The sequence below is a fragment of the Mycobacterium sp. 852002-40037_SCH5390672 genome, assembly GCF_001665875.1.
Classification (GTDB): Bacteria; Actinomycetota; Actinomycetes; order Mycobacteriales; family Mycobacteriaceae; genus Mycobacterium.
This window is the reverse complement of the sequence record NZ_LZTA01000006.1, coordinates 1-115,343: the sequence shown is the minus strand read 5'-3', so window position 1 is coordinate 115,343 and position 115,343 is coordinate 1. Positions and strand designations below refer to the sequence as shown.

At 66.6% G+C, this 115,343-nt stretch carries 96 protein-coding genes and 5 pseudogenes (1 of these 101 running past the window's edge); 66 read left to right on the top strand and 35 right to left on the bottom strand.

Annotation, left to right across the window (positions count from 1 at the left end):
* From A5782_RS01755 to A5782_RS01710, 10 genes are all read left to right on the top strand, one after another.
* Nucleotides 1–157: the 3' portion of a ubiquitin-like protein Pup gene (locus tag A5782_RS01755; RefSeq protein WP_066860430.1), read on the top strand. 38 nt of this gene lie to the left of the window's left edge; 157 of the gene's 195 nt are visible here — the last part of the coding sequence; the start codon falls outside the window, past its left edge; it ends in the stop codon at nucleotides 155–157.
* Nucleotides 154–1,044: a proteasome subunit beta gene (gene prcB / locus A5782_RS01750; RefSeq protein WP_067094203.1), complete on the top strand. Its 891-nt coding sequence runs from the start codon at nucleotides 154–156 to the stop codon at nucleotides 1,042–1,044. The genes A5782_RS01755 and prcB overlap by 4 nt, the downstream gene beginning before the upstream one ends.
* Nucleotides 1,041–1,811: a proteasome subunit alpha gene (gene prcA / locus A5782_RS01745; RefSeq protein WP_067094200.1), complete on the top strand. Its 771-nt coding sequence runs from the start codon at nucleotides 1,041–1,043 to the stop codon at nucleotides 1,809–1,811. The genes prcB and prcA overlap by 4 nt, the downstream gene beginning before the upstream one ends.
* Nucleotides 1,812–2,049: 238 nt before the next feature.
* Entirely contained in the window at nucleotides 2,050–3,408 is a 1,359-nt protein-coding gene (gene pafA, locus A5782_RS01740; protein WP_156623757.1) for a Pup--protein ligase, read from the top strand.
* 181 nt (nucleotides 3,409–3,589) lie between these two features.
* Nucleotides 3,590–4,630, top strand: coding sequence for a YafY family protein (locus tag A5782_RS01735; RefSeq protein ID WP_067094193.1), 1,041 nt, complete (start codon nucleotides 3,590–3,592; stop codon nucleotides 4,628–4,630).
* Nucleotides 4,627–5,598 (top strand): YafY family protein, encoded by a 972-nt coding sequence (locus tag A5782_RS01730; RefSeq protein ID WP_067094191.1) that lies wholly within the window; start codon nucleotides 4,627–4,629, stop codon nucleotides 5,596–5,598. Before A5782_RS01735 ends, A5782_RS01730 begins: the two co-directional genes overlap by 4 nt.
* Before the next feature lie 96 nt (nucleotides 5,599–5,694).
* Nucleotides 5,695–5,985, top strand: a complete 291-nt coding sequence (gene tatA, locus A5782_RS01725; protein WP_067094188.1) for a Sec-independent protein translocase subunit TatA — start codon at nucleotides 5,695–5,697, stop codon at nucleotides 5,983–5,985.
* Between the two features lie 44 nt (nucleotides 5,986–6,029).
* A complete protein-coding gene (gene tatC / locus A5782_RS01720) occupies nucleotides 6,030–6,986 on the top strand; it encodes a twin-arginine translocase subunit TatC (RefSeq protein WP_156623756.1) in 957 nt (318 codons plus the stop codon).
* 19 nt (nucleotides 6,987–7,005) lie between these two features.
* Nucleotides 7,006–9,774: an RNA helicase gene (locus A5782_RS01715; RefSeq protein WP_067094279.1), complete on the top strand. Its 2,769-nt coding sequence runs from the start codon at nucleotides 7,006–7,008 to the stop codon at nucleotides 9,772–9,774.
* A 65-nt stretch (nucleotides 9,775–9,839) separates the two neighbouring features.
* The gene (locus tag A5782_RS01710; RefSeq protein ID WP_067094182.1) at nucleotides 9,840–10,595 is read left to right on the top strand and encodes a DUF4333 domain-containing protein; all 756 of its coding nucleotides are present in this window, start codon (nucleotides 9,840–9,842) and stop codon (nucleotides 10,593–10,595) included.
* Nucleotides 10,596–10,607: 12 nt separating this feature from the next.
* Here A5782_RS01710 and A5782_RS01705 read toward each other — a convergent pair whose 3' ends face one another.
* Nucleotides 10,608–11,576 carry a 5'-3' exonuclease gene (locus A5782_RS01705; RefSeq protein WP_067094179.1) on the bottom strand — a complete coding sequence of 323 codons (969 nt, stop codon included), beginning with the start codon at nucleotides 11,574–11,576 and terminating at the stop codon, nucleotides 10,608–10,610.
* Nucleotides 11,577–11,636: 60 nt separating this feature from the next.
* Between A5782_RS01705 and A5782_RS01700 the strand changes: the two genes are divergently transcribed.
* From A5782_RS01700 to A5782_RS01685, 4 genes are all read left to right on the top strand, one after another.
* Complete coding sequence (locus A5782_RS01700; RefSeq protein ID WP_067094176.1) at nucleotides 11,637–12,764, top strand: Xaa-Pro peptidase family protein; 1,128 nt, start codon at nucleotides 11,637–11,639, stop codon at nucleotides 12,762–12,764.
* 35 nt (nucleotides 12,765–12,799) lie between these two features.
* Nucleotides 12,800–15,082 (top strand): prolyl oligopeptidase family serine peptidase, encoded by a 2,283-nt coding sequence (locus A5782_RS01695; protein WP_067094276.1) that lies wholly within the window; start codon nucleotides 12,800–12,802, stop codon nucleotides 15,080–15,082.
* Nucleotides 15,083–15,171: 89 nt separating this feature from the next.
* Nucleotides 15,172–18,114: a glycohydrolase toxin TNT-related protein gene (locus tag A5782_RS01690; RefSeq protein WP_067094173.1), complete on the top strand. Its 2,943-nt coding sequence runs from the start codon at nucleotides 15,172–15,174 to the stop codon at nucleotides 18,112–18,114.
* Nucleotides 18,111–18,647: a TNT antitoxin family protein gene (locus A5782_RS01685; protein ID WP_082942737.1), complete on the top strand. Its 537-nt coding sequence runs from the start codon at nucleotides 18,111–18,113 to the stop codon at nucleotides 18,645–18,647. The genes A5782_RS01690 and A5782_RS01685 overlap by 4 nt, the downstream gene beginning before the upstream one ends.
* Nucleotides 18,648–18,678: 31 nt before the next feature.
* On the opposite strand, the gene A5782_RS01680 is transcribed toward A5782_RS01685, so the two are convergent.
* On the bottom strand, nucleotides 18,679–19,089 hold the full coding sequence (locus A5782_RS01680) for a F420-dependent biliverdin reductase (RefSeq protein WP_067094170.1): 411 nt from the start codon (nucleotides 19,087–19,089) through the stop codon (nucleotides 18,679–18,681).
* A gap of 35 nt (nucleotides 19,090–19,124) precedes the next feature.
* Here A5782_RS01680 and A5782_RS01675 point away from each other — a divergent pair, with 35 nt between their 5' ends.
* From A5782_RS01675 to A5782_RS01660, 4 genes are read left to right on the top strand one after another with little or no spacing between them, the layout of a single operon-like run.
* Nucleotides 19,125–19,874 carry an SDR family NAD(P)-dependent oxidoreductase gene (locus A5782_RS01675; protein WP_067094166.1) on the top strand — a complete coding sequence of 250 codons (750 nt, stop codon included), beginning with the start codon at nucleotides 19,125–19,127 and terminating at the stop codon, nucleotides 19,872–19,874.
* Nucleotides 19,871–21,037: a bifunctional cobalt-precorrin-7 (C(5))-methyltransferase/cobalt-precorrin-6B (C(15))-methyltransferase gene (locus A5782_RS01670; protein WP_067094163.1), complete on the top strand. Its 1,167-nt coding sequence runs from the start codon at nucleotides 19,871–19,873 to the stop codon at nucleotides 21,035–21,037. The genes A5782_RS01675 and A5782_RS01670 overlap by 4 nt, the downstream gene beginning before the upstream one ends.
* Nucleotides 21,034–21,789 carry a precorrin-4 C(11)-methyltransferase gene (cobM, locus tag A5782_RS01665; RefSeq protein WP_067094161.1) on the top strand — a complete coding sequence of 252 codons (756 nt, stop codon included), beginning with the start codon at nucleotides 21,034–21,036 and terminating at the stop codon, nucleotides 21,787–21,789. Before A5782_RS01670 ends, cobM begins: the two co-directional genes overlap by 4 nt.
* On the top strand, nucleotides 21,789–22,517 hold the full coding sequence (locus A5782_RS01660) for a cobalt-precorrin-6A reductase (RefSeq protein WP_067094158.1): 729 nt from the start codon (nucleotides 21,789–21,791) through the stop codon (nucleotides 22,515–22,517). Before cobM ends, A5782_RS01660 begins: the two co-directional genes overlap by 1 nt.
* Here the strand turns inward: A5782_RS01660 and sigC are convergent.
* Together sigC and A5782_RS26630 are read right to left on the bottom strand one after the other, a co-directional pair.
* Nucleotides 22,506–23,060: an RNA polymerase sigma factor SigC gene (gene sigC / locus A5782_RS26635; protein WP_231986570.1), complete on the bottom strand. Its 555-nt coding sequence runs from the start codon at nucleotides 23,058–23,060 to the stop codon at nucleotides 22,506–22,508. The genes A5782_RS01660 and sigC overlap by 12 nt on opposite strands.
* 114 nt (nucleotides 23,061–23,174) lie before the next feature.
* Nucleotides 23,175–23,867, bottom strand: a pseudogene (locus tag A5782_RS26630) (DUF2275 domain-containing protein); the annotation flags it as partial.
* Nucleotides 23,868–24,043: 176 nt separating this feature from the next.
* Here A5782_RS26630 and A5782_RS01650 point away from each other — a divergent pair.
* The gene (locus A5782_RS01650) at nucleotides 24,044–25,687 is read left to right on the top strand and encodes a PPE family protein (RefSeq protein WP_067094156.1); all 1,644 of its coding nucleotides are present in this window, start codon (nucleotides 24,044–24,046) and stop codon (nucleotides 25,685–25,687) included.
* 64 nt (nucleotides 25,688–25,751) lie between these two features.
* Here A5782_RS01650 and A5782_RS01645 read toward each other — a convergent pair whose 3' ends face one another.
* Genes A5782_RS01645 through cobG form a run of 3 tightly spaced genes read right to left on the bottom strand, consistent with a single transcriptional unit; the run spans nucleotide 25,752 to nucleotide 29,014 of the window.
* Complete coding sequence (locus tag A5782_RS01645) at nucleotides 25,752–27,242, bottom strand: precorrin-2 C(20)-methyltransferase (protein WP_067094154.1); 1,491 nt, start codon at nucleotides 27,240–27,242, stop codon at nucleotides 25,752–25,754.
* Nucleotides 27,239–27,865 carry a precorrin-8X methylmutase gene (locus A5782_RS01640; protein WP_067094152.1) on the bottom strand — a complete coding sequence of 209 codons (627 nt, stop codon included), beginning with the start codon at nucleotides 27,863–27,865 and terminating at the stop codon, nucleotides 27,239–27,241. Before A5782_RS01640 ends, A5782_RS01645 begins: the two co-directional genes overlap by 4 nt.
* A gap of 45 nt (nucleotides 27,866–27,910) precedes the next feature.
* Nucleotides 27,911–29,014 carry a precorrin-3B synthase gene (gene cobG, locus A5782_RS01635; protein WP_067094149.1) on the bottom strand — a complete coding sequence of 368 codons (1,104 nt, stop codon included), beginning with the start codon at nucleotides 29,012–29,014 and terminating at the stop codon, nucleotides 27,911–27,913.
* A gap of 101 nt (nucleotides 29,015–29,115) precedes the next feature.
* On the opposite strand from cobG, the pseudogene A5782_RS01630 reads away from it, so the two are divergent.
* From A5782_RS01630 to cobN, 4 genes and pseudogenes are all read left to right on the top strand, one after another.
* Nucleotides 29,116–29,916: pseudogene (locus A5782_RS01630) on the top strand (ABC transporter permease); the annotation flags it as partial.
* Nucleotides 29,882–30,852: pseudogene (locus A5782_RS01625) on the top strand (ABC transporter substrate-binding protein). The pseudogenes A5782_RS01630 and A5782_RS01625, both read left to right, overlap by 35 nt.
* 79 nt (nucleotides 30,853–30,931) lie before the next feature.
* Entirely contained in the window at nucleotides 30,932–31,606 is a 675-nt protein-coding gene (locus tag A5782_RS01620) for an alpha/beta hydrolase (protein ID WP_082942736.1), read from the top strand.
* Between the two features lie 58 nt (nucleotides 31,607–31,664).
* Nucleotides 31,665–35,240, top strand: a complete 3,576-nt coding sequence (cobN, locus tag A5782_RS01615; protein WP_067094143.1) for a cobaltochelatase subunit CobN — start codon at nucleotides 31,665–31,667, stop codon at nucleotides 35,238–35,240.
* Between the two features lie 5 nt (nucleotides 35,241–35,245).
* Here cobN and A5782_RS01610 read toward each other — a convergent pair whose 3' ends face one another.
* Genes A5782_RS01610 through A5782_RS01595 form a run of 4 tightly spaced genes read right to left on the bottom strand, consistent with a single transcriptional unit; the run spans nucleotide 35,246 to nucleotide 39,075 of the window.
* Nucleotides 35,246–36,049, bottom strand: coding sequence for an SDR family NAD(P)-dependent oxidoreductase (locus A5782_RS01610; protein ID WP_067094140.1), 804 nt, complete (start codon nucleotides 36,047–36,049; stop codon nucleotides 35,246–35,248).
* Between the two features lie 2 nt (nucleotides 36,050–36,051).
* The gene (locus tag A5782_RS01605) at nucleotides 36,052–36,684 is read right to left on the bottom strand and encodes a TetR/AcrR family transcriptional regulator (protein WP_067094136.1); all 633 of its coding nucleotides are present in this window, start codon (nucleotides 36,682–36,684) and stop codon (nucleotides 36,052–36,054) included.
* Between the two features lie 4 nt (nucleotides 36,685–36,688).
* Complete coding sequence (locus A5782_RS01600; protein WP_067094132.1) at nucleotides 36,689–37,834, bottom strand: sulfotransferase; 1,146 nt, start codon at nucleotides 37,832–37,834, stop codon at nucleotides 36,689–36,691.
* Entirely contained in the window at nucleotides 37,831–39,075 is a 1,245-nt protein-coding gene (locus A5782_RS01595) for a DUF1214 domain-containing protein (RefSeq protein WP_197694072.1), read from the bottom strand. Before A5782_RS01595 ends, A5782_RS01600 begins: the two co-directional genes overlap by 4 nt.
* Nucleotides 39,076–39,202: 127 nt before the next feature.
* Here A5782_RS01595 and A5782_RS01590 point away from each other — a divergent pair, with 127 nt between their 5' ends.
* Nucleotides 39,203–39,592 carry a PPOX class F420-dependent oxidoreductase gene (locus tag A5782_RS01590; RefSeq protein WP_067094129.1) on the top strand — a complete coding sequence of 130 codons (390 nt, stop codon included), beginning with the start codon at nucleotides 39,203–39,205 and terminating at the stop codon, nucleotides 39,590–39,592.
* 12 nt (nucleotides 39,593–39,604) lie between these two features.
* Nucleotides 39,605–40,468, top strand: a complete 864-nt coding sequence (locus tag A5782_RS01585) for a type 1 glutamine amidotransferase domain-containing protein (RefSeq protein WP_067094126.1) — start codon at nucleotides 39,605–39,607, stop codon at nucleotides 40,466–40,468.
* Nucleotides 40,469–40,472: 4 nt separating this feature from the next.
* On the opposite strand, the gene A5782_RS01580 is transcribed toward A5782_RS01585, so the two are convergent.
* Nucleotides 40,473–41,180: a dienelactone hydrolase family protein gene (locus A5782_RS01580; protein ID WP_067094123.1), complete on the bottom strand. Its 708-nt coding sequence runs from the start codon at nucleotides 41,178–41,180 to the stop codon at nucleotides 40,473–40,475.
* Between the two features lie 73 nt (nucleotides 41,181–41,253).
* Here A5782_RS01580 and A5782_RS01575 point away from each other — a divergent pair, with 73 nt between their 5' ends.
* From A5782_RS01575 to lnt, 3 genes and pseudogenes are all read left to right on the top strand, one after another.
* On the top strand, nucleotides 41,254–41,787 hold the full coding sequence (locus A5782_RS01575) for an FxsA family protein (RefSeq protein WP_067094121.1): 534 nt from the start codon (nucleotides 41,254–41,256) through the stop codon (nucleotides 41,785–41,787).
* A gap of 106 nt (nucleotides 41,788–41,893) precedes the next feature.
* A complete protein-coding gene (locus tag A5782_RS01570) occupies nucleotides 41,894–43,483 on the top strand; it encodes an amidohydrolase (protein WP_067094118.1) in 1,590 nt (529 codons plus the stop codon).
* Nucleotides 43,476–46,357 (top strand): annotated as a pseudogene (gene lnt, locus A5782_RS01565) (apolipoprotein N-acyltransferase). Before A5782_RS01570 ends, lnt begins: the two are co-directional and overlap by 8 nt.
* 31 nt (nucleotides 46,358–46,388) lie before the next feature.
* Here the strand turns inward: lnt and A5782_RS01555 are convergent.
* Entirely contained in the window at nucleotides 46,389–46,724 is a 336-nt protein-coding gene (locus A5782_RS01555; protein WP_007770897.1) for an RNA polymerase-binding protein RbpA, read from the bottom strand.
* A gap of 179 nt (nucleotides 46,725–46,903) precedes the next feature.
* Here A5782_RS01555 and A5782_RS01550 point away from each other — a divergent pair, with 179 nt between their 5' ends.
* The 3 genes from A5782_RS01550 to A5782_RS01540 all read left to right on the top strand — a co-directional run bounded on the left by A5782_RS01550 (nucleotide 46,904) and on the right by A5782_RS01540 (nucleotide 62,954).
* Nucleotides 46,904–47,257 carry a hypothetical protein gene (locus A5782_RS01550; protein ID WP_197694070.1) on the top strand — a complete coding sequence of 118 codons (354 nt, stop codon included), beginning with the start codon at nucleotides 46,904–46,906 and terminating at the stop codon, nucleotides 47,255–47,257.
* A 416-nt stretch (nucleotides 47,258–47,673) separates the two neighbouring features.
* Nucleotides 47,674–60,243, top strand: coding sequence for a type I polyketide synthase (locus A5782_RS01545; RefSeq protein ID WP_067094111.1), 12,570 nt, complete (start codon nucleotides 47,674–47,676; stop codon nucleotides 60,241–60,243).
* Between the two features lie 71 nt (nucleotides 60,244–60,314).
* Nucleotides 60,315–62,954, top strand: coding sequence for a sugar epimerase family protein (locus tag A5782_RS01540; protein WP_067094108.1), 2,640 nt, complete (start codon nucleotides 60,315–60,317; stop codon nucleotides 62,952–62,954).
* Here A5782_RS01540 and A5782_RS01535 read toward each other — a convergent pair.
* The 9 genes from A5782_RS01535 to A5782_RS01500 form a co-directional block, all read right to left on the bottom strand.
* Nucleotides 62,951–64,168, bottom strand: a complete 1,218-nt coding sequence (locus tag A5782_RS01535; RefSeq protein ID WP_067094105.1) for a cytochrome P450 — start codon at nucleotides 64,166–64,168, stop codon at nucleotides 62,951–62,953. The genes A5782_RS01540 and A5782_RS01535 overlap by 4 nt on opposite strands.
* A gap of 32 nt (nucleotides 64,169–64,200) precedes the next feature.
* Entirely contained in the window at nucleotides 64,201–64,638 is a 438-nt protein-coding gene (locus tag A5782_RS01530) for a hypothetical protein (RefSeq protein WP_067094102.1), read from the bottom strand.
* A 10-nt stretch (nucleotides 64,639–64,648) separates the two neighbouring features.
* Nucleotides 64,649–65,710: a dihydrodipicolinate reductase gene (locus A5782_RS01525; RefSeq protein ID WP_067094098.1), complete on the bottom strand. Its 1,062-nt coding sequence runs from the start codon at nucleotides 65,708–65,710 to the stop codon at nucleotides 64,649–64,651.
* 13 nt (nucleotides 65,711–65,723) lie between these two features.
* Nucleotides 65,724–66,155, bottom strand: a complete 432-nt coding sequence (locus tag A5782_RS01520; protein WP_067094095.1) for a hypothetical protein — start codon at nucleotides 66,153–66,155, stop codon at nucleotides 65,724–65,726.
* 14 nt (nucleotides 66,156–66,169) lie between these two features.
* Nucleotides 66,170–66,895, bottom strand: coding sequence for a hypothetical protein (locus A5782_RS01515; RefSeq protein WP_067094092.1), 726 nt, complete (start codon nucleotides 66,893–66,895; stop codon nucleotides 66,170–66,172).
* On the bottom strand, nucleotides 66,892–67,020 hold the full coding sequence (locus tag A5782_RS27015; RefSeq protein ID WP_255360762.1) for a hypothetical protein: 129 nt from the start codon (nucleotides 67,018–67,020) through the stop codon (nucleotides 66,892–66,894). Before A5782_RS27015 ends, A5782_RS01515 begins: the two co-directional genes overlap by 4 nt.
* A gap of 16 nt (nucleotides 67,021–67,036) precedes the next feature.
* Nucleotides 67,037–67,840, bottom strand: coding sequence for a CbbQ/NirQ/NorQ/GpvN family protein (locus A5782_RS01510; protein WP_067094090.1), 804 nt, complete (start codon nucleotides 67,838–67,840; stop codon nucleotides 67,037–67,039).
* A gap of 22 nt (nucleotides 67,841–67,862) precedes the next feature.
* Complete coding sequence (locus A5782_RS01505) at nucleotides 67,863–69,401, bottom strand: nitric oxide reductase activation protein NorD (RefSeq protein ID WP_067094085.1); 1,539 nt, start codon at nucleotides 69,399–69,401, stop codon at nucleotides 67,863–67,865.
* 188 nt (nucleotides 69,402–69,589) lie between these two features.
* Nucleotides 69,590–70,237, bottom strand: a complete 648-nt coding sequence (locus tag A5782_RS01500) for a hypothetical protein (RefSeq protein WP_156623759.1) — start codon at nucleotides 70,235–70,237, stop codon at nucleotides 69,590–69,592.
* A gap of 446 nt (nucleotides 70,238–70,683) precedes the next feature.
* On the opposite strand from A5782_RS01500, the gene A5782_RS01495 reads away from it, so the two are divergent.
* Entirely contained in the window at nucleotides 70,684–71,787 is a 1,104-nt protein-coding gene (locus tag A5782_RS01495; protein ID WP_067094082.1) for a dihydrodipicolinate reductase, read from the top strand.
* Between the two features lie 12 nt (nucleotides 71,788–71,799).
* Here the strand turns inward: A5782_RS01495 and A5782_RS01490 are convergent, their stop codons facing one another.
* A complete protein-coding gene (locus tag A5782_RS01490) occupies nucleotides 71,800–72,399 on the bottom strand; it encodes a TetR/AcrR family transcriptional regulator (RefSeq protein ID WP_067094080.1) in 600 nt (199 codons plus the stop codon).
* Nucleotides 72,400–72,607: 208 nt separating this feature from the next.
* Here A5782_RS01490 and A5782_RS01485 point away from each other — a divergent pair, with 208 nt between their 5' ends.
* The 4 genes from A5782_RS01485 (at nucleotide 72,608) to A5782_RS01470 (ending at nucleotide 76,208) form a co-directional block, all read left to right on the top strand.
* Entirely contained in the window at nucleotides 72,608–73,396 is a 789-nt protein-coding gene (locus A5782_RS01485; RefSeq protein WP_067094077.1) for an SDR family NAD(P)-dependent oxidoreductase, read from the top strand.
* A gap of 64 nt (nucleotides 73,397–73,460) precedes the next feature.
* Nucleotides 73,461–74,543: a dihydrodipicolinate reductase gene (locus A5782_RS01480; protein WP_067094073.1), complete on the top strand. Its 1,083-nt coding sequence runs from the start codon at nucleotides 73,461–73,463 to the stop codon at nucleotides 74,541–74,543.
* A 20-nt stretch (nucleotides 74,544–74,563) separates the two neighbouring features.
* Nucleotides 74,564–75,370 carry a mycofactocin-coupled SDR family oxidoreductase gene (locus tag A5782_RS01475; protein ID WP_067094070.1) on the top strand — a complete coding sequence of 269 codons (807 nt, stop codon included), beginning with the start codon at nucleotides 74,564–74,566 and terminating at the stop codon, nucleotides 75,368–75,370.
* A gap of 205 nt (nucleotides 75,371–75,575) precedes the next feature.
* The gene (locus A5782_RS01470; protein ID WP_067094068.1) at nucleotides 75,576–76,208 is read left to right on the top strand and encodes a hypothetical protein; all 633 of its coding nucleotides are present in this window, start codon (nucleotides 75,576–75,578) and stop codon (nucleotides 76,206–76,208) included.
* Between the two features lie 2 nt (nucleotides 76,209–76,210).
* On the opposite strand, the gene A5782_RS01465 is transcribed toward A5782_RS01470, so the two are convergent.
* A complete protein-coding gene (locus A5782_RS01465; protein WP_067094065.1) occupies nucleotides 76,211–76,840 on the bottom strand; it encodes a TetR/AcrR family transcriptional regulator in 630 nt (209 codons plus the stop codon).
* Nucleotides 76,841–76,931: 91 nt separating this feature from the next.
* Between A5782_RS01465 and A5782_RS01460 the strand changes: the two genes are divergently transcribed.
* Entirely contained in the window at nucleotides 76,932–78,155 is a 1,224-nt protein-coding gene (locus A5782_RS01460; RefSeq protein ID WP_082942733.1) for a cytochrome P450, read from the top strand.
* A gap of 174 nt (nucleotides 78,156–78,329) precedes the next feature.
* On the opposite strand, the gene A5782_RS01455 is transcribed toward A5782_RS01460, so the two are convergent.
* A complete protein-coding gene (locus tag A5782_RS01455) occupies nucleotides 78,330–79,016 on the bottom strand; it encodes a hypothetical protein (protein WP_067094059.1) in 687 nt (228 codons plus the stop codon).
* A 79-nt stretch (nucleotides 79,017–79,095) separates the two neighbouring features.
* Between A5782_RS01455 and A5782_RS01450 the strand changes: the two genes are divergently transcribed.
* From A5782_RS01450 to A5782_RS01430, 5 genes are all read left to right on the top strand, one after another.
* The gene (locus tag A5782_RS01450; RefSeq protein WP_067094056.1) at nucleotides 79,096–80,601 is read left to right on the top strand and encodes a carboxylesterase/lipase family protein; all 1,506 of its coding nucleotides are present in this window, start codon (nucleotides 79,096–79,098) and stop codon (nucleotides 80,599–80,601) included.
* Between the two features lie 18 nt (nucleotides 80,602–80,619).
* Nucleotides 80,620–82,638 (top strand): phosphotransferase, encoded by a 2,019-nt coding sequence (locus tag A5782_RS01445; protein WP_067094053.1) that lies wholly within the window; start codon nucleotides 80,620–80,622, stop codon nucleotides 82,636–82,638.
* Nucleotides 82,639–83,133 carry a gluconokinase gene (locus tag A5782_RS01440; protein ID WP_067094050.1) on the top strand — a complete coding sequence of 165 codons (495 nt, stop codon included), beginning with the start codon at nucleotides 82,639–82,641 and terminating at the stop codon, nucleotides 83,131–83,133.
* Between the two features lie 67 nt (nucleotides 83,134–83,200).
* On the top strand, nucleotides 83,201–83,590 hold the full coding sequence (locus A5782_RS01435) for a hypothetical protein (protein WP_067094049.1): 390 nt from the start codon (nucleotides 83,201–83,203) through the stop codon (nucleotides 83,588–83,590).
* Nucleotides 83,591–83,620: 30 nt separating this feature from the next.
* Nucleotides 83,621–84,199, top strand: coding sequence for an AAA family ATPase (locus A5782_RS01430; protein WP_067094047.1), 579 nt, complete (start codon nucleotides 83,621–83,623; stop codon nucleotides 84,197–84,199).
* 10 nt (nucleotides 84,200–84,209) lie between these two features.
* Here A5782_RS01430 and A5782_RS01425 read toward each other — a convergent pair whose 3' ends face one another.
* Nucleotides 84,210–85,277, bottom strand: a complete 1,068-nt coding sequence (locus A5782_RS01425; protein WP_067094043.1) for a DoxX family protein — start codon at nucleotides 85,275–85,277, stop codon at nucleotides 84,210–84,212.
* Nucleotides 85,278–85,372: 95 nt separating this feature from the next.
* Between A5782_RS01425 and pncA the strand changes: the two genes are divergently transcribed.
* Nucleotides 85,373–85,933 carry a pyrazinamidase PncA gene (gene pncA / locus A5782_RS01420; RefSeq protein ID WP_082942739.1) on the top strand — a complete coding sequence of 187 codons (561 nt, stop codon included), beginning with the start codon at nucleotides 85,373–85,375 and terminating at the stop codon, nucleotides 85,931–85,933.
* Nucleotides 85,933–86,733 (top strand): ketosteroid isomerase family protein, encoded by an 801-nt coding sequence (locus A5782_RS01415; RefSeq protein ID WP_067094037.1) that lies wholly within the window; start codon nucleotides 85,933–85,935, stop codon nucleotides 86,731–86,733. Before pncA ends, A5782_RS01415 begins: the two co-directional genes overlap by 1 nt.
* A 22-nt stretch (nucleotides 86,734–86,755) precedes the next feature.
* Here A5782_RS01415 and A5782_RS01410 read toward each other — a convergent pair whose 3' ends face one another.
* A complete protein-coding gene (locus A5782_RS01410; RefSeq protein WP_067094256.1) occupies nucleotides 86,756–87,106 on the bottom strand; it encodes a DoxX family protein in 351 nt (116 codons plus the stop codon).
* A 168-nt stretch (nucleotides 87,107–87,274) separates the two neighbouring features.
* On the opposite strand from A5782_RS01410, the gene A5782_RS01405 reads away from it, so the two are divergent.
* From A5782_RS01405 to A5782_RS01380, 6 genes and pseudogenes are all read left to right on the top strand, one after another.
* Complete coding sequence (locus A5782_RS01405) at nucleotides 87,275–88,270, top strand: sigma-70 family RNA polymerase sigma factor (RefSeq protein WP_067094035.1); 996 nt, start codon at nucleotides 87,275–87,277, stop codon at nucleotides 88,268–88,270.
* Nucleotides 88,260–89,585 (top strand): sugar ABC transporter substrate-binding protein, encoded by a 1,326-nt coding sequence (locus A5782_RS01400; RefSeq protein WP_067094032.1) that lies wholly within the window; start codon nucleotides 88,260–88,262, stop codon nucleotides 89,583–89,585. The genes A5782_RS01405 and A5782_RS01400 overlap by 11 nt, the downstream gene beginning before the upstream one ends.
* An 18-nt stretch (nucleotides 89,586–89,603) precedes the next feature.
* Nucleotides 89,604–90,550, top strand: a pseudogene (locus A5782_RS01395) (carbohydrate ABC transporter permease).
* 34 nt (nucleotides 90,551–90,584) lie between these two features.
* Nucleotides 90,585–91,379 (top strand): carbohydrate ABC transporter permease, encoded by a 795-nt coding sequence (locus A5782_RS01390; protein ID WP_369815573.1) that lies wholly within the window; start codon nucleotides 90,585–90,587, stop codon nucleotides 91,377–91,379.
* Nucleotides 91,380–91,381: 2 nt separating this feature from the next.
* Entirely contained in the window at nucleotides 91,382–92,452 is a 1,071-nt protein-coding gene (locus A5782_RS01385; protein WP_067094022.1) for an ABC transporter ATP-binding protein, read from the top strand.
* Between the two features lie 82 nt (nucleotides 92,453–92,534).
* Nucleotides 92,535–93,500 carry a patatin-like phospholipase family protein gene (locus tag A5782_RS01380; RefSeq protein WP_067094020.1) on the top strand — a complete coding sequence of 322 codons (966 nt, stop codon included), beginning with the start codon at nucleotides 92,535–92,537 and terminating at the stop codon, nucleotides 93,498–93,500.
* A 24-nt stretch (nucleotides 93,501–93,524) separates the two neighbouring features.
* Here the strand turns inward: A5782_RS01380 and A5782_RS01375 are convergent, their stop codons facing one another.
* The gene (locus A5782_RS01375) at nucleotides 93,525–93,812 is read right to left on the bottom strand and encodes a DUF3349 domain-containing protein (protein ID WP_067094017.1); all 288 of its coding nucleotides are present in this window, start codon (nucleotides 93,810–93,812) and stop codon (nucleotides 93,525–93,527) included.
* Between the two features lie 219 nt (nucleotides 93,813–94,031).
* Between A5782_RS01375 and A5782_RS01370 the strand changes: the two genes are divergently transcribed.
* From A5782_RS01370 to A5782_RS01325, 10 genes are all read left to right on the top strand, one after another.
* Nucleotides 94,032–94,865 (top strand): DUF3097 domain-containing protein, encoded by an 834-nt coding sequence (locus A5782_RS01370; RefSeq protein WP_067094014.1) that lies wholly within the window; start codon nucleotides 94,032–94,034, stop codon nucleotides 94,863–94,865.
* Between the two features lie 91 nt (nucleotides 94,866–94,956).
* Entirely contained in the window at nucleotides 94,957–96,567 is a 1,611-nt protein-coding gene (gene efeU / locus A5782_RS01365; protein WP_067094012.1) for an iron uptake transporter permease EfeU, read from the top strand.
* A gap of 37 nt (nucleotides 96,568–96,604) precedes the next feature.
* On the top strand, nucleotides 96,605–97,780 hold the full coding sequence (efeO, locus tag A5782_RS01360) for an iron uptake system protein EfeO (protein ID WP_197694074.1): 1,176 nt from the start codon (nucleotides 96,605–96,607) through the stop codon (nucleotides 97,778–97,780).
* 104 nt (nucleotides 97,781–97,884) lie between these two features.
* A complete protein-coding gene (locus A5782_RS01355) occupies nucleotides 97,885–99,099 on the top strand; it encodes a Dyp-type peroxidase (protein ID WP_231986569.1) in 1,215 nt (404 codons plus the stop codon).
* 163 nt (nucleotides 99,100–99,262) lie between these two features.
* A complete protein-coding gene (locus A5782_RS01350) occupies nucleotides 99,263–99,796 on the top strand; it encodes an OsmC family protein (RefSeq protein ID WP_067094006.1) in 534 nt (177 codons plus the stop codon).
* A gap of 14 nt (nucleotides 99,797–99,810) precedes the next feature.
* Nucleotides 99,811–100,296 carry a cyanase gene (gene cynS / locus A5782_RS01345; RefSeq protein WP_067094250.1) on the top strand — a complete coding sequence of 162 codons (486 nt, stop codon included), beginning with the start codon at nucleotides 99,811–99,813 and terminating at the stop codon, nucleotides 100,294–100,296.
* The gene (locus tag A5782_RS01340) at nucleotides 100,293–101,360 is read left to right on the top strand and encodes an acyl-CoA dehydrogenase family protein (RefSeq protein ID WP_067094003.1); all 1,068 of its coding nucleotides are present in this window, start codon (nucleotides 100,293–100,295) and stop codon (nucleotides 101,358–101,360) included. The genes cynS and A5782_RS01340 overlap by 4 nt, the downstream gene beginning before the upstream one ends.
* Before the next feature lie 10 nt (nucleotides 101,361–101,370).
* Nucleotides 101,371–102,000, top strand: a complete 630-nt coding sequence (locus tag A5782_RS01335) for an RNA polymerase sigma factor (protein WP_067094000.1) — start codon at nucleotides 101,371–101,373, stop codon at nucleotides 101,998–102,000.
* A complete protein-coding gene (locus A5782_RS01330) occupies nucleotides 101,997–102,266 on the top strand; it encodes a hypothetical protein (protein ID WP_067093997.1) in 270 nt (89 codons plus the stop codon). The genes A5782_RS01335 and A5782_RS01330 overlap by 4 nt, the downstream gene beginning before the upstream one ends.
* On the top strand, nucleotides 102,263–103,177 hold the full coding sequence (locus A5782_RS01325; protein WP_067093994.1) for a formate/nitrite transporter family protein: 915 nt from the start codon (nucleotides 102,263–102,265) through the stop codon (nucleotides 103,175–103,177). The genes A5782_RS01330 and A5782_RS01325 overlap by 4 nt, the downstream gene beginning before the upstream one ends.
* A gap of 2 nt (nucleotides 103,178–103,179) precedes the next feature.
* On the opposite strand, the gene A5782_RS01320 is transcribed toward A5782_RS01325, so the two are convergent.
* The 3 genes from A5782_RS01320 to A5782_RS01310 are packed head-to-tail and all read right to left on the bottom strand — an operon-like array spanning nucleotide 103,180 to nucleotide 106,765.
* The gene (locus tag A5782_RS01320) at nucleotides 103,180–104,703 is read right to left on the bottom strand and encodes a bifunctional 3-(3-hydroxy-phenyl)propionate/3-hydroxycinnamic acid hydroxylase (RefSeq protein WP_197694069.1); all 1,524 of its coding nucleotides are present in this window, start codon (nucleotides 104,701–104,703) and stop codon (nucleotides 103,180–103,182) included.
* Entirely contained in the window at nucleotides 104,700–105,638 is a 939-nt protein-coding gene (locus A5782_RS01315) for a fumarylacetoacetate hydrolase family protein (protein WP_067093988.1), read from the bottom strand. Before A5782_RS01315 ends, A5782_RS01320 begins: the two co-directional genes overlap by 4 nt.
* The gene (locus A5782_RS01310; protein ID WP_067093986.1) at nucleotides 105,635–106,765 is read right to left on the bottom strand and encodes a VOC family protein; all 1,131 of its coding nucleotides are present in this window, start codon (nucleotides 106,763–106,765) and stop codon (nucleotides 105,635–105,637) included. Before A5782_RS01310 ends, A5782_RS01315 begins: the two co-directional genes overlap by 4 nt.
* Before the next feature lie 98 nt (nucleotides 106,766–106,863).
* Here A5782_RS01310 and A5782_RS01305 point away from each other — a divergent pair, with 98 nt between their 5' ends.
* Nucleotides 106,864–107,514, top strand: a complete 651-nt coding sequence (locus tag A5782_RS01305; RefSeq protein ID WP_067093983.1) for a TetR/AcrR family transcriptional regulator — start codon at nucleotides 106,864–106,866, stop codon at nucleotides 107,512–107,514.
* Here the strand turns inward: A5782_RS01305 and A5782_RS01300 are convergent.
* Nucleotides 107,511–108,836: an acyltransferase gene (locus A5782_RS01300; RefSeq protein WP_067093980.1), complete on the bottom strand. Its 1,326-nt coding sequence runs from the start codon at nucleotides 108,834–108,836 to the stop codon at nucleotides 107,511–107,513. The genes A5782_RS01305 and A5782_RS01300 overlap by 4 nt on opposite strands.
* Before the next feature lie 96 nt (nucleotides 108,837–108,932).
* On the opposite strand from A5782_RS01300, the gene A5782_RS01295 reads away from it, so the two are divergent.
* Together A5782_RS01295 and A5782_RS27145 are read left to right on the top strand one after the other, a co-directional pair.
* Nucleotides 108,933–109,904, top strand: coding sequence for an aldo/keto reductase (locus tag A5782_RS01295; RefSeq protein ID WP_067093977.1), 972 nt, complete (start codon nucleotides 108,933–108,935; stop codon nucleotides 109,902–109,904).
* A 219-nt stretch (nucleotides 109,905–110,123) separates the two neighbouring features.
* Complete coding sequence (locus A5782_RS27145) at nucleotides 110,124–110,330, top strand: hypothetical protein (RefSeq protein WP_067093974.1); 207 nt, start codon at nucleotides 110,124–110,126, stop codon at nucleotides 110,328–110,330.
* Here the strand turns inward: A5782_RS27145 and A5782_RS01285 are convergent.
* From A5782_RS01285 to A5782_RS01275, 3 genes are all read right to left on the bottom strand, one after another.
* Nucleotides 110,327–111,427 carry an NAD(P)-dependent oxidoreductase gene (locus tag A5782_RS01285; protein ID WP_067093971.1) on the bottom strand — a complete coding sequence of 367 codons (1,101 nt, stop codon included), beginning with the start codon at nucleotides 111,425–111,427 and terminating at the stop codon, nucleotides 110,327–110,329. The two genes, A5782_RS27145 and A5782_RS01285, sit on opposite strands and share 4 nt — an antisense overlap.
* Nucleotides 111,428–111,434: 7 nt before the next feature.
* The gene (locus A5782_RS01280; RefSeq protein ID WP_067093968.1) at nucleotides 111,435–111,953 is read right to left on the bottom strand and encodes a nuclear transport factor 2 family protein; all 519 of its coding nucleotides are present in this window, start codon (nucleotides 111,951–111,953) and stop codon (nucleotides 111,435–111,437) included.
* Nucleotides 111,954–112,015: 62 nt separating this feature from the next.
* On the bottom strand, nucleotides 112,016–112,822 hold the full coding sequence (locus A5782_RS01275) for an acyl-CoA thioesterase II (protein WP_067093965.1): 807 nt from the start codon (nucleotides 112,820–112,822) through the stop codon (nucleotides 112,016–112,018).
* A gap of 197 nt (nucleotides 112,823–113,019) precedes the next feature.
* On the opposite strand from A5782_RS01275, the gene A5782_RS01270 reads away from it, so the two are divergent.
* The 3 genes from A5782_RS01270 to A5782_RS01260 form a co-directional block, all read left to right on the top strand.
* Nucleotides 113,020–113,409, top strand: coding sequence for a DUF1801 domain-containing protein (locus tag A5782_RS01270; protein WP_067093962.1), 390 nt, complete (start codon nucleotides 113,020–113,022; stop codon nucleotides 113,407–113,409).
* 79 nt (nucleotides 113,410–113,488) lie between these two features.
* Nucleotides 113,489–114,718 (top strand): acyl-CoA dehydrogenase family protein, encoded by a 1,230-nt coding sequence (locus A5782_RS01265; protein ID WP_067093959.1) that lies wholly within the window; start codon nucleotides 113,489–113,491, stop codon nucleotides 114,716–114,718.
* A 14-nt stretch (nucleotides 114,719–114,732) separates the two neighbouring features.
* On the top strand, nucleotides 114,733–115,343 hold a 611-nt coding region (locus tag A5782_RS01260), incomplete at its 3' end, for a hypothetical protein (RefSeq protein ID WP_067094247.1).

The following is a 115,343-nucleotide window of genomic DNA, read 5'->3' as shown; positions in this document are numbered from 1 at the left end:
CGACGAAGATGACGTCGCCGGCAGCACTGCCGCGGGCCAAGAGCGCCGAGAGAAGTTGGCCGAGGACACCGACGATCTGCTCGACGAGATCGATGACGTCCTCGAGGAGAACGCCGAGGACTTCGTTCGCGCGTATGTCCAAAAGGGCGGACAGTGACCTGGCCTTTTTCTGATCGCCTGTCCACCAATTCCGCACTTCCGGGCTACGCACATTTAAGAAGCCCCGCTATAGACCTATCGTCGTTTGCTGACTTGCTGCGCCGTCAGGCGCCGGAGTTGCTGCCGGCAAGCCTGTCGGGCACGCAATCGGATGCCACCATGGGGCAACTGCCGCACGGCACCACCATCGTCGCGCTGAAATACCCCGGCGGCGTGGTGCTTGCCGGCGATCGGCGTTCGACGCAGGGCAACATGATCGCCGGGCGTGACGTCAAGAAGGTGTACATCACCGATGACTACACGGCCACGGGCATCGCCGGCACCGCCGCCATCGCGGTGGAGTTCGCCCGCCTGTATGCAGTGGAACTCGAGCACTACGAGAAACTCGAAGGCGTGCCACTCACGTTCGCCGGCAAGGTGAACCGGCTGGCCATCATGGTTCGCGGAAACCTGGCGGCCGCGATGCAGGGTCTGATCGCACTGCCGCTTCTGGTGGGCTACGACATCGACGCGGCGGACCCCGAAGGCGCCGGCCGGATCGTGTCTTTCGACGCCGCCGGCGGCTGGAACCTGGAAGAGGAGGGCTACCAGTCGGTGGGATCGGGCTCGATTTTCGCCAAATCATCGATGAAGAAGTTGTACTCGCAGGTGACCGACGCCGACTCCGCGGTGCGCGTCGCCATCGAGGCGCTCTACGACGCGGCCGACGACGACTCCGCCACCGGCGGACCGGATCTGGTACGCGGGATCTATCCCACGGCGGTCACCATCGGCGCCGAGGGGGCGCTTGACGTGCCGGAGAGCCGCATCGCCGAATTGGCCCGCGAAGTGATCCAAAGCCGTTCGCGCGCTGACACTTTCGGTCCCGATGGTGGTGAGAAGTGAGCTTCCCGTATTTCATCTCGCCTGAGCAGGCGATGCGCGAGCGCAGCGAGCTCGCGCGTAAAGGCATCGCGCGCGGCAAGAGCGTGGTCGCGCTGGTTTACGCCGGCGGTGTGGTTTTTGTCGCGGAGAACCCGTCACGGTCGTTGCAAAAGATCAGCGAACTCTACGACCGCGTGGGCTTTGCCGCCGCGGGCAAGTTCAACGAATTCGACAATTTGCGCCGCGGCGGAATTCAATTCGCCGACACCCGCGGCTACGCCTACGACCGTCGCGACGTCACGGGCCGCCAGCTGGCCTATGTTTACGCCCAGACGCTGGGCAGCATCTTCACCGAGCAGGCCAAACCCTACGAGGTGGAATTGTGCGTCGCCGAGGTCGCGCACTACGGCGAAAGCAAACCGCCTGAGCTGTACCGGATTACCTATGACGGATCGATCGCCGACGAGCCGCATTTCGTGGTGATGGGTGGTACCACCGAACCGATCGTCACGGCACTCAAGGAGTCTTACGCCGAGAATGCCGATCTGCCTGAGGCCATGCGGATCGCGGTGAAAGCGCTGCGGGCCGGCAGCGAAGCCTCGAATGGTGACCAGTCCACCCTCGATGTGGCCAGCCTGGAAGCCGCCATCTTGGATGTCAACCGGCCGCGACGGGCTTTCCGGCGGATCAATCGCGCTTCCCTGGAAAATTTGCTGCGCGAGCTGGATTCCAACGGCTCAGAACCCGACGGCGAGCCGTCGGATTCTGACGGCGGATCCTCCGGCTAGGCCCCGCCGGCCAGACCACGGTTCGAGACCGAACCGCCATTCACTTCACCGGTGCTGGTGGGCCTGATGATGCGCAAGGTGCGGGTGAGCTAGCGAAGAGCCTCTGCGCGGCGGGTAGGGCGGACGGGTTGCCCGGGGCGTCCGAGCAGGGCCGACCGGAGGAGCTACGCAAAAGTTGTCGGATCGATACGCGCGGCTTGCTCACCGCCGCGGTCGGACAACCAGTACGCTCGATTAGGTGCAGCGACGAATCATGGGCATCGAGACCGAGTTCGGGGTCACCTGCACATTCCACGGCCACCGGCGGCTCAGCCCCGACGAGGTGGCGCGGTATTTGTTCCGCCGCGTCGTGTCCTGGGGCCGCAGCTCCAACGTTTTCCTGCGTAATGGCGCGCGTCTTTACCTCGACGTCGGCAGCCACCCCGAGTACGCCACCGCCGAGTGCGACAGCCTGGTGCAGCTGGTCACCCACGACCGCGCCGGGGAATGGGTGCTGGAAGACCTGCTCGTCGACGCCGAGCAGCGGCTGGCCGACGAGGGCATTGGCGGCGACATCTACCTGTTCAAGAACAACACCGATTCGGCGGGCAACTCCTACGGGTGCCACGAGAACTACTTGATCGTGCGGGCCGGCGAGTTCTCCCGAATCTCCGATGTGTTGTTGCCATTTCTGGTCACCCGCCAGCTGATCTGCGGCGCCGGCAAGGTGCTGCAGACCCCCAAGGCCGCGACATTCTGCCTTTCCCAACGCGCCGAGCACATTTGGGAAGGCGTCTCTTCGGCCACCACGCGCAGCCGGCCGATCATCAACACCCGCGACGAGCCGCACGCCGACGCCGAGAAGTACCGGCGGTTGCACGTGATCGTCGGCGACTCCAACATGTGCGAGACCACCACCATGCTCAAGGTGGGCACGGCCGCGCTGGTGCTGGAGATGATCGAAGCCGGCGTCCCGTTCCGCGACTTCTCCCTGGACAACCCCATCCGCGCCATCCGCGAGGTCAGCCACGACGTCACCGGCCGTCGACCGGTGCGGCTGGCGGGCGGGCGTCAGGCCAGCGCGCTGGACATCCAGCGCGAGTACTACACCCGCGCCGTCGAGCACCTACAGACCCGCGAGCCCAACGCGCAGATCGAGCAGATCGTCGACCTGTGGGGCCGTCAGCTCGACGCGGTCGAGAGCCAGGACTTCGCCAAGGTCGACACCGAGATCGACTGGGTGATCAAGCGCAAGCTCTTCCAGCGCTATCAGGACCGCTACAACATGGAGCTATCCGACCCGAAGATCGCCCAGCTGGACCTGGCCTACCACGACATCAAGCGCGGGCGCGGCGTCTTTGATCTGCTGCAGCGCAAGGGGCTGGCCGCGCGCGTCACCACCGACGAGGACATCGCGGAGGCGGTCGACAACCCGCCGCAGACCACTCGGGCGCGGTTGCGCGGCGAGTTCATCAGCGCCGCCCAGGCCGCCGGACGTGATTTCACCGTCGACTGGGTACACCTCAAGCTCAACGACCAGGCGCAGCGCACCGTGCTGTGCAAGGACCCATTCCGTGCGGTCGACGAGCGGGTCAAGCGCCTGATCGCCAGCATGTAGCCGCAGATCGGCCACCAGCTGCCACACGGGCATTCACGGGCAACTCGTTGGCGTGGGGCGTCAGCGCGTTCGAGAGTCATCGTGAGCTCGCCAACTAGTGACCGACGTGGCCGCAGGGAATAACGCGACGCGGATGGCCGGTGGAAGCGCCACACGAGGACCATCGAATAACCTGGAGCCAATGGCGACGTCAAAAGTCGAGCGGCTGGTGAATCTGGTCATTGCCCTGCTGTCCACCCGCGGCTACATCTCGGCGGAGAAGATCAGGTCGAGCGTGGCGGGTTATTCGGACAGCGCCAGCGCCGAGGCGTTCTCGCGCATGTTCGAACGGGACAAGAACGAGCTGCGCGATCTGGGTATCCCGCTCGAGGTCGGCCGGGCGTCGGCCTTGGACCCCACCGAGGGCTACCGGATCAACCGCGACGCCTACTCGCTCGCGCCGGTCGACCTGACCCCCGACGAGGCGGCCGCGGTGGCCGTTGCGACCCAGTTGTGGGAGTCGCCCGAACTCATCACCGCGACTCAGGGCGCGCTGCTCAAACTGCGCGCGGCAGGGGTTGACGTGGACCCGGACGCGCCGGTCGCGATCGCGTCACCGGCCGGGGTGCCGGGCTTGCGTGGGTCGGAAGACGTTCTCGGAATCCTGTTGTCCGCCATCGACTCCCGGCAGGCGGTGCAGTTTCAGCATCGGCCGTCGCGAGCCGAGCCATATGCCACCCGCACCGTCGAGCCCTGGGGGGTGGTCACCGAGAAGGGCCGCTGGTACCTGGTAGGCCACGACCGCGACCGCGACGCCACCCGCACCTTCCGGCTTTCCCGGATAGGTCCGGACGTCACGCCGATCGGCCCGCCGGGCACCGTCACCGTGCCGAACGACGTTGACCTGCGCAAGATTGTGGCCCAGACCGTCACCGAAGTTTCAGCGTCGCCGACCGTCGGGCAGGCCCGCGTATGGGTGGCCGACGGCCGGGCCACCGCGCTGCGGCGCGCCGGCAGGCTCCTCGACGCGCGCCGACTCGGCGGTCGCGACGGCCAGGTGATCGAACTCGACATCACCTTCGCCGACCAGCTGGCACGTGACATCGCCGGCTACGGGGCCGACGCCCTGGTGCTCGAACCGCAGGCACTGCGCGACAACGTGCTGGCGCGGCTGCGCGCACAGGCGGGCGGGGACACCGTCGCCGCCGGGCAACCGCCCCGCCGCGGGGGCGTGTCCGCATGACAGCCATCTCCACCCGCCTGATCCGGCTGCTCAACATGGTGCCCTATTTCCAGGCCAACCCCCGGGTCACCCGATCCAAGGCCGCTGCCGACCTCGGGGTAACGGCCAAGCAGCTGGAAGAGGACCTCAATCAGCTGTGGATGTGCGGTCTGCCCGGCTATTTCCCCGGTGACCTCATCGATTTCGAGTTCTCCGGGGACACCATCGAGGTGACGTTCTCCGCGGGCATCGACCGCCCGCTCAAGCTCACCTCACCGGAAGCCACCGGGCTCCTGGTGGCGTTGCGGGCGCTGGCCGACATTCCCGGCGTCGTCGACCCCGAAGCCGCGCGCAGCGCCATCGCCAAGATCGAGGGCGCCGCCGGAGCTCTCGCGCACGACGCCTCCCACGCGGCGTCGGCCGTCGACGAGCCCGCGCCGGTGGAGAACCGCGCCGCCGCCGCGGTGCGCGCGGCCGTCCAGTCCAAGCACGCGCTGGCCATCGACTACTACTCGGCCTCGCATGACACCCTGACCAGCCGGGTCGTCGACCCCATCCGGGTGCTGCTGATCGGCGGCCACAGCTACCTGGAGGGCTGGTCACGCGAGGCCGAGGGCGTTCGGTTGTTCCGCTTCGACCGGATCGTGGACGCCAGTGAGCTCGACGAGCCGGCCGCGCCGCCCGAGCCGGCGCTGCACGCGCCGCCGGACACCTCGCTGTTCGACGGCGATCCCTCGCTGCCGTCGGCCAAGCTGCGGGTGGCACCGGCGGCGTCCTGGATGTTCGAGTACTACCCGATGCGCGACCTGCGCGAATTGCCGGACGGATCCTGCGAGGCGGTGATGACCTATGCCTCCGAGGATTGGATGACGCGGCTGGTGCTGGGCTTCGGCGCCGACGTCCAGGTACTGGGGCCGTCGACCCTGGCGCAGCGGGTGCGCGACGCCGCGACGGCGGCCGTGACGTCCTACGAAGCCCTGAGCTCATAAAAGTCCAGGCGATATGGTCCACCGCGGCGCGGCGCGGGCCCGCCGCCACAGGGCGCTACTGCGGTAGCATCGGGTCAACGTCTGGAGGTAATCAAAGTGGGCAGTCTTAGTCCGTGGCACTGGGCGATCCTCGCGGTCGTGGTGATCTTGCTGTTCGGTGCCAAGAAGCTCCCCGATGCGGCGCGTTCGTTGGGTAAGTCGATGCGGATCTTCAAGTCCGAAATCCGCGAAATGCAGACCGAGAACAAGGCTGAAACGTCGGCTTTGGGAACAAACACCGCGACCCAAAGCGAGGCCTCAGCGGCGAACCCCACTCCCGTGCAGTCGCAGCGGGTCGACGCGCCGGCGCCCAGCGAGCAGGGGCACAGCGAAGCACGTCCGGCATAGCCGCCATCATCGTCGCGCTGCCCGAGCGCCACTGACCGAGCATCGTGAAAGTCTTCAAGGTTTCAGCGCGCACTTCCGGGCTGCTGAGGCGCCTCAATCCTCGTAACCGGCGCAGCCGAACCAACCCGGATGCGACCATGTCGCTGGTCGACCACCTGACCGAGTTGCGCACCCGGCTGCTGATCTCCCTGGCCGCCATCCTGCTGACCACGATTTTCGGGTTTGTCTGGTACTCGCATTCGATCTTCGGGCTGGAAAGCCTCGGCGAGTGGCTGCGCCATCCCTACTGTTCGCTGCCGCAGTCGGCGCGCGCGTCGATCAGCGCCGACGGGCAATGCCGGCTCCTGGCCACCGCCCCGTTCGACCAGTTCATGCTGCGGCTCAAGGTCGGGCTGACGGCCGGGGTGGTACTGGCCTGTCCGGTGTGGTTCTACCAGCTGTGGTCGTTCATCACGCCCGGTCTCTACCAGAAGGAACGCCGCTTCGCGATCGCGTTCGTGATCCCCGCCGTGGTGCTGTTCCTCGTCGGCGCGGTGCTGGCCTACTTCGTACTGTCCAAGGCGCTGGGCTTCCTGCTGACCGTCGGCAGCGACGTCCAGGTGACCGCCCTGTCCGGCGACCGATATTTCGGCTTCCTGATCAACCTGCTGGTGGTCTTCGGCGTCAGCTTCGAATTCCCACTGCTCATCGTCATGCTCAACACCATCGGCATGCTGCCCTATGAGCGGCTCAAGGCGTGGCGGCGCGGTCTGATCTTCGCGATGTTCGCTTTCGCGGCGGTGTTCACTCCGGGATCCGACCCGTTTTCAATGACCGCGCTGGGGTTGGCGCTGTCCGTGCTCTTGGAGTTCGCCATCCAGATCTCACGCTTGCATGACAGACGGAAGGCCAAGCGTGAAGCCCAGGCCGTGATTCCCGACGACGAAGCATCGGTCATCGAACCGCCCACCGCGATACCGGAGCCGTCGTTCACCGCCGGGCAACACGACGATGTCACCTGATCCGTCGCCGCCCCATGAGGTGGCGGAGCTGATTGAGCTCACCCGGTTCATCGCCGACCTGCCCTTCGCGCTCGACGGCTTTCAGCGTCGGGCGTGTGCGGCGCTCGAGCGAGGTCACGGCGTGCTGGTCTGCGCACCGACCGGCGCCGGCAAGACGGTGGTCGGCGAATTCGCCGTGCACCTGGCGTTGGCATCCGGCGGCAAATGCTTCTACACCACGCCGCTGAAAGCGCTGAGCAATCAGAAGCACACCGACTTGATCGCGCGCTACGGCCGCGACCGCATCGGCCTGCTCACCGGGGACATGTCGGTAAACGCCGATGCGCCCGTCGTCGTCATGACCACCGAAGTGCTGCGCAACATGCTCTACGCGGATTCGCCTGCGCTACGGGGACTTTCGTATGTAGTGATGGACGAGGTGCATTTCCTCGCCGATCGGATGCGGGGCCCGGTGTGGGAGGAGGTGATCCTGCACCTGCCCGACGAGGTGCGGGTGGTAAGCCTCTCGGCCACGGTGAGCAACGCCGAGGAATTCGGCGGCTGGATCCAGACCGTGCGCGGCGATACGACGGTCGTGGTCGACGAACATCGGCCGGTGCCGCTGTGGCAACACGTGTTGGTGGGCAAACGCCTGCTGGATCTGTTCGACTACGAGAACGAGAAACCGGCCGCGGACCGCCAGCCGCGCGTCAATCCCGAACTGCTGCGCCACATAGCGCACCGCCGCGAGGCGGACCGCATGACCGACTGGAGACCCCGCCGGCAGGAGGGCAGGGGGGGCTCGGGACGGCCGTCGCGCCCCCGTTTCTACCGGACGCCGGGGCGGCCCGACGTGATCGCCACGCTGGATTCCGAAGGGTTGCTGCCTGCGATCACGTTTGTGTTCTCCCGGGCGGGCTGCGATGCCGCGGTCCAGCAATGCCTGCGCTCGCCCTTGCGGCTCACCACTCAGGAGGAGCGCGCACAGATCGCCGAGGTGATCGAGCACCGGTGCGGCGATCTCGCCGACGCCGACCTGAGCGTGCTGGGCTACTACGAGTGGCGGGAGGGTCTGCTGCGTGGTTTGGCGGCCCACCACGCCGGCATGCTGCCCGTCTTCCGCCACACCGTCGAAGAGCTGTTCACCGCCGGACTGGTCAGGGCGGTGTTCGCCACCGAGACCTTGGCGCTCGGGATCAACATGCCCGCACGCACGGTGGTGCTCGAGCGGTTGGTGAAGTTCAACGGTGAGCAGCACGTGGCGCTGACCCCGGGGGAGTACACCCAGCTCACGGGCCGCGCCGGCCGGCGCGGCATCGACGTCGAGGGCCACGCGGTGGTGCTGTGGAATCCCACCGACGAAACCACCGAGCCTTCGGCGGTGGCCGGGCTGGCCTCCACCCGCACCTTCCCGCTGCGCAGCTCGTTCGCCCCGTCGTACAACATGACGATCAACCTGGTTCAGCAGATGGGTCCCGAGCAGGCACATCGGTTGTTGGAGCAGTCATTTGCGCAGTATCAGGCCGACCGCTCCGTGGTCGGGCTGGTCCGCGGGATCGAGCGCGGCACAGCGATGCTCGACGAGATCACCGCCGAGATGGGCGGACCCAAGGCGCCGATCCTCGAATACGCGCGGATGCGTGCCCGCATCAGCGAGATGGAGCGCGCGCAGTCCCGCGCGTCCCGCCTGCAACGACGGCAGGCCGCCAGCGACGCACTGGCCGCGCTGCGCCGCGGCGACATCATCAACATCACCCATGGCCGCCGCGGTGGCCTGGCCGTGGTGCTGGAATCCGCCCGCGACAGCTCCGACCCGCGACCGTTGGTGCTCACCGAAAACCGCTGGGCGGGAAGGATTTCGTCGGCCGACTATTCGGGCGTGTCCGCGCCCGTCGGTTCGATGTCGCTACCCAAGCGGGTCGAACACCGTCAACCACGGGTCCGGCGTGATCTGGCGTCGGCGCTGCGGTCGGCGGCCGCCGGCCTCACCATCCCGGCCCGGCATCGGGGCGGCCGCGGGGACTCCGATGGCGCCTTCCATGACCCGGAGCTGGCGTCGCTGCGTGAACAGTTGCGCCGGCACCCCTCGCACAACACGACCGGTCTGGAAGCACAGGTCCGGGAGGCCGAGCGCTACCTGCGGATCGAACGCGACAACGAGCAATTGGAGAAAAAGGTTGCGGCCGCCACCAATTCGCTGGCCCGGACTTTCGATCGGATCGTCGGGTTGCTCACCGAGCGCGGCTTCATCGAAGGTCGCGACGGTGATCCTCGGGTCACCGACGACGGGCGGTTGCTGGCACGCATCTACAGCGAAAGCGACCTGCTGGTCGCCGAATGCCTGCGCACCGGCGCGTGGTCGGGGTTGAAGCCGGCCGAACTGGCGGCGGTGGTGTCAGCGGTGCTGTACGAGACCCGCGGCGGCGAGGGCCCCGGGGCGGCCTTTGCGGCCGATGCGCCCACCCAGCAAGTGCGCCAGGCGCTGCAGCAGACGTCGAGGCTGTCCATGGCACTGCGCGCCGACGAGCAAACGCACCGGATCGCCCCGAGTCGCGAACCCGACGACGGCTTCGTCAACGTCATCTACCGTTGGGCCAGGACCGGAGATCTGGCGGCGGCGCTGGCGGCCGCCGACCCGGCCGGCACCGGATCACCACTGTTGGCGGGGGATTTCGTGCGTTGGTGCCGCCAGGCGCTCGACTTGCTGGACCAGGTCCGTAACGCCGCACCGGACCCCGAATTGCGGGCCACCGCCAAGCGGGCGATCAATGACATTCGGCGCGGCGTCGTCGCAGTTGACGCCGGGTAGGCTAGGCCGGAGCTACCGTTAAGCGCCGATAGTTCATGCCAAGACACAAGGGCTGAGGGAGAAAGATGAGCGGACCGCAGGGATCGGACCAGCAGTGGCAACCGCCTGGTCAAGGTCAAGGTGGCGATCACTCGTCGGAACCGACTCAGGTGGCACCGACCTGGCAGGAGCACTCGAACCAGGAGACGTCGTGGCAGCCTCCGGCCTACACCCCGCCCGCCGACTATCCCCAGTACCAGCAGCCGGCTGAACAGGCGTACCCGCAGCAATACCCCCAACAGCAGCCGGGTTATGCCCAACCGGGGCAGTACGGTCAGCCTGGCCAATACGCCCAGCCCGGGCAGTACGCCCAGCCGGGTCAGTATGGGCAGCCGGGCCAGTATCCGCAGCCCGGGCAATACCCGCAGCCGGGCCAGTACGGTCAGTACGGCCAGCCGGGCCAATACCCGCAGCAGTACCCCGGCTACGAGCAGCCCGGCAAGAAGCGACCGGTCGGACTGATCGCCGGTGTGGGTGGCGCGATTGCGTTTCTGCTCATTGCCGTCGTGCTGGTGCTGGGCTTCTGGCAGCCCGGGTTCTTTGTGACCACCAAGCTGGACGTCAACAAGGCGCAGGCCGGCGTCCAACAGGTTCTCAGCGACGAAACCAACGGCTACGGCGCGAAGAACGTCCAGAACGTCAAGTGCAACCACGGCCAGAACCCCACCGTCAAGAAGGGTGCCACGTTCGACTGCGACGTCAGCATCGACGGCGCGCCCAAGCACGTGACGGTGACGTTCCAGGACAGCAAGGGCACCTACGAGGTCGGCCGGCCGCAGTAGTCGTCGGGCTCGTCAGTTCGGCAGCGCGTCCAGCGCCTTCTGGAGGCGAGCGATCGACGAGCCGACACCCAGCTGGGTCGCCAGTTCGGCGGTGCGTCGCGGATCGGCGGCGGCCAGCGGTAGTTCGTCGCTGGCTGTGGAGAAGGTGACGGGTGCGTCGGTGGCCACGCGCACCACTGTGCCGGCCGCTTCGATGTAATCCAGCGCGGCCAGCAGTTTCGCGCGCACGCCCTTGGCCATCTTCGACTTCGGGTCGTGGGCGGCGGCCAGGATCCGCTCCAGCGAACCGTGCTGGGCCAGCAGCGCCGCCGCGGTCTTCTCCCCGACGCCCGGCACCCCAGGCAGGCCGTCGGACGGATCGCCGCGCAGCAGCGCGAGTTCGGCGTAGGCCTGGCCGGCCCTGTCGGTCGGCACGCCATAGTGTTCGGCTACCTCGGCGGGCCCGAACAGCGTGGCTTTGCTCAGTCCGCGGCCGAGGTAGAGCACCCGAACCGGGACGGGATCGTCCGAGACCACCTGCAGCAGGTCACGGTCACCGCTGACCACCACCACCGGATCCTTGCGTTCCCGGGCCGCCAGCGTCCCCAGCACGTCGTCGGCCTCAAACCCCTCCGCGCCGGCGGTCGGAATCCCAAACGCGTCAAGGAGTTCGGCGATCATGTCGATCTGGGGCGTCAGATCGTCGGGGACTTCCTCGATGTCCGGCTCGTTCTGCGGCTCCTCCTCGGCCACGCGGTGGGCCTTATAGGACGGCACGAGATCCACCCGGAACTGAGGCCGCCAATCGAGGTCGAGGCAGACGGCCAGGCGGCTGGGCCGCTGCTGGGTGATCACCACGGCGACGGAGTCGATGAATCCCCGAACGGCGTTGACGGGCCGGCCATCGGGCGCGGTGATCGAGGACGGCACCCCGAAATACGAGCGGAACCACATGCTGGCGCCATCGAGCAGCACAAGTGGAGCATGGCGGGGTGCTGGCATGCCGGCTATGGTCTCACGCCGCCGCGAGGCGACGCGCAATTGAGCATTAGCCTGGCTGACATGGAGTCTCACCGGTTCGACGCAGCAGTGTATGAACGCCGGCTGGCGGCCGCCGCCGGTGCCGCCGCCGATGCAGGTCTGGCCGGACTGGTGATCACACCGGGGTATGACCTGCGCTACCTCGTCGGGTCTCGCGCACAGACGCTGGAGCGGTTCACCGCGCTGGTATTGCCCACATCGGGGGACCCGACGGTTGTGGTGCCGCGCCTGGAGCTGGCCTCGCTCAAGGGGTCGGCCATCGCCGAACTCGGTCTGGCGGTGCGGGATTGGGTTGACGGCGACAATCCCTACGATCTGGTGGGCTCCGCGTTCGGCGGTGCTCCCGCCGCGACCGCCGTCACCGATGCCATGCCGGCGTTGCACCTGCTGCCCCTGGCCGGTGTGCTCGGCGTGTTGCCCGTCCTGGCCACCGATGTGTTGCGCAACCTTCGGATGGTCAAGGAGGAATGCGAAGTCGACGCGCTACGCAAAGCCGGTGCGGCCATTGACCGGGTGCACGCCCGGGTGCCGGAATTCCTGGTGCCTGGGCGCACCGAGGCCGACGTGGCCGCCGACATCGCGGATGCCATTGTGGCCGAGGGGCATTCGGAGGTGGCGTTCATCATCGTCGGATCCGGGCCGCACGGCGCCGACCCACACCACGGGTATTCGGATCGCGAACTGCAGGTCGGCGACATCGTCGTCGTCGACATCGGTGGCTCGTATGAACCCGGCTACAACTCCGACTCCACCCGCACCTACAGCATCGGTGACCCGGATCCCGAAGTTGCGCAACAGTATTCGGTACTGCAACGCGCCCAGCTCGCGGCTTGCGACGCGGTACGGCCGGGGGTGACGGCCGAGCAGGTCGACGCCGCCGCCCGTGATGTGCTGGTCGCCGAAGGACTGGCCGACTATTTCGTGCACCGGACCGGGCACGGTATCGGGCTGTCGGTGCACGAAGAGCCCTACATCGTCGCCGGAAACGATCTGCCCCTGGCCGAGGGCATGGCCTTTTCCATCGAGCCGGGAATCTATTTCCCGGGCCGTTGGGGTGCTCGGATCGAGGACATCGTCGTCGTCACCTCAGATGGCGCCCTTTCTGTCAACAACCGCCCGCACGAACTGATCGTGGTTCCGGTGGCCTGACCGACGCGACCCTCCGCCCGCGTAGCTTGGGGGTGGTGTCAATCCTGGATCTCTCGCTGCTTCCGATTCGCATTGCACGTCACATTGCCGACGCGGTCTTGCACTCCACCGCCCCGGCTCCCGCACCTACACCGGCACCGTCGGCCGAGCTCATCGTGGCCGACGGGATGCCCGAGGGTGTGCCGCCGGCCGCGCGTCGCCCCGAGCGGAAACTCCCCGTGCCTGCGGGATGGCCGTTCGGTGAGGAGTTCCCGCGCACGTGCGGCGCCGGACGACTGGCCGGCGGTGCCCTGTTTTGGACCGACTTCCTCTACGACGACCATGGCGCGACGGGCATCCCGATCGGCGACGTGAAGATTCAGGCGCCGCCGCGCGGAACCTACGTCTATCCCGACGGTCCGGCGGCCGGCAATGGCGCCGACATCTTCCGCGTCGCCATCGGGCTCACCGAGACCCACACGTGGTGGCGGATCGACTGGAACACCCTGCAGGACGCCTCGGTGCCCGTCGCGCTGTTCACCTTCGACACCGGCCCCACCCGAACGGCGGCCGAGGAGTGGCCCGCCGGCGCCGGCGTGCGCTCGAAGGGCATCGACATGGCCCTGCTGGTCTCGGGGAGCGGCGCGGCGCTGATCGACCTGAGCACCCAGGTCAGGACGCCGGTCGTGCACAGTGTCGACATGTCGTCGCGGTCGTTCGTGGCGCAGGTCCCGCGGTCGCTGGCGGAACCCACGGGAAGCTGGACGGTCCGCCTGGCAGCCGGGCTGGCGAACGTGGCGGGGGACGGGTTCGCCGACGTGTCCGCGCTGCACGGTGCGCTTCCCGGCCAAGCCAACGTCTACAACGTGGCATTCCGCACCAACGAGCAGGAGCCGCCGCACCTGAACTTCTGGTCGGATGCCGCCCAGGCCGCCGCCCTGACACATGGCGACGTTTCCGAGTTCGCGCTGACGGTGCCATGGGCTCAGCTGGCCGCCCGCGCAACCGCTCCCGAGCCGGTGATCACCGGCCCGTCCACCCGCTGGTACGTGTCTTCGGTCGAACTCGGCCAGGGCCTGGAACAAGGTTGGGCCGCCAACGACATCTTGAGCACCAAGCCGCAATTCCTCGGTCGGGTGCAGCCGTATGCGATCTGCCTGCCGTCGAGCTACGCACCGGGTCGCGCGCTGCCGCTGACTTTGCTGCTGCACTCGCTTTCGCTCGGGCAGAGCCAATTCGCCGCGATCGACCCGCGACTGTTGCACGAGGTGTGCGAGGGCCGCGACTCGGTGGTGGTCACGCCGTTGGCTCGGGGGCCGTCCACCTGGTACTTCGACACCGGCGAACTCGACGTCTGGGAAGTATGGGCGCGAGTCGCCGAGCAGCTGGGCACCGACCCCAATCGCACTGTGATCTCCGGTTATTCGATGGGCGGGTATGCGACGTACAAGCTGGGGCTGAGCTACCCGCAGGTGTTCTCGCAAGCGGTGGTGCTGGCCGGGCCGCCGACGTGCGGGGTGCGGCTGCTACCCCACGTCGACATTCCCGCCGACCTTGACCCGAACTCGCCCTGTGCCCGTGAGGGCGACACCTGGAAGCTGTTGGTGAACGCCCGGTGGCTGCCGCACGTCATCGCCCACGGGCTGCTGGATGAACTGGTGCCCTTCGCCTCGGCCGCTGAGCAGGTGCTGGAGCTGGACCGGCTGGGCTACCGGCATCGGTTCAGTGCTTACCCGCTCGAGGATCACATCGCCTGGATCTTTCAGGACAAGTTCGAGGATCCGATCTCCCACATGGGAACCGCTCTGCGCCAAGCGGATCCGGGGCACATCACCTTCGCCTGGTATCCGCAACTGGTGCGCGCCGATCTGGGTATCGGGCCGCACCAGGTGTGGTGGTTGTCGGAGCTGACCGCGGATCCCGAGGTGACCGCGCGGCGTGGGGACGTCGCGGAAGTCGACGCGCGCTCGTACGCGCGGCCGGACCCCACGCACACCATCCGGCACCATCGTGGCGTCATCCCACACTTCGAGCCGACGCCCGGGCTGTACAGCGAGCTGGACTGGCAAGTGGGACAGCCCGTGGGCCCGCTGCCGTATCTGACGTTGGGCCTCAAGGGCGTTGCCAGTCTGAGGGTCGACGTCGCGCGTGCCGGGCTGGCCGCGTTGCCGACGTCAACCATCACGGTGGCCACCGATGTCGCTGCCCAGATCACGCTCGTTGGCTTGCCTGCCGCGGTCGACGTGCGGCTCGACGGGGAACCAGCCGGGCCGACCGTAACGGTGTCGCCCGGGCGCCACCGCATCGCGTTGACGGCAGCAGTGGCTGTTGATCGGTGAGTTGTGGGGCTGAGCAGCGGTGGCTAGCTTGGCGAAGCGATCTTTGGGTGAGTAGCGGCGACGGGCGGGACTGAGCGAAAATTCCGCACGTGGCTCCCTTGGCTGTCGATCCGGAGGCGATGTTTGTCGCCGGCACCGGTGTGAGCGTCATTGGCGACGGCATTGCCACCGCCCTGGGCCCATTGTCGGCTGGATTCGGGATCAACAGCGGCCAGGATTCCGCTGGAATGGTATTTGCGCTGAACTATCAGAACACGGCTAGGTCATTGTTGACCGGGGTAGCTGCCGGGATCAATGCTTGCCGGACACTCGGGGCCAAGATTCAACTTTGCGCGTCGAACTACTCAAGAGCAGAGGCGGCCTCAAAAGTAGGTGGCGGCGGCCATGCACTGCCATCGCCGGCGCCCCCGGCGAAAGTCGCGCCCCCTCAGGCGCCGGGGGTCATGGGTCCGGGTGTCGCCCGACCACTGCTGTGGGGAGTGGTGGAATCGCTGCTTGACGATGTGTGGCCGAATGGCAACGCGGTGGGAATGCACGCGGCCGCGGGTTGTTGGCGCGGACTCGGCGCGACGGTTAGCGGGGTGCAAGCTGCGCTCAACGGTCCGAAGTCGGCGATCGCCGGGCAGCGGATACCGGAAGGCGAGTTGGTCGAGCACAATCTGGCGTCACTCGCCGCCACGATGACCAAGTTGGGGGCGCAATGCGACAAGGTGGCCGATACCTTGGACAAGTTCGCGGACGAGGTGGACAACGCCCAGAACAAGATTCGGGACTTGTTGAAACGGTTAGGGTCCCTGACCGATCTGGTCCACGACGCGATATTGATCTTCGAAGGCGATGCGTTCGATGAGCTCGAAAAGATCGCCAGAGACATCAACGGCGTACTGCACAACATGAAGCGCGAGGCTCATGCGCGCGAACAAGTCCTGAAAACCGGAATGCAGATCATTGACGGCCTGGTGCAGAAGGGGAAGACCCTCATGCAAGGCCAGTTGGTCGAATTCTTCGGCGAGGACGTCGGTAGCGCCGCAGCGGGCAACTTCAACTTATTGGCCGATTTCGGAGAGGGCGTTTTCAAAGGCGCGGTCGGAGTGGTGGAACTCCAAGACCAGCTTGATCCGAGTCGCTTTGCCTTCGATCCCGAAGGGGCTACGGCGAGTTGGGTCGCACTGGATAAGACCGCGGTCCAATCCATCCCGGCGTATGCGCTGCTCGATCCAGGCGGCGCAGCGAAAACCGACCTCGGCCTCGTGAAAGGCCTTACCCACTGGGACGATTTGACCTCAGGCCGGCCCGCGGTGGGGCTCGGTGAAATCGGCTTCGACCTTGCAACCATGGCCGGCGGTGGTGGTGCAGCGAAGGCTGGCGGGAAAGCTGCGGAGGCGGCGGGCGGCGCCGAAGCAACCGGGGAGCTCACGGAGGGCGAAGAGGTACTTCAGGGTGCCAAAGGAGCGGCCGCCGAGGCGGAAGGCGCCGGTGGTGCATTGCCTGGCATCGCCAAAACCGGCAGCGATTTAACCAAGAACCTTGAAAATCTCGGCGGAGACCTGCCGAAAGGCGATGCGCCGCTCAGTGGCAGCCCGGTGAGCCTGCCGCCAGGAAAGTTGCCGGAGGCACCGGTTGAGTCGGCGCCTCGTCCGGCCGATGGCACCCCGGGGGCGCCTCACGCGCCGACGACCGCACCCCAGGCGTCGGCGCCCGCAGCGGGTCCAATGCCGCAAGAGGCCCCAAGGCCCGGGCCCGCCGGCGGTCCGCATGAGCCGGCGGCCGCGCCGCCATCGGCACCGACGGTTCCTGGCGTGCCGCATGATCCGGTGCCAGCGCCGACCGAAGCTCCACCTGTGCCGGCGGGTGCACCTGCTGGCGGTCCGCACGAACCCGCTCCAGTGCCGGCGGAAGGTCCTCGTGAACCGGTATCGGTGCCCGCGGAGGGTCCGCGTGAACCGGCATCAGTGCCTGCCGGTGGACCGCACGAGCCGGCGTCGGTGCCTGCCACCGGTTCGCCCGCCGCAACTGTGCCGACCGCCGCTGGCGAACGCTTGCCGTCGGCACCTCCGCAACCAATTGACCATTCGTCGCCGGTGTCGCCTAGCGGATCTCCCAGTGGGGCCGCACCTTTCGAGGCCCACTCGCCACCGGCGGCGACTCCTGCATCCCCTCACCTCGCGACCCCGACCGGTCACCCGGCGGACGTGCCGACGCCGGGCGGCGGCTGGCACGGGCCTGGCGAGGGCGGTCCTCCGGGTGGACATACGCCGGGGGAGCCACCGCCTGGCGCGAAACCGCATGGAGACGGCGACGGTGATACGACGGGAGGTCGGCCAGACGGCAAGTCTCCGGACGGTGACGATCCAAGCGGGCATGGCCGTGGTAACTCGACTGGCGGCGAGCGTCAGGATCCTGTGCATTCGCACGAGCCGTCCGGTGACGGATGGCATCGGCTACCAGATGAGGCACTTGACCCGCATTATGGTGAACCGCTTTCTGACCACTGGGACTTCACCGACGATCCAGTCGACGCTACAAAGATTGATGGGGACGTCGCCAAGCTGATTCGTGATCCCGAAGCGCCATTTGGCCGCGACCCACAAGGACATGCATATACCGAAGAGCAGTATGCAGAACGTTTCAACAAGCCAGGGGACCAGGGTCAACCATGGCTAAATTTCCCAGGTAACCACGGTGCCGTTCCCCATACGCGTGTCGCCTACACGGACGCGGCCTCCTACTTGCGAGATTATGGGTCTTTACTCGATCGCATTGGCAAGGTGGACGGAAAGTACTTGGCCGTAATGGAACAGGGACAACCGGCATCATGGGAGGAGCGCGCCCTCCACGTCAACTCACTTCGCGATCCTTACCACGCTTATACCTTCGATCACTTGCCGGACGAATGGACAATTGAAGTGTCGGAGGTCGCGCCCGGGTTAGGTCAAAACGGGGGCTCGCTACAGGTACAGGTACTCAACTCAGAAGGCAGGGTAATGACCGTCGAAGAGCTGACTGATCCTGACATCGGTGTGTTGAAATGACAGACCACGTCGAGGTCTCCCGGCGACTTGAGCAGTGGGCGAAGTTGGCGGATTACACACTCACGCCTGGTTTGAGTACAGCTGACGGGCGACCGGTGTTCTGGTCAGCTTCAGGCGAGATCCGGCTCTTCATTGGACGAAAGCAAGACGGTTGGTTAGTTATTACTGATTCCGACCGTATGGAATCCGAAGGCTTCGTTCTAGCAGCTTCCTCGATGGAAACGATCGAGAAATACTTGTTCGGAAGATTTGGCATGTACATCCGGAGCGCGCGGGGTCTGCCTCGCGTGGGCGTATCGACCTCGGCGAACCAAGAGTCTTCAAACTTCAGCATCGAGACCCGTGATTTCGAAGGCGTCGAGCGTTTTTCGCTCATTGCTTCCGACGGCGAGGCAGTAGCGATAGGTAGTGCCGACAAACTAACCGGAACATCAGAACTTAAAAAACTCGCGCTGTATCTGGCGGCGACAGTAGACGAAATTGAGGCTTCGGCGATCGATCCAGAAGGAAAACCGCTTTTTGCGCGTCGATGACTTTATTCAACCCCGAAAAGGCTACTAGCTACTACTCGCCCCGATCCAGAAGATCCGACGAACCCAGCACCCGCTCCACCTGAACCTCGATGACCACGCGTCGCGGGTTGGGACGAGGCGTGCGGTAGCGCTGGGCGTATCGCAGCTCGGCGTCGCGCACCGCGTCGACGTCGTTGTTGACCTTGGACCGGCCCTCCAGCGATAGCCACCGGGCGCCGTCGACCTGGCTCAGCACGGCCAGACCACCACGATCGGCGTTGACCGCCTTCTGCGAACCGCCGCTGGTGATGACCCGCGCTATGTGCGTCTTGGGATCGAAGGTGAAACCGACCGCCACCACGTGGGGCGAATTGTCGGCTCGCAGCGTGGTCAGCATGGCCAGATGCCGTTCCGACAGGAACGCCAACGCGTCGTCGGTGAGCCGGGTAGTGGTATTCGCCATCACCGCCCACGCTAGCGCAGGTGATAATCGCAGCCGTGGACGACACGGGCGCAGGTCCAGTACTAATCCTGGGCGGCCGCAGCGAGATCGGGATCGAGTTGGCGCGACTGTTGGCGCCGGGCGCGACGGTCGTGCTCGCCGCCCGCCAGGCTGACCAGCTCATTGATCAGGTCAACGCACTCAAAGCCGCCGGCGCCAGGGCGGTCGACACGCGCGAATTCGACGCCGACGACCTGGCCTCGCATGGCTCCCTGGTCGCCGCGATCGTCGCCGACCACGGGCCCATCGGCACCGCGGTGCTGGCGTTCGGAATCCTGGGCGACCAGGCGCGCGCCGAAACCGACGCCGCGCACGCGGTGGCGGTCGTGCACACCGACTACCTCGCCCAGGTCAGCCTGCTCACCCACCTGGCCACCGCCATGCGCAAAGCTGACAAAGGCCGGTTGGTGGTGTTCTCCTCGATCGCCGGCGCGCGCGTCCGACGCGCCAACTACGTCTACGGCTCGGCCAAGGCCGGCCTCGACGGCTTCGCCAGTGGCTTGGCCGACGCGCTGCACGGCACCGGGGTCCGGCTGCTGATCGCCCGGCCGGGATTCGTCATCGGGCGCATGACGGAAGGCATGACGCCCGCACCCCTGCCCAGCACGCCCGCGCAGGTGGCCGCCGCGACCGCGCGTGCACTGGCGAAGGGCCGCCGCACGGTGTGGATCCCATGGGCGTTGGGGCCCGCCGCCGCCGTGATGCGAATGCTGCCGCAGTTCGTCTGGCGCAGGATGCCGCGATGATCATCGTGGTCGGTATCGGCGCCGACGGGATGGCCGGGCTCGGCGAAGCGTCGCGTGCCGAACTTCGCAGGGCCGCAGTCATTTACGGGTCCAAGCGGCAACTCGACCTTCTTGACGGCACGGTGCCCGCCCCCCGACGGCAGTGGCCGTCGCCAATGTTGCCCGCGCTGCAAACGTTGCTAGACGAGCACACGGGTGACGTGCACGTGGTGGCCAGCGGCGATCCGCTGTTGCACGGCATCGGGGGCACCCTGATCCGCCTGCACGGCCGCGACAACATTAGGGTGCTGCCGCACGTGTCGTCGGTGACATTGGCGTGCGCGCGAATGGGCTGGAACGTCCACGACACCGAGGTGATCAGTCTGGTCACAGCGGCACCACACACCGCGGTGCGCCGCGGCGGCCAAGCGATCGTGCTGTCACAAAGCAAATCGACACCCGACGAGCTCGCCGCGCTGCTCAACGCGCATGGGCGTGGCGATTCCGAGTTCACCGTTCTCGAACGTCTCGGCGGCCCGGACGAGCGCCGCCGCGACGGCACTGCCCACGAGTGGGTAGGGGACCGAGACCTCGACGACCTCAACGTGATTGCCGTGCGCTACCTGCCCGACGAACGCGTGTCGCCCCTGCCCGACGACGCGTTCACCCACGACGGGCAGATCACCAAACAGGGAATCCGCGCGGTGACACTGGCCGCCCTGGCGCCGCGCCCGGGCGAGCGATTGTGGGATGTCGGCGCCGGCTCGGGCAGCATCAGTGTCGAATGGTGCCTGAGCGGGCGCGGTTGCAGCGCAGTGGTATTCGAGCGCGACGAACGCCGCCGGCACAATCTGGGGCTCAATGCCGAAGCCTTCGGGGTCAGCATCGATGTGCGCGGCGACGCCCCCGACGCATTCGACGGCGCGGAACCGCCATCGGCGATCTTCATCGGTGGCGGATTGACCCAGCCGGGCCTCTTCGACGCCTGCTGGGATCAGCTGCCCTCCGGCGCGCGACTCGTCGTCAACGTGGTCACCACCGAATCGGAAGCCGTTGTGACGCAGGCGCATCAGCGCCTTGGTGGTCAGCTGCGACGCTTCCAGCACTATCATGGCGAGCCGCTGGGCGCCTTCACCGGCTGGCGCCCGCAGTATCCGGTCACCCAGTGGGTGGTGACCAAGTGACGGTGTATTTCATCGGCGCGGGGCCGGGCGCCGCCGACCTGATCACCGTGCGTGGCCAGCGACTCCTGCAGACGTGCCGGGTGTGCCTGTATGCCGGATCGATCATGCCCGAAGACCTGCTCGCGCTATGCCCGCCCGACGCGAAAGTCGTTGACACCGGGCCGTTGACGTTGGAGCAGATCGTCACCGCGCTCAGCGAGGCGCACGCCGCCGGACACGACGTGGCCCGATTGCATTCCGGTGACCCGTCGCTCTACAGCGCGCTGGCCGAGCAGTGCCGCCGGCTGGACACCCTGGGTATCGACTACGAAATCGTGCCCGGTGTACCGGCGTTTGCCGCCGCGGCGGCCGCGCTGAAGCGCGAGCTCACCGTTCCCGGGGTGGCGCAGACGGTGACGCTGACTCGGGTGGCGACCCTGTCGACGGCTATGCCGCCCGGAGAAGACTTGAAGACTCTGGCCCGATCCGGCGCGACCCTGGTCCTGCATCTGGCGGCCGCCCAAATCGACGCCATCGTCCCGCAACTTCTCGAAGGCGGCTACCGACCCGAAACACCGGCAGCGGTCGTGGCCTTCGCCAGCTGGCCGCAAGAGGCGGTGCTGCGCGGCACGCTGGCGGACATCGCCGGGCAGATGCATCAGGCCGGCATCACCAAGACCGCCGTCATCGTCGTCGGCGACGCGCTGACCGCCGGGGGATTCACCGACAGCTACCTGTACTCGTCCGGGCGGGCCCGGGGGAGCAGGCATTGATGCGAGTCCTGCTGCTCGGCGGCACCGGCGAGGCGCGCGCACTGGCGAAAGCCCTGCACCCCGGCACCGACATCATCAGCTCCCTGGCCGGCCGGGTACCGGATCCGGCCCTGCCCGTCGGCCCCGTGCGCATCGGCGGCTTCGGCGGCGTCGACGGGTTACGGCGCTGGCTGCACGACGAACGCATCGACGCCGTCGTCGACGCCACCCATCCGTTCGCAGCGACCATGACGGCGCACGCCGCCGTCGCGTGCGGCGAATTGCAGATCCCTCATCTGATCCTGGCGCGCCCGGCCTGGGATCCCGGCACCGCCATTGTCGTCGAGTCGGACACTCATGCCGCGGAAACCGTTGCCCAGCAGGGCTATTCACGCGTATTTCTCACCACTGGACGCTCGGGCGGGCGCGCCTTCGCCGACAGCGACGCGTGGTTTCTGATCCGGGCCGTCACCGAACCGGACATTGCGGCGCTGCCGCGTCATCACCGGGTGGTGCTCTCCCGCGGACCGTATGGCTACGACGACGAGTTCGCGCTGTTGCGTGACCATCGCATCGACGTCCTGGTCACCAAGAACAGCGGTGGAGACATGACACGCGCGAAGCTGGATGCCGCTGCGGCGCTGAATGTTCCGGTGGTGATGGTCGCGCGGCCGCCGCTACCCGCCAGCGTGTTGACCGTGCGCACCGTGGCCGAGGCCGCCGAATGGGTTGGCGCGCTAGCCGGTTAGGTGGCCGCGCTCACCATCGGCCAGCAGCGCGTCGCGGGCGCGTGCAACGCGGGAGCGAATGGTGCCAACCGGGCAGCCGCATACCGCGGCGGCGTCGGCGTAGGGCAGACCGAGCAGCTGGGTGAGCAGAAGCGCTTCGCGCTGTTCGGTGTTGAGGTTGGCGATCATCGTCGTCACCTCGACCAGGTCCTCGAATCCGCGGGCGTGACGGTCCCCGCGCACCACGTGCTCGGGGTCGGCGCCCAGAGCAGCGCGCGGCCGTGATTGCAGGTGGCGGATGTGGTCGGCCACCACGCGGCGCGCGATGGAAAGCAGCCAGGTCCGCGCGCTCGAGCGCCCGGAGAATCGCTCGACGGCGCCGATGGCACGCAGGAAAGTCTCCTGGGTCAGATCGTCGGCGCTGCCCGCATCCGATAGATAGGCGACGAAGCGCCACACGTCTTGCTGGGTGGCTTTGATGAACGCCTCGAGCGCCCGCGGGTTTCCGCGTGCGGCTGACAACGCGAGCTCGGTTACGGCTTCGTCATCGCTCGGCGCGATCATGCCCAACCACCTTTGTTGTGCGGGTTTTTCGATCCTACTACGGCTCGTCGTAGAACGTGCGGTGGGGTCGAGAACAGCATGATTGATGGGCCGCAGATGCCCGCGACGCCGACCACTCGGTGAGTCTGTCGCCCAGCCGGGGAAGTCGGCGTCGTCGGAAGCGTCGGAGCCGCGCCGTCGGTGCGATCCCACCCGCTCCCGCGCCACCAGCAACGCAAATGCCAAGCCCAGCAGCAGCGGCATGTGGCTGGCGATGCGGGTGGCGGTGACTTGGCCGTCGAAGGCGTCGACGATCACATAACCCAGCAGCGCAACGGAATAGACACCGGTGATCGCCGCCACCCCCGAGGCCGAGGCGGGCCAGACACCGGCGGCAATCATCGCCAGACCCAACGCCAGCAACCATGCCGTCGACTCGTGCATCAGGTGCTCGCCGGACATCGCGCCGTGCATATGAGCGGACACCATGCCGAAATCGACTCCGCTGATTTGGGCGGCGGCAATCGCCACCTGGAAAAGACCGACAGCGATCAGACCCCACCGGCGGTAGTGCGAGCGCAACCAGCGCATCCGGGCCTGGCGGCCGGTGGGCTGCTCGCCGATGCTGGCCATGATTTTCTCGACCAGATCGGGTCCCTCGCCGGGCGTCACCGAGGCCAGCCGGCGGGTCTGCACCGCCGCCCCGATCAGCCAGGAGCGGCAGCTGCGGCAGGATTCAAGGTGGGCATCGACCTGCTGCGCGAGCACCTGGGGACGCTCGCCGTCCAATCGAGCCGACAGCGCTTCACGCGCAATCTCACACCGCATCCCTGCATCGTTGCGCATGCCCCGGCTGTGCGCAAAGACTCGCGACATTTATCGCCAGAACGAAACTGCCGGGAACTAAACGGCGCCGACAACCGACCTCTGGTCGTAAGCATCGCCAGCCCATCCACGAGATTCACCGAAGAGGTATTCGTGTTCTTGCCCGAAGGCCCCCGACGATGACCGCCCCGATCTGGATCGCGTTTCCGCCCGAAGTGCACTCGACGTTGCTCAGCAGCGGCCCCGGCCCCGCGCCGTTGTTGGCCGCCGCAACGGCATGGTCGTCGCTGAGCACCGACTATGCGACCGCGGCATCCGAGCTCAGCGGACTGTTGGGCGCCGCGCAAGCGGGTGCCTGGAATGGACCCAGCGCGGACCAGTACGTGGCCGCACACGCCCCCTACCAAGCCTGGCTGCTGGACAGCGCGGCCAAGAGCACGGCGGCGGCGAGCCTGCACGAGACGGCGGCCACCGCCTACACCGCGGCCCTGGCGGCCATGCCGACGCTGGGCGAACTCGCGGCCAATCATGCGGTGCATGGGACGCTGCTCGCCACGAACTTCTTCGGGATCAACACCATTCCCATCGCCGTCAATGAGGCCGACTACGCGCGCATGTGGGTGCAGGCCGCCACGACGATGACCACCTACCAGGCTGTCAGCGAATCCGCGCTGGCAGCGGTCCCGGCGACGACGCCCGCGCCGCCGATCGTCGTGCCGGGTGCGCAGGCGGGCACCGCCAGCGTCGCGGCGGTACAAGCGGCCGCCGTGGCGCCGGCCGCAAATTCGGGCTCCAACCTCAACAATGCTGATACCTCGAGCGCCCAACAGCAGGCGGCGACGCAGACCTATCCGTCTTGGATGGACCAGCTCACCGCCTGGCTGAAGCAATACACCCAGAACTTCGCCTGGCCGGTGTCCGAAGAATTGAATCCCAACGGTTGGCCGTTCCCGCCGGTGCCGTTCGTCAATGGCCTGGCTTCGTTCTTCAGCCAATTGGGGTTCTCGCCGGCCCTCTCCAGTGCCCTGGGCTGGGCCATCTTCCACACGCTGATGATCTTCTGGCCGTTCATTCAGCTGGCGATCCAAATGGCGGTGGTGCTCGCACCGGTTGTCGTGGCCGCCGTCGGCGCGGCCGCGGCGGGCGGGGCGGCGGCCGCGGTCACCGCGATCAGCATCGCGGCGCCCCTCTCGATGACCGCGCCGGTGCCGGCCGTCGCGGCGGCCCCGGCACCGGTGACCGCTCCGGCGCCGACGATTGCCGGCGCGCCCGCGAGTGTGAGCCACGTGCCGACGCCATCCACCGCCCCCGCGACGACCATCGCCGGATCGGCGGGCGGCGGACCGGTCGGTGGGGGGCCCGGCGTCGGCTTCGGTCCGACGGCGACCGACGGAATCGGAGCGAACCTGTCCAACGCGCTTTATGCGGTGGGGTTGTCGGGATTGTCGGCGCGCGGCAGCGCGAGCGGCCGGTCACGCCGTAAGTCCGAGGAGCCGTCGTCCGACGACCTCGATGCACCCGCCGCCGCAGCCGCGGCCGCCGAGGCCAAGAAGAAGGCCCGGGCTCGCCGGCGCCGCGGCGGAACCGTCACAGAGCGCGCCTACCGCTACGAATTCATGGACTTGGACCAGGATTTGGGCAGCGACAGCGACGATCCGTACGCCGCCCGACCTTCCGAGGACAGTGCGGGACCACTCGGATTCGCCGGTGCCGCAGCGCAATCCGATGCGGCCCGGGCCGCCGGGTTGGCGACGCTGACCCGTGACGGGTTGAGCGACGGTCCCGTCGTGCCGATGATGCCGAGCACCTGGGACCGCGACTGAGCCCTACGACAATGCAGCCCGCGTAGCGGGGTGAGGAGGAGTAGGGCAATCAGGCTAAACGCTTTCAGCTCTGGTAGCGCCGGGGCGTGAAGACCCGGTCAGCGGAATCGTGTGAGTACCACTGGGTTTGGGACGACCCGATGATCAGCAGGCAGCGCATGTCGATCTCGCCGGGATCCAGATCGGCCAGCCGGACCACGCGGACGTCTTCATCGGGGCCGGACACGTTGCGGCCGACCACCACCGGCGTGCCGGGTTCACGGTGGGCCAGCAGTATGTCGCGCATTGCGCCCACCTGCCAGGTTCGCGTCTTGGAAGCCGGGTTGTAGATGGCCAGCACCAGATCGGCGGTCGCGGCGGCCTGCAATCGCGCGGAGATCACCTCCCACGGCTTGAGGCGGTCGGACAGCGAGATCACCGCATAGTCGTGCCCCAACGGGGCGCCGACCCGGCTGGCGACCGCCTGGGCGGCGGTCATCGCCGGAATCACCCGTACCTGCACAGCCGGCCATTCCTTGGCCTCTTCCAGCACCGCGGTTGCCATCGCGAACACCCCCGGGTCACCGGACGACACCACCGCGACGGCGCGGCCCTGCTCGGCCAGCGCGCAGGCCAGTCGGGCCCGTTCGGGCTCGTCGCGGTTGTCGCTGGGGTGACGTTGCTGGCCCTCGCGCACCGGGACGCGGTCCAGGTAGCCGCCGTAGCCGATCAGGTCGGTCGCCGCGGTCAGCTCGCGCCGGGTCTGCGGCGTCATCCAGTCCACGTCGCCGGGGCCCAGGCCCACCACCGCGACGCTGCCGGCGGCGGGGGTGCGTCGTCCGCGCTGCCCGCCCGGCAGGATGGCCAGCGAGAAGTACGGAACGCCGGCCTCGTCGACGTCGGCGGCGGGCAGTATGCGTTGCGTGGCGGTGCTGGCCCGCTCCACATAAAACGCGTCGTCAAGCTGTCCCGATGCCGAAAGCGCTTCCCGCACAGCATGATACGAACGCCCAAGCTTGAGCACCACTGCGGCGTCGGCGTCGACGAGCCGACGGGTCAGCTCTTCGACCGGCAAGGTGCCCGGCAGCACCGACAGCACCTCGTCGCCGGCCACCAACGGTGTCGCGATGGCCGCCGAGGCGGCGCTCACCGACGTCACGCCGGGCACGATGACGGCGTCGAACCGCTCCGTCAGCCGGGTGTGCAGATGCATGTAGGAGCTGTAGAACAGCGGATCACCCTCGGCCAGCAGGGCCACATTGCGACCGGCGTCGAGGTGCGCCGCGATGCGCTCGGTGGCTTCGACGTAGAAGTCCTCGATCGCACCGGCATAGCCGCCGGGATGGTCGGTCGTCTCGGTGGTGACGGGGTAGACCAGGTGCTCTTCGACCTGACCCGGCCGCAGATACTGTTCGGCGATACCGCGGGCGATGCTGCGGCCGTGCCGGGCGCTGTGATAGGCCACCACGTCGGCCTCGCCGATCACCCGGGCGGCTTTGACGGTCACCAATTCCGGGTCACCGGGCCCCAACCCGACGCCCCACAAGGTCCCTCGCTGGGTGCCCCGGTTGGTCACTCGTGGTCGCTCGCGATCGCGTTCACGGCGGCGGCGGCCATCGCACTGCCGCCGCGACGGCCCCGCACCACCAGGTACGACGTCCCGCGTGGGTTGTCGATGAGCTCCTGTTTGGACTGCGCCGACCCGACGAAGCCCACCGGGCCGCCCAGCACCCCGGCCGGCGGGGCAAGCCCGTCGTCGACCAACTCGAGCAGCCGGAACAGGGCGGTCGGGGCGTTGCCGATCGCCAGCACCGCGCCGGGTAGCCGGTCCGCCCACAGCTCCACCCCGGCCGCCGAGCGAGTGGTCTGTCGCCGAGCGGCCAGCTCGGCCGCCCGCGGATCGGCCACCAGTGACACCACCTGGTTGTCGGCCGGCAGTCGTGCGGCGGTGATCCCGGCGGCCACCATCGACGAATCGCACAGCACGGGAGCGCCGCTTCGCAGGGCAGCGCCGACCCGTTCGACGACATCGTCGGTGAACGCGACGTGCTCGGCGACGTCGACCTGCCCGCAGGTGTGGATCAGCCGGACCACCACCTGTGCCACGTCGGCCGGGAATCGCGCCAGATCGGCTTCGGCGCGGATCGTCGCGAACGACTGGCGATAGATCTCCGCCGCGTCGCGGATGTAGTCGAGCACCCGCCCACTTTAAGGCTCGCCCACGTGGCGACCCGCCGCCCCCGGCTACAGCCGCCGGTATCCGTCCGGCGTGGCCACCAGCACCTCACCGGCGAGCGGACTGCCGCACGCCCGGTCGCACCCGACGAAGTGACGGTGCCGTCTCGCATCCACGTCCCGCGCATCCAGCGATTGCGCCGCGTCGGCCCGCACATCGGCGGCCGAGCGTGCGCAGCCGGGGCTGCCGGTGCAGGCGCTGACCGTCAGCCAGGGCGAGTGCTCGTCGAACACCAGACCTAAGGGCGCCAGCACGCGGAGCGCGACGTCGGCCACCTCTTCGCGGAGATCACACACCAGCACCGACCGCCACGGCGTGATCACCAGCGGCGCCTCGATCGCAGCCAGGTACTCCGCAACGCGTGCCGACAGCACGCCCAGCGGCGCCGCGGCGCCCAGCGTCACGCGGCCGTCATCCTGGTTGATCCAGCCCACGGGCGGCTTGGTGACGGCCGGAAAGGAGATGGCACCCGGTTCGGCATCGGGCAGCAATTGCCGAACATCGTCCAATTCCTTGACGCGCCAAGCTGTTCCGCGGATATCGACGAACCGCGTTGCGAGAGTGACCAGCATCTCGACCACTTCGCCGGCCACCAGCCGGACACCGGTGTCGCGTCCGGCGAGCAACAGCGCGCAGCCGTCGGGAAACGCGTGCACCCCGACGTCTGCGCACAGCCCCGACACGTCGGCGCGCCCGTCGTCCAGGCTGAACCAGAATCGACCACCCAGCTCGGCGAGCCTCGACTCGCCACAGATCGCGGCGTCCAACTCGCCGACCCAGGGCCGCACGTCGAGCTGGCCGCCGACTCGCCCCGACAGCGGTGACGCCACGATGTTGCGGACCCGCTCATGCGTGGTCGACGGCAACAGGCCCGCGGCGCCGAGCGCCTCGGCAACCGCGGTCACATCGGTCAGGCCGCGCAACTGCACATTGCCCCGAGCGGTCAGCTCGAGCGTGCCTGATCCCGCCTGGCTACTGACGGCGGCCACCGCGGCCAGTTGGGCGGCCGTGATCATGCCGCCGGGTAGCCGGATCCGGGCCAGGGCGCCATCGGCCGCCTGGTGCACCTGCAATGCACCCGGGCATGCGTCGGTGTCGCGCGTCCTGGCCACGCGTCCACGGTACGGGGCCCGCGCACGACGATGGCCGGGATTGCCGTCAGCCAGACGTAAACCCTTACCCGAGCCCCCAACCGCGCCTTAGCGTCGGCACAGTGAGCATTGCCACCGCGCTCGATGCTGCGTCGAGCAAGCCGGCGGGCGGGCCGAGCGGGTTATGGGCGCGCCGCAAATGGGAAGTCGTGCGCGTCGCGTCGCCGCTGGCGTTGTTGGCGCTGTGGCAACTGGGCAGCGCGCTCGGCGTGATTCCCGCCGATGTGCTTCCGGCCCCTACCTTGATCGTCGAGGCCGGCGTGGAGGTGAGCCGCAACGGTCAGCTCGCCGACGCGCTGCACATCTCCACCGTCCGCGTCGTCGAGGGACTGCTGCTGGGCGGGATCATCGGGATCGCGGCGGGCGCGGCGGTCGGCCTGTCCCGCTGGGTCGAATCGACCGTGGACCCACCTATGCAGATGATCCGGGCATTGCCGCACCTGGGACTGATCCCACTGTTCATCCTCTGGTTCGGGATCGGCGAGCTGCCCAAAGTGTTGCGCGTCGCTCTGGGTGTGGTCTTCCCGCTCTACCTCAACACCTTTTCGGCGATTCGGCAGGTCGACCCCAAGATGCTGGAAACCGCGCAGGCGCTGGGCTTTTCGTTCTCCGCGCGGTTCACCCGGATCATCGTGCCCAGCACGGCGCCGCAGGTGCTCGTCGGCTTCCGCCAGTCGCTGGCCATCGCGTGGCTGACACTGATCGTCGCCGAGCAGATCAACGCCGACAAGGGGATTGGCTTCCTGGTCAACAACGCCCGCGATTTCCTGCGAATCGACATCATCATCTTCGGACTCACCATCTATGCGCTGCTGGGCATCCTCACCGATGCGATCGTCCGGCTCATCGAGCGTCGCACACTGTTTGGGGCCAAAGCCGCCGCCGGTCGCGGTGCCGTTATCGGAGTTGTCGGGTCTCACACTGCAGGTGGGGGATCAGAAGGGTGGCACCGAAGCGCTGCTGCGCGCCGCGAGGCAGCTGGACAACCTGCCCTACCGTGTCGCGTTTTCGACGTTCACCTCCGGGCCACCGCAGGTCGAGGCGGCCACCGCGGGCAAGATCGACTTCGCGATCACCGGCAATACGCCGCCGATCTTCGGGGCCGCCAGCAACGCACGGATCAAGGCGGTTTCCGCGTACCGTGGCGGCGGGGCGGGCAATCGCATTCTGGTGCATGCTGATTCGCCGATCACTTCGGTCTCCGGCTTGCGCGGGAAGGCGATCGCCGTCGCCAAGGGCAGCTCGTCGCACGCCAACCTGCTGGCCCAGCTGGACAAGGCCGGGCTCAAACCCGCCGAGGTGAAGTTCGTGTTTCTGCAGCCCGCAGATGCGCTGTCGGCGTTCAGCCAACACCAGGCCGACGCGTGGGCCATCTGGGATCCGTACACGGCCCAGGTCGAGCGGCAGATCCCGGTGCGCAGCATCGCCGAGGCGCAGGGCGTCACCAACGGCGACTGGGTCGGCGTCGCATCCGACCAGGCGCTGGACGATCCGAAACGCAACACGGCGCTGTCCGACCTGCTGGTACGTTTTGAAAAGGGTGTGCAGTGGGCCCGGGCCCATCCGCAGGAGTGGGCCCAAAACTATTCTGCCGCAGTGGGGTTGGAGTCTCACGTGGCGGCGGTTGCGGCGAACCGCAGCCTGCGATTACCGACCGAACTCGGTGACGACGTGGTCGCATCGGAACAGAAACTGGCCGACCTGTTCGCGTCCCGGGCCAACTCGCATCGTCGCCCAGGTTCGCCAACTGGGTCGACCGGCGATTCAATGATGCACTGCGACAATGCCTCGCCAGCTGATCTGAGAAGTTATGGCCGAAAGGGGGTTACCTGAACCCCGGAGGATTGAACACACGTCAGTACGGGCATCCTGGTGTCCGTGAGGACGATGGAATATGCCCCGGGCCGGCTGGCCGATGTCTTCGGCGAGCCTGCGCCATCCACGATTTTGCTGTGGCATGGCGCGCAAACCGATGCCCGGCGCGCCGTCGGCCCCCTGGCCGGCATGCTGGCCGGTCGATCTGCGGTGGTGATCGCCCCCGACTGGAACTCCCACGCCGAGGACGGCGGGCGTGCGGACCTGTTGCAGTCCCTGGAGTTCGCCCGCAACCTCGCCGCCGACGCCGAGCGCATCCTGCTCGTCGGGTGGTCGATAGGCGGCGCCGCCGCGGCGGGCGTCACGCTGCACGCGGCGCAATTCGACTTCGCCCCCGCACACACGGTCTGCCTCGCCGGAGCTTTCATGGTCCCCGATCCGATCTCCGGTGCCCCGCTGACCGATGGACTCACCGCTTCCGATATCTGTTCGCCATTCACGTTGCTGCACGGTCTCGACGATGACGTCGTGCCGGTGGACGCCAGCAGAGACTTCGCCGCCCGCCTGAAAGGGGTCGGTTGGCCGGTGGAGGTGGTCGAACTGGCGGCCGATCACGGGTCGATCGCCGGCGCCGACTATGACGCCCTCGCGGACCGTTACGAACCGGCGAAGGACGGACCGGCCCGGGTCATGGCCCAACAGGTTGCCGGCCGGATAGCGGCGATGCTGGGCGGTTGAGCGGTCTGGGTCGCGGCCCACTAGGCACGACGGCGCCCCGTTGGGGTACGAATGATGCGTGGCTGAGCCGACCATCCTGCTGCTGTCGACATCCGATACGGACCTGATCAGCGCCCGTTCCAGCGAGAAAAACTATCGGTGGGCCAACCCGTCGCGGCTGTCGGAAGACGAACTGCCCGACCTGCTGGCCGACGTCGCCATCGTGGTGGTGCGGATCCTCGGCGGCTACCGGGCTTGGCAGAGCGGTATCGACACGGTCCTCGCCAGCGGTGTGCCCACGGTATTGGTCAGCGGCGAGCAGGCGGCCGATGCCGAGCTGACCGGTCTGTCCACACCGGCGGCCGGCATTGCGGTGCAGGCGCACATCTATCTGGCCCACGGAGGCGTGGACAACCTGCGCCAGCTGCACGCCTTTCTGTCGGACACCGTGCTGATGACCGGGTTCGGGTTCACCCCACCGGTGGTGACGCCGAACTGGGGTGAGTTGGCGCGGCCGAACGCCACAGAGATCGACTGCCCCACGATCGCCGTGCTGTACTACCGCGCGCAGCACCTGGCCGGCAACACCGGCTATGTCGAGGCGCTGTGTCAGGCCATCGAGGACGCCGGCGCGCGCCCGTTGCCGGTCTACTGTGCGTCGTTGCGTACCGCCGAACCCGAACTGCTGCAACGGTTGGGCGACGCCGACGCCATGGTGGTCACCGTCCTGGCGGCCGGGGGATTGAAGCCGGCCACGGCGTCGGCCGGGGGTGATGACGACAGCTGGAACGTCGAACACCTTGCCGCCCTGGATATCCCGATCCTGCAGGGGCTGTGCCTGACCAGCCCGCGCGCCCAGTGGTGCGAGAACGATGACGGCCTGAGCCCGCTCGACGTGGCCAGCCAGGTCGCGGTGCCCGAGTTCGACGGCCGCATCATCACGGTGCCGTTCTCCTTCAAGGAGATCGACGCGGACGGGCTGATCTCCTATGTCGCCGACGCCGAACGCTGCGCCCGGGTCGCGGGACTGGCGGTGCGCCACGCGCAGCTGCGTCATGTCGCGCCGGCGGACAAGCGGGTGGCCCTGGTGTTCTCGGCCTATCCCACCAAGCACGCCCGCATCGGCAACGCGGTCGGGCTGGACACGCCGGCGAGCGCCGTCGCGCTGCTGCAGGCGATGCGCGAGCACGGCTACCGGGTGGGCGAGCTGCCAGGTGTCGAGGCCAACGACGGGGACGCCTTGATCCACGCGCTGATCGAGCGGGGCGGCCAAGACCCCGACTGGCTCACCCAGGGGCAGCTGGAAGGCAACCCGATCCGGGTGTCCGCCAAGGACTACCGCGAATGGTTCGCGGGCCTGCCCACCGAATTCACCGACGCCGTCACCGAGCATTGGGGCCCGGCGCCCGGGAATCTGTTTGTGGACCGCAGCAACGATCCCGATGGTGAAATCGTCATCGCCGCAATGCAATCGGACAACCTGGTGCTGATGGTGCAGCCGCCGCGCGGCTTCGGGGAGAACCCGGTCGCCATCTACCACGACCCGGACCTGCCGCCCAGCCACCACTACCTGGCCGCCTACCACTGGCTGGACGTCGGCTTCGGGTCGCACGCGGTGGTGCATCTGGGCAAGCACGGCAACCTGGAATGGCTGCCCGGCAAGACGCTGGGCATGTCGGCGGCCTGCGGGCCCGACGCCGCGCTGGGCAACCTGCCGATGATCTACCCCTTCCTGGTCAACGACCCCGGCGAGGGCACCCAGGCCAAAAGGCGGGCGCATGCCGTTCTGGTCGACCATCTGATCCCGCCGATGGCGCGCGCCGAATCCTATGGCGATATCGCGCGTTTGGAGCAGCTGCTCGACGAGCACGCCAACGTCGCCGCGTTGGATCCGGGCAAGCTACCCGCCATCCGCCAGCAGATCTGGACGCTGATTCGCGCGGCGAAGATGGACCACGATCTGGGTCTGACCGAGCGGCCCGAAGAAGATTCGTTCGACGACATGCTGCTGCACGTCGACGGCTGGCTGTGCGAGATCAAGGATGTCCAGATCCGTGACGGCCTGCACATCCTGGGGCAAACGCCAACGGGGGAAGCCGAACTCGATCTGGTGCTGGCCATCCTTCGGGCTCGCCAACTGTTCGGCGGCGAGCACGCCCTCCCCGGCTTGCGTCAGGCGCTGGGGCTGGCCGAGGACGGCACCGACGACCGGACGACGGTCGATCAGACCGAGGCCGCGGCCCGCGAACTCGTCGCCGCGTTGCAGGCGTCCGGCTGGGATCCCGAAGCGGCCGAACGGGTTACCGACAACGCCGACGTCGCGGCGGTGCTGCGGTTCGCGGCCACCGAAGTGGTGCCCCGGCTGGCCGGCACAGCCGCCGAAATCGATCAGGTGCTGCGCGCCCTGGACGGTCGTTTCATCCCGTCCGGCCCGTCGGGCTCGCCGCTTCGCGGCCTGGTCAACGTGTTGCCGACGGGCCGCAACTTCTATTCCGTCGACCCCAAAGCGGTGCCGTCCCGGCTGGCCTGGGAAGCCGGTGTGGCGCTGGCGGATTCGCTGCTCACCCGCTACCGCGACGACCACGGGCGGTGGCCGCAGTCGGTGGGGCTGTCGGTCTGGGGCACCTCGGCCATGCGCACCGCCGGTGACGACATCGCCGAAGTCCTTGCCCTGCTCGGCGTTCGGCCGGTGTGGGACGACGCGTCACGGCGTGTCGTGGACATGGCGGCGATTCCGCTGGCCGAGCTGGGCCGCCCGCGCATCGATGTGACGGTGCGCATCTCCGGCTTTTTCCGGGACGCCTTCCCCCACGTCGTGACGATGCTCGACGACGCGGTGCGGCTGGTCGCCGATCTCGACGAGCCGGCCGAAGATAATTACGTGCGTGCGCACGCCCAAGCCGACCTGGCTCAGCACGGCGATCAACGCCGCTCCACCACAAGGATTTTCGGATCCAAGCCGGGCACCTATGGCGCCGGGTTGCTGCAGCTGATCGACAGTCGCAACTGGCGTGACGACGCCGACCTGGCCGCGGTGTACACCGCGTGGGGCGGCTTCGCCTACGGCCGCGACCTGGACGGCCGCGAGGCTGTCGACGACATGAACCGGCAGTACCGGCGTATCGCGGTGGCCGCCAAGAACACCGACACCCGCGAGCACGACATCGCCGACTCCGACGACTACTTCCAGTACCACGGCGGCATGGTGGCCACCGTCCGCGCGCTGACCGGCCAGGCGCCGGCCGCCTACATCGGTGACAACACCCGCCCGGACGCGATCCGCACCCGCACCCTGTCTGAGGAGACCGCCCGGGTGTTCCGGGCGCGCGTCGTCAATCCGCGCTGGATGGCGGCGATGCGCCGACATGGATACAAGGGTGCGTTCGAGATGGCGGCGACGGTGGACTACCTGTTCGGCTACGACGCGACCGCGGGGGTGATGGCCGACTGGATGTACGAGCAACTCACCGAGCGCTACGTGCTGGACCCGGAGAACCGGAAGTTCATGTCGGAGTCGAATCCCTGGGCACTGCACGGCATGGCCGAGCGGCTGCTGGAGGCGGCCGGGCGCGGTATGTGGGCGGCGCCGCAACCGGGAACCCTTGACGGGCTGCGCCAGGCGCTGCTGGAAACCGAGGGCGATCTGGAAGGCTGACGCCTTCAGATGAAGTCGGACCCGCCGTCCACGTTGACGGTTGCGCCGGTGACGTAGCCGTTGCGCCGCGATGCCAGGTATGCGGTGAGGGAAGCGACCTCTTCGGGAAGGCCGGCACGGCCGAGGTCGCAGGGCTGGTGAAAGTTGTTGTCGATCCAGGTCATGACATCGACCGGATTGGTGGCGTCGAGTCCATCGGCGGCGAGGATGTCTTTGAGTGCCTCGGTGAAGCTCGCGGTCACAATGGTTCCCGGGCACACGCAGTCGACCAGGATGCCGTCCGCGGCAAGGCTTTTCGACAGGTTCTTGGTGACGCTGGCCAAGGCCGATTTCGATGCCGTGTAGGCGATGATCCGCGGGTTCTGGCGCTGAATCGAATGCGCGGACAACGTCACGATTCGCGCCCAGTCCGCGGCGCGCAGCAGCGGCAAACAGGCGCGAATTGATCGAACAGCCGACATCGTGCCGAGGGTGAACGCCTCGTCCCACTGGGCGTCGTCCATCTGCTCGAAATAACCGTCGCCCGGTCCGATCGTATGGACGAGGCTGTTGAGTTGTCCCCAACGTTGCGAGACCGCGTCGAAACCATCGACGATCGACGCGGCATCGGTCATATCGACGCTGATTCCCACGGCATCCGGAGCGCCCGCGCGGCGCAGCGACGTGACGGCGGCATCGAGCGATTCCCGGCTCCTGGCCATCACCGCCACGCTGGCCCCTTCGGTCGCCAGGGTTTCGGCGATTGCCAGTCCCATACCCTTGCTGCCCCCGGTGACCACGGCCGTCGATCCGGCAAAACCCAGGTCCATCGCTAGTCTCCTTTGATCGATTCTCCGACCCGCACGCCCAGCCCACGCAGGCAAAACGCAACCATGCGTTCGCGGAGATCCTCGCGATCGCCATCGCCCGTCGCCCAGTGCTGGTTGATGCCCGCCCACACCACCCCGTGAATGAACTGGGCGTCGATGGTCGGGTCGACGTGGTGGAACACGCCGCTCTGCAGACCCCGCTGGAGCGCGTCGCTGAGCGGTTTGAGCATTTCGGCGTACGCGGGCTGGACCAGTGCGGGGGACTGTGACTGAGCTTCCAACGACAGGCGACGCAAATCGGATTTGATGTTGTCGTCGAATGCCAAGTCGAGTCGTCCATCGATCCACGCTGCAACCGCGTCGATCTCCTTGACGGCGGCCGCCATTCGCCGTCGCAGTCGGCGTCCCTCAGTGCGCGCCATGTCGAGGAAGAGCGCGATCACCAAGTCGTCCTTGGATTCGAAATGGCGGTAGAACGCTCTGGTACCCAGGGCGGCTCGTTCCAGGACCGCGCCGATGCTGAGCTTCCCGATTCCCTGTTCGCGCAATACCGTTGACGCGGCGGCCAGGATCTCGCGGCGCACTGCTGCGTCCGGACCGAGCTTGTCGCGTCGTCGAGTGCGGGGGGTGTTCACGGATTCACGCAGTCGCGTCGTAGGCGGACAGATAGTCCGCGAACCGCTCGCGGACGCCTTCGGGTGTCAGGCCGTAGTCGGCCAGGTCGTAGTCATGTGCGCCGCGGGAGCCCGGTCGGTGATCTGCGGCCCAACGCTTGACGGAGGCATGGGTGGCATCGGTGAACGTCAAGCCCAAGGTGTCGTAGCCGGTTTGCAGCGTGCCCACCGGATCGTTTTGCAGGTCCGCGAACGAGACGTCGGCGAATCGGTGGTTGCCCATCCGGCTGCGGAAATCCATTGCCCGACCGACACCTTCAACCCAGCTGTTGACTTGTTCGGCGCCGAGCTCCCTGGGATCGTCGCGGTCGCTGCTCCAGCTGCGGACATACCGAATCAGGCTGCAGACCGAACCCATCACTTTGGCCGGATCGCGATGGCTCCACAGGAATTTGGCGTCGGGGTAGGCCTCAACGAGCGCGTCGAGGGCGAACATGTGCACGGGCGTCTTGAGATGCCACAGCACCGGTGGGCAGTGCCATTGCAACAGCCGGAGCGCCCGCCGATGAAAAAGGTAGGTTCCGCGCATGTCGCAGCCCATCAACCACGCGAGATAGCCGGGTGCACGAACGGCGCCGTCGAAGTGGAAGGTACGGAAGCTCATTCCCATCAGGTCCTGGCATTCGGTCGGGGCCGTGGGCTCGGAGTTGTACAAGGTTTTCATCAACGGAAACATGTCGTCGAGCATCTTCAGGCCGGCCTCGGCCTGCGCGATCCGCGGGTCGCTGTGTTCGGTGGCGGCCTCCGGCGGTGGGGTCGGTGCTTGCGATTCCCACATCCGCAGCGAGCGGAACTGCGGATCGGCGGCCACCAGCTGGCTCAGCGCAGTGGTCCCGGTGCGGGGTAGGCCGATGACGAAGACCGGGCCGCCGACCGCCTGGTCGTCGATCTCGGGGTGCTGGCGGTAGGCGTCCTCGACCTTGAGGCGCTGGATCAGGGCGTTGCTGATGGTGGCGTGCTGGATGACTTGCCCTGTGTCGTTGAGGTCCGCCTCGGTGTTCAGCGCTTCGACGATGCGTTCGAGTCCTTCGCGGTAATACGACGCACCGAAATCGTCGAGACCGGTCGCGGTTCGGGCACCGTCCTCTAACTCGTCGGCATCGAATGTCACCGTCCGAACCTCTCATGCACCGCGCGGCGACGCGCCGCGAGGACGGATCCACGCTCTTCACGGCTGACTTGGACAGTGTCCGAAGGCAATTCGGCGCGGAGATCATCGAACGGCACGACTCGTGTCGTGGGCGTGGGCGCAGTTTCGGTACGCACGCAGCGCAGGATGATCGGACCGTTGCTGTGCCCGGCGGTGTCAAGCCAATTGGCGATTCCGGGATCACGATCGCACAGCACGACTCGCACCAGCCCATCGGAGTCCACCACGGCCTGATGGGCATTCAGGCTGGACTGGTGGCGTCCATAGTGAATCGTCTCCCACCACGGGTTGCCAATCGAGAAGCTCCAGTAGATGCCTTCCGGCGGTTGCACTTCGACGATGAGTGCCTCGCCCGGGCACAGCTGCCACCGGCCGATCACCGGCCTGTTCTCCGCGGCGGCTCCGATGTCGGTGCGGTCGATCGGGGGCAGGAAACCGTTGGGGGGTGCGGCGGCGCCGAACTGCGAAAAGAACGCCAGGTTGTCCGCGACAAAGGCGCCGAGGGCGATCAGCTGCCGTGTCACCGCCAAGTCCGGATCGACGGGACGGCGGGTGACCGGTACGGCGTCGCCGAGTCGCTCGATGCGCAGCGACGATGCCACCTCGGTATTCCAGTCATAGAAGAAATGCCGCACCGTCAAAGTGGGATGTTCACCTTCGATGCGCATCCAATTGCCCGCTCGCCCCGGCTGTTCAGAGGCTGACAGCACCACCTCGAAGTTGCCGTCCGGATCCGTCTCGAGCTCGTCGACCAACTCGTTCGCGATCGCGGTGATGCCGTTCATCGTCTGCAGTCCGACGTAGCGGGCGGTGCCGCGATTGCCGAACAGTCGATAGCTCTCCCCGCCGCGCAGCGCGGCGCGGGTGTAGAGGCAATCCGGGCACTCCATACCCCAGGTCGCGATGTCGTCGGTGCTGGTGCGTTGGACGCGCAAGACCGGGTCCGGGTCGAATCGCAGCACCTCATCGATACCCGCGGTGAGCAGTACCAGCAGGTGCCGGATCCCGGCAGCGGCGTCGATTCGATTGTGGCTGGCCGACTCGGATTCGACGCTCTGCGCGGCGTCGTCGAGCCGGCTCAACAGGTGTGACCACGCTTGGAACACATCGGGATTGCGGGTTTCACCCGGAGATTCCGGCCCCAAAGCCGCCTCGGCGATCGTGAACGGCAACCATGACAGCGGCTTCTTCGGATCGCTCACGATTCCCTACTTCGATCGGCGCTCTACACCTTAAGTGAAAATAACCTTTTCGCTTAAGGTGTCATGACTATGTCAGCCGCACGCCGAGGATGTCAACGTTGAGGCCGCGCAGCGGTACGTTGTTCAGGTGACACCAACCTTCGCCGACCTCGCCAAGACGCAGTACATCCTGCTCACCACGTTCACCAAGGACGGCAGGCCCAAGCCGACGCCGATCTGGGCGGCCCTGGACAAGCAGCGCGGCGACCGGCTTCTGGTCATCACCGGAGAAAAGTCGTGGAAGGTCAAGCGAATCCGCAACACCCCGCGGGTCACGTTGGCCACCTGCACCATGAACGGCCGCCCGACCAGCGAAGCCGTCGAGGGAACCGCGGCCATCCTGGACAAGTCCGAAACTTCCGCCGTCTACGACGCGATCGGCCGGCGCTACGGCATCGTGGGCAAGGTGTTCAACTTCTTCAGCAAGCTGCGCGGCGGCATGGACAACAACGTCGGCCTCGAGCTGAAAGTGGCCTGAACCCAAGGCGTCATGGCGACGGTTCTCATCCCGATCCCAGACCGCGACTTCGACCCGACCGAGGTCGCGGTCAGCTGGCGGGTGCTGACACGAGGCGGCCACCGGGTGGTCTTCGCGACCGAAACCGCCACCCCCGGGGTGGCCGACGACATCATGGTGACGGGGCGCGGATTGGACATCTGGTCCGCGCTGCCAGTGCTGGGCGCCGTCCCGCTGATCGGCCTGATGCTGCGCGCCAACAAAGACGGGCGCAACGCCTATCGGGACATGTTGCACTCCAAGGAGTTTCAGCATCCGCTCGGCTGGGCACAAGCCACGCTCGACGATGTCGACGCGGTGCTGTTACCAGGTGGGCATCGTGCCCGCGGGATGCGCAGCTACATCGACAGCGACATCCTGCACCGGCTGGTCGTCGAGGCCTTCACCCGCGGGCTGGTGGTGGCCGCCATCTGTCACGGGGTACTGCTCGCCGCGCGCAGCATCGACCCCAACACCGGCCGTTCCGTCCTGTACGGGCGCAAGACCACCGCGTTGACGTGGGCAATGGAGCGTTTGGCCTGGCGCCTCACCCGATTCACCCGGTTCTGGGATCCGGATTACTACCGGACGTACACCGAGGAACCGGACCAAGCCGGCGGGTACATGTCGGTGCAGTCGGAAGTCACTCGCGCACTTGAAGATCCCGCCGATTTCCGTGACGTCGACCGCGGGTCGCCGCACTGGCGGCTCAAAACGTCGGGAATGGTGCGCGATACGCCGACCGACTCGCGACCCGCATTCGTCGTCGATGACGGTGGCTACGTGTCGGCGCGCTGGCCCGGCGATACCCACACGTTCGCAACGGTGTTGTCGCAGAAGCTGAACGCGGCCCGCTGACCGACTACGTCGCGGCGCCCGTTCCCAGATGCTCGCCGAAGAACGCGAATACCCGCCGCCACGCGTCCTCGGTGGCGTCCCGGTCGTAACCGAAACCCGCAATGCGAAGCAGCGGTTGGGCGGGCAGCTCGTTGGCGAAGCTGTGTCCAACGCCGGGATACGTCTTCAAGTCGGCGGTGATGTTCTTGGCGGCGATGGTCTTGTTCAGCTTCTCGGGCGCACCTCGCCCCAGCGGGTCGCGGCCGCCGAAGCTGGCCACAACCGGGCAGGCGCCGTCGAGCGTCTTGTCGAGGTCGCGGGGCAGCGGAGTGCCATAGAACGGCGCGGAGGCGCCGAAACCCTTGGGCGACATGACAAGAGCGAACTGGCCGCCCATGCAGAAACCCGCGATGCCGACCTGGCCGGAAGATTCCGGCATGGCTTTCAGGTGATCGCGCGCGGCCAGGATGTCATCGAGGGCGCGGCCGCGCTGCGTCTGCAGCTCCTTCATGACGCGCGTGATGCAGCGGATGCGGCCGCCGCGGGCATACAGGTTCGGGGTGAGCGCCAGATATCCCGCCGCGGCGATACGGTCATTGATCGACTGCTTGTCCCGGCCGTACCCGATCGCATCGTGGATCACCACCACACCCGGCCATGGGCCTTGTCCCGAAGGCGTGCTCAGTAACGCATCGATCGCTCCGCCGGGGGTATCGATCTGAATCGTCGTCATAGCGTCATCTAACTGCAATCACGACGGCGAGCACCACGGGAACTTGGACGCGGTCCGCGGACGTTGGTCTGGCATGGTGTCCCGGCTACTGCTGATCTACGCCGTCGTCGAACTCGCGGTGATCTTCGCATTGGTATCGACGATCGGATGGGGTTGGACCCTGCTGGCGCTGGTGGCGACCTTCCTGCTCGGCTGGGGCATCGTGGCCCCGATGGCGGGTTCGCACCTCATCCGCCGGATCGGGCAACTGCGCTCGGGCCTGGCCGAACAACGCGCTGCGGCCGGTGATGGTGTGCTGGTCAGCCTGGCCGCACTTCTCGTTCTCGTTCCGGGCCTGGTCAGCACGGTCCTGGGCCTGTTGCTGCTCGTTCCGCCGGTACGGTCGGCCGTCGGGCCCGGGTTGACCGCCAGGGCGGTACGCAAGTTACAGCGGCAAATGCCCGGGTTCAGTTACGCGAGCGCTTTCCGCGCGGAGCCGTATCCCGCGCCGTATCCCAGCCGGGCGGATGAGGGACGACGCGGCCACGGCGACTACATCGACGGCGAGGTCATCGATGTCCGCGACGTCGAGGCGCCGGTGCGGCCGCAAGGATTCGACGCGCGCTGACGCGGCGCGACGGACCGTCGCCGTTCTTCCGCTGACCGTTATCGCCATCGCAACAGTTGCACGTAGTTTTGGCCTGTGACCGATAGTGCTCGTTAGTCCCGCTCCGGTGACCCTGCTGGTCAACGGCCGGGTGCACAGCCCGGCCCAACCCGACGCGACCGCGATGGCCGTCCGCGACGGCGTCGTGGCATGGCTGGGCGGCGACGAGGTCGGCCGCCGCCTGTTTCCCGATTCCGACGTCGAAGACCTCCAAGGCGGTTTCGTGACGCCCGGCTTCGTGGACAGTCACATCCATCTCACCGCCACCGGATTGACGCTCAGCGGGCTCGACCTGCGCGCGGCGGCCTCGCACGCACAGTGCCTGCGGATGGTCGCCGACTATGCCGCCGCCCATCCCGGCCAGCCGGTGTGGGGGCACGGCTGGGATGAAACGTCGTGGCCGGAGCACACCCCGCCCAGCACCACCGACCTGGACGCCGTCCTCGGTGATCGGCCCGCCTACCTGGCTCGTGTGGACGTGCACTCCGCGCTCGCGTCGACGGGCCTACGACGGCTGGTCGCGGAGCTGCCGGGGGCGGCCGGCTTCAGCGCCGAGCGGCCGCTGATCGGCGACGCGCACCACCTGGTGCGAGCCGTCGCCCGGGACCTGCTGACGGTCGAACAGCTCGCCGAAGCCCGCGCTGCAGCGTTGGGGGCCGCCGCGGCGGCGGGCATCGTCGCTGTGCACGAATGCGCCGGACCCGAGATCGGCGGAATCGACGACTGGCTGCAGTTGCGGGCCCTCGATCATGGCGTCGAGGTGATCGGGTATTGGGGTGAGCCGGTGAGCAGCCCCGCGCACGCGCGCGAGCTGATGGCGACGACCGGCGCCCACGGGCTGGCCGGTGATCTGTTCGTTGATGGGTCACTGGGGTCACGCACCGCCTGGCTACAGGCGCCGTACACCGACGCGCCGGAGCACACCGGAACCTGCTATCTGGATTCCGACGCCGTCGAGGCGCACGTGCGGGCATGCACGCAGGCCGAAGTGACAGCGGGATTCCATGTCATCGGGGACGCCGCGGTCGCGACCGTGGTGGATGCCCTCGAGCGCGTCGTCGCCGACCTCGGGCCGGTCGCCGTCGCGCGCTGCGGGCACCGCCTCGAGCACGTCGAGATGGTCAGCGCAGATCAGGCCGTCAAACTCGGCCAGTGGGGCGTCATCGCCAGCGTGCAGCCCAATTTCGACGCACTCTGGGGTGGCCCCGACGGCATGTACGCGCAGCGGCTCGGTGCCCAGCGAGGCAGTCGGCTCAACCCCTTTGCGCTGTTAGCATCCCAAGGCGTGCCCCTCGCGTTAGGTTCCGACGCCCCGGTCACGGGCTTCGACCCGTGGGTCAGCGTGCGCGCGGCGGTCAATCACCGCACCCCCGGCAGCGGGGTCTCGGCGCGGGCTGCGTTTGCCGCCGCCACCCGCGGCGGCTGGCGGGCGGCCGGTGTCCGCGACGGCAAGACCGGCACCTTGGTGCCAGGAGCGCCGGCCTCGTACGTCATCTGGGATGCCGGGGACCTGGAGGTGCACGTCCCGCGCGACACCGTCCAGCGCTGGTCGACGGACCCGCGTTCCCGCGTGCCCGCGTTGCCGCGATTAGGTCGCGACAATGCGCTGCCGCGGTGCCGGCGAACGGTGCATCGGGGCGCTGTCGTCCATGGCTGAGGACTGGTCGGGCGGTGCCAAGCCCGAGGACCACAGCGGTAAGGGCGACGCGATGGGCGAGGATTTCTCCGAGCGGCCTGACACCGATCCCATCAGCGATGAGGCCGAATCGGACCGCGACGACCCGCCGGCCGATGTCCACCCCGAGCCCGGGGACTCCGCGGAGTCGGGATCTACCGACGAACGCCCGCCTGCCGGGGCGCGGTTGGGCGACCGGGTGGGGGCGACGGCGCGTGGTGCGCTGACCGGGCTGGTGGCCGCGGTGATCGCGCGGCTGCCCGGCGCCCAGGCCGCTCTGCTGCCCCGCCTGACCCGGCTGAGTTGCGCGGTGATGGGCGGCTTACTGTTCTGCGCCAGCTTCCCGTCGCTGAACTGGTGGTGGGGCGCCGTGGTGGGCGCCGCGTTGCTGGCGTGGGTGCTCACGCACCCCGCGACCACGCCGGCGGGCGGCCTGGGTTACGCGTTCCTGTTCGGGCTGGCGTTCTACCTGCCGCTGCTGCCGTGGGTCGGGCTCCTGGTCGGCCCCATCCCGTGGATCGCGCTCGCGACCGTGTCGGCGCTGTTTCCCGCCCTCTTCGGCCTGTGCGCCGTCACCGTCCGCCGGCTGCCCGGTTGGCCCATCTGGTTCGCGCTGGTATGGGCGGCTCAGGAGTGGCTCAAGTCGATCGTCCCGTTCGGCGGCTTCCCCTGGGGCTCGGTGGCATTCGGTCAGACGCATGGTCCGTTCCTGCCGCTGGTCCAGCTCGGCGGTGTTGCGCTGCTGTCCATGGCGATCGTGCTGGTGGGCTTCAGTGCGACGGCCATCGCGCTGGAGATCGTGAAGTGGTGGCATTCCGGTCACCCGACGCCCCAGGCCGTCGGCGTCGAGGATCCGGCGCACCCCGACCCGGCGCCGCCCGCGGTGGTCCTGCCCGGCATCTGCATTTGTCTGGTGCTGTTCGCATCGGTCATCGTCTGGCCGCAGGTGCGTCACGCCGGTACCGGGTCGGGTGGCGAGCCGCCGGTCACCGTCGCGGCGGTCCAAGGCAACGTCCCGCGGCTGGGCTTCGAGTTCAACGAACAGCGGCGCGCGGTGCTGGACAACCACGTCCGCGAGACCCTGCGGCTGGCCGAAGACGTGCGGGCCGGGGCCGCCCCCCAACCGCAATTCGTGATCTGGCCCGAAGACTCGTCGGACATCGATCCGCTGGTCAACAACGACGCCGCGCTGGCGATATCGCAGGCCGCGGCGGCCATCGGCGCTCCGATCCTCATCGGCAGCGTGCTCGAAGTGCCGGGACGCCCGCCGGGGGATCCGAACTACACCAACACCATGATCGTGTGGAATCCGGCCACCGGCCCGGCCGACCGCCACGACAAGGAAATCGTGCAGCCGTTCGGCGAGTACCTGCCGATGCCGTGGTTGTTCAAGCACCTGTCCGGCTTCGCGGGCCGCGCCGGAAGCTTCGTGCCCCGTCAGGGCTCCGATGTGGTGCACATCGCAGGGGTGCCGGTCGGCGTCGCCACCTGCTGGGAAGTGATCTTCGACCGGGTGCCGCGACAAGCGGTGCTCGGCGGTGCGCAGCTGCTGGCCGTGCCGGCCAACAACGCCACCTTCAACAAGACGATGAGTGAGCAGCAGCTGGCGTTTGCCAAGGTCAGGGCCGTCGAGCACGACCGTTACGTGGTGGTGGCCGGCACCACGGGAATCAGCGCCGTCATCGCCCCCGACGGCGGCGAGTTGGCACGCACCGACTTCTTCCAGCCCGCATATCTGGACATGCAGGTACGCCTCAAGACCAGGCTGACTCCGGCGACCCGGTGGGCGCCGCTGCTGCAATGGGTCATGGTGCTCGCGGCCGGGGCGGTCATTCTGGCCGGGATACGGCACAATGGATGGTTCCCGCGTTCGATTCGTCTCAAGTCCACACGTCAATCGAAGGGGGCCGGTGCGATCCCGGGCAACCCCCCGCCCGACGGGCACGACTCAGACACTGCGCCCGACGAGGGCGGGACCGCACACCGACACACCACGTCGACTGACGACACCGACAAGGACGGCCGACACTCTTTCCGTTCGGGCGACACATGAGGAGCTACATGACCACCGGCCAGCCGGCGCCCCAAGTCCCGGGCAATCGTCCCAGCCAGCGCGTCTTGGTGATCATCCCTACCTACAACGAGCTGGAGAACCTTCCGGTCATCCACCGGCGGCTCAAAGCGGCGTGCCCGCACGTGCACCTGCTCGTGGTGGACGACAGCAGCCCCGACGGCACCGGTGAGCTCGCCGAGGAGCTGGCGGTGGCCGATGCGGGTCGCACGCATGTGATGCACCGCACCGCCAAGGACGGCCTGGGCGCGGCGTATCTGGCGGGCTTCGCCTGGGGGTTGAGCCGTGACTACGCGGTGGTGGTCGAAATGGACGCCGACGGCAGCCACGCGCCCGAACAGCTGCACCGCCTGTTGGATGCCGTCGACGCCGGCGCCGATCTGGCCATCGGGTCGCGCTACGTCGATGGCGGCACGGTGCGTAACTGGCCGTGGCGGCGCTGGGCCTTGTCCTGGACGGCCAACACCTACGCCCGGCTGGCGCTCGGCATCGGCGTACACGACATCACCGCCGGCTACCGCGCCTACCGTCGCGAAGTGCTCGAAGCGATCGACCTCGACGGCGTGGACTCCAAGGGTTACTGCTTCCAGATCGATCTGACCTGGCGCACCATCTGCAACGGGTTCACCATCGCCGAGGTGCCCATCACCTTCACCGAGCGCGAACTCGGCGTGTCCAAGATGAGCGGATCCAACATCCGCGAAGCCCTGGTCAAAGTCACCCGCTGGGGTGTCCAGGGCCGGCGGTCGGGTGTCCGGGCCACCAGAGCCGACAACCGCACCTAGTAAGCGGTCCGGCCCCGGCTAAACCCGCGGGTCAGCCCCGACGGCGGGTCTTGATGATCTCGAGGCGCTCCTTGAGCAGTTCTTCGAGTTCCTCGACAGAGCGGCGTTCCAGAAGCATGTCCCAGTGCGTCCGCGGTGGCTTCACCTTCTTCGGCTCGGGCAGGTCGCCCTCGATCAGGGTTCCCTCCAGGCCGTTGCGGCACAGCCAGGTGCCGGGGATTTCGGCGTCGTCGGCGAAGGGAACCTCGAACTCCTCGCCGTTCTCGGTGCGATACTTCGCGAGCTGACGCGGCGCAAGGTCGTGGTTGCGGTCAGTCTCGTAGCTCACGGCTCCGAGGCGACTGCCTCTCAGTACACGATCAGCCATGGCTGCTACTCCTTTAGGTCTTCTTGGAGCTCTCCGGCTCCCTTACTGCGATCCGGTGAGATCTCTTCAGTTAGCAAACGCTGCGGCGATCTGCGCAGTTCCCGGCCAAAGCCGGCATACGCGACGCGACCATCCATGATACCGGGATCGCCGGGAAAACCCGACTAAAGTCGGCAGGCGTGAGCCGCCGCCGTACCCGCCCGCAGCCCTGTCGCTGGTGCGGTCGAGACGTTACCGATGCGGGAATGGGCCGTCGCCGCCAGTACTGCCGGCAGTCGTGCCGACAGCGGGCGTACGAACAACGGGCCTTGCTGAACCGGAACGGCGCGGCAGCCGTGCCTGACGACGCGGTGGTGCTGTCGGCCGACGAAGCGGCCGACCTGTCGGATCGCGTCTACCAGGTGCGGTGCGCGGCCGAGGACGTTGCCACGGCGGTCGACGAAGGTGCTGCCGCCACCGAGCTACGCCAGCTATGTGACGCGCTGATCCAAGCCGCCAGGGCGGCCGACGGCTGGCGCCGGGCGGGTGTGTGACCGCGCCAACCGGACCGGACCGGACCGGATCCGACGTTGCGCCCAACGTTTCACGACATGCGCCTGACCACCGGCTATGGCTGGCCGGGTACAGTCGCGCCATGGACGTCGGGCCATGTCTACAGCGCGCCGCTGTCCAGCGAGCACTCCGGGCATCCGGCGTCACATCTTCTTTGCGCGGCGCGGCGCACCCCTCCATGCCGGTCCTCCCGTAGCAGCCGGGAGCAGCGGACGTTTTGAAATCCTGTCGGAGTTGGCCATACTCACCAGCAACATTCTTGGTTCCAGAGCGGCACGACGCTGGTCGAACGGGAAACGACGTCGCCTCGTGCAGCAATTCCGTGACTCGGCGAGAACCGCATCCGGCGGTCAAAGACGGCCGAACGTCGTCAGGTGAAGGTTAGGCGAGGTTTGTGATGGTTGATCAACTCCAGCATGCGACCGAAGCGCTGCGTAAAGCGCTGGTCCAGGTTGAGCGCCTGAAGCGCACCAACCGTACCCTGCTGGAACGGTCCAACGAGCCGATCGCCATCGTCGGTATGTCCTGCCGCTTCCCGGGAGGCGTGGACAGCCCGGAGGCGCTGTGGCAAATGGTCGCCGACGGCCGCGACGTGATCTCGGAGTTTCCCACCGACCGCGGCTGGGATGTGGCGGGCCTGTACGACCCGGACCCCGACGCACGTCACAAGTGCTATGTGAACACCGGAGGCTTCGTCGACGGTGTCGCCGACTTCGATCCGGCCTTCTTCGGCATCGCGCCCAGCGAGGCGCTCGCGATGGATCCTCAACATCGGATGCTGCTCGAATTGTCGTGGGAAGCGTTGGAGCGGGCCGGGATTGACCCCAGCGGGCTGCGCGGCAGCGCCACCGGGGTGTTCGCCGGGCTCATCGTTCAGGGTTACGGCATGCTCGCCGAGGAGATCGAGGGCTACCGGCTGACCGGCATGACCTCCAGCGTCGCCTCGGGGCGGGTGTCCTATGTGCTGGGGCTGGAGGGCCCGGCGGTGTCGGTGGACACGGCGTGTTCGTCGTCGCTGGTGGCGTTGCACATGGCCGTCCAGTCGCTGCGTACCGGCGAGTGCGACCTGGCCCTGGCCGGCGGTGCGACCGTGAACGCCACGCCCACGGTCTTCGTGGAGTTCAGCCGGCACCGCGGATTGGCGCCCGACGGCCGGTGCAAGGCGTATGCGGGTGCGGCCGATGGCGTGGGCTGGTCCGAGGGGGGCGCCATCCTGGTGGTGGAGCGCCTGTCGGATGCGCAGCGGCTGGGGCACCCGGTCCTGGCGGTGGTGCGGGGTTCGGCGGTCAATCAGGACGGCGCCTCGAACGGGTTGACGGCGCCCAATGGTCCCTCGCAGCAGCGGGTGGTGCGTGCGGCGCTGGCCAATGCCGGATTGACGGCGGCCGACGTGGATGTCGTCGAGGGCCATGGCACCGGAACCACCTTGGGTGACCCGATCGAAGCGCAGGCGTTACTGGCGACCTACGGGCAGGATCGCAGCGAGCCCCTGTGGCTGGGTTCGATCAAATCGAACATGGGCCACACGCAGGCTGCCGCGGGGGCGGCCGGCGTGATCAAGATGGTGCAGGCGATGCGCCACGAGACACTGCCCCCGACGCTGCATGTGGATGCGCCGAGCCCGCACGTCGACTGGTCGGCGGGTGCGGTGTCGTTGCTGACCGAGGCGCAGCCCTGGCGGGCCGAGCGCCCGCGCCGGGCGGGCGTGTCGTCGTTCGGCATCAGCGGCACCAACGCGCACGTCATCGTGGAGGCCGCTCCGCTGGAGCCGGTGCGGGAGGCCGGGCCTGCGCGGCCGGTGGTTCCGTGGGTGGTGTCGGCGAAATCGCCGTCGGCGTTGGCGGCGCAGGCGGCTCGGTTGGCCGAACACGTTCGTGCGCACGGTGATCTGGACGTCGCCGACGTCGGGTGGTCGTTGGCGGGTCGCGCGACATTTGAGCACCGCGCGGTCGTTGTGGGCGGTGACCGCGACCGGCTGCTGGCCGGGCTTGACGAGCTGGCCGACGATGACCCGACCGGATCGGTCATTCGGGGCACCGCGACGCCGGCGGGCAAGACCGTGTTCGTCTTCCCCGGCCAGGGCTCCCAATGGCTGGGTATGGCTGTCGAATTGCTGGATACCGCACCGGTATTCGCAGAACAGATCCGAGAATGCGAAGAGGCCTTCGCCGAATTCGTCGACTGGTCGCTCACCGACGTGCTCCGGGGCGCCCCCGGTGCCCCGGGATCCGACCGCGTCGACGTCGTGCAGCCGGTGCTCTTTGCGGTGATGGTGTCGCTGGCCGAGCTGTGGAAGTCGGTCGGGGTGAATCCGGATGCGGTGATCGGGCATTCGCAGGGTGAGATCGCCGCCGCTTACGTCGCCGGCGCGCTGTCGTTGCACGACGCCGCCCGGGTGGTCACGTTGCGCAGCAAGTTGCTGACGTCGCTGGCCGGCCCCGGTGGCATGCTGTCCATTGCCTGCAGCACCGAGCGGGCCCGAGAGTTGTTGGCGCCCTACGGCAGTCGAGTCAGCATCGCCGCAGTCAACGGCCGCGCGGCCGTCGTGGTGTCGGGTGAGGTGGCCGCGCTCGACGAGCTCGTCGGCTTCTGCGCCGACCTCGAGCTGCGGACCCGGCGAATCGACGTGGACTACGCCTCGCACTCCGTTGAGGTCGAGGCGATCCGCGGTGACCTTGCGGAGGTGTTGTCCGGTATCGAGCCGCGGTCCTCGCGCATCGCGTTCTTTTCCACGGTGACCGGAAACCGTTTGGACACGGCAGGTTTGGATGCTGATTACTGGTATCGCAACATCCGTCAGACGGTGCAGTTCGACCAGGCGGTGCGCAGCGCGTGTGAGCACGGGTACCGGACGTTCATCGAATCCAGTCCCCACCCGGCCCTGGTGGCGGGCATCGAGGACACCGTCAACGACCACGGCGGTGACGACACCGAGGCCATCGTCATCCCCACCCTGGGCCGCGACGACGGCGGACTCGAACGATTCCTGACCTCGGCTGCCGCTGCGTTTGTCGCGGGGGTGAACGTGCGATGGCGCGGTGCGCTGGACGGCGCCGGGTTCGTCGAGCTGCCGACGTATGCCTTTGACCGGCGCCGGTTTTGGCTCTCCGGGGAAGGCATCACGGCCGACGCCTCGGGCCTGGGGCAGGGCGCCAGCGAGCACCCACTGTTGAGTGCGGTTGTCGAGCTGCCGGCATCTGGCGGGGTGGTGCTGACGGGCCGCCTGTCGCCGAGCCTGCAGGGCTGGTTGACCGACCACACCGTGTCCGATGCGGTCGTGTTCCCCGGATCCGGCTTTGTGGAGTTGGCGATTCGCGCCGGTGACGAAGTCGGGTGTTCGACCGTCGACGAACTGACGCTGCAGGCGCCGTTGATGTTGCCGGGCAAGGATTCCGGGTCGGGATCGGTTGCCGTGCAAGTGGTGGTGGGTCCCGCCGAGGTATCCGGCCGGCGCGGGGTGTCGATCTTCTCGCGTCCCGACACCGGCTCCGGCTGGGCGTGCCACGCCGAAGGAACGCTGAGCACGGGCTCGGTCGAGCCGGGTGCGGACTTGTCGGCGTGGCCGCCGCCGGGAGCCGTCAAGGTCGACGCTGCCGACGGCTACGAGCAGCTGGCCGCGCGCGGCTACGGCTACGGCCCTGCTTTCCAGGGTTTGACCGCGACGTGGGTGCGCGACGACGAGGTGTTCGCCGAGGTCCGGCTGCCCGACGCCGCCGGCGGCATCAACGGTTTCGGCGTCCACCCGGCGTTGCTGGATGCGGCCATGCACGCACTGATCGTCAGCCACCACATCGCCGGTCAGCCCGGCGAAGTCGTGTTGCCGTTCTCCTGGCAGGGCGTGTCGTTGCACGCCGCCGGCGCGTCGGCGGTACGTGCGCGCATCGCGCCGGCTACAGCGTCGGCGGCCTCCGCAGCGGTGTCGATCGAGCTGGCCGACGGACTCGGTCTGCCTGTGCTGTCGGTGCGCGCGATGGTCGCGCGCCCCGTGAGCGAGCGGCAGCTCCGCGCGGCGGTCTCGGCCTCGGGCCCGGACCGGCTGTTCGAGGTGGTGTGGTCACCGGCCGCATCGGCGACCGTCAACACCGAGCCGCCCGTGCACGAGGTATTCGAATCCGTTGACGCGGGCGAAGATCCGGTCTCAGGAACGTATGAGCGTACGCATCGGGCGCTGGCGGCCGTGCAGTCGTGGCTGACCGAGCATGACTCCGGAGTGCTGATCGTCGCCACCCGGGGCGCGATGGGGTTGGCGGGGGAGGACGTCCCCGATCTTGCCGGCGCTGCGGTCTGGGGGCTGGTCCGGTCGGCGCAAACCGAGCATCCCGGCCGGATCGTGCTGGTGGATTCTGATGCGGCGCTTGATGATAGCGCGATAGCGACCGTCCTCGCGGTGGGCGAGCCCACGGTGATGCTGCGCGACGGCAAGGCTTACACCGCACGAGTGCACGGCAACCGCGCGGTCGACGGCATCATGACGCCCCCGGCGGACGGTCCCTGGCGGCTCGGCATCAGCAGCGCGGGCACCTTCGAAAACCTGCAGTTGGAGCCCGTTCCCAACGCGAGCGCCGCGTTGGAGCCCGGCCAGGTTCGGGTGGCCCTGCGCGCCATCGCCACCAACTTCCGCGACGTCATGATCACCCTGGGCATGTTCACCCACGACGCCCTGCTCGGTGGCGAAGGTGCCGGCGTGGTGGTCGAAGTCGGGCCGGGGGTCACCGAGTTCGCGGTCGGTGATTCGGTGTACGGCTTCTTCCCCGATGGCAGCGGCACGCTGGTGCCCGGCGACGTCCGCCTGCTGCAGCACAAGCCCGCCGACTGGTCGTATGCCGAAGCCGCCGGCATCTCAGCGGTTTTCACCACCGCGTACATGGCATTCATCCACCTGGCCGACGTCAAGCCCGGACAGCGGGTGCTGGTGCATGCCGCCGCCGGTGGCGTCGGGATGGCCGCGGTTCAGCTGGGCAGGCATCTGGGCCTGGAGGTGTTCGCGACGGCGAGCCGCGGCAAGTGGGACACGTTGCGGGCCATGGGCTTTGACGATGACCACATCTCGGATTCGCGAAGTTTGGAATTTGAGGAGAAGTTCCGGGCGGTCACCGGCGGGCGCGGCATGGATGTGGTGCTGGACTCGCTGGCCGGCGAATTCGTCGATGCCTCACTGCGGCTCGTCGCTCCCGGCGGCGTGTTCCTGGAAATGGGCAAGACCGACATCCGCGACCCGGGTGTGGTGGCCCAGGAGTTCCCGGGTGTCCGGTACCGCGCCTTCGACCTGTTCGAGCCCGGCCGTCCCCGGATGCATCAGTGGATGGTGGAGCTCGCCGGACTGTTCGACGCCGGGGTGCTGGAGCCGTTGCCGGTCACGACCTTTGACGTGCGACGCGCGCGTACCGCGCTGCGGTACTTGAGCCAGGCTCGCCACATCGGCAAGGTCGTCATGACGCTGCCTTCTGGGCCGGGTGCCGGGCTGGGCGCGGGCACCGTGCTGATCACCGGCGGAACCGGCATGGCGGGTTCGACGTTGGCTCGTCACCTGGTGGCGCACCACGGCGTCGAAGACTTGGTGCTGCTGAGCCGGCGCGGTCCGGACGCGCCCGGGTCCGCCGAGTTGATTGCCGAGCTGCAAGCCGCCGGAGCCCGGGCGCGCGTGGTGGCGTGCGACGCCGCCGATCGGGCGGCGCTGGCGCAGGTTATCGCCGGCATTTCGGCGCAGCGACCGCTGTCGGGCGTGATTCACGCGACCGGCGTGCTGGACGACGCGATGGTCACCTCGCTGACACCCGAGCGCATCGATGCGGTGCTGCGGGCAAAGGTCGACGCGGCCTGGAACCTGCACGAGTTGACCCGAGACCTGAATCTGGCTGCCTTCGTGATGTTTTCGTCGATGGCCGCGCTGGTGGGCTCGTCGGGCCAGGGCAACTACGGGGCGGCGAACTCGTTCCTGGACGGGCTGGCCGCACATCGGCGAGCGCACGGGCTGCCGGCGATCTCGCTGGCCTGGGGACTGTGGGATCAGACCAGCGCCATGACCGGCGGACTGGACGCCGCCGACCTCGCCCGGCTGGGCCGCGACGGGATCCTGGCGTTGTCCTCCGACGAGGCCATGCAGCTCTTCGACACCGCATTGATCGTCGACGAACCGTTCCTGGCGCCGGCCCGCATCGATCTCGGCGCGCTGCGGGCCCATGCGGTCGCGGTGCCGCCGATGTTCACCGATCTGGTCAACGCCCCGACGCGCCGCCGTGTCGATGACTCACTGGCGGCCGCGAAATCGAAATCGGCGCTGGCGCATCGCCTGGACGGGTTGTCCGAGACCGAGCAGCACGCCGTGCTCCTGGATTTGGTCCGCTCGCACATCGCCACCGTGCTGGGGAACAGCACGCCCGAGGCGATCGACCCCGACAAGGCGTTCCAGGAGTTGGGCTTTGACTCGCTGACCGCGGTCGAGATGCGCAACCGGCTCAAAACCGCTACCGGACTGGCACTTTCGCCCACCTTGATCTTCGACTACCCGACGCCCAACGGCCTGGCCGGCTACATCCGCACCCAACTCGCCGGCGTCCCACAAGAGATCAAGCACGCACCGGTCGCTCGCGCCACCGACGATGACCCGATCGTGATCGTCGGCATGGCGTGCCGCTATCCGGGCGGGGTGAACTCGCCCGACGACCTGTGGGACATGCTGACTGAGCGCCGCGACGTGCTCTCCGAATTCCCGAGCGATCGCGGCTGGGACCTGGCGGGTGTGTACAACCCCGATCCCGATGTTCCGGGCACCTGCTACACCCGCATCGGCGGCTTCGTGGACGGTGTCGCGGACTTCGATCCGGCCTTCTTCGGCATCGCGCCGAGCGAGGCGCTCGCGATGGATCCGCAGCAGCGCATGTTCCTCGAGCTGTCCTGGGAAGCCTTGGAGCGAGCGGGAATCGAACCCGGCAAGCTGCGCGGCAGCGCCACGGGAATGTTCGCCGGCGTGTACACGCAGGGCTACGGCATCGGCGCGGCCCCTACCGCGGAGGGCTTCCGGCTGACCGGACAGTCGTCGAGCGTGGCATCGGGGCGGGTGTCCTATGTGCTGGGGCTGGAGGGCCCGGCGGTGTCGGTGGACACGGCGTGTTCGTCGTCGCTGGTGGCGTTGCACATGGCCGCGCAGTCGCTGCGTACCGGCGAGTGCGACCTGGCCCTGGCCGGTGGCGTCACGGTCAATGCCACGCCCGACATCTTCGTGGAGTTCAGCCGCATGCGCGGGTTGTCCGAGGATGGCCGGTGCAAGGCCTACGCCGGCGCTGCCGACGGCACCGGATTCTCCGAGGGCGGCGGCATGCTCGTGGTGGAGCGCCTGTCGGATGCGCAGCGGCTGGGACACCCGGTCCTGGCCATGGTGCGCGGCTCGGCCATCAATCAGGATGGCGCCTCGAACGGGTTGACGGCGCCCAATGGTCCCTCGCAGCAGCGGGTGGTGCGTGCGGCGCTGGCCAGTGCCGGATTGACGGCGGCCGACGTGGATGTCGTCGAAGGTCATGGCACCGGAACCACCTTGGGTGACCCGATCGAAGCCCAGGCGCTGCTGGCGACCTACGGGCAAGAGAGGGCGGAGCCCGAGAAACAGCCGCTGTGGCTGGGTTCGATCAAATCGAACATGGGCCACACGCAGGCCGCCGCGGGGGTCGCCGGGGTGATCAAGATGGTCCTGGCGATGCGCCACGAGATGCTGCCCGCGACATTGCATGTCGATGAGCCCAGCCCGCACGTCGACTGGTCGGCGGGTGCAGTGTCGTTGCTGACCGAGGCGCGGGCCTGGCCCGGCGACCGTCCGCGCCGGGCGGGCGTGTCGTCGTTCGGCATCAGCGGCACCAACGCCCATGTCATCGTCGAGGCCGTGCCGGTCGAATCGCCGCGCGTCGTGGACGGCCCCAAGGCGCCGGTGGTGCCGTGGCCGGTGTCGGCGAAATCGTTGTCGGCGTTGAACTCTCAGGCCACCCGGTTGGCGGCCTACCTGCACAACCGACCGGATGTGGACGTTGCCGACGTCGGGTGGTCACTGGCGGGCCGGTCGGCCTTCGAGCACCGGGCCGTCGTCGTCGGTAGCGACCGCGACCGGCTGCTGGCGGGGCTGGACGAATTGGCCGGGGACGACCCGACCGGCTCGGTCATTCGTGGCACGGTAACCGCCGGCAAGACCGTCTTCGTGTTCCCGGGCCAGGGATCCCAGACGCTGGGCTTGGGAATGGGATTGCACGCCGGCTACCCGGTCTTCGCCGAGGCGTTCAACACTGTCGTGGCCGAACTGGACCGGCACCTGCTTCGCCCGCTGCGCGAAGTGATGTGGGGGCACGACGAAGACCTGCTGAACAGCACCGAGTTCGCGCAACCCGCGCTGTTCGCGGTGGAAGTCGCCCTGTTCCGGCTGCTCGAATCATGGGGTGTGCGCCCCGATTTCGTGATGGGCCACTCGATCGGGGAGCTGTCGGCCGCGCACGTCGCCGGTGTGCTGTCCCTGGAGAACGCCGCGGTGCTGGTGGCGGCCCGGGGTCGCTTCATGCAGTCCCTGCCGGAGGGTGGCGCGATGGTCGCGGTGCAGGCCACCGAAGACGAGGTGCGTCCGCTGCTGGTGCCCTCGGAAGAAGCCGGCGTGGCCATCGCCGCGGTCAACGGGCCGACGTCGGTGGTGATTTCGGGCGCCGAAGATGCGGTGGTCGCGATCGCGGACCGGCTGCGCTCCGACGGCCACCGCGTGCATCGACTATCCGTGTCGCACGCCTTCCACTCCCCGTTGATGGATCCGATGATCGACGAATTCGGAACCGTCGCAGCCGGACTGGCCATCGGCAAGCCCACGATCCCGATCGTGTCCAACGTGACCGGACAGCTGGCAGGGGACGACTTCGCTTCGGCCGCGTACTGGAAGCGACACGTGCGCGAGGCGGTGCGATTCGCCGACAGTGTGCGTTTCGTGCACTCGGCCGGCGCAAATCGGTTCCTCGAAGTCGGGCCGAGCAGCGGCCTGACGGCATCGATCGAAGAATCACTGGACTGCGATCCGATGGCAGCCCCGGTGACGACGATGTCCGCCCTGCGTAAGGATCGCCCGGAGCCGGTTTCCCTCGTCAATGCCGTCGCGCAAGGGTTCGTCCGCGGGATGGATGTGGACTGGCGCGGCGCCCTGGGCGGAGCTGATTTCAAAGCCAATTTTGTCGAGCTGCCCACATATGCCTTTGACCGGCGGCGCTTTTGGCTTGCCGCCGACGGCGCCCCGGCCGATGCCGCGGGCCTGGGCCTGTGCGCCAGCGAGCACGCCCTGCTGGGCGCGGTGGTGGAACTGCCGGCCTCGGGTGGAGTGGTGTTGACCGGCCGGTTGTCACCCAGCACACAGGGCTGGCTGGCGGATCATGCCGTCGGCGGCGTCGTGCTGTTCCCCGGCGCGGGATTTGTCGAGTTGGCGATCCGCGCCGGCGACGAGGTGGGCTGCGACATCGTCGACGAGCTGAATCTGGCGGCGCCGCTGGTGTTGCCGGCCGGTGGGTCGGTCGCGGTTCAGGTCGTGGTTGGCGGCCCGGACGATTCGGATGCCCGTGCGGTGTCGGTGTTTTCGCGGGCCGAAGTGGGCTCGGGCTGGTCATTACATGCCGAGGGTGTGCTGCGGGCGGGTTCGGTGCAGCCGAGCGCGGATCTGTCGGCGTGGCCGCCGGCGGGCGCTGTCCCGGTGGATGTCGGCGACGGGTACGAGCTACTGGCCGAGCGTGGTTACGGGTACGGGCCCGCGTTCCGGGGCCTGACATCGATGTGGCGTCGCGGCGATGAGGTCTTCGCCGAAGTGTCGTTGCCCGCCGACGCCGGGGTATCGCCGGCCGGTTTCGGCGTCCACCCGGCTTTGCTCGACGCGGCGCTGCACGCGGTCATGTTGGCCTCCGATAGCGAGGAACTCGCCGAGGGTTCGATGTTGGTCCCGTTCTCGTGGCAGCAGGTGTCGCTGCACGCGGCGGGGGCCGGGGCGGTACGCGCGCGGATCGTGCCGGTGAGCCCGTCGGCGGTGTCGATCGAGTTGGCCGACGGGTTGGGGTTGCCGGTGCTCTCGGTGGCGTCGATGGTGGCCCGTCCGGTGACCGACAAGCAGCTCCTGGCCGCGGTCTCGAATTCGGGACCGGACCGGCTCTTCGAGGTCATCTGGTCCGCTCAGCCATCATCGGCGGTGCAGCCGGTGGCGTTGACCGCTTGGGGTGCACCGGAATTGGACGGCGCCGAGGCCGAGCGATCGGCGGTGCTGTTCGAATCGGAGCCGGTGTCCGGCGACGTGATCACCGAGGTGTACGCGGCGACGCGGACGGTCCTGCCCGTGCTGCAATCCTGGTTGTCCCGCGACGGCGCCGGAACCCTGGTGGTAGCCACCCGGGGCGCGATGACGCTGCCGGGGGAGGACGTCACCGATCTGGCCGGCGCGGCGGTCTGGGGGTTGGTGCGGTCGGCGCAGACCGAGCACCCCGGACGAATCATGCTCGTCGACACCGATGCGCCCCTGGATTCGGACGCGATAGCAGCGGTTCTGGCGCTCGGCGAGCCCCAGGCAATACTGCGCAAGGGGACGGTCTACACCGCGCGGGTGCTCGGCAGCCGCGCCGTCGGCGGGCTCTTGCTGCCACCCGGCGACGGACCGTGGCGACTCGGCATGAGCGGCTACGGCACGATCGAGAATCTGCGGATAGAGCGGATTCCGGACGCCGACGCGCCGTTGGGCCCCGGCCAGGTGCGAGTCGCGCTGTCGGCCATCGCGGCCAACTTCCGTGACGTCATGATCGCGCTGGGGCTCTATCCAGACCCCGAGGCGATCATGGGAATCGAGGCCTCCGGCGTGGTCTTGGAGACTGGGCCGCAAACCGCTTCGCAAGACGGGCGTTTCGCCGTCGGCGACCGCGTGATGGGGCTGTTCCCGGACGGGACCGGAACAATCGCCAAGACCGACCAGCGCCTGCTGGTCAAGGTGCCGGCCGGCTGGTCACACACCGCCGCCGCGACGGCGTCGGTGGTGTTCGCCACGGCGTCTTATGCGCTGGTGGACCTGGCGGGCGCCAAGCCGGGTGAGCGGGTGCTGGTGCACGCCGCCGCCGGTGGGGTCGGAATGGCCGCGGTCCAACTGGCCCGGCACATCGGTCTGGAGGTGTTCGCGACCGCCAGCCGTGGCAAGTGGGACACCTTGCGAGACATGGGCTTTGACGACGATCACATCGCCGACTCGCGCAGCTTGGAGTTCGAGGAGAAGTTCCGGGCGGTCACCGGCGGGCGCGGCATGGATGTGGTCCTGGACTCGCTGTCCGGCGATTTCGTCGATGCTTCCCTGCGCCTGGTGGCCCCCGGCGGGGTTTTCCTGGAGATGGGCAAGACCGACATCCGCGACCCCGAGGTCGTGGCCCGGGACCACTCGGGTGTGCGCTACCGCGCCTTCGACCTGTTCGAGGCCGGACCGGATCGCATCGCGCAGATGCTCGACGAGTTGGCCGCCATGTTCGGCGAAGACGTGCTACGGCCGTTGCCGGTCACCAGATTCGATGTGCGGCGTGCGCCCGCCGCGCTGCGCTACCTGAGTCAGGCCCGTCATGTCGGCAAGGTCGTGATGACGATGCCCGACGCGTGGACGGCGGGCACGGTGTTGATCACCGGCGCGACCGGAATGGCCGGATCGGCGGTCGCGCGGCACGTCGTGAACCGCCATGGCGCACGGAATCTGGTGTTGGTCAGCCGCCGCGGTCTGGATGCACCGGGCGCCGCGGAACTGGTGGCCGAGCTCAGCGCGGCCGGGGCGCACGTGCAGGCGGTGGCCTGTGATGCCGCCGATCGCGAGGCCTTGGCCAAGGTGATCGCCGATATCCCGATGCAGCATCCGCTGACCGGGGTGATTCATGCCGCTGGGGTCCTGCACGACGCGGTCGTGACGTCGCTGACCCCCGACCGGATTGAATCCGTGTTGCGGTCCAAGGTCGACGCGGCCTGGAACCTGCACGAGTTGACCCGCGAGTTGGATGTGTCTGCCTTCGTCATGTTTTCGTCGATCGCAGGACTTGCGGGGGCATCGGGTCAGGCCAACTATGCGGCCGGCAACTCATTCCTGGACGGGCTGGCCGCCCATCGACGGGCGCACGGGCTGCCGGCGATCTCGCTGGGCTGGGGTCTGTGGGATCAGGCCAGCGCCATGACCGGTGCGTTGGGGGCCGCCGACCGTGCCCGGTTCGGCCGGGACGGGATCGTCGCCATGTCCTCGGACCAGGCGCTGGAGTTGATGGACACCGCGCTCATCGTCGATGAGCCATTCATGCTGCCCGCCCACATCGACCTCGCGGCATTGCGGGTCAAGTTCGACGGGGGCACGTTGCCGCCGATGTTCGTCGATCTGATCAACGCGCCGACGCGGCGCCAGGTCGATGACTCGTTGGCTGCCGCCAAGTCGAAATCCGCTCTGCTGCAACGCCTTGAAGGATTGCCCGAGGATGAGCAGCAATCGATCCTGTTGGATTTGGTGCGTGCCAACATCGCCACCGTGCTGGGAAGCGCCAGCCCGGAGGCGATCCACCCGGACCGGGCGTTCCAGGAACTCGGGTTCGATTCACTGACCGCCGTCGAAATGCGCAACCGGCTCAAAGCCGCGACGGGGCTGGCGCTTTCACCGACGCTGATCTTCGACTACCCGAACTCCGCCGCGTTGGCCGGCTACATGTATCGAGAACTGGTCGGGTCGTCGGACCAACCCTCGGTAGCAGCCGCACCGGGCGAAGCGGAGATTCAGCGGGTCGTCGGATCGATTCCGGTCAAGCGTCTTCGCCAGGCGGGGGTCTTGGAGCTGTTGCTGGCCTTGGCGAACGAATCTTCCGGCGGCAACGGGCAGTCCGCGGCGCCGGCGGCGACTTCTTTCTCTGCGGAGAAGGACATCGCCGATATGGACCTCGACGACCTCGTGAACGCCGCGCTGCTGGACGACGACGAATAGCCATGGGCCGCGTCAGCGACGGTGCAGAGCGCAGCGATGATGAGGAGCGGCGCCATGAGTGAGGGCTCTCTGTGAGAATCGCGGTCACCGGGGCCAGCGGTGTACTCGGTCGCGGCCTCGCCGCCCGGCTGCTCAGCGGAGGTCACGACGTCGTCGGGATCGCGCGTCATCGCCCCGAAAGTTGGCCGAGCGCCGCGGACTTCGTTGCCGGCGACATCCGTGACATCGCTGCGGTCAAGCGCGCCCTGGCCGACGCGGAGGTGGTCGCGCATTGCGCATGGGTGAAGAGCCCCGGCCCGGATGACCGGATCAGCTCCCAGGTCAACATCGACGGGACGTCCAATGTCCTCGCGGCGGTGGCCGAAACGGGCGCCGGTCGCATCGTTTTCCCGTCGTCGGCACACGTGTACGGCGGGGGAGACACCGCGCGCTCCGAGGGCGAGGCCCTGACCCCGCTTTCGGCCGAGGGCCTGCACACGGCCCGCGTCGAGGACATGCTGGCCGCCTCCGGTGCTGAATCGGTGGTGATCCGCTCGGCGCTGATCGTCGGTCGCGGCGTGGACAACTGGGTGCGGCGGGTACTGTCGGCGCCGGCCTTCTCGCACGGCGCCGACGACCGGCCCCTGCAAGTCGTCCACCTCGACGATGCACTGCGAGTGGTGTTGGGTGCCGTGGTGGATCCCGCGAACTCAACCGGCCCAGTCAATCTCGCGGCTTCGGGGACGACGACATTTCGTCAGATCGCCGCCGCCCTGCGGCGTCCGATCGTGCCGCTGGCTGGTCCGTTCGCCGCGCTGTCACCCAAAGGGGCGGCGGCGGAACTGGACCTCATCCGCAGCGCGCCGTTGCTGAACACGGCGCGGTTACGCGATGTTTGGGAATTCGAGCCGGCGTGGAACGCCGACGAGGCGGTCGAGGACTTGGCCCGGGCGGTGCGCGGACGCGTGACACTGGGTGAGCGGGTGATCTCACTGCCCTGGCGGCTGGCCGCCATCCAGGATCTACCGGCCGTCGACGCCGCTGCCGACGACGGAGTGATGCCCAGTCCGGCGGGGCCAGAAGGACTTAACGGCGAATTCGACACCCCGATCGATCCGCGATTCCCGACCTATTTGGCTACCAACCTGTCGGAGGCCCTACCCGGACCGTTTTCACCGTCGTCGGCGTCGGCAACGGTGCGCGGTCTGCGGGCCAGCGCCATGTGCGTCGCCGAGCGGTTGCGCCCCGGGGGGATGATCCAGCGTGAAATCGCCATGCGCATGGTCGCGGTGTTCGCCCACCGGTTGTATGGCGCCATCACGACCGCGCATTTCATGGCCGAGACCGTGCCGTTCGTCAAGCCGGCGACCGTCGTCAGCAACAGCGGGTTCTTCGGGCCGAGTATGGCGTCGTTGCCGATCTTCGGCGAGGAGCGTCCACACTCCGAAACCGGCCGCCTCCGAGAGCAATTGCGGACGGTTCGCAACATCGGGGTATTCGGCGTCAACCTGATCGGCCTGTCCGCCGGCGCGCCCCTGGACACCCGCGAATTCGTGGCCGATGTCGATCGCCTGGAACGCCTGGCCGACGGTGACCTCGTTGGGCTCGACGATCGTCGGCTGCTGAGCCTGATCTCGCTGGCGCGCGACCAGGTGGTGCACGGCTGGGTGCTGGCGGCGGGCTCGTTCCTGCTGTGCGCGGCGTTCAACGTGCTGCTGCGCGGTTTATGCGGGCGAGACATCGCCGCGCCCGGTGGACCGGAATTGGTCAGCGCCCGTTCGGTCGAGGCGATGCGGCGGTTGGTGGCCGCCGCGCAGCGCGATCCGAAAGTGACGGCGCTGCTGGCCGAACCGGGCGACCGGCTGGACAAGCTCGCCGTCGAGGCACCGGAATTTCATGCCGCCCTGCTAGACGAGCTGGCGCTCATCGGACACCGTGGTCCGGCCGAGCTCGAGATGCTGTCATCCAGCTACGCCGACGATCCCGAGCTGCTGGTCCGGATGGTGACCAGAGCGATGAGCGCGCCGTCTGCGCCGCAGCCGCAGCGCTCCCGGATTCCTCTGCGCGCCAAGCCTATTGCGACTCTGGCCACACAGCAACTTCGAGATCGCGAAGTCCGCCGCGACAAGGTGGTGCGGGCTAACTGGGTGCTACGCACGTTGCTTCGCGAATACGGGCGTAGGTCGGTCGAGGCCGGACTATTCGACACCGCCGATGACGTCTTCTATCTGCTCGTCGACGAACTCGACGCCCTCCCGGCGGATGTGGGCGCGGTAGTGGCCCGTCGCCGGGCCGAGCAACGCCGGCTTGTCTCGGTGGCGCCGCCGACGGTCTTCAGCGGAAGCTGGCAGCCAACCGCGACCTCATCGGATGCCCTGGCCAGCGGGGACACCATGCGTGGTGTCGGTGTGTGCGGGGGACGGGTCCGCGGCCGGGTGCGGATCGTGCGGCCCGAGACGATCGATGACCTGCAACCCGGCGAGATCCTGGTCGCAGAGGTCACCGACGTCGGCTATACCGCGGCGTTCTGCTACGCCGCCGCGGTCGTGACCGAACTGGGCGGCCCCATGTCGCATGCCGCCGTGGTGGCCCGTGAGTTCGGCTTCCCCTGCGTGGTCGACGTGCAAGGCGCCACCCAAGCATTGCCGCCGGGTGCGCTCGTCGAGGTCGACGGCAGTACGGGCGAGATTCGGGTGCTGGAGCTTGCCGCGCAAGACACGCTGCCGCGCTAGTCGAACTCCAGGTGCAAGCTGGTGGGCCCACTCATGCCGAGAAGTGGTCTCCATGGTGGGTTTTCGGTGCATCGTGGATGCGTTAGGCGGTGGGTAAGAATCTTGAGTGCTTCGGAGAGTTCCCGCCTGGCGAGGTTCGCGCCAAGGCAGTAGTGCGCTCCGCCGCCAAAGGTGAGGATGGGCGGAGGATCATTGCGAGTGATGTCGAAGTGCGTGGGCTCGTCGTAAATCGACGGATCCCGATTGGCGGCGTAGGTGTTTACGATGATGAAGGTGCCGGCCGGAAAGGTGTAGTCGCCGACCGTGACGTCGTCGGTGACGCTGCGAAGGGTGCTGCACATCGACGGTGAGTGGCGCATGGTTTCTTCGACGGCATTCATCCCGAGCTCAGGGCGGTCGCGAAGCAACGCCCACTGTTCCGGGTGCTCGCATAATACCTGCATCGAGGCACCCAATTGTGTACGCGTGGTGTCGGTTCCGGCCAGCAGGATGCTGAAGGCCAGCATCCGGACCTCACTGGCATTGAGCCGGTCGCCGCGATCTTCAGTCCGGATGAGTTCGGAGAGCAAGTCGTCTGTCAGGGTCTTGCGTCGATCGGTGATCATCCCATCGATGTATTCGTCGAAAGCATCCCATGCCTTCAGGACCTTGGGCTCTTCCTCGGCGAGATCGCAGTCGAAGCTGACTATTTTGAATATGTCTTCCGCCCATTTCGAGAACAGCTGCCAGTCTTGCCGCGGTGCACCCAACAGGGCACAAATGACCGGGATCGGGTACGGTCTGGCGATCTCCTCGACGAACTCACAATGTCCTTCCGCGACAACGGCCTCGGCGAGATCGTTGATGACGGCGTGGATCGTTTCGTCCATGCGGGCGGTTGCCCGCGGGGTGAATGCCTTCGACACCAGGCTGCGCAGCCGACGATGTTCGTCGCCCTCCATGCACAGGATGCTGCGAATCACCCTGTCCCACAGCTCACCCGACGTGATGCCGTGAGCTGTGAGGTGTATCCCGGGCGGGATCACAAACCGGGGGTCGCGAAGTATCGTCCGGGCAAGCTCGTAGGACAGCACTTCGGGACCTAGCGGCCCGATCGCGATCGGCGCCTGCTCCTGAGCCGCCCGAATCCGCGGGTACACCTGATGCGGAGATTCGGTGATGTCGTAGCCGAGCGTGGGGAGACCCGCATCGAAGACGTTCGGCCTCGCGATCATCGGGATGTCTCCTCTCGTTGGCGCAGCAGCGATCATGGGATGTTGGTCGCCAGAAATGTCAGCGGCAGGCCCAAGATCGACACGTCGTTTTCGTCGAGATAGGAGCCCTCGCCCGCGAAGTGTTGCCGGAATCGCGTTGTCGCGCCGTAGCGTTCGGCAACGGCGTCGGCCGCCGAGGCAACCGGAACTCCGATCACCACGGTATACACCCCGTCACCGTGACGCTCGAGGAACTCCGTTACCGAACCGGCTACCTGCCCGGCCGACCCGGGTATCGGACTGATCAGTTCGATACCCCGATTCCAGTCGAGGTGAATGTCCAGGCCGAGCTCGCTCAGTTGCAGGGGTTGAAAGACGAATCCCAGATCGCTGAACATTTGCGCGGCAGTCGCATGTCGCTCCGGTGCCACGGCGAACACGACGTGATGGAGCAGGGGTGAAACGTCTTTCGTCGTCGATTCCTCAGGCATCGGACACTTCCTATCCGGCGGTATTGGCGCGCAGGACTCCGCGCGGGAGCAGCAACGGCAGGTCGTTGTAGGTGACGATGCCGGGAGGCGCGGCGACGACGGCGGGTATCGCGGTGATGGCCGGCATCGCGGTGATGGTCAGTCCCAGCGTGATGTAATCGTCCAGCGTCTCGCCCGCAAAGCCCGGTGGCGGAAGGAAACTCAGTGTGGTTTTGATCGTAGGCTGGCCTTGCACCTCAATTGTGTAGCCCATGTCCAGCGGCCAATCCGGGTCCAGCGACTGGCCCTTGCGCCATCGCCCGCGGATCTCGATGATCTCCCGATCTCCGAGGATTCCTTTCCAGCGGACGTCCACCCCGGCGACGCACCCCTTCTTGATCGTCCAGTCGCCGGGAAGGGTCAGATCCTCAGTGGTTTGGGCGTATTGGGCTTCGCAACGCACGTCGTCGAGCTCGGCACCCAAGGCGTCGGCGATCAGCAACACGGCGTCCCGGAAGATGCCGGAGCCCTTCTCGGTGATGGCCGGAAGATCCGGCTGATCGATGGGATAGCCGAAGCCCATGGGTATTTCGGTTGCGGGCGAGTTGTAGATGGTGGTGTCAACGGACTCCAGCACGGAGACCTTGTCCACCCGGTCCGAAAGCCCCGCCGACACGATGGCGAACAGCTGGATGAAACCGGGGTTGATGCCGCTGCCGAAGATGGTCGATCCGCCGTCGCGGCAGGCCCGCGCGATGCGGTCCCGTCCGGCGCCGAGGAAGTGGCCGGTGATGAACCCGGCGGTGCCCACAACGTTGATGCCCGCGCCCAGGATGCGGACCAGTTCGTCAACGTCGGCGAACATCGGGTTGTAGACCACGCAGTCCGGCTTGAGTGCGAGCAGCACCTCAATGTCGTTGGTGGCCTTCACATCAAGTGGTCCGATCCCGCACAACTCACCGACATCGCGCCCGACCTTCTCCGGCGACCAGGCATAACATCCGACCAGCTCGAGCGTCGGGTTCGCGGCGATCGCCCGGACCGAACTCTTGCCGACATTACCGGTCGTCCACTGAACGACCCGATAGGTCAACGGGCCGGCCCTTTCATGGGTGCGACGCCGCCTGCGCTTGGCGAGCCAGCCTGTCGTTGTGGATCTTGACGAGTTCACGGAAACCCAGCCGGTGATACTTCGGTATCGGCTGGATGCCCCATACGTCCTGGGCGGTGGCCTTGCCCTCGGCACCCTCGGGCGGCCCGAAGGGTGGATAGGGGTACTTGCACTCCAGAGTGTCGTTGGAGTATCGGATCTTGAGTAGCTCACTGCAGATCTGGGTGAGGCTCAGCGTCGGGTATCCGTAGTAGACGGCCATGAACGGCAACGTGAAGGCGCCCTCGATCACCAGGGCCACCAGGCACACCAACACGGCCCGCTTGATCCATTTGTGCATCCGCGCGTAGTACGGCGTCGTCCCCGGTTCGAGGTCGGCGCCCGGGCTTTTGTCTTCGGTGGATGACGGTACGGAAGGGCTGGTCATGGCACGGCTCCCTGCTAGTCGGAGAAGATTTCGCGATTGACGGTGTGCAGATAGGGGATGGCGAGAAATGGGGTGATGTAGAAGATGTCGTAGAGCCACCAGCCGATGACCGGGAAGACGACACCGGCGTACCGCACGTCGGCGAACATGGTCATGTTGAACACGTAGGCCGACCAGATCACCACGCCCATCCAGCACGTGACGACCATCCACTGATGACCCCAGCGCTTCATCTGTAGGAAGCCGATCGCCGCGGCCACCCGCATGGAGAAGACCGTCAGGATCAGGCCGGCCACATAGGCTTTCTCGCCCGGCCCCGCCGCGCCCCCGACCCACAGCTCGTTGTAATGCCAGAAATAGCCGGCGTCGAACATGTTGCCCCAACCGACCATCAGCACGCGGTTGATCAAGGTGTGGTTGGCGACCAGGTCCAGGGCCCAGCCCAGACTGTTCAGCATTCCGTCGATCAGCACCAGATAGCCGATCAGGGTGACGATCATGGGCCGAACCGACAGGCCGGCGCGCAGGGCCTGGCGCTGCAGCCATACCCCACGCATGAAAATGGGAAATCCGATCAGTCCCGGCGCCCACATACCCATCAAGCCGGCGCCGACGATCATCCACTTATCGGCGCGGCGCTGAGCTTGGCGGGACTCGTCGTGGTGATCCTCGAGGCCGACCGACGCTTCGCTGCCGGCCGGCTTGCTGTCCGAACGTCTTTTCAGCAAGGGAAGATTCACAGGTCCCACCACCCCCGCGCAAACGACATGTAGAGCTGGATTCCGAACATCGCCAGCAGGTAGCCGTAAATGAAGATCTGGAAGACGATGAGCGCCCTCTTGCGCTTCTCCTCCTGTCGGTCCATGCCGGTTGCTCCTTTCCTAAGGTGAACTGCTCGATGAGTCTGCGGTCCCGAGGCTGGCAGCCGCGACTTCACGTAGACCATCGGTGACCGCCCCGTCCGTGCTCAGCGGCGCGAGTATGCACGCGTCGGCCGCATCCAATTCCGTTGCGCCGGCGGCGATCAACTGGGCCGCGGTGACCAGCACCCTGGTGGACGGCGGCTCGAAGTGGAAGGCTTGGTCGGCGGTGCGAATCGCGACCGCGCATCCGACCAGTCGCAGGGCCGTGGCCAACGGAATTCCGGATTCGGCGACGATCACGTCGGCCTCGCGGTCCGGCGGCAAATAATGCATCGCCAGCGTGGCGAACCGCTGGCGGAACGACGGTTTGAGTTCCTTGAGTGAGCTGCGATAGGCAGGGTTGTACGAACACACCAGCATGAAGTCATCGGGTGCTTTGACAACCTCGCCGGCACGGTCGAGGTAGAGCGAGCGCCGGTGATCGGTGAGCGAATGCAGGATCGCCAAGGAGTCGTGGCGGGCCTCGACGACTTCGTCGAGATAGCAGATCGCGCCGGCTTTGACCGCCCGGGTCAGCGGGCCATCGGTCCAGACCACATCGCCGCCGGTCACCATGAAGCGGCCGACGAGATCGGAGCTGGTGAGATCGTCGTGGCAACTGATGGTGATCACGGGCCGTTGCAGTAGGGAGCCCATGTGTTCGACGAACCGGGTTTTGCCGCACCCCGTGGGCCCGGTGAGCATCACCGGGATGCGGCGGTGGAAGGCCTGCTCGAAGAGCTGAACTTCATTGCCGTTGGCGAAATATATTTCGTTGGTCATCTTTTCCCTAACCGGGCGGCGTTCACGCTGCGACCAGTTCACGATGGACATGGGCCAGTACTCGGGGCAGCTCCTCGATGTGCCGGATCCGTTGCGACCGCCGGGGTCCGAACACCTCGGGGAGGGGATCGACGCGGGTCGGTCCCACGCCCACGTAGTACACCGACACCCCGGCCTCGTTGGCCTCATCGACGGCGTGCGCGGCGTCGGCCCAGGCATACCGTCCCTCGTAACCTTCATCGGAGATCAGCCCGTCACCGATGACGATCAGCAGGCGGCGCTCGGAGGCCTGCGCCAGCAGCCGGCTCGTCAAATGACGAAGTGGCGCACCGAGTCTGGTGTACCCCCGGGTGGATAATCCGAGACGGCTCGGTGGCACGAAACGACGGTCTTCGAAGTCCTTCAAGCAGCGGACTTCGACTCGATGACGAGTGTTGCCGGTGAATACGAAAACACCATGGCGCTCGTGTGCCAGCGTCATGGCGCGCGAAAGTGCATCGGCACACGACAATTCCAGCTGGAAAACGCGACCGCCATGCACCCCTAACGACGAACTGCCGTCCAGCAGCAACGCCGTGGTGACGTCGCGGCCGCTGGGCAGCAGGTCGCGGAACACCTTCGGCTCCTTGGCCTCGCCGGTCGCCAGATCGATGTAATGGTTGACGTACTGGTCGACATCGAGGTCAGAGCCGTCTTCGAGCCGGTTCGTCATCGCGCGGTAGGTGTGTTCCTCGAACCACTTGCGCACGTCGACGGCCACCGGCACCGGGCGGCCGGCGTGCCGTCCGTCGGCATGCTCGATGACGGCGACATGGTCGCGCATGAATCGCTGTGTCCACATGTTCCATTCGGGATAGGGAATCCCGGGCCGATGCTGCGGTGTGACGTCTAGGTCGTCGTCCTGCGGCCGGCTCGGTGGCGGCAGATTGGGGTTGCGCACACCCCCGTCGCCGCCGACCGGAACCGAGTACGGCCTCGGCAGACGCTTCTGCGTTGTGGTCCATGGCATCCTGCCAAAGCTGCGTCGCAACTTGTCGCCCAATCCGTGCGGGGCCGTGTACGCCAGCGGCAACGAGCCCAGCAGCGGATGGACGACCAATTCCTGGCGCGTCGCCGCCAATGCGATTGCCCGGTTGAGCATCTCCACGGCAGCCAAGTCGCCGGCTTCGATGTGGACTTCGGGAAGTAATCGTCGGACCTCGGGTAACAGGCCCGCCCACCGCGACGCGATCCAGCCGAGGGCGACGCCGGCCTCGACGAGCGTGAGTGCGCGCAGTTCGCGGGCGGAGAGCTCGTTGAGGCGATATTCGGTGACGCGTTCCTTCGATGGCGAACATTGCAGGGCCACACCACATGTCAGGGTTCTGCGCGTCCAATCGGGCATCGCGGGGTAGGGGACATGAACGAAAGTGAGCGCCGCGTTCACACCGAAGCCACGTCGTTCGCCCGTGACCAGCCGCACGCCTTCGCGACGTTGGTCGCTCAGCGCGACCGCCGTCACGGAACAACCCCGTTCCAGCGCCATCGCGTGGCCGTCGGAATGTCCGCAGTGTTCAGTCATCGGCCGAACCCCGCGCGTTCCGGCTGCCCATGCCGCGGTTCAGAACGTGCCGATGTTGGAGAACAGCCAATACCAGAACCAGATGATCAGTCCGGTGCCGCCCCAGGCGGCGACATAGCGAAGGATTTCCCATAGATAGCCCATGATGTGACTTCCTCGGTGGCGTAGTGGATTTCGGCTCGTGCATGTCAGTCGGAGAAGAGTTCGCGGTTGACGGTGTGCAGATAGGGGATGGCGAGGAACGGGGTGATGTAGAAGATGTCGTAGAGCCACCAGCCGACAACGGGCAGGACGACGCCGGCGAAACGCACGTCGGCGAACATGGTCATGTTGAAGACGTAGGTAATCCAGATGACCACGCCCATCCAGCAGGTGACGATCATCCACTGATGACCCCACCGCTTCATCTGCAGGAAACCGATGGCTGCGGCAATTCGCATGGTGAAAACGGTCAGGATGAGGCCGACTTCCAACGCTTTTTCGCCGGGGCCGGCCGCGCCGCCGACCCACAGCTCGTTGTAGTGCCAGAAGTATCCGGCGTCGAACATGTTGCCCCACCCGTTGAGAAGCACACGGGCCAGAATCGTGTGGTTCGCCACCAGGTCAAGGGCCCATCCGACCGTGTTGATGGCGGCGTCGATGATGACGAGGTAGCCGAGCAACGTGACCAGCATCGGCCGAACGGAGAGGCCGTCGTGTTGGGCCCGGCGCAGCAATCGCACGCCCCAGAGAAACAGCGGCAAGCCGAAGATGCCGAGGGCCGCCGTCCCGATCAGGAGACTGCCGGAGATGAGCCATTTATCGGCCCGACGCTGCGCGAGCTGCGACCGCTCCATGTGTTGGTCGATGGTCAGGCTCACCTGCGCGGCGTCCCCTGACCCGGTAACTGTGCCAGCGCCGGCTCCGCGTCGGTGCAGCCTCGGCAGACTCACGAATCCTCCCTGTCATCGACACTGAATGGATCGGCTTGTGCACTATAACAGGCTGACTGTAGTCAGCAGAAGGCACGCATGGCGTCTCCTAAAATGTCGGTACAAACTGTCGCGGCCGCGACCGCCTCGTGGTGGTATCTCACGGGGCAACGGCACAATTCGCGCGCTACGCAGCAGCCTCACCGCTTATACGAAGCGCAATCTACTGACGAAAGTCAGCTGTCAATCGTTGACACGCCATTCAGGGGACGCCTACGCTCAGCGAGCGCTCAGCCGTTGCGGCATGGTGTGCCGGCGGTGGAGAACGGTTCGTTCGTTCAGGCGCTGTCGGTGTATGCAAAGGAGTGGCAATGACGCCCGAGTCGCCGACCGAGAAGAAGTATCGCGTAATCCAATGGGGCGTCGGCAACGTCGGAACGATAGCGCTGCGCCATTTTGTGCACAACCCTGCCTACGAACTGGTCGGAGTCCTGTGCAATCGTCCGGAGAAGGTAGGCAAGGACGCCGGTGAGCTTTGCGGCAAAGCACCGACCGGGGTGCGGGCGACCACTGACAAGGCGGCCGTCGAGGCACTCGAAGCCGATTGCGTGTTCTATGCGCCGCTATGGTCCGACCCCGATGAGGTGTGCCGCTTACTGCGCGGAGGCAAGAACGTCGTCGCCTCAGGCGGCGCCTGGTGGTATCGAACCGAACACAGCAAGGCGGATATCGACAAGATCGATGCCGCCTGTCACGAGGGTGGGACGTCGTTTCATGCAGGTGGTGTCAACCCCGGCTTTGCCGGAGACCTACTCGTCCTGACGCTGGCCCGAATCGTCAGTCAGATCGACACCATTCACATCTATGAGGTGGTCAATTTCGGGAGGGACACCCTGAAATATCTGTATGAGATGGGGATGGGGAGCGATCCGGCCGGGTTCGAGGATGGACCGAATCTGCTGGGCCAAGCCTGGCCATTGTTCGCGCAATCGATGGTGATGGTCGTGGAGGGAATGGGTAAAACAGTCGAGAGATACACGACTGAGGTGGAGCTAGGGTCCGCCACGCGTGACATCCCCTTCGAAGGGGGAGAGACCAGCGACATGCCGGGCTTCAAGGGTGTGATCAAGGAGGGCACGGTCGCTCGCCAGCATCACAAGTGGACGGCTTGGGTGGAGGGTAAGCCCCTCGTGATATTTCATGAGATATACACGATGGATACCTTCGATGCCATTGAGCCGCATGAAGATTGGCCACAGCATTACCACTACCGCATAGTGATTGAGGGCGATTCATCCACCGAGCTGATTCTGCAGGGGGCGCAGGACGCGAATGGCGGATACGCGCTGCCGGGCTACACCTGGACCGCGATGGGGCCCGCCAACGCCATTCCCGCGGTCTGCGACGCTGCGCCGGGATTCATGTCCCACAACGAACTCGGGCTTATGCCGCTGCGTGGCGTCATACGGCCTTAGCGCCGCGGCGTGTCACGGTTTCAAGCTTCGCAATGTCCTCGCGACGTAGTCCTCCAGCAGGGTGTGGCCAGTCGGCCAGTGGTTGGTGGTGATCAACAGGGCGTAGAGACCCAGCAAGAAAAACACCGCACTGTTCATGGGGTTGACGTCCGAATCCGTTTCACCACGTTCTTGGGCCTGCGCGATCTCCTGGGCGACCAGAACGATCAGCGGGTGATCCCTGCCGTCTTCGGTCTGCGGCCGGGTTTGGGAGAAGTGGAGCGCGAGAAAGTCATTGAAGAGCCGATCGCCCAGTCGGCGTTCCAATCCGACGACCAATCGGACCGCCTCATTCAGCGCGGAAACAAGATCGTGCTTGGACTTCAAGAATTGCGCGTATTGCTTGGCGATGCGGTCCTCTTCGCGACGCTCCAGCTCGAGCAACACATGCTCCTTGGTGGGGAAGTGGAAGAAGAAGGTCCCGTGGGCGACGCCCGCTGCGGCCACAATGGCACCCACGTCGGCCTCGGCCATCCCGGCGCGGGCGAATTCACCAATTGCGGCGCCCATCAACCGCTCTCGCGTCTGCAGGCGCTTAGCTTCTCGTGCCGATAGCCGATCCGTCACAGCCATTCTCTTCCTCAAGGTTGACCTGGCTCATGTAAGAGTTTCGAGGCTAACTCGACCAGTATGCCGCGTCTCGGCCAGAAAGGCTTGCACAACTTGACGATTGTCGGACTATCCGCACCGAGTCAGGGATCAGCCCCGTGAATTCGTTGACTTTAGTCAGTACTATTCATAGATTGAACGGCGCACCACCCCACACATCGGAGGACCCAGCATGGCATTGGAGCAGTTCAGGCTGGACGAGCAGGTCGCGATCGTCACGGGAGCCGGGAAGGGTGTGGGAGCGGGCATTGCCCGGGTGCTGGCGGAGGCGGGCGCCACGGTGGTCGGGACCGCACGGACCGAGGCGGATATCGTTGGCACGGTTAAGGGTATCGAGGCGGCGGGCGGCACGGGGCTGGCGCTGGTCGCGGATGCGATGAGTCGGGCGGACGGCGAACGGGTGGTGAATACGGCCGTGCAGCGCTTCGGCCGCATCGATATCCTGGTCAACAATGTCGGCGGGTCGACCTACGCGCGATTCCTGGACATCACCGATGAAGACTTCCGGCACACTTTCGACTGGTGTGTGACCTCCGCCTTCATCATGAGCCAGCTCGTGGCGCCACACATGCTCAGCGCCGGACACGGTTCCATCATCAACATTTCATCGGGCTCGGCGCGGTTCGGCATACGGGCGCTCACCGCCTATTGCGTTGCGAAGGGCGGCCTCGAAGCGCTTACCCGCGCCATGGCACAGGAACTCGCGCCGAAGATCCGCGTCAACGCCATCGCCCTGGGGTCATTCGCCACCGACGGTCTGAAGGGCAGCCTGGACCTGATGCCCGGGTCGCTGGAGAAGATGCAAGAAGCCACACCGTTGCACCGGCTGGGCGACGTCGAGGATCTCGGACGGCTCGCGGTGTACCTGTCCACTCGCGATTGTTACGCGACCAACGCGACGTTTCACGTCGATGGCGGCATCGACTCGAACAATTCGCCGCTGCCGATACCCGATTACTGAGCTGCGCTGCAATTGAACGCGTCATGATGGGTCATCACCCACCGCCGGAAGGACGAGGGTAACCATGCGCAGAGTGATTCAATTCTCCACCGGTAACGTGGGCCGGCATTCGTTGCGGGCCATCATCGGCAGACCAGACCTCGAACTGGTCGGCGTGCACGCCGCCGGCAGCGAGAAAATCGGTCAGGATGCGGCGCAGTTGTGCGGACTGGACGAACCGACCGGCATCATCGCCACCGACGACATCGACGCCCTGGTGGCACTCGGCGCCGACTGCGTGGTTTACACGTCTCAGGGTGAGACTCGGCCGATGGAAGCTATCGAGCAGATGGCCAAGTTTCTCACGGCGGGCATCAACGTCGTCGGTACATCGATGGTCTGGCTGGTCACGCCTCGCCACGCCGACGACTGGTTGCGCGAGCCCCTGGAGAGTGCATGTGCGGCCGGCGACGCCTCGCTCTATGTCAACGGCATTGACCCCGGTTTCTCCGGCGATACGCTGGTGCACTCGGCAGTCAGCCTGACCACCCGGGTCTCCTCGATCACCGTGCAGGAGATCTTCGACTACGGAAACTACGATGACGCCGAGTTCACCGGTGCAGCAATGGGTTTCGGCACAACGGTCGATGACGACTCGCCGATGATGTTCCTGCCCGGGGTTATCGTGGCGATGTGGGGTGGCCAGGTCCGAAGCCTCGCGGACCATCTCGACATCAACCTCGACGACGTGCGGCAGCGCTGCGAACCTTGGTATACCCCTGAGCGAATCGACTGCACCATGATGACGGTGGAGCCCGGACAGATGGCGGCGGTGCGGTTTGCCACCGAGGGCGTGCGCGATGGCGAGCCGGTCATCACCCTCGAGCACGTCACCAGGCTCACCCAGGCTGCTGCGCCCGACTGGGAATTCCCGCCCGAGGGACACACCGGTGTGCACCGCGTCGTCGTCGAGGGCGAACCTCGGGTGGAAATCAACACCCACGTTTCGCATCCTCTTTTCGATTCGACTGATGCCGGCTGCATCTCGACGGCCGGTCGGGCTGTCAATGCGATCGACTGGGTGTGTCGCGCGCCGCAGGGGTTGATCGCGGTGGAGGACATCCCGCTCTCCGCGACGATGCGTGGCCTGATGTGGAACGACCACTAGCCCGACGCATGACGACATCAATGCCGGGACGCGTTGCCGGTAAACGCATTCTGATTACCGGTGCTGCCCGCGGTATGGGACGCAGCCACGCGCTGCGGCTTGCGCAGGAGGGCGCGGACCTCATCCTGCTCGACATCTGCCAGTCCTTGCCGCAGATCGAATATCCCTTGGCCACAGAAGACGACCTGGCCGAAACGGTAAGGTTGGTAACTGATTTCGGCTGCCGCTGTGTGAGTGGCATCGTCGATGTTCGCGACGAGGCACAACTGCGGGCTGCGGTCGATGGCGGCGTCAGCGAGCTGGGCGGTCTCGACGGGGCGGTGGCGAACGCCGGTGTGCTCACGGTGGCGCCATGGGACAGGACGACTGCCGATCAGTGGCGCACGGTGGTCGACGTCAATCTCATCGGGGTGTGGAACACCTGCGCGGCCGCGATACCCCACTTGCTCAGCCAGGGCGGCGGCAGCCTGGTCAACGTCAGTTCTGCCGGTGCCATCAAAGGCTTTCCGTTGCAGACGCCCTACACGGCTGCCAAGCAGGGCGTCGTCGGCTTGACGTTGGCCTTGGCTAACGAACTGGCGGCACAGAATGTCCGCGTCAATACCGTGCTGCCCACGGGTGTGCCCACCGGGATGGTTCCACCGTCGTTCGGACCGCTCTTGGGTGAGCAACGGTCGGACCTGATTCCGATCTTCGTCAATGCGATGCCCACGCCCGCCGTCGCGCCCGAGGACGTCAGCAACGCGGTGCTGTTCCTGCTGTCCGATGAGTCCAGATATGTGACGGGACTGCAGTTCAAGGTCGACGCAGGGGTGACCATCAACTAGAAATTCGAGCCCGATTCATCTGCTCGAACTCGCGTGGAAGGCCAAGGGGGCGTCGCTCGCCGGCCGCCGCACGCACAGAGATCGCGCCGACACCGTGGGCCGGCGCCCAGATGAGGATCTGCTCGGCGGCCGAGTTTTTTGCGCGTTCGCGCTGCCGACGCGAGCTGCAAGGGATACAAATAGCTGTCTTCAAAAGGAGAACCTTATGAATATGGTGCGGACGTCCGCGCTCGGCTTGACGGCCACCGCGGTCTTGATCGGCGCCGCGGTGGTGGGCTGTGGCGGGGACAAGAGCTCGACGGGATCATCGGGTTCGGCCTCATCGTCCGGCGCGGCTGCCTCGTCGAGCCCTTCGAACAGCGCGGCCGCGGCGTCACCGGGAGCCCCGGCGGACTACAGCAATCTGCTGATCAAGCCCAGCGACGTCGGCCCCAACGCCACCGCTGACGGGCCACCGAGCCAGAACCCCAGCGGCATCACCGGGGTGGGACAGGTTTTCAAGAACCCCGATGGCAAGCGCACAATCGTCGACACGATCGCCGTGTTTCCCGATGCGGCCACGGCCGCCCAGACGGCGGCGAACATGCGTGACGTCGTCGCGAAGAAGGTGAGCGGTCAGCAGCAGCCCATCGACGTCGGCACCAACGGGTTCATGGTGATCGGCCAGGCAACCGACCCGGCCAACCCGATGGAGATTTCCGAGGCGGTGTTCGTCGAGGGCAGGGCCATGGTCGATCTGGAGTCTGACTGTGTCATCGGCAATCCCACGCCGGCCGATGTTTTGCTCGATCTCGCCCGTAAGCAAGACGCCGCGGTCAAAGCGGGTCTGCCCGGTTAGCTTCACACGGGCCAGCTGTCCGGCTGCAGCTCGTAACGCAGCGCCGCAGCCGGCGGCAACGGCCGTCGATCGTTGACCGATATCGCGTCGATGACAAGGGTGACGTAGCGTCGCCAGCCATCGCTGCCCGCATCCATCGTCGACAGCACGCTGAAGAGCATCGCGATCAGGCGAGGCAGGTCGTCGGTGACCAGGTCGGCGCGGATGCTGCCGACTCGCTGGCCTTCGCGGGCGAGCTCGGCGAGTGCGGTGTTGAGTGACACCGAGATGTCGGATGTGAGCGACCCGGCCCGGCGCGCGGCGGTCAGCAGGCTGTGTTCGCGCGCCCCCAGCGAGATCGCCGCTTCGATCAGTTGGGTGAGACCTCGCAGCGGATCCTTCGCGACGCGCGCACTGTCGATCACCGGGGTGAGGTCCTCGGCGATGCTTTGGTCCAGGGCGGCGCGCACCAGGTCGGCCTTTGCCGGAAATCTGCGATAGAGGGTTCGCTCACCGACGCCGGCGCGGCGCGCGACCGCTTCCACCGGGGCGTCGGGTCCCAATTCGCCATAGACCTCTCGCGCGGCGCGCAGGATGCGCTCGACGTTGCGCGCCGCGTCCGCCCGCAGCGGCCGGTCTTCAACCGCGGTCATCGTGACAGCGTAACTGACAGTTGACTGTCAACAGCCGCAGCTCTACGCTCTACAACTGGCAGTCAACTGGCACTTAGTGGAAACGTGGGTTATGGCAATACCTTTGGAAACCTCCGGCTCCTGCGCTGACGCCGACCTCCCGGTGCTGCCTATACCGCGGCCTGGACACTGCCCGCTCGCGCCGCCACCCGAGTTCGGCGATTGGCGAGAACAACCCGGGCTGCGGCGTGCGATGTTCCAGGGCAACCCGGTCTGGGTGGTCAGCCGCTACCGCGATATCAGGGCCGCGCTGGTCGATCCGCGCTTGTCCGCGAAGACCATTCCCGACTCCATCATGCCGAAGGACGCCGACAACAAGGTCCCGGTGATGTTCGCGCGGACCGATGATCCCGAGCATCATCGGTTGCGGCGCATGATGACTGGCAATTTCACCTTCAGGCGTTGCGAATCGATGCGGTCGCAGATCCGGGAAATGGTCGACCACTACCTCGGCCAGATGATCGACAACGGTGCGCCGGCCGATCTGGTGTCCGAATTCGCCTTGCCGGTGCCGTCAATGGTGATCGCGCTGTTGCTGGGAGTGCCGTCCGAAGACCTCGAAATCTTCCAACACAACACCACGACCGGGCTTGACCAGAAATCCACCGACGCGGAAAAGGCCCAGGCGTTCGGTGCCATGTACGCCTACATCGAGGAGTTGGTGGAACGCAAAGAGCGCGAACCCGGCGATGACTTGATCAGCCGCCTGGTTACCGAATACGTGGCGACGGGGCAACTCGACCATGCCACCACGGCCATGAGCAGTGTGATCATGATGCAGGCCGGTCACGAAACCACGGCCAATATGATCTCGTTGGGAACTGTTGCGCTGCTGGAACATCCCGAAGTATACGAGCGACTCGGACAGACGAACGATCCCGCCGCTATTGCGAACATCGTCGAAGAGTTGATGCGCTACCTCAGCATCGTGCACAGCCAGGTCGATCGCGTCGCCACCGAAGACCTCACGATCGGTGGGCAGCTGATCCGCGCCGGGGAGTTCGTCATGATGAACCTGCTCGCTGGGAACTGGGACGCCGAATTCGTCGAGAATCCCGAATCCTTCGACCCCGGCCGTATCACCCGCGGGCACTTGGGCTTCGGGTACGGCGTTCATCAATGCATCGGAGCGAACCTGGCCCGTGTCGAGATGCAGGTCGCGTTCGCCACTCTGGCGCGCCGCCTGCCCAGGCTCAAACTGGCGGTGTCACCCGAGGAACTGAGGTTCAAAGACGCCCACATCTATGGCATGAAAGGGCTTCCGGTGAGCTGGTGACGATTCGACCGGGTGCTGACGCATTCGCTCGACGCGGCAACCGGCCACTCTGCCGTCGAACGCGATGCGGCGTGGCGGGCGGTATTGGATGGCCTTGTGGGCCCCGCGGTTCTTCAGCGGCAGGGCAAGGGGTTTCTACCGGCCCGGGCTTGTCGTCACCATCATGGGCCGGCCTCAGCAGCTCAAGGCCGTGCCCACACCATCCGGTGCCGGCGCCGACTTCAGGCAGCCGAACGGCTCGATCCCGGCGGGACTGAATCTCGCCGCCGACTGATGGGCATAGTTCACGCAATAGAGGCCGGCTTGGTCGGCCCGGCACCGGTAGTCACCGAATGACAGCGAATCTCCGTTCGCCAGTTCCGCCCCATTGCCGTTGATGAAAGGACCGGGATCGGCCCGGGCGGAGCCGATCTGCAGGTTCATCCCGTCGAAGCTGATCCAGCCGCCCTGCCATTGGCCATAGGCAGTCGCGGGCGCCGGCGGTGGATTGGTCAAATTCACCAGGCAGGCCAGGGTGCCGCCGGAGTGTTTGGCATCCGTCATGCAGGAGACCTTGCCGGGCCCCTTACCAGCATTAGCCGTCAGCGCGATGTCGTCGCCGAGTGGTGTGGCCGCACCGTCGCGGGTGGCCGTGTGAAACCGACCCGGATCGGCCGGGTGGCCGGCCTCTATCCATGCGATGACGTCGGAGATTGCCGCACCGGCGGCCGGTGCGGTGGTTGGTCCCGGCGATTTGCTTCCCGGCACTGCGGCGCCGGCGGATGTCTGGGTGGTGCTCGAGGTTGGCGCTGAATGGCCGCCCGTGGTGTGTGAGCACCCGACGACCAGTAATGACGCGGCGATCACCGCAGCTTTGCGCATTCAGTCAGGCTAACCGCCGCGCCGGGCAATTAAGGCGCTGCGCGCGCGTTACGACCATCATGTCGGTTACCGTCGGGTTATGCATGACCGCACCGTCCGCGCACGCACGGCCATCGGCACCGTCGAAGGCTTCACCCGCGACGGGGTCAATCGGTGGCGGTCGATCCCGTATGCCCGTCCACCGGTGGGGAGCCTGCGCTTCCGGGCGCCGCAGCCCGCCCAGGCGTGGTCGGGTGTGCGGCACTGCCATGGCTTCGGCAACTGCGCGCCCCAGCAGCGCCGCTACACCCTGCTCGGCTTCGGTCGGTACCAGCCGATGAGCGAGGATTGCCTCACCCTCAACGTCGTGGCGCCCGAGGGCGACGCCGAAGGACCGCTACCCGTCATGGTGTTCATCCACGGTGGCGGCTACTTCCTGGGCAGCTCGGCGACACCGCTGTACGACGGTGCGGCGCTGGCGCGGCGGGGATGTGTGTACGTATCGGTGAACTACCGGCTGGGTGCGCTGGGGTGCGTGGACTTTTCGTCCTTGTCGACGCCGGAAATCACCATCGACAGCAACCTGTACCTGCGCGATTTGGTGCTGGCGCTGCAGTGGGTTCGCGACAACATCGCCGGATTCGGCGGTGATCCGGACAACGTCACCATCTTCGGCGAGAGCGCGGGCGCGTGCATCACGGCCTCCCTGCTGGCGGTGCCCGCCGCCGAAAACCTGTTCGCCCGGGCGATCTCGGAAAGTCCGGCGTCGGGTCTGGTGCGGTCGAAAGAGGTTGCCGCGGAGTTCGCGAACCGCTTCGCCAAGCTGCTCGGGGTGCGCAAGCAGGATGCCGCCAACGCAATGATGCGGGTGTCCGCGGCCCAACTGGTGGAAACCCAACACCGATTGATCGACGAGGGCATGCAGAACAGGCTGGGCGCCTTCCCGATTGGCCCCGTCTTCGGTGACGACATTCTGCCGATGGATCCGGTCGAGGCGATGCGGCGCGGTGAGGCGCACCGGGTCCCGCTGATCGTGGGCACGAATGCAGAAGAAGGACGGTTGTTCACCCGGTTCCTGGCGATGTTGCCGACCAACGAGACGATGGTCGAAGAACTGCTGGCCGAGGCGGATCCCGCTATCCGCGAACGCATTACCGCCGCATACCCCGACTATCCCCAGCGGGCGGCGTGCATCCAGCTCGGTGGTGATTTCGCGTTCGCCTCGGCGGCCTGGCAGATCGCGGAGGCCCACGGCACGCACGCGCCGACCTACCTCTACCGGTATGACTACGCCCCCCGCACACTGCGCTGGTCGGGTTTCGGCGCCACCCATGCCACCGAATTGCTCGCCGTTTTCGACGTCTACCGCACCAGATTCGGCGCGTTGCTGACCGCGGCGGCGGACCGGCGGGCCGCGTTGCGGGTCAGCAACCAAGTGCAACGGCGCTGGCGCGCCTTCAGCCGGACGGGCGTGCCGGGCGAGGACTGGCCCCCCTACACCGCCGGCGATCGCGCCGTGATGGTCTTCGATCGCAAGTCCCGTGTCGAGTTCGATCCACACCCACACCGCCGAATGGCATGGGACGGCTTCTCACTGGCGCGTTGAGCTGGCACGCTAACCCTCATGCATGCAGAGACCGAGCAAGTCATCGAACGACCCAGTGACCTCACCGCCGCCTGGTTGGCCGCGGTGATCGGCGCCGGACCCATCGAGGACTTCTCGGTGGAGCGCATCGGTACCGGCCAGATGAGCGAGTGTTACCGCGTCCGGCTCAGCTATGCCGATGCCGCGGGACCTGCGAATGGGCCTGAGTCGGTGGTGCTGAAGGTCGCGGCCACCGATCCGGTGAGCCGGCAGACCGGGCTGGCGCTGGGACTCTACGAGCGGGAGGTGCGCTTCTACGGTGACGTCGCGCCGCGCCTGGGCGGGCCCATCGCGCCCTGCTATCACGCGGCGGTCGACACCTCGACGGGCGTGTTCGATCTGCTGCTGGGCGATGCGGGGCCGGCCGTCGTCGGCGATGAAATCGCCGGCGCCACAATCGAACAGGCCCGCCTCGGTGCCGTCGAGCTGGGACGCCTGCACGGACCGCTGCTCGGCGACGTGTCGCTGGCCGAAGCGCCGTGGCTCAACCGGGAGGCTCCGCTGAGCCAGGCCATGATCACCCCGCTGTACGCGGGTTTCGTTGAGCGTTACGGCGACCAGATTGCACCGGAGCATCGCGTGGTGTGCGAACGCCTGGTGGCCGCATTCGACGGGTACCTGGCCCAAGAAGCAGAGGCGTCCGAGCGGCGCGGTCTACAAGGTCTGGTGCATGGCGACTATCGCTTGGACAACATGTTGTTCGGTACCGACGGCGCCGATCGCGCGCTGACGGTGGTTGATTGGCAGACCGTGTCGTGGGGCCCGGCGCTGACCGACCTGGCCTACTTCCTCGGTTGCGCGTTGCCCACCGAGGACCGCCGGCAGCACTACGACGCGCTGCTGCGGGCCTACCATGAGGCGCTGGGGTCTGCGACGCCACTCACTTTGGCCGATGTCGCCGAGGGCGTACGCCGGCAGAGCTTCTTCGGCGTGATGATGGCGATCGTCTCGTCGATGCTGGTCGAGCGGACCGACCGCGGGGACCAGATGTTCATGACGATGCTGCGACGGCACTGCGACCATGTCCTCGACACCGACGCGCTGTCGACGCTGCCCGTCGCGGCGGCACCCGAGCCGTTGCAGCCGTCGGCCGAGGACGAGCTCGCCCACGACCCCACGGCCGAACCGCTGTGGAGTGAGAGTTGGTACGCCGACTTCGCTGACGCCGCACAGGGATTGGGCGGCTGGTTCCGGCTCGGCCTGGTAGCCAACGAGCAGACCGCGTGGGTGCACGCACTGTTGTGCGGCCCCGACATGCCGACTCTCGCCGTCGACGCGCAAGTACCGCTGCCGCCGGACCCGTGGTCCCTGCGCACCGATGACTTCAAGCTCGAGCATTCCGCCGACACGCCCCTGCGGAGCTACCGCGTCGACGTGCGGGGGCGGGCCCAGGCTTACTCCGACCCGTCGGCGTTGCTGCGCGGCGAGCCCGGGACCCCGGTCGAGATGTCCATGAACTTGGTGTGGTCCACCGACGGCACCCCGTACAAGTACGGGTTGACGACGCGGTATGAAATACCGTGCACCGTCTCGGGCACCGTCACCATCGGTGGCACCAGTTACCGTCTGGATTCTGTTCCCGGCCAGCGTGATCACTCGTGGGGTGTGCGCGATTGGTGGGGCATGGATTGGATGTGGAGCGCCCTGCACCTGGATGACGGCACCCATCTGCACGGCGTGAACATCCGCATCCCCGGGGCACCCGCCTTCAGCATCGGCTATGTACAGGGCGCCGACGGCAAGGTCAACGAGCTGCAGACCCTTGACTCACGGGAGTCCTTCGCCGAGAACGGGTTACCGCGCGATGCGACACTAGTGCTCGACCCGGGGCAGATCACCGCGAACGTGGACGTACGCGGCCAGGCGCCGGTCCGGCTCGTCGCGACGGACGGGCGGGTCAGCCAGTTTCCGCGCATCTGGGCCGCAATCAGCACAGCCGACGGACGCAGTGGTGTGGGTTGGCTGGAATGGAACCGCAACCTCGGCGAACAAACTTAGGTGAGCGGACCGGCCCCCGTCGTGGTGATGGGTGTCTCGGGATCCGGCAAGTCGACAGTGGGAGCGGCCCTCGCACAGCGCTTGCGGGTCCCGTTCGTTGACGCCGACACCCTGCACCCGGTCGCCAACATCGCCAAGATGGCGGCCGGTGAACCGCTCGACGACGACGACCGTCATCCGTGGTTGGAAAGGGTCGGCGAGTGGTTGGCCGCCCATCGCGATGGCGCCGTGGTGAGTTGTTCGGCGCTGAAAAGGACGTACCGCGACCAGCTTCGCGCGCACTGCCCGGGCGTGGAGTTCCTGCACCTATCGGGTTCGGCCGAATTGATCGGCGGCCGGCTGGCGGGGCGGACCGACCACTTCATGCCGGCCGCATTGCTACGTTCGCAACTGGACACTTTGGAACCCCTCGGTGCCGACGAGGCCGGCATGACCGTCGACGTCGGCCCCGACGTGCACGCGATTGTGGACACCGTCGTGAAGGCTCGCGGATAGCGGAGGCTGACACAGTCGTGTAGCATTGTGCTACAGATTGTAACGGAGTGCTGCATTGGAGGAAGTCATGGCCGAGGCCCTCGATCGTGTCACGCGGGTTGCGTCCGACCTGATGGACAGCGCGGCGGCTGAGGGCGCCCGGCAGAGCCGCTCGGCCAAGCAGCAACTCGACCACTGGGCGCGGGTCGGACGCGCGGTATCCAGCCAGCACACCGCCTCGCGACGGCGGGTGGAAGCCGCGCTCGCCGGCCGGCTGGCGACCAGCGAACTCACGGTCGAGGAGGGCGTGGTGTTCAACGCCGAGATCTCCGCGGCCATCGAGGAAAGCCTGGCGCGCACCAACTACGGGGCGACGCTGGCCGCGCAAGGGGTCACCACGGTAGCCCTCAACGACGACGGCGAGATTGTCGAGCACCGCCCCGACGGGGCCGCGGTGGTGCTCGCGGGCAGGCGCTGACCCGGCGTTCGCCGGCGGTTCGGCGGCCCGATGGATCGACTTGACTTGGTGGTCGGGCCGAATGGTGCCGGAAAGTCGACATTCATCGCGTTGACCTTGGCGCCGCTGTTGCCGGGAAGCCTCGTGGTCAATGCCGACGAAATCGCACGGCAGCGCTGGCCGGAGGATCCGGCATCGCGCTCCTACGACGCAGCGCGCATCGCCGCCGACACCCGCGCAAAGCTGATCGACCTGGGTCGATCCTTCATTGCGGAGACGGTGTTTTCCCATCCCTCGAAGCTGGACCTCATCCACACCGCCCGCCGCGCGGGCTTCACCGTTGTCCTGCACGTGCTGCTCATCCCGGAAGACCTTGCGGTTGAACGTGTTCGACACCGCGTGCAAGCCGGCGGTCATGACGTACCGGAAGCCAAGATCCGTCAACGCCATCGCCGTCTGTGGACCCCCGTCGCCGAGGCTATCGGCTTGTGTGACCTCGCGACGGTGTACGACAACAGCCGGCTGCGCGGCCCGCGCATCGTCGCGCGACTCAGTGGCGGACTGACGGTTGGCGCACCCGACTGGCCCGCATGGGCGCCAGAGCCCCTGCGGTTGGGCTGGCCGGACTAGCTGACTGCGATTACCAGGGGAGCTTGCGGCGACCGGTCTCGACCTGACCGCCGACTCGCTCGCGCGCGGTGTCGGCCAGGTCGCTGCCGCGCTGACGCGCGGTTTCGGCGAATTCCTCCCCGCGCGCACGAGCCGTGGTGGCCAGCTTCTCGCTGCGCTTGCGCGCCTTCTTGGCCAGCTTTTCGCTGCGCTTGCGCGCCTTCTTGGCCAGCGGCGCGGCCCGGTCGGCGGCCTCGTCGGCAAGTTCCTCGCTGCGCTTACGTGCCTTCTCGGCCAGGTATGCGGCGCGGTCAGCGGCCTCGTCGGCCCATTCTTCCCCGCGCTTGCGGGCCTTCTTCGCCAGCGGCTTACCGCGCTCGGCAGCGGTGCTGGCCAATTCGCGGCCGCGTTCGAGTGCGGCTTCGGCGTAGGGTGCGCCGCGCTCGGCAGCGGTGCTGGCCAATTCGCGGCCGCGTTCGAGTGCGGCTTCGGCGTAGGGTGCGCCGCGTTCGGCTGCGGTGCTGGCCAGTTCGCGACCCCGTTCCGCGCCGATCTGCAAGCCGTGCGCGATCCGATCGCCCAGCTCGGAGAAATCGGCATCGAAGGCCGAATCGTCGGAACCGGGCCACGCCGACGACACCCGCTCCGAGAGCCGTTCCGCCGCTCGGCGGCCACGCCACCCGAGTGAGGGCTTACCGGCGGTGTCGGCAGAGGCGATCAACAGTCCGCCCAACAGGCTGAGGTCGGTGAGAAATTGCTGGCGTTTCTGGGCTTTGGCCACCGGGTCGCTTTCGTTCCAGAACGAGTGCGTCCCAAGGTTGGCGGGCAACACCGTCACCGCGAGAGCGGCCGACGCGATCCGGGGGAGTTTGCCGGTGGCAAGCAGCAGGCCGCCGCCGATTTGAACGGCCGCGGTGATCTGCGCGACCGTCTCGGGGTCGCTGGGAATGCTGCTACTCACCGAATCCGGCAACGCCTGCAGGCCGTCCACGGCCGGCGCCGCGGCCTCCGCCGCGGATTTGGGATTGAGCAGTGAATTGACTCCTTGCCCGATGAATGCCACTGATAAGAGGGGTCGCGCGATTCTCCTGAGCACCATGGCCCGTGTATTACCCGGCTGCTTGTCGAGCAAACCGCGACGCCGATAACCCCAGCTAGGGCCGCATAGAGGTGCACACCGATAGGGTGGAACGCGTGCGAGCGTTGATCATCGTCGACGTGCAAAACGATTTCTGTGAGGGCGGCTCGGTGCCGACCGCCCACGGCGCCGCCGTGGCGCCCGCGATCAACGCCTATCTGTCCGGTGACCCGGGCTACCGGTACGTCGTGGCGACGCAGGATTTCCACATCGATCCTGGCGATCATTTCTCCGACCGGCCGGATTATTCAACCTCCTGGCCGGTGCACTGCATCGCGGGAACCGCGGGCGCGAGTCTTCGCCCCGACCTGGACACCCGGCAAATCGACGCGATCTTCCGCAAAGGCGCCCACGCCGCTGCATACAGCGGTTTCGAGGGCGTCGACGAGCAGGGGACGACGCTACTGCAATGGTTGCGGCAGCGCGGGGTGGACGAGGTCGACGTGGTCGGCATCGCCACCGACTTTTGCGTCCGGCGGACCGCTGAGGACGCGGCGGAGGCGGGCCTGACCACCAGGGTGCTGGTGGACCTGACGGCAGCCGCGGCCGAGGATTCGGCCGCCGAAGCACTGGCGGAGATGCGGTCCGCCGGCATCGAGTTGGTTGGGGGACGGTAATGGTGGTTCCACTGGATCGGCAACATCTACTCGCCGTCGCGGAACGCTCGCCGCGGGCGGCCGCCGCGCACGATCGCGCCGGGTGGGTGGGGCTGTTCACCGATGACGGCCGGGTCCAGGACCCGGTCGGCTCGCGACCGCACGTGGGGCATGAGCAAATCGGGCGCTTTTACGACACATTCATCGGTCCACGTGACATCAAGTTCCATCGCGATCTCGACATCGTCGTCGGCACGGCGGTTCTGCGTGACCTCGAGCTCGAGGTGACGATGGGCTCGGCCGTGACGATGTACATTCCCGCATTCCTGCGCTACGACCTTCGAGAAACCAACGGCGAGTGGAAGATTGGCGAACTGCGGGCCTACTGGGAGCTTCCGGCCATGATGCTGCAGTTTCTGCGCACCGGCTCGGGCGCGGTGGGGCCCGCGCTGAACCTGTCCAAGGGCCTGTTGAGCAACCAGGGCTGGCGTGGGACGGCAGGCTTCGTGGCCGGTTTTCGGCGGGTGGGAGCCCGCCACCAACGGCTGGTGACGACGTTCCTCGACGCCGTCGCCCGGAAAGACAGTTCCTCTGCTGCACGGATGCTGGCATCAGGTGCGGCAATAACTTTGGGTGATCGCGACCCGCTCGATCTGGCCGAGCTGGTGGAGCAACTGGAGGGGGCCGGCGCAACCAAGGTGAACAGCGCGGGCCCCACCGTCGCGGTCTCACTCAATTCGGGTCACGGGCGCGCCATTGTGTTCGCCGATCTGGCCTGGGGCGCCAACGCGATCAACCGGATCAGGTGCTTTCCCGCCTGATCAACCGCCGTTCAGGCCGGTCTCACCGGACAACCATCAGCGCCAGCGATGCCGCCGATAGGCACAAGTACGCGCCGGGAAACGCGATGTTGTACAGGACGTGTGCCCTCAGGTGTGTCACCACCGCACCGACGAAGAACAGAACCAGGCCCGCGGCGGCGGCGATTCCCAGTTCCCGCAGGCCCAGCAGGCCGATAACTATCCCGGCGGCGCCGGCCAGCTTCACCGCGCCCAGTGCAGGTAACCACGACCGTGGCACCCCGACCTGGGCAGAGTTGGCCAGCACGAATCGCGCCGGAACGAAGTCGGCTACGGCCATTGCGGCGGTGATGGCGGCGGTCATCAGCGTGATCACGACAAGTGCAGTGTTCATCCGGATCAATCCCTTGTCGCGCAGCAATTTCCGCCGCGGCGAGTCGAATGCGTGCGGTGTGCGCCGCGGCGCACAATCGGTAAGGTCATGGTGCTTGTCTCCTTCGCCACTGGAAGTCCGTTCGACGCGGTCATCTTCTTGACGACTTCCGTGCGGGAAAGGTGACCCATGAGCGCAACAGGCGATTTGGCGGATCTGGCGCGGCGTTTTGACGCCGATCGACGACACCTGAGGTCGGTCGCGTTCCAGCTGCTGGGCTCGGTGGCCGACGCTGACGACGCGGTGCAGTCGGCATGGCTGAAGGCCAGTCGGGCCGGCTTCGATGCTGTCGACAACCTCTCCGGCTGGTTCACGACGATCACCGCGCGTGAGGCGTTCGACCAGCTTCGGGCACGCAAGCGCCGCGCCGAACAACCGCTCGCCGAGACAGACGAGCTGGACCGGCTGGCACGGACGGCCTCGGCGCCGGCCGACGAGGACGCGCTGCTGGCGGAGTCGGTGAGCAGCGCGCTGCTCGTCGTGCTCGACCGGCTCTCCCCGGCGCAACGTCTTGCGTTCGTGCTGCACGATGTCTTCGCCATGCCGTTCGAGCAGATCGCCGCAGTGATGAATCGGTCACCGGATGCCGCGAAGAAGTTGGCGAGTAGGGCCCGCGGGCGACTGCACGCCGGTCCGGCCGCCCAGCCCCGTCGCACGGCCGACCACCTGAAGGTGGTGGAGGCATTTCTGACGGCTTCGCGCGGCGGTGATATCGCCGGCCTGCTCGAGTTGCTGGCTCCCGGGGTGGTGCGCACGGTCGATCCGGCCCTCGTACCCGCGGACGTGCCGGCCACGTTGCACGGCGCTAAAACGGTCGCCGAGGAGACTCGTCGCTTTGCTGCGCGGGCGCGCTCCGGTGCTGTCATGCTCATCGACGGGGCACCGGGCATCGTGATCGCGGCCCGCGGGCGCACTCAGGTCCTGCTGGTGATCGGCATCGGCGCCGACGATCGCATCCATACGATCGACATCACCGGCAGTGCCGAGCGAATCCGCCGGGCGGCGCTGACGCTGCCGCGGTGGCCGATCCAGGAACATCACAACCTCATCGGGTACCAAGGACGTCAGACACAGTCGGCCGGGGAGCCGGCGACGGGACAAGACCGGGAGAGCCATGCTCGATAAGCCGTTCGGACGGCGAAGCCTGCTGCGGGGCGCCGGCGCGCTTTCTGCGGCAGCGCTGGCACCGTGGTCGGCCGGGTGTGCTCCCGAGGACGACGCGCTCACCTTCTTCTTCGCGGCCAACCCGGACGAGCGTGACGCGAGGATGCGCATCGTCGACGAGTTTATGCGCCGTCACCCCGATATCAAGGTTCGGCCGGTGCAGTCCGGTCCGGGCGTCATGCAACAACTTTCGACGTTTTGTGTTGGCGGCAAATGTCCCGACGTGCTGATGACATGGGAACTGTCCTACGCCGAACTCGCCGACCGCGGTGTGCTGCTGGACATGAACACGCTGCTGGCACGCGACAAGTCCTTTGCCGACCAGCTCAAGGCCGAGAGTATCCCGGCGCTGTACGAAACCTTCACGTTCAACGAAAAGCAGTACGCACTTCCCGAGCAGTGGTCGGGCAACTACATGTTCTACAACAAGCGGCTGTTCGCCGAAGCTGGGGTGCCGGCGCCGCCCCCGAGGTGGGAACAGCCATGGGATTTCACCGAATTCCTGGACGCGGCGCGCGCTCTGACCAAACGTGACGCATCCGGGCGGGCCGCACAGTACGGCTTCGTCAACACCTGGGGCTCCTACTACTCGGCCGGGCTGTTCGCGATGAACAACGGCGTTGCGTGGTCCGACCCGCGGCTGAATCCGAACCACTTCAACTTCGACAAGGCGGCGTTCCAGGAAGCGGTGCAGTTCTACGCCGATCTGGCCAACGAATACCGGGTCGCGCCCAATGCATCAGAGACACAGTCGATGTCGACGCCTAACCTGTTTGCGGTGGGACGGGCGGCGATCGCGCTCGGCGGGCACTGGCGTTACCAGACTTACATCCGCGCCGACGACCTGGATTTCGATGTCGCTCCGTTGCCGATTGGTCCGGCGCTGGGAAAGGGACATGCCGCGTGTTCCGACATCGGCGCCACGGGACTGGCCATTTCGGCGAGCAGCCCGCGCAAGGAGCAGGCATGGGAGTTCGTGAAGTTCGCGACCGGTCCAATCGGGCAAGCGTTGATCGGTGAATCCTGTCTGTTCGTTCCCGTGCTGCGGTCGGCGCTGCGATCGGACGGATTCGCCAAGGCTCATCGACGGCTCGGCAATCTCAGTGTGCTCACCGACGGGCCCGCCTTTTCACAGGGCTTGCCCATCACGCCGGCGTGGGAGAAGGTCAATGCCTTGATGGACCGCAACTTTGGTCCCGTCCTGCGGGGCCGCGAGCCCGCGACGTCGTTGAACGGATTGTCCCGTTCCGTCGATGAAGTGCTGCGCAGCCCGTGAGCTCAATGGAGGTGACCGGTGCGGCCGCCCCCCCGGGGAGGACGACGCGGACGACCCCGAAGAACCCGAGCCCGTGGCGCCGACACGCATGGGCGGGTCGGTTGTTCGTCGCACCCAACATGGTGGCGGTCGCCGTGTTCATGCTCTTTCCGCTGGGCTTCTCGCTGTACATGAGCCTGCAGCGGTGGGATGTGTTCACACCGCCAAAATTCGTGGGCCTGAAGAACTTCGGGGAGCTGTTTACCTCTGATCCGCTCTTCCTGATCGCGATCCGCAACACGGTGATCTTCACGCTCGGAACGGTTGTGCCAACGGTCCTCATCAGCCTGGCCGTCGCCGGCGTGCTCAACCAGAAGGTCAGGGGCATCGGCATCTTCCGAACGATCGTTTTTCTGCCATTGGCGATCTCATCGGTCGTGATGGCGGTGGTGTGGCAGTTCGTCTTCAACACCGACAACGGCTTGCTCAACATCATGCTCGGCTGGTTCGGGCTCGGGCCGGTCCCGTGGTTGGTCGAGCCCCGATGGGCCATGGTCTCACTGTGCATCGTCAGCATCTGGCGCAGCGTGCCCTTCGCCACCGTCGTCCTGCTGGCCGCGATGCAAGGCGTTCCGGGAACGGTCTACGAGGCGGCCAAGATCGACGGTGCCAGCGAGATAAGACAATTCGTCTCCATCACCGTTCCGTTGATACGGGGGTCGATATCCTTCGTGGTCATCATCTCGGTGATTCACGCGTTCCAGGCGTTTGACATGGTCTATGTCCTCACCGGCCCCAGCGGTGGGCCGGAGTCGGCGACCTACGTCTTGGGGATCATGCTGTTCCAGCATGCGTTCTCGTTCCTCGAATTCGGGTATGCCTCCGCGCTGGCGTGGGTGATGTTTGCCGTCTTACTGGTGCTGACCGTGGTGCAGTTGCGAGTCAGCCATCGACGATCTTTGGAGAATTCGCGTGGGCTCAAGTGAGGGCGTCATCAAGCACACCGTCGTACGCGGCGGCATGGTCTATGGCGCGCTGCTTGCCGTCGCCTGGTGCGCGCTGTTCCCGGTCGCGTGGGCGGTGTCGGGTTCGCTGAAAACGGAAGGCGAGGTCAGTGAGCCCACGCTGCTGCCGGCCCACCCGCGGTGGTCCAACTACACCGAGGTGTTCGCGCTGATGCCGTTCGGGCGAATGTTTCTCAACACCGTGCTGTACGCGGGGTGCGTCACCGCGGGGCATGTCTTCTTTTGCTCACTGGCCGGATATGCCTTTGCGCGACTGGATTTCCGTGGCCGCGACACGTTGTTCGTCGTATACCTCGGCACGTTGATGGTGCCCCTGACGGTGACGGTCATCCCGCAATTCCTGGTCATGCGGACCCTCGGCTGGGTCGACACTCCGTGGGCGATGATCGTGCCGGGTTTCTTCGGCAGCGCTTTCGGCACGTACCTGATGCGGCAATTCTTCCGCACCCTGCCCACCGATCTCGAGGAGGCCGCGATACTCGACGGTTGTTCACCGTGGCAGGTCTATTGGCGAATCCTGCTGCCCCATGCAAGACCGGCGGTGATGGTGCTCGCCGTGCTCACCTGGGTCAACGTCTGGAACGATTTCCTGTGGCCGCTGCTGATGATTCAGCGCAACAGCCTGGCCACCCTGACCCTGGGCCTGGTCCGGATGAAGGGCGAATATGTTGCCCGCTGGCCGGTTCTGATGGCAACCTCGATGCTTATCATGCTGCCCCTGGTCATCATCTACGCGATCGCGCAACGCTCGTTCGTCCGCGGTATCGCCGTCACCGGGATGGGCGGTTAACCATGGCTTCGGTGACTTTCGAGCAGGCGACGCGACGCTACCCGGGAGCGGATCGCCCCGCCCTGGACAACATGGACCTCGTTGTCGGCGACGGGGAATTCGTCGTTCTGGTGGGACCGTCCGGGTGCGGCAAGACGACATCGCTGCGCATGGTGGCGGGGCTGGAAGCCGTGGACTCCGGACACATCCGGATCGGCGACCGTGACGTCACTAACGTCGATCCCAAGGATCGCGACGTCGCGATGGTCTTTCAAAACTATGCGCTGTACCCGCACATGACGGTGGCCCAGAACATGGGCTTCGCCTTGAAGATTGCCAAGACCCCGAAGGCCCAGATCCGTGAGCGGGTGTTGGACGCGGCGAAATTGCTCGACCTGCAGCCCTATCTCGACCGTAAGCCGAAAGACCTGTCCGGCGGACAACGCCAGCGAGTCGCGATGGGGCGCGCGATCGTGCGTCGGCCGCACGTGTTCCTGATGGACGAACCGTTGTCCAACCTCGACGCCAAACTGCGGGTGCAGACGCGTAACCAGATCGCCGCATTGCAACGGCGGTTGGGCACCACCACCGTCTACGTCACCCACGACCAGGTCGAGGCCATGACCATGGGTGACCGCGTCGCCGTCCTGCGCGACGGGGTGCTGCAGCAGTTCGCACCGCCTCGCGAGCTCTATCGAAACCCGGACAACGTCTTCGTGGCGGGTTTTATCGGATCGCCGGCGATGAACCTGTTCACCCTTCCCATCGTGGATTCCGCTGTGTCGCTCGGTGATTGGCCGATAGCCCTGCCCCGGGAGATCGCCAGCGCCGCGGGTGAGGTCGTGGTCGGGGTCCGTCCCGAACATTTCGAGCTGGGCGGCCTCGGTGTCGAGATGGAGGTCGACGTGGTTGAGGAATTGGGCGCGGACGCCTACCTGTATGGGCGAATCACCGGCTCCGGCAAGGTGATCGATGCGCCCATCGTCGCGCGGGCCGACGGGCGCAATCCACCGCAGAAGGGGAGCAGGGTACGCCTGCACCCAGAACCCGGGCACCTGCATTTCTTCGGTGTGGATGGCCGCCGGGTTTGTTGATCGTCCTCCCGACATGGGGTGAGTATGGTTTTCGGCGCGTCGTGGAGGCGCGCCCGGCTCGATCCGGACAGGGGGACTTGCGGTGAGTACAGACCGTGCCGACTTGGTGTGTGAAGGCGGTGGCGTCCGGGGTATCGGACTGGTGGGCGCCGTCGATGCGCTCGCCCAGGCCGGCTACCGATTTCCGCGCGTCGCGGGAAGCAGTGCGGGTGCGATCGTCGCCTCGCTGGTCGCGGCCCTGCAGGTGGCCGATGAGCCGCTGAGCCGGTTGGCTGATGTGATGCGCACCATCGACTACCGGAAGTTCCTTGACCGCAATCTGATCGGGCGATTGCCGCTGATCGGTGGTGCACTGTCATTGTTGACGTCAGACGGTGTCTATCGCGGGGCTTATGTCGAGCAGTTGCTCGCCGGTCTGCTCGGCGATCTCGGCGTGCGGACTTTCGGCGATTTGCGCACGGGCGAAGAGCCCGAGCAGTTCGCGTGGTCGCTCGTCGTGACGGCCAGCGACCTGTCCCGGCGCCGGCTGGTCCGAATCCCGTGGGATCTGCGCTCCTATGGCATCGACCCCGACGACTTCCCGGTGGCTCGCGCGGTGCACGCGTCGTCGGCCATTCCGTATGTGTTCGAGCCCGTCCGGGTCGGCGGCGCGACGTGGGTGGACGGCGGATTGTTGTCGGACTTCCCGGTCGAGTTGTTCGACCGGCCCGACGCGCAACCGCGATGGCCCACGTTCGGTATCCGGTTGTCCGCGCGTCCCGGCATCCCGCCTACCCATCCCGTGCATGGGCCGGTGTCGTTGGGGATCGCGGCGATAGAGACATTGGTGAGCAATCAGGACAACGCCTACATCGACGACCCGTGCACCGTCCGGCGCACCATCTTTGTGCCCGCCGACGAGGTCAGCCCGATCGACTTCGACATCACCACCCAGCAACGTGAAGCCCTTTACCAAGGAGGATTGCAAGCGGGGCAACAGTTTCTGCAGACCTGGAACTATGCGGACTATCTGGCGACCTGCGGCGCCCCGGTGCGTAAGGCTCCGTAACGGCGGTGAATCGTTCGGTGGTGTTTATCCGCGTGAGCAGCGGAGCCCATGAATGCGACGCTGGACGCGCGAGACGTCGTCGGGGGAGGGCAGTTGGTTGGTGATCCGGGTGATCGCCACGCCGATATCAACGGGACTGATCGGCCAGAGCCGGCTCGCGATCAGATCCCTTGCGATGGGGGTGATGTCGTCGTCGCAGAGCCGTGGGTGCGTCAACGCCACCAGCGGCACATACTCGGTGGCCGGCATGCCGGAGGGGTAGCCGGCCCGCACGAAAGCCACAATGCTCGTCACCCAATGCGACAGGTCCATCCGTCCACCTCACTAACCGCCGCAAGTTGCGCATAAGCGGCAGTGCTTGCATAGCTGGCAACGTACCATCGGTGATGCCATCAGCTAGGTAACGCCACACAGTTAAACGCAATTTTTACGGCGGGTGACGCTGGTGCATCCGCAGTGACATCGGTGACGATTCGCCGAACGTGGCGCGCCGTAACAGCGTTTGGCCGCAAGGCTTTCTAGTATTGCCGGGTGGTGGATCGCTATGGAACCGATGTTCTCGCCGCGGGACGACGCAAGCCCCGCTCAACTGAGCACCCAGCCGAACTGGGCCTGGTGGTCGAGGACGTGGAGACCGGATATGTCGGCGCGGTGGTGCGCGTGGAATACGGTCGAGTGGACTTGGAAGATCGTCGCGGGCACGTGCGTGGATTTCCTTTGGGCCCTGGGTATTTGCTCGAGGGGCGTCCCGTCATCCTCACCGTGCCGCCCCGGCAGGCGCCGAAGGGTGCGGGCAGGACCGCGTCCGGTTCGGTCGCCGTGTCGGGTGTCCGCGCCCGCGTCGCCCGTGCCAGCCGGATCTACGTTGAGGGTCGCCACGACGCCGAGCTCATCGCGCAAGTCTGGGGTGAGGACTTGCGCATCGAAGGTGTCGTCGTCGAGCAACTCGGTGGCGTCGATGACCTGGTGGACATCGTCGGTGAGTTCGCGCCGGGTCCGGGGCGCCGGCTCGGTGTGCTTGTCGATCACCTTGTCGCGGGTTCCAAGGAGGCGCGGATCGCCGATGCGGTGCGGCGGGGTCCGGGCGGCACCGACACCCTGGTCGTCGGTCATCCCTACGTCGACATCTGGCAGGCCGTGAAGCCGCAGCGGCTGGGCCTGCGCGCGTGGCCGAAGGTGCCACGGCAGGTGGAGTGGAAACACGGTGTATGCCAGGCGCTCGGTCTGCCCCACGGCGATCAGGCGGACATCGCCAGGGCCTGGCGGCATATCCGTTCGCGGGTGCGCGACTGGAACGATCTGGAGCCGGCACTGATCAGTCGGGTCGAAGAGCTCATCGACTTCGTGACCGCGCCCGTCTCCTGACACGGCAGCGAGCGGACCAGGGCGAATGCCCCTTGCATAGTTAGGCTACGCTAAGCCGACAGTCCCGATCGGCGGGATAGAAGTAAGGCATATGCAGGGCGTATTCGGCGTATTTATCGGCACGTTCCTCATCGGTCTCCGTGAAGGCCTAGAGGCGTCGCTCATCGTGAGCATCGTCGGTGCCTTCCTCAAGCGAAACGGCCAGACGGTCCGCCCGATGTTTGCCGGTGTCGCCCTGGCCGTGCTGCTCAGCGTCGGCGTGGGGGTGGGCCTCGACCTGTTCGCCGCGAGCCTGCCGCAGGCCCAGCAAGAGATGATGGAGACCGTCATCAACGCCATCGCGGTGGTGTTCGTGACGTCGATGATCATCTGGATGAACGGCAACGCCGCGCAGCTCAAGGGGGAGCTCGAGCGCGAAGCCCGTCAGGCGGTCAACCGCGGCGGCGCGTTCGCCCTGGCTGCCATGGCGTTCCTCGCCGTTCTCAAGGAGGGCTTCGAGACGTCGGTCTTCCTGCTGGCGGCCGCCGAGACGTCGCACGGCAACCGGTGGTTCGCCGTGCTGGGCGGCGCGGCGGGCATCGTGACGTCGGTCGGGCTCGGCGTGGGCCTCTACTACGGCGGCCTGCGGATCAACCTCGGCCGGTTCTTCCGGGTCACCGGGGTGTTTCTGGTGCTGATCGCCGCCGGCCTGGTGCTGGGTGCGCTGCGCACCGCGCACGAGGCGGGGTGGGTGACCATCGGCCAGCAACAGGTGCTCGACCTGTCCGGATGGATACCCAGCAATTCGGTGCTGGGCGCGGCGACGACCGGGGTGTTCGGCATCCCCACCGACCCTCGGCTCATCGAGGTGCTGGGCTGGCTGCTGTATGCCGGGCCGGTACTGGTCGTTTTTCTCTGGCCCGCGCGGCTCGCCGCCGCGCCGCGAGCCCGCAGCCGGCTGCTGGCGGCGACGTCGGCGGTGTTGATCATCGCGGGGGCGGGGCTGGCCATCGTCACGCCCGCCGCTAGTCCGTCGCCGAGTTTGCGGGTGCGCACCGTCACCGATCGCTCGGGCCACACCGCTGCGGTGTCGATGGGCATCGGGCCGCACGGACGCGAGCTGACCGTCGTCCCCCACGGCGCCTCGACCGCCCGCAACGTCCTGCTTGTCCCGGCAGAGGACCAAACAATGGACGGCTTGCCGGTACAGGTGTGGCAGGCTTCCGAGGCTGCCGGGGCCGATGGTGCGCCGGAAGTCACGCTGGATCAGTTGCTGAGCATGACGGGGGGCCGGCTACCGGTCGGTCTCGCGGCCGGCCGCACTCCGGGCCCGTTTCAGGGTCAATGGTCAACGACCACCGTGTATACCGTGCTCGCGCGAGGTGATGCCGTGGTAAGTGCGCAAGCGACGAGCAACCGCACGGCGATTTTGACCGGCGGCGGTTTGACGGGGGCCAAGACCGTCAGTCTTGGCGGGCTAGCGACGGACTGGTCGACTTCCGGTGTCGAAGACCACTCGACCGCGGCGCAGATCGTCGCGGGCGACCGCAATCGCGGGGAGCGGCAGCTCTGGAATGTCTGGCTTCCACTGGTAATAGCGGGTTTTGCATTGGCTTGCGCGCTGTCAGCGATAGCCTCGGTGCGCGCGAACCGCACGCAATCAGATGAGAGGAAATCTGTTCATGGTGAGTCGCATCGCCCTGGCAACGTGCCGGTCTCGTGAATTCGTATTCACTGCAATGGTTCTGGTCGCGACGACCGTGTCGTCGGTGACGGCGTGCAGCCATTCGGGTGACAACTCGGGCCATGTTCAGCAGCCAAAACCGGGGGGTACCAATGCGGTCAAGGTCATCATGGCCAACAACGGCGGCAAAGACGGTTGCGCGTTGGACGCCACCAGTGTGCCCGCGGGTCCGGTGACCTTTACGGTCGCCAACACGAATGCACCCGGGATCAGCGAAGTCGAATTGCTCAGGGACCAGCGGATTGTCGGGGAAAAAGAGAACCTCGCACCCGGCCTGGACCCAGTGTCGTTCACGGTTTCGCTGGACGGCGGCGCCTACCAACTCTATTGTCCGGGCGCAAGCACCGAATACCAGACGCTGACGGTGACGGGTAAGTCCCCGGCGACGCCGACGGGTACCGTGGCCAGCGTCCTCAGCCACGGCACCAAGGACTATGCCGCGTACATCGTCAGCCAGATCAGTCAGCTCAACGACGGCGTGAAGGCACTCGATGCCGCCGTGCAGTCGGGGAACGTCGATGCCGCGAAGACCGCCTACGCCAAAGCCCGGTTGTTCTGGGAGCGTTCGGAGTCCACCGTGGAGGGCTTCGTATTGCCGGGCTTCGCGGTCGGCGACAATGCCGGCAACCTGGACTATCTGATCGACATGCGTGAGTCGACGCCGGTCGACACGAAGGTCGGCTGGAAGGGCTTCCATGCCATCGAGCGCGATCTGTGGCAGGGCGGTGCGATCACGCCCGGGACGAAAGCGCTCAGCACCGAATTGGTGGGCAACATCGGCAAATTGAACGGCATCGTCGCGACCCTGCAGTACAAGCCCGAGGACCTGGCCAACGGCGCCAGCGACCTGATCGAAGAGGTTCAAAACACCAAAATCACCGGTGAAGAAGAGGCCTTCAGTCACATTGACCTGGTGGACTTTTCGGGCAACGTCGAAGGGGCTCAGCAGGCGTACGCCTCGCTGCGGCCGGGGCTGGAGAAGATCGACGGCAATCTGGTTCGCCAGATCGATCAGCAGTTCCAAAGCGTGCTGGCCACGCTGGATGGGTATCGCGACCCGTCCGCACTCGGCGGCTACCAGACCTATACCCCGGCGCTGAAGACCAGCGACGCGCCGAAGCTGACCGCGGTCATCCAGCCGCTGCACCAGAGCCTGTCCACCGTCGCCCAAAAAGTCGTTACGGCCGGCTGATCGTGACCGACGACATCACCGAACCCACCGCCGGCGGCCCGAACAACGCTGGGGCACCGGCAGACTCCACCACGGTGTCGCGTCGGCGCGCGCTCGGCGGCGCCATGCTGGCCGGCCTCGGCGGTGCCGCCATCGGCGCCGTCGGTGGCGGGTTAGCCGGTCACGCAATGGCGGCGGGACAACGCGGCGACGACGATGACACCGTCGATCTGCGCCGCAGTTACCCCTTCTACGGCCAGCCCCACCAAGGCGGAATCGACACGCCCCCACAGCGTTACGCCATGTTCATGTCGTTCTCGCTGGCCGGCGGCGCAGGCCGTACCGAGCTGCAGACCCTGTTGGCGCGCTGGTCGGCCGCGGCCGCGATCCTGCAGCAGGGGAAGCCGGTCGGCACGGTACAGCCCCAGGTCGAGGTGCAGCCTCCCGCCGACACCGGGGAGGCCTACGGGCTGAGCCCCGCCAGTCTCACCGTCACCGTCGGGTTGGGTCCGTCGCTGTTCGGCGATCGGTTCGGCCTGGCGGCCCGGCGACCCGCCGTGTTCACCGACCTGCCGGCCCTCAACGGCGACAATCTGGATCCGCGCCTGCACGGCGGCGACCTGTCCGTGCAAGCGTGCGCCGACGACCCCCAGGTCTGCTACCACGCGGTGCGCAACTTGGCCCGTCTCGGCCGCAACATCGTCTCGCCGTTCTGGGCGGTGCTGGGGTTCGGCCGAGCCTCCGCCGGCCCCGGCCAGCACACGCCACGAAACCTCTTGGGGTTCAAGGACGGAACCCGCAACATCGCCACCGAGGCCGAATACTCCAATTTCGTCTGGGTCAACAACAGTGACCAGCCGTGGATGAACGGCGGGACCTACCAGGTTGTCCGCAAGATCCGGATGTTGATGGAGACATGGGATGTCGATCGGATCGGCAATCAGCAGAGGATCTTCGGGCGCACCAAAGAGGAAGGGGCGCCGCTGAGCGGCAAGCACGAATTCGACACACCGAATTTCGCCGCCAAGGGCGCCGATGGCAACCCGCTCATCGATCCGATGTCCCACGTCGGCCTTGCCGCCCGGGAAAACAACGACGGCATCATGATCCGCCGACGGTCCTACAACTACACCGACGGTCTGGACGCCAACGGTCAACTCAACGCCGGTCTGCTTTTCATCTCGTATCAAAAAGATCCCCAAGATTTTATTCGTCTGCAGAACCGCCTGGGCGCCCACGACCTACTCAACGAGTACATCCGCCACATCGGGTCAGCAATTTTCGCGGTGCCGCCCGCGCCTGCTGAAGGCCACTACATCGCGCAAACCCTGTTCAGCTGAGCAAATCTCGTCGATAGGCAGTGGCGGGCAGCGCCGCCACGTTTCATACGTGTGATGTTTCGTGTCGGGGCGGTAAATTGATCGCACCCGCCGTCACGCATCGCTGCCCGCCGCGCACTAACTCCGTGAACCCGCATAATCAGCGAGAAACGGAGAAACTCACATGACCGACGCGCTCGTCATCGACGCCGAAGGCCTCGACCGGCTGTCGTGTAACGCCAAGGCCAACCCCGAGACAGGCAGGAAGACGCTCAAAGCCAAGACGGTGTGTGAGACGGGATTCCGCAACATGACCTACGTCCGGAACCTGCCGCCGATGCTGGTGGGCGAGCCGCCCGCGCTGCTGGGCGACGACTCGGCGCCCAATCCCTCGGAGACCGCGCTGGCCGCGTTGGGCTCGTGCGTGTCGGTGGGCCTGTTGGCCAACGCGACCCATCGGGGCGTGACGCTGACCAAGATCGAGGTCGAGATGGAAGGCGACATCGACATCTCCGCGGTGTGGGGCGTGGGGGACACCCCGGAGGGGAAGCACCTGGGGTTCAGCGCGGTCCGCTGTACGGTGAGCCTGGCCGGCGACGCCGACGACGCAACGCTGAAGGAGATCCACGACAGCGCCATCGCCTGGTCGCCGGTGGTGAACACGTTTCGCAACCCGGTAAGTGTCGACTCGGCCCTCATCACCGGCCCAACATCGTGACTCAGACCCGTGCAGTGGCAAGTACATTGACCAAGGCCGACCTCGTGGATGCCATCACGTCGGCTCGGGTCAAGCAAGGATTGAGTTGGGCAGAAATCGCCGAATCGATTGGCAAAGACCTGGTGTGGACCGTGGCGGCGCTGCTTGGCCAGCATCCGCTTTCGCCTGGCGATGCCGCGGCGGTGGCATCGCTTCTCGGCCTCGATGAGGAGGCTGTATTCGCTCTGCAAATGATGCCGTATCGCGGGTCCGATGCGAGCATAGCGAAAGATCCGACGATCTATCGGTTCTACGAGGCGCTGGCAGTCTACGGTCCAGCGATCAAAGAACTCATCCATGAGGAATTCGGGGACGGCATCATGAGCGCGATCAACTTTCAGGTGAGCGTTCAGCGCCGTCCGCACCCGCAGGGCGACAGAGTGGTCGTCACGTTCGACGGCAAGTTCCTCGATTACGCGTGGCAGCACTCTGCCCAACAGGCCGAGGAGACAGCGAAATGACGGCGACCACCGATACTGCGGCCGGCCAGTTGGATGTCGAACTGTTAGAGGACATTCGGGCTCATGCCGCGGTGTTGGACCGCGGCGAGGACCACTCCCGTCGCAGCTTCACCGCGCTGGGGAAGGCAGGCCTGCTCGGCATCGGCGCCCCTGGCAATGTCGACGGCCGGCTGCCGGTGATGGCCGAGGTGATCCGGTTGATCTCCGGGGCATGCATGAGTACCGGGTTTTCCCTGTGGGCGCATCGCATGGCGGTCGAATACTTGCTCGCGGCCGCAACCGGTTTCAGTAGCGCCGCGGTCGAGCCGCTGCTTGCCGGAACAGTGCTGGGCGTTACCGGCATGGCCGCGGCGTTCAAGGAGGCGGCCGGCTGCGGAAGCTTGGAGTTGACCGCCACGTCCGTGGCCGGCGGCTACCGGGTATCCGGCCCGATCAGATGGGCCAGCAACCTGTATCCCGACTCGACTATGGTGACCGCGGTACGCACCGATGCCGGTGCGAAACTGATCCTCGCGCTGCCCCTGGGTACGCCCGGGGTAGGCGTGGGTGAGCATTTCGATCTGCTGGCCATGGGCAGCACCGCCTCGTCCTACCTGAACCTGGACGGCGCTCACGTTCCTGCCGGACAGGTGTTGTCGCATGACTTCGAGGGCTTCCTGCAGGCGGTGCGCCCGACTTTCCTTGTCCTGCAGTCGGCCATGTGCCTGGGGCTGACCCGCACGGCCCTGGAACAGGCCCGGCTCGGGCTCGGTGGTGTCAACGCGGTATTCAGCGACGACGTCGACCGCATCAGGGAAAAACTGATTGCTGCCGAGGCCACACTGGCAAGCCTGGCCGCGGCCGTGGGCGGGGCCGAGCCGCCCACCAAGAAGGAGCTGCTGTCGCTGCGCCTCGCCGCGGCCGAATTGTCCAGTGCCAGCGCTGACTTGGAGGTCCGGACCGCCGGCGGGAAAGGGTATGCGAGCAGGACGCCGGCGAGCCGGCGCTATCGGGAGGCGGCGTTCATCCCCGTCCAGTCGCCGTCCGAAGGGCAGCTGCGCTGGGAACTGGCCAGGTGCGCGTGAGCGCGGGTCGATGGTAACTCCGGTGGCGGTGCCGCCGGAGGGCACCGAATCCGAACGCCTGGTCGGCGGGGTTCCGCTGGCCAGTTTGGTGCGCGACTTTCACCGGCCGATGGTGAATTTTGCTCGCACCATGGTCGATTCGGCGACGGTGGCCGAGGAAGCCGTGCAGGAGGCATGGGTGCAGGTGCTGCAGTCGTCGGACTCATTTCAGGGGCGTTCTTCGGTGAGCACGTGGCTGTTCGGCATCGTCAGACACACCGCCTCACGGCACCGGCGACGGGAGTCGCGGATCCGTCACCATGAGGTGCTGGCCGCCGCGGATGGTGAAGCCGAGGACCCACTGTCGGGTCGCATGCATCCCGCCGGTCACCCCGATGCGGGCCATTGGAGCGTCCCGCCGTCGCGTCGCTTTCTCCCCGAAGATCAAACCGTCGAAAGCGAACTGCTCGGCTACGTGCGGGCGGCGCTGGATGCGTTGCCCGAACGACAGCGGCAACTGGTCATCTTGCGTGACATCGTCGGAACATCGGCCGACGAGGCGGCCGCACTTCTCGAACTGTCCACCGAGGCGCAGCGGGCACTGCTCTACCGCGCCAGGGGAAATCTCCGAGCCGAATTGGAAAAGCGGTATCAGCGATGACCGTTCATGACAACACAGTCCCCGCCATCGATTGCATCGACTTCGTCCGCCTGGTCGACGATCTCGTCGACTCCGACCCGCAGCAGTGGGGACCGATCGTGGCCAAGCATGTCGACGAATGCCCTCCCTGCCTCGTCTATCTGCAACAGATGCTCGACCTCAAGATCCTGCTCAGCCACGTCTTCGATCCAGAGCAGCTCAGCGAGGAGCACATTGCCGGTGTCATCAACGCGATAAAGACCTCGAGGAAAGGCGAACCCCGATGACGATCGACGCTGAAGCGCCACAGCTTCGAAGCGATGCTCTGGCTCCGCATAACGCGACCGCGTTCCCTTCTGGCTTCAGGGCGAGCGGCGTGCCCGAGGATCCGTTCGAGCCGCTGTCGGTGGGCGCCATGGTGGACCGGGTAGCGGCCATGGCAGTGGAAAAAGCCGCGCACCCCTGGGCGTTCCTGATGCGGTCCTTGGTAGGCGGCGTGATGGTCGCGTTCGGGGCGTTGCTGGCCTTGGTGGTGAGCACCGGCGTCAAGACGCCCGGTGTGGCAAGCCTTTTGATGGGCCTGGCCTTCGGCATGTCTTTTGTCCTCATCCTGGTGTCGGGCATGTCATTGATCACCGCAGACATGGCCGCAGGCTTTCTCGCCGTGCTTAAGCGCACGTTGAGCGTGCGCAGCTACGTCGTGCTGGTGACTGTCGGGCTCATCGGCAACATCGTCGGCGCGCTGGTGTTCGTCACGGTGTGCGCCGCGGCAGGCGGCCCCTACCTCGGCGCATTTGCCGAGCGAGCAGCAGCCGTCGGCACGCTGAAGGCCGGCCAGCCCTTTTCGACGGCGCTGCTGCTCGCCGTGGTGTGCACGTGGTTTCTGCAGACCTCGATGTGCATGTTCTTCAAGGCCCGCAGTGACGTCGCCCGGATGGCGTTCGCGTTCTACGGGCCGTTCGCTTTCGTCATCGGCGGCACCCAGCACGTGATCGCCAATGTGGGATTCCTGGGTCTTCCCTTGCTGCTCAACTTCTTTCATCCGGCCGCGCCGCGAGGCGCGATCAGCTGGGGCTTCGGCGAGCATGGCTTGCTCGCCAACATCGGCATCACCACCGTGGGCAACCTCATCGGCGGCACGGTGTTCGTGGCGTTGCCGTTCTGGGTCATCGCGCAGCTGCAGCGGCGCAAGGTCTAGGGTCACCGCTCACGAAGCACGCCGGCTGTCCAGGCGCACACTGCGGTGACATCGCGTCCTGCCCGGGCGACGGTTCGGTCGGGGCGCACCATTGCGGCGTTGGCGCGGCCACGGCGTAACCACCCCGCCAACGCGTCGCCGGGTTGGGGGATCACGATGTCGACGCCGCGGCGCCGCAGGGATGCTTCATCGGCGGCGCTCGGGCGAACCGTGGTGATCAGCGCGAAACCTGCGCCGAGCACATCATCGAGGCGCCGCCCGTCGGGCATCAGCGGATTTGGGCAGAGCCTTCCGGCAAGGCGGCGCGGCAGAGGAGAATTGCCCACCAACGCAGAGGAATGCAGTGCCGGCGTGGTCGAGTCGACGATCCTGTGGCGCAAGCCGGGGAGGAAGCGCAGTCGCGGCACCACCAACCGGCGCAATGCATCGCCCGCGCGGCCACCGCCGCTCATCGCCCAACCGACACCCAGCGCCAACCGGATCATCTTCCGGGCGTGCGGTTTGCGTTCCTGCTCGTAACTGTCCAGAACATCCGCCGCCATGGTGCCGTGATGCACCCCGGCGATTTTCCACGCCAGGTTGGCCGCGTCCCGCACCCCTGCACCCATGCCTTGGCCGATGAACGGGGGAGTGAGGTGTGCCGCGTCGCCGAGAATGAACACGTTGCCGCGGCGCCACCGATCGGCCATCTGAGCGCGAAAGGTGTATTCGGCGACGCGCAGCAGGGTCAGCTCGTTGTTGGCGGCCGTTCCCGCCCAGGGTGCGATCAACGGCCGCATTGCTTTCAACGTGGCGAAGTCCTCGGCGGTTTCACCGTCCAGCAGCTGGAATTCCCAGCGGTAGCGGGCTGCTCCGATCCGCATGTAGGTTCCTGCCCGCACCGGGTCGCATACCTGGTGGACGCCATCCCACTGGCCCAGGTCGGCGTTCGTGGCGACATCGACGACCAGCCAGCGTTGCTGAAAGTTCAGGTCCCGCATCGCGGAACCAATGTGGGCGCGCACCATGCTGTTTGCGCCGTCGCATCCGAGCACATAATGGGTGTCGACCTGGTGCACACGGCCGTCGGAGCGGTCGGTGAACGTGACGCGGATGCCTCCCGTGCGCTCGGTGATCTCGGTGACCTCGGCGTTGCCACGTAACTGCGCTTGCGGGTAGCGCTGGAGGTTCGCGCGCAGCACTGCCTCCAGCTCCGGCTGGTCAAACATGTTGGCTTGGGGGTAACCGTTCGCATCGCGCGAATGATCGCGGTTGAATTCGGCGAGCACACCGAAATCCGTGCCCAGCAACCGCAGACCCAGTGTGGGCCTGGAGATCGACGCGAATTCATCGGCGACGCCAAGGCGGGCGATGATGCGATAGATTTCGTCGTCGAGGTGCACGGCGCGTGGCTGTGGGTAGACGGTAGGCCAACGGTCGAGCACCAGGCAGTGCACGTTGTGTTGCGCCAACAGGGTCGCGACGGTGATGCCGGTCGGTCCGGCGCCGACTATGACAACGGCGGGGCGCTGATAGTCACCGTTCACCCGAATCGAACGGTGGCGCGCTGCGTTCCGAGATCGATGCGTCCGTCATCGGTGGCGATCGATGCTTCCACGATGTCACCGTCGTGCAGGTACTTCGCGTTGCCGGCCTGGCGTGAGAAGAAGACTTTCCATTTCACATTGGGCGGCAACAGGTTTCCGATGATCTGGAGTGGCTTCGGTGGCGCGGTCAATGCCGTGCCGGCCGGGGTTCCGGTGAGCACCAAATCGCCGGGGGCGAGTTCCTGGAACTGGGTGAGTGACTGCAGCGCCTGCAGCGGTCGGTAGAGCATGTCGGGCTCGACGAGCGCGTTCTGGCGCTCGTCGCCGTTGACGCTCAATCGCAACCGCAGTTCGCCGAACCGCCGGAGTTCGTTCGCGCTGAGCAGCACCAGTTCCGGACCCACCGGGGTGAACGTGGGATATGACTTGGCTTCGTAGAACTGAGTCTGTGGAAGCTGAACATCGCGTGCCGAGACGTCGTTGGTGACGACCAGCCCGGCGACGAAGTCGCCGAGATTCGTGTCTGAAATGCTGGTGCCGACCGGGATCGGGCGCCCGATCACCAGCCCGATCTCCACCTCGTAGTCGAGCAGCTTGACGTGGGGCGGTTTGACGATGTCGTCGAACGGGCCGTTGATCGATGCCGACGCCTTGCGGAAGAAGGTCAGTGGAACTGACGACGGGTCCATTCCCGCGTCCTTGACGTGTGACTCGAAGTTCGTCATCTGTGCTATCACCCGGCATGGTCTGGTCACCGGCGACACCAATCGCAAACCGTCCAGTTCCACGGTGTCGGCACTGTCGGTGGCCGCCTTGAGCGCGGCCCGGTCGGCCAGCAGACCCGCGGTGCTGGTGGCGGCGGTGTCGATCTTCGCGGCACCGTCCGTGGTCTTGAGCCACCAGGCGCCGGCGGTGCGCAGAACGGAAACGGTCATGAGGTAGGCACTTTCAGTAGTCCGGCTAAACGGCCGATGTCGAATTCGTTGTGTTCGCGTAATGCGGTGACTATCGAAACCAGTTGGTGGCGAGAAGTTTTCAGGTCTGTTCCGAGGAAGTCCCTGCTGGCCCGGGGTCCCCATTGGGCCAATCCGGAGGCGGTGAACGGTGCCCATTCGGGTTCGATCGTGTTGTCGAACATGTCGCCATCGGTAAAGTGTTCGAACAAGTAACCGTCGGGATCACGCCAGTAGTCGAAGATCTGGCTGCCCTGGATGTGTCTGCCGATTCCCCAGGAGCGGAAGTAGCCACGCTCGCGCAGGTATTCGCCACCGGCGGCCAGGGCGTCGAGGTCGCTGACCTGATATGCCGAGTGGACATAACGGTTGGCCGGGCCCAGCGCTATCGCCAGCGTGTGGTGGTCGGCCGGGGTGCTGCCGCGATCGCAGCGGATGAAGCTCATCGTCGGTCCTCGATCGTGCTGGCCGGGGAAGTACAAGAAGTCGCTGACGATCATCCCCAGGTTGTCCAGGTACCAGTTCAGCGTTTGGAGGTACTTCGTGGACTGGATGACCAGATGGCCCAGGCGTTGCACCCGCGCGGGCGCGCGCCGGGGGCGCTGGGTTTCGTTGATGCGCCGCGCGTCCGCTCCGAAATTGAGCGAAAGCGGGTGCTGTGCCGAAAGTTCCGGTAGTTCGGTCATGCCGGCGACAACGCTGACCGGCATGCCACTGGGATCGATCAGCTCGACCGAGACGCCGCCGATGGCCTCGGTCAGTGGTCGCGAGGGCGCACGGTGGGTAGCGGCCAACCTGAGCACGTCCGCCTCGTCGCAAGCCCGGAACGCCACACCGGCGAATCGACGCCTCGGTCCGCGACGCAGGATGACGCACGGTCCGCCGGGCAGGGTGCCACGCAGCTGCAGTTCATCGGGGCCGCGCTGGGCCGTCTGGAAACCGAACGCCCGCGCGAACGCCTCGGTCCGCGTCAGGTCTGGTCGCTCGAATTCCAGCCAGGCGATGTCGGCGACTTTGATCACCGGGTTGCGGGACCGGCCTGGGTGCTCGTGGGGTAGCGCGCCTTGCGGGCTGTGCGTGTCCACCCGGGCGCTGTTGGTCAGATTCATTGGTCGTCTCCCAAACTAACTGACGAAATCGTCACATACGAGTCAACGTTCAGTCAAGGTTCTGACGGATCCCTCATAACTGATGCATACTGCTGGAGATGAGCGCGATGCCCGAGAGTCAGACGCCCAACCGCTTGGCGCGGCGCAAACAGCGCACCCGAGCGGCGCTGGTCAAGGCCGCGCAGCGGCTGATCGCCGACGGCAAGGTCAACGTTCCGGTCCTGGAGATCACCCAAGCCGCCGACGTCGGGATGGGCTCCTTCTATAACCACTTCGATAGCAAGCAGCAGTTGTTCGATGCCGCCGTCGCGGACGTACTCGACGCCTACGGAGCGATGCTGGACCGTCTCACCGAATCCATTGAGGACCCGGCGGAGACGTTCGCCACCAGTTTCCGGCTGACCGGCCGACTCTTCCGCCGTCGCCCGCAGGAGAGCCGAATTTTATTGGCCAACGCAATGGTGCTGTTGTCCTCGCCCAACGGACTGGCACCGCGCGCCCTACGCGACATCAAGGCCGGCGTCGAGGCCGGCAGGTTCACGGTCGACGACCCTGAACTTGCCCTCGCCATGGCCGGAGGCGCTTTGCTGGGACTGGGCAACCTCTTGCGGGACCATCCGGACCGCGACGATGCGCACGCCGCCGACACGGTCACCGAAGGCGTTCTGCGGCTGTTCGGGCTCAGCGCCGCTGAGGCAACCGCGATATGTCGGCGTCCGTTGCCCGACAGCGCTTTTGACGAGAGCTAGACGGGGTCGGCACGACATCCGTTGTCGGTCTGCTGCCGAGCGGGGCGAAACGCCGCCAGCAGCGCTCCGGCGGCGAAGATGACCGCGGTCGGCCACGAAAAGCGGCCGTCGGGAGCAAAGCCCTCGGCGGCAATGAGGGATAGGGCGTAGGCCGCCATCGCGGCACCGGCCAGCATCATCGGTTCCGCCCAGCGCTCCGTGAGGGGTACAGCGAGTAACGGCAGCGGTGCCGCGAAAAGTCGCCTCGCCCACCACAGCAGCAGCATCTCGACCGCCGTCACGACGCTCAAAACGACGACCCATTCCAGCCGGGCCAGCCACCAGTCCGCGCTACCTTCGGGCGGCTGCGGCAAGAGCCCCGCCGGATAACCGACGATCGCTACGATCACCACGGGAATCATGTGCCACAGGTAAAGGGCCATGATGTTGTTGTTGGCGATGGACAGCGCGCGCTCGACGCGCATGGCGCGCAGCGCACGATTGAGTGCCGGCGTCAGTGCCATGGCAATTCCGGTTTGGGCGCACCCGAACGCCAGCAGCGCCACGGTCGGGGGTGTCGTGTTGTCGATGGTCTGTCCGGGAACACCGATCATGCTGACCGGATAAACCTTCAGCCAAACCAGCACAGCCAAGGCCACCGAAGAAACGCCGGCCAGCAGCCAGGGCCTGCGGCCGGCCAATGACCCGCCGCGCCAAGCGATCCCAAGCTGATACAGGGCGCCCCAACCCAACAGATAGTTCACCCAGTTGAGGTACGGCACGTGTCCGGCGAGCCGCCCGACATCCACCACCGCGACAGCCAACGCGAGCGCGCCTGGCACGAGCAGCCCCCAACGACGTTGTGCGGCAATCGCAATCGGAGTCAGCGACACCACGACCAGATACACGGCCAGAAACCACAGATGCATCGCCACCGCCCAACCGGCGTACTCGAGCACCGAGCCGGCCACAGCGCAGGCACCCAGGACCACCACGACCACCGACACCAGCGCGATGTACACCGCCGTCGGCCCGAGGACGCGCGCCAACCGATGCTGCACCCAGGTTCGACGCGAAACTCCGTCGGTGTCGTGCCGGTGCGTCCAGGACACCGCGCCGGCGTAGCCGGCAACCAGGAAGAATGCCGGAACCGCCTGGAAGGGCCAGGTCAGCCATTGGGTCCAGGGCAAGTCGACGAGCGGGTTCTGCCGGCCGAACTGTCCGTCGTGGTAGGTCACCGATCCGGCCAGCCAGTGTCCCAGCACGATCAGCACCACGCCCGATACGCGGTAGTAGTCGACCGCCAGATTGCGCGCGGGTCGAGAAGTGTTTGCGCGGTTCATCAGATCGGGGGAAGCTCGACGCGATACACAGCGCCACGGTACCGTCCAGCACCCAGCGGGGTCTCGCGCAACAGCGTCACGAACAGGAGCCATCCCATGAAGCAGGCCCAACTCGCCGAATTGCAGGTCGGTCGCCTCGGACTGGGTGCGATGGGGATGTCGGTCGCCTACGCGGGCGCGGGCAGTGATGATGCCGAATCGATCCGCACGATTCATCGCGCCATCGACCTGGGCGTCACGTTGATCGATACCGCCGAGGTCTATGGCCCGTATGTCAACGAGGAACTGCTGGCCCGTGCGCTGCGAGGCCGCCGTGATCAAGTAGTGCTGGCAACGAAATTCGGTCTGATCTCGCATACCGGCCGCGACGGTCTCGACAGCAGCCCCGCCAATATCCGTATCGCCGTCGACGGTTCGTTGCAACGGTTGGCGACCGATCGCATCGATCTGTACTACCAGCACCGCCTCGACCGGTGGACCCCGATCGAAGACACCATCGGCGCGCTGGCGGAGCTGGTCGCGGCAGGGAAGATCCGGCACATCGGTCTGTCCGAAGTCGGCGTGGATACCATTCGTCGCGCGCACGCGGAGCACCCGATAACGGCCGTGCAGTCCGAGTACTCGCTGTGGACGCGCGATCAAGAAGGCGAGATCTTGCCGGTGCTGCGCGAGTTGGGCATCGGGTTCGTCGCCTACTCCCCGTTGGGCCGTGGCTTTCTCACCGGCGCCATCCGCTCAAACCAGGAGCTGCCGGAGACCGACTACCGCAAGACGAACCCGCGGTTTTTCGACGACAACTTTCAACACAACCTGCGGTGCGCCGACGAGGTACGCGAAATCAGCGCCGACGTCGGCGCCACGGCGGCTCAGGTCGCCTTGGCCTGGCTGTTGGCGAAAGGTCCTGACATCGTTCCCATTCCGGGAACCAAACGTGTCAAGCGCCTGGAAGAAAACGTCGGGGCCGACGCGATAGAACTGACGGCCGATCAACTGGCCAGACTCGATCGGCTCACCCCGCCCGTGGGAGGGCATCACGCCGAGGCCCAGATGGCCTGGATCGATCGCTAGTGTCCGACAAGAACCTGGTGATCGGTGCCAGCGGATTTCTGGGATCACATGTCACGCGACAACTCGTCTAGGCGGGCGCCGACGCGCGAGTCATGGTGCGCCGCCGACCTGAACAAATTTGTATACACCAGCACTACAGGCGCATTGGCGATCGGCGACACCAAATTGGTCACCGAAGACGACCCGCACAATTGGGATTAGGGCGGGGCGTACATCCCGATGTCTGCGCTGCGGGCGGGTGCACGCGTCAACGACGTGGCGGCCCGACTGCTGCACCGCGACTTGCCCTTTGCCTACGCGGGGATCCGGATGGCCGAAGTGATGTCACCCCTGGATCACACCAAGGCGACTCGCGAGCTTGGATGGACGCCGGAAGCTGTCGAAGACTCGATCCGTAATGCCGCCGTGTGTTTTGCGTCGCGTTAGTCGACGCTGGCCAATGCCGCTGTGCCGTATGTCTTTTCAATCAGCGACCAGGGGTCGGCGTAGGGGCCGCGTCCCTCGAGCCGGCGCTGAACGGTCAAAACGGCACGCAGCACCGGCCGTAGCACGGGGCCAAGCAGCCGCAGCACGATCCGCAGGCGACCCTGCGATTCGGCGATCCACGCCAGTGTATGGCTCCAGTCGTGCTCTTGGAAGTCCAGCAGAGCCTGCGCTTCGGTGGTGTCGTACCAGCCGGTGAAGCTCCAGCCGCGGTCGTCGGCCGGATCGCCGGGCAAGCCGGCCGACGGGCCGAGCGGACCCAGGCCGGCGGCGCTCATCAGGTCGTCCTGCAGGCCGTGCTGTAGCAGCACGTACGTTTCGTTCCCGCCGATCAGCAAGGCCTTGCCCGAAATGGAAGCCTCGCGGTCGACCCCGTTGGCGAAGGCCAGCGCCACGTCGCGTGCATCAATCGCATGAATGCGGTTGTCGCTTGGCATCGAACGCATCAGCGTCAGGTAGTCACCGTTGATACCGGCCTGGGTATCCGGCGAGATGACGCCTGCCAGCCGGAAGAGCGCATACGGCAGGCCACTGGCGCGGATCGCCGTCTCGGCAAGCACTTTGTCCTGGCCGTATTGATCGATGGGGTTCACCGGGGTGTCCGGGGTGATCCGTTCGGGCTGACGGTAGGGGTTCCGCGATCCGTATACCGCGGCGCTGGACGCCATGAGGAACAGCGGTGGGCGCGGGAGTGCGGAGCAGGCCGCCAGGAGGTTTTCGGTGCCACCGACATTGACGCGCCGGGCCAGTCCCGGGTTGCGGTACGACGGCGGGGACACGATGGCGGCCAGGTGCACGATGGCTCCGGGCCGATGGGCGGTGATGAGAGCGTTGACCGCCTCGGCATCCAGTAGGTCGGTGTAGGCGGGAATCAGCGTTCCCGGCTGCCCGCGGGCGGCGAGTTCTTTTTCGACGGCGACGGTGTTGTCGTTGCGCAGATCCATCGCGACGACGGTTCGCCCCCGCTCCAGCAGGATCTGCGTGCAACGCTTACCGACTTGCCCGAACGCTCCGGTGACCAACACCGTGTCGACTGTCATGGCGGCGTCACCGATCCATCAGCCGGGCGGCGATGTTGCCGATCGCCGTGCGGACTCGGGGAGAGACGTAGATCGAGAAGAACGGTGTCACGATGTCCTCGCGGAGTCGAGTTAGCTTGGAGCTGTTGATAAGCCACTGGCCGGCGACGTTCTCATAGGTTTCGTGGTAGTGGCCGTAGCCGACCAAGGTTACCCCGGGCCCGAACCGGACAACGTCTTGCAGCGCCCATATCCCACGTGCCGTCGTCGTCGAGGTGAGCTCGATTTCGGGGGTGTGCACCTGGTGGGCGGTGGGCTGTGTCGGGCGGCCGAGCGCCCGGCGGGTGAAGGCCACGAAGTCGTCGGCGCCGGCAATCACCTTGCCGCCGGCTTCGGACGTGTCACTGACGAAGTCGTCGGTGAAAATCGTGCGCCAGGCCGCCCAGTCCTTGGTGTCCAGGTAGCGGCAGTAGCGGGCTTTGAGTTGTTTGATGGATTCGATCGGCGGCAGCGTTTCAGCGGCCAGGCCTTCCGCGCGCTCTGTCATTGCGGCTCGATCCTCTCCGTAAGCGTCCTCGCGTGACGTTTCACTGGCGAAGTGTAAACCTGTCACCCTTTGAAGTAGACGATCTGATGAGTGGTGGCCAGCAGGCCGCCCGCCCGGGTCCATACTTGCGCGCTCTGGTCGAAGTAGCCGCGGGAAAAGCGGTTGGCGTGGGCGGTGGCCAGCACGAAGTCGCCCTCAACGGTGTCGACTTGATGCTGATCGGCATGGAAATACGTGGTCAACGAGATGGTCCCGGACGGGATGAACCCGCCGCGGCGCAAAAACACGCGCGGGTAGAAGATGTCACACAGTGCCGCCAGCGCCGGGTAGTCGACCGGGCGTCCCGCGCCGTCGCGGACCCACAAAGTGGAAGTCGAGGAGGGGCTGGGATCCGCGTCTTTGCCGGGCATCGCGCCTTCGACGTACCGCATGTCGTAGAGGCCGGTCCATCGAACGAGGCCCGGATCGACGGCAGGCAACTGTTCGGGCGGCGGCGGGCTCGGCGGGTGGCTTTCCGTGTCGGACCAACTGTCCCGCCGGATCGCGAAGATCGCGGTCGCAGTCGTCTTGACCACGCCGTCCTGGCTGAGCTCGACAATCCAGTGCTGATTGGTGCGGTTGGTGCGCGCGGCCCGGAGCGTGAGGTCAAAGTCGCCGTCCACGATGGGGGCGGCGTAGTTGACGGTCAGGGCCAGCGGTTCGCCGATGCGGTCGGGATGAGCCTCGACGGCGCGCAGCATGACCGCGCCCGTGATGCCACCGAACGGTCCGACCATGTTGGCCCACTCCGGGTGCGTGCGGCCGCGCCTGACGTCCGTGCCGATCGTGTCGAGCTGAATGGCTTCGTCGAACGGATGCGTGTCGGTCATGTGGGTTCCTTGTTGGCCAGAGCGTTGAGCGCCGCCCGGCAGGGCCGATCAAATACCGCAGGCCCGGCACGAGTCGACCGCAGATTACTTTGCGGGCGACCTCCCTGCCGGACATGGGTCTTGGCGTGGGGCCGGGGCGAACGCCATCGCTTGATGTACGGTCCGGCGAGCGACACCATCACCGAAAGCGAGGCACGATGGCGAACCCCAAGGACGACGCCGCCGCCAAGACTCCCGCCGAGCTGATCGACGCCAGGATCAAGGAATTGGGGGATTGGCGCGGTGAGATGCTCGCTCGCATCAGAAAAGTGATCAAGACAGCCGACCCCGAGGTGGTCGAAGAGTGGAAGTGGCGCGGCGTTCCGGTCTGGTATCACGACGGGATGATCTGCACCGGCGAGACGTACAAGAACGTCGTGAAGGTGACCTTCGCCAAGGGTGCGAGGCTGCAGGATCCCGCGGGTCTGTTCAATTCCAGTCTCGACGGCAACACGAGACGCGCAATTGATTTCCACGAGGGCGACACCATCGATGAGAAGGCGTTGACCGCGCTCATTCGCGCCGCGGTGGAGCTGAACAGATCGTAAGGCGCCAACCTATACAGTCCTGTAGCGGTGCTGTACAGTCGCCCAGCACAAAGTCGAGCTCGAAATGAGAGGCCATCCGGTGACGTCCGAATCGGTCGAGGAATTTCGGAGCCGGGCCAGGGCCTGGCTGGCCGCGAACATGCCGCGACTCGATCCGGCCAAGGCGGCGCTACTGGAGCGAGATGAGCTGCCGTCGTGGCATCGGGCTCGAGAACTGCAAAAGCGCCTGTGGGACGGCGGATTCGCCGGGATCTGTTTCCCACGTGAGTATGGCGGGCTCGGGCTGGGCTACGAATACAAGAAGGCATTCGACATCGAATCCCAGGCGTACGAGACTCCGATCCTGCTCAACGTCCCGTCCTTTGCCATCTGCTGCGCAACGATTCTCGATATGGGCAGCCAGGAGCAGAAGCGCCAACACATTTCGGCCGCGCTGCGCGGCGATGAGGTGCTGGTGCAGCTGTTGTCCGAGCCCAACGGGGGATCCGATCTGGTGGGCGTCATCACCCGCGCCGAACGTCGCGACGGACGGTGGATCATCAACGGCGCCAAGACCTGGAGCACGTGGGCGTTCGCCGCCGACTACGGCCTGCGCCTGGCCCGGACGAACTGGGACGTACCCAAACACGAGGGGCTGACGATGTTCCTGATGCCGCTGCAACATCCCGGTGTCACCATCAACCGCATCCAGCAGGTCAACGGTTCCATCGAATTCTGCGAAGAGTTCTTCGACGACGTTGACGTGGGTGACGACGCTGTGGTCGGAGAAGCGGGCAAAGGGTGGGACGTCGCGTCGCGGCAGTTGTATCACGAGCGGCGCACGATGGGTGATGGCTCGGAGTACACGAGCGGACCGGGAATCGCCGAGGCCCACGACGTGTCCGTCGACCTGGTGTCCCTGATCGAAAAGACGAACCAGGCTGGCAGCCAACGACTCCAGGAGATGGTCGGGCGCGCGCTGGTGCACCGGGCCGTGCACGAACAACTCAGTGAGCACGTCTTCCACGCCGTGGCCAGCGGATCCCTGCCGCCGGCCGCGGGATCGATCATCCGGCTGTACATGGCCGAGGTTCACGACGTCGAGACCGATACCGCCTTGGCCGTGGCGGGTCCGGCGGCCGTGGTTGACGACGAAGGCGGGGCGCTCGACATCGGGACGCGCTATCTGGGCCGTCAGGCCGCCAGCATCGGCGGCGGTACCACCGAGATGGCACGCAATGTGATCGGCGAGCGGGTGCTGAACTTCCCCCGCGAGCGCGCCGATGACCGCGGCGTGCCGTTCAATCAGGTGCGGCGCGGCAAAAGCTAAGGAGGCGAATGGAATTGAGCGATCAACTTCGTGACATCCGAGAGTTGATGGGTGATTCCGACGCCTACCGCGAGGAACTGTACCGGCGTTGGACGGGCCTGCTGAGCTACCGCTACATCGGTCGCAAACACTCATCGATGAATCTCGGCGAGACCGACGACACCGTCAACATCCGCCGCGACATGCGCAATGACGCGGGCGGAATCATGGTGGCGCCGTTGGCCATTTCCTCCCCGGAGGGCTGCCAGACCGACATGGTCGCCGTGCCGAATCCGGTGATCGCGTCGGTACAGATCATCGATCCAGGCTACGACGTCGCCAGGATTGCGATCGTCGGGTCGGGCATCGTGCACCAGGGCCGCACCATGGGCTACGGCCGCTGCACAATCGTCGACGCCGACAACCCGAGTCGGGTCATCGCCTTCAACGAGGGACAGGGTGCGATCATCGGCATCCCGCCGGAAGGCTTGGACCGCATGGATGTTTCGGGTACCGAGCTGATGGTCGAGGATTCTCCCGATTTGCCGCCGCTATGGCAGGCCTTCGGTGCCAGCCGGCGGGATGGCGGCCACTGGATACTGCCCGAGCTGAGCACCGAACTCGCGTCACCGGACGCCGCGCTGCA

Excerpts from the sequence above, each read along its gene's own strand:
- A5782_RS01410 (WP_067094256.1), bottom strand. The coding sequence starts at position 87,106 with ATGAACACTGCACTTGTCGTGATCACGCTGATGACCGCCGCCATCACC.
- A5782_RS01330 (WP_067093997.1), top strand. The coding sequence starts at position 101,997 with ATGACCGTTCATGACAACACAGTCCCCGCCATCGATTGCATCGACTTC.
- A5782_RS01510 (WP_067094090.1), bottom strand. The coding sequence starts at position 67,840 with ATGACCAACGAAATATATTTCGCCAACGGCAATGAAGTTCAGCTCTTC.
- A5782_RS01300 (WP_067093980.1), bottom strand. The coding sequence starts at position 108,836 with ATGAACCGCGCAAACACTTCTCGACCCGCGCGCAATCTGGCGGTCGAC.
- A5782_RS01680 (WP_067094170.1), bottom strand. The coding sequence starts at position 19,089 with ATGGCGAATACCACTACCCGGCTCACCGACGACGCGTTGGCGTTCCTG.
- A5782_RS01295 (WP_067093977.1), top strand. The coding sequence starts at position 108,933 with ATGAAGCAGGCCCAACTCGCCGAATTGCAGGTCGGTCGCCTCGGACTG.
- A5782_RS01660 (WP_067094158.1), top strand. The coding sequence starts at position 21,789 with ATGCGAGTCCTGCTGCTCGGCGGCACCGGCGAGGCGCGCGCACTGGCG.
- A5782_RS01325 (WP_067093994.1), top strand. The coding sequence starts at position 102,263 with ATGACGATCGACGCTGAAGCGCCACAGCTTCGAAGCGATGCTCTGGCT.
- A5782_RS27015 (WP_255360762.1), bottom strand. The coding sequence starts at position 67,020 with ATGGACCGACAGGAGGAGAAGCGCAAGAGGGCGCTCATCGTCTTCCAG.
- A5782_RS01455 (WP_067094059.1), bottom strand. The coding sequence starts at position 79,016 with ATGCGCAAAGCTGCGGTGATCGCCGCGTCATTACTGGTCGTCGGGTGC.
- A5782_RS01470 (WP_067094068.1), top strand. The coding sequence starts at position 75,576 with ATGAATATGGTGCGGACGTCCGCGCTCGGCTTGACGGCCACCGCGGTC.
- A5782_RS01425 (WP_067094043.1), bottom strand. The coding sequence starts at position 85,277 with ATGGTGCTCAGGAGAATCGCGCGACCCCTCTTATCAGTGGCATTCATC.
- A5782_RS01465 (WP_067094065.1), bottom strand. The coding sequence starts at position 76,840 with ATGACCGCGGTTGAAGACCGGCCGCTGCGGGCGGACGCGGCGCGCAAC.
- A5782_RS01650 (WP_067094156.1), top strand. The coding sequence starts at position 24,044 with ATGACCGCCCCGATCTGGATCGCGTTTCCGCCCGAAGTGCACTCGACG.
- A5782_RS01315 (WP_067093988.1), bottom strand. The coding sequence starts at position 105,638 with ATGACCGTTTCCGTTCTGCGCACCGCCGGCGCCTGGTGGCTCAAGACC.
- A5782_RS01505 (WP_067094085.1), bottom strand. The coding sequence starts at position 69,401 with ATGACTGAACACTGCGGACATTCCGACGGCCACGCGATGGCGCTGGAA.
- A5782_RS01375 (WP_067094017.1), bottom strand. The coding sequence starts at position 93,812 with ATGGACCTGTCGCATTGGGTGACGAGCATTGTGGCTTTCGTGCGGGCC.
- A5782_RS01270 (WP_067093962.1), top strand. The coding sequence starts at position 113,020 with ATGGCGAACCCCAAGGACGACGCCGCCGCCAAGACTCCCGCCGAGCTG.
- A5782_RS01340 (WP_067094003.1), top strand. The coding sequence starts at position 100,293 with ATGACGGCGACCACCGATACTGCGGCCGGCCAGTTGGATGTCGAACTG.
- A5782_RS01670 (WP_067094163.1), top strand. The coding sequence starts at position 19,871 with ATGATCATCGTGGTCGGTATCGGCGCCGACGGGATGGCCGGGCTCGGC.
- A5782_RS01305 (WP_067093983.1), top strand. The coding sequence starts at position 106,864 with ATGAGCGCGATGCCCGAGAGTCAGACGCCCAACCGCTTGGCGCGGCGC.
- A5782_RS01310 (WP_067093986.1), bottom strand. The coding sequence starts at position 106,765 with ATGAATCTGACCAACAGCGCCCGGGTGGACACGCACAGCCCGCAAGGC.
- A5782_RS01275 (WP_067093965.1), bottom strand. The coding sequence starts at position 112,822 with ATGACCGACACGCATCCGTTCGACGAAGCCATTCAGCTCGACACGATC.
- A5782_RS01545 (WP_067094111.1), top strand. The coding sequence starts at position 47,674 with ATGGTTGATCAACTCCAGCATGCGACCGAAGCGCTGCGTAAAGCGCTG.
- A5782_RS01280 (WP_067093968.1), bottom strand. The coding sequence starts at position 111,953 with ATGACAGAGCGCGCGGAAGGCCTGGCCGCTGAAACGCTGCCGCCGATC.
- A5782_RS01430 (WP_067094047.1), top strand. The coding sequence starts at position 83,621 with ATGGATCGACTTGACTTGGTGGTCGGGCCGAATGGTGCCGGAAAGTCG.
- A5782_RS01495 (WP_067094082.1), top strand. The coding sequence starts at position 70,684 with ATGACGCCCGAGTCGCCGACCGAGAAGAAGTATCGCGTAATCCAATGG.
- A5782_RS01555 (WP_007770897.1), bottom strand. The coding sequence starts at position 46,724 with ATGGCTGATCGTGTACTGAGAGGCAGTCGCCTCGGAGCCGTGAGCTAC.
- A5782_RS01700 (WP_067094176.1), top strand. The coding sequence starts at position 11,637 with ATGGAGTCTCACCGGTTCGACGCAGCAGTGTATGAACGCCGGCTGGCG.
- A5782_RS01705 (WP_067094179.1), bottom strand. The coding sequence starts at position 11,576 with ATGCCAGCACCCCGCCATGCTCCACTTGTGCTGCTCGATGGCGCCAGC.
- sigC (WP_231986570.1), bottom strand. The coding sequence starts at position 23,060 with ATGATCGCGCCGAGCGATGACGAAGCCGTAACCGAGCTCGCGTTGTCA.
- efeU (WP_067094012.1), top strand. The coding sequence starts at position 94,957 with ATGCAGGGCGTATTCGGCGTATTTATCGGCACGTTCCTCATCGGTCTC.
- A5782_RS01335 (WP_067094000.1), top strand. The coding sequence starts at position 101,371 with ATGGTAACTCCGGTGGCGGTGCCGCCGGAGGGCACCGAATCCGAACGC.
- A5782_RS01435 (WP_067094049.1), top strand. The coding sequence starts at position 83,201 with ATGGCCGAGGCCCTCGATCGTGTCACGCGGGTTGCGTCCGACCTGATG.
- A5782_RS01285 (WP_067093971.1), bottom strand. The coding sequence starts at position 111,427 with ATGACAGTCGACACGGTGTTGGTCACCGGAGCGTTCGGGCAAGTCGGT.
- A5782_RS01385 (WP_067094022.1), top strand. The coding sequence starts at position 91,382 with ATGGCTTCGGTGACTTTCGAGCAGGCGACGCGACGCTACCCGGGAGCG.
- A5782_RS01355 (WP_231986569.1), top strand. The coding sequence starts at position 97,885 with ATGCTGGCCGGCCTCGGCGGTGCCGCCATCGGCGCCGTCGGTGGCGGG.
- A5782_RS01450 (WP_067094056.1), top strand. The coding sequence starts at position 79,096 with ATGCATGACCGCACCGTCCGCGCACGCACGGCCATCGGCACCGTCGAA.
- A5782_RS01485 (WP_067094077.1), top strand. The coding sequence starts at position 72,608 with ATGGCATTGGAGCAGTTCAGGCTGGACGAGCAGGTCGCGATCGTCACG.
- A5782_RS01735 (WP_067094193.1), top strand. The coding sequence starts at position 3,590 with ATGGCGACGTCAAAAGTCGAGCGGCTGGTGAATCTGGTCATTGCCCTG.
- A5782_RS01520 (WP_067094095.1), bottom strand. The coding sequence starts at position 66,155 with ATGACCAGCCCTTCCGTACCGTCATCCACCGAAGACAAAAGCCCGGGC.
- A5782_RS01530 (WP_067094102.1), bottom strand. The coding sequence starts at position 64,638 with ATGCCTGAGGAATCGACGACGAAAGACGTTTCACCCCTGCTCCATCAC.
- A5782_RS01610 (WP_067094140.1), bottom strand. The coding sequence starts at position 36,049 with ATGGACCTGGGTTTTGCCGGATCGACGGCCGTGGTCACCGGGGGCAGC.
- A5782_RS01390 (WP_369815573.1), top strand. The coding sequence starts at position 90,585 with ATGGTCTATGGCGCGCTGCTTGCCGTCGCCTGGTGCGCGCTGTTCCCG.
- A5782_RS01730 (WP_067094191.1), top strand. The coding sequence starts at position 4,627 with ATGACAGCCATCTCCACCCGCCTGATCCGGCTGCTCAACATGGTGCCC.
- A5782_RS01415 (WP_067094037.1), top strand. The coding sequence starts at position 85,933 with ATGGTGGTTCCACTGGATCGGCAACATCTACTCGCCGTCGCGGAACGC.
- A5782_RS01580 (WP_067094123.1), bottom strand. The coding sequence starts at position 41,180 with ATGACGACGATTCAGATCGATACCCCCGGCGGAGCGATCGATGCGTTA.
- A5782_RS01475 (WP_067094070.1), top strand. The coding sequence starts at position 74,564 with ATGCCGGGACGCGTTGCCGGTAAACGCATTCTGATTACCGGTGCTGCC.
- A5782_RS01535 (WP_067094105.1), bottom strand. The coding sequence starts at position 64,168 with ATGATCGCGAGGCCGAACGTCTTCGATGCGGGTCTCCCCACGCTCGGC.
- A5782_RS01480 (WP_067094073.1), top strand. The coding sequence starts at position 73,461 with ATGCGCAGAGTGATTCAATTCTCCACCGGTAACGTGGGCCGGCATTCG.
- A5782_RS27145 (WP_067093974.1), top strand. The coding sequence starts at position 110,124 with ATGTCTGCGCTGCGGGCGGGTGCACGCGTCAACGACGTGGCGGCCCGA.
- A5782_RS01405 (WP_067094035.1), top strand. The coding sequence starts at position 87,275 with ATGAGCGCAACAGGCGATTTGGCGGATCTGGCGCGGCGTTTTGACGCC.
- A5782_RS01400 (WP_067094032.1), top strand. The coding sequence starts at position 88,260 with ATGCTCGATAAGCCGTTCGGACGGCGAAGCCTGCTGCGGGGCGCCGGC.
- A5782_RS01575 (WP_067094121.1), top strand. The coding sequence starts at position 41,254 with ATGGTGTCCCGGCTACTGCTGATCTACGCCGTCGTCGAACTCGCGGTG.
- A5782_RS01500 (WP_156623759.1), bottom strand. The coding sequence starts at position 70,237 with ATGGAGCGGTCGCAGCTCGCGCAGCGTCGGGCCGATAAATGGCTCATC.
- A5782_RS01350 (WP_067094006.1), top strand. The coding sequence starts at position 99,263 with ATGACCGACGCGCTCGTCATCGACGCCGAAGGCCTCGACCGGCTGTCG.
- A5782_RS01460 (WP_082942733.1), top strand. The coding sequence starts at position 76,932 with ATGGCAATACCTTTGGAAACCTCCGGCTCCTGCGCTGACGCCGACCTC.
- A5782_RS01685 (WP_082942737.1), top strand. The coding sequence starts at position 18,111 with ATGACAGACCACGTCGAGGTCTCCCGGCGACTTGAGCAGTGGGCGAAG.
- A5782_RS01710 (WP_067094182.1), top strand. The coding sequence starts at position 9,840 with ATGAGCGGACCGCAGGGATCGGACCAGCAGTGGCAACCGCCTGGTCAA.
- A5782_RS01585 (WP_067094126.1), top strand. The coding sequence starts at position 39,605 with ATGGCGACGGTTCTCATCCCGATCCCAGACCGCGACTTCGACCCGACC.
- A5782_RS01445 (WP_067094053.1), top strand. The coding sequence starts at position 80,620 with ATGCATGCAGAGACCGAGCAAGTCATCGAACGACCCAGTGACCTCACC.
- A5782_RS01490 (WP_067094080.1), bottom strand. The coding sequence starts at position 72,399 with ATGGCTGTGACGGATCGGCTATCGGCACGAGAAGCTAAGCGCCTGCAG.